The sequence below is a fragment of the Nonomuraea sp. NPDC050691 genome (assembly GCF_040654455.1).
Taxonomy (GTDB): Bacteria; Actinomycetota; Actinomycetes; order Streptosporangiales; family Streptosporangiaceae; genus Nonomuraea.
Map to the genome: position 1 here is coordinate 1 of NZ_JBFAIA010000019.1, position 86,468 is coordinate 86,468.

General features: G+C 72.4%; 89 protein-coding genes, 1 tRNA gene, 1 pseudogene and 1 riboswitch. Of the genes and pseudogenes, 40 read left to right on the forward strand and 51 right to left on the reverse strand.

From position 1 onward, the window contains the following. The 5 genes from AB0H81_RS10950 to AB0H81_RS10970 all read right to left on the reverse strand — a co-directional run. On the reverse strand, nt 1–1,838 hold a 1,838-nt coding region (locus AB0H81_RS10950; RefSeq protein WP_358372320.1), incomplete at its 3' end, for a hypothetical protein. A gap of 121 nt (nt 1,839–1,959) precedes the next feature. Then, the gene (gene lat, locus AB0H81_RS10955) at nt 1,960–3,234 is read right to left on the reverse strand and encodes an L-lysine 6-transaminase (protein ID WP_358372322.1); all 1,275 of its coding nucleotides are present in this window, start codon (nt 3,232–3,234) and stop codon (nt 1,960–1,962) included. Between the two features lie 75 nt (nt 3,235–3,309). After that, entirely contained in the window at nt 3,310–3,843 is a 534-nt protein-coding gene (locus AB0H81_RS10960; protein ID WP_358372325.1) for an HdeD family acid-resistance protein, read from the reverse strand. Between the two features lie 79 nt (nt 3,844–3,922). After that, the gene (locus tag AB0H81_RS10965) at nt 3,923–4,570 is read right to left on the reverse strand and encodes a hemolysin III family protein (protein ID WP_358372328.1); all 648 of its coding nucleotides are present in this window, start codon (nt 4,568–4,570) and stop codon (nt 3,923–3,925) included. A 93-nt stretch (nt 4,571–4,663) separates the two neighbouring features. Beyond that, on the reverse strand, nt 4,664–6,196 hold the full coding sequence (locus tag AB0H81_RS10970) for a penicillin-binding transpeptidase domain-containing protein (RefSeq protein WP_358372331.1): 1,533 nt from the start codon (nt 6,194–6,196) through the stop codon (nt 4,664–4,666). Nucleotides 6,197–6,247: 51 nt separating this feature from the next. Here AB0H81_RS10970 and AB0H81_RS10975 point away from each other — a divergent pair, with 51 nt between their 5' ends. Both AB0H81_RS10975 and AB0H81_RS10980 read left to right on the forward strand, forming a co-directional pair. Next, complete coding sequence (locus AB0H81_RS10975; RefSeq protein ID WP_358372531.1) at nt 6,248–7,069, forward strand: fused MFS/spermidine synthase; 822 nt, start codon at nt 6,248–6,250, stop codon at nt 7,067–7,069. A gap of 122 nt (nt 7,070–7,191) precedes the next feature. Beyond that, nucleotides 7,192–7,749, forward strand: coding sequence for a pirin family protein (locus AB0H81_RS10980; protein WP_358372334.1), 558 nt, complete (start codon nt 7,192–7,194; stop codon nt 7,747–7,749). 387 nt (nt 7,750–8,136) lie between these two features. Here AB0H81_RS10980 and AB0H81_RS10985 read toward each other — a convergent pair whose 3' ends face one another. The 7 genes from AB0H81_RS10985 to AB0H81_RS11015 all read right to left on the reverse strand — a co-directional run bounded on the left by AB0H81_RS10985 (nt 8,137) and on the right by AB0H81_RS11015 (nt 14,861). Beyond that, nucleotides 8,137–8,751 carry a superoxide dismutase family protein gene (locus AB0H81_RS10985; RefSeq protein ID WP_358372337.1) on the reverse strand — a complete coding sequence of 205 codons (615 nt, stop codon included), beginning with the start codon at nt 8,749–8,751 and terminating at the stop codon, nt 8,137–8,139. Between the two features lie 97 nt (nt 8,752–8,848). Beyond that, nucleotides 8,849–9,124, reverse strand: coding sequence for a 4a-hydroxytetrahydrobiopterin dehydratase (locus AB0H81_RS10990; protein ID WP_358372339.1), 276 nt, complete (start codon nt 9,122–9,124; stop codon nt 8,849–8,851). A 10-nt stretch (nt 9,125–9,134) separates the two neighbouring features. Next, nucleotides 9,135–10,031 carry a carbohydrate ABC transporter permease gene (locus AB0H81_RS10995; RefSeq protein WP_358372342.1) on the reverse strand — a complete coding sequence of 299 codons (897 nt, stop codon included), beginning with the start codon at nt 10,029–10,031 and terminating at the stop codon, nt 9,135–9,137. A gap of 1 nt (nt 10,032) precedes the next feature. Continuing rightward, nucleotides 10,033–10,947, reverse strand: coding sequence for a sugar ABC transporter permease (locus AB0H81_RS11000; protein WP_358372344.1), 915 nt, complete (start codon nt 10,945–10,947; stop codon nt 10,033–10,035). A gap of 3 nt (nt 10,948–10,950) precedes the next feature. Further along, complete coding sequence (gene ngcE / locus AB0H81_RS11005; protein ID WP_358372347.1) at nt 10,951–12,390, reverse strand: N-acetylglucosamine/diacetylchitobiose ABC transporter substrate-binding protein; 1,440 nt, start codon at nt 12,388–12,390, stop codon at nt 10,951–10,953. A gap of 236 nt (nt 12,391–12,626) precedes the next feature. Continuing rightward, nucleotides 12,627–13,841, reverse strand: a complete 1,215-nt coding sequence (locus tag AB0H81_RS11010; RefSeq protein WP_358372350.1) for an aminotransferase class III-fold pyridoxal phosphate-dependent enzyme — start codon at nt 13,839–13,841, stop codon at nt 12,627–12,629. 63 nt (nt 13,842–13,904) lie between these two features. Beyond that, nucleotides 13,905–14,861: a carbohydrate kinase family protein gene (locus AB0H81_RS11015; RefSeq protein WP_358372351.1), complete on the reverse strand. Its 957-nt coding sequence runs from the start codon at nt 14,859–14,861 to the stop codon at nt 13,905–13,907. 75 nt (nt 14,862–14,936) lie between these two features. On the opposite strand from AB0H81_RS11015, the gene AB0H81_RS11020 reads away from it, so the two are divergent. Then, on the forward strand, nt 14,937–15,521 hold the full coding sequence (locus tag AB0H81_RS11020) for a TetR/AcrR family transcriptional regulator (protein WP_358372354.1): 585 nt from the start codon (nt 14,937–14,939) through the stop codon (nt 15,519–15,521). Between the two features lie 29 nt (nt 15,522–15,550). On the opposite strand, the gene AB0H81_RS11025 is transcribed toward AB0H81_RS11020, so the two are convergent. Further along, nucleotides 15,551–16,636 carry a saccharopine dehydrogenase NADP-binding domain-containing protein gene (locus AB0H81_RS11025; RefSeq protein ID WP_358372356.1) on the reverse strand — a complete coding sequence of 362 codons (1,086 nt, stop codon included), beginning with the start codon at nt 16,634–16,636 and terminating at the stop codon, nt 15,551–15,553. Nucleotides 16,637–16,751: 115 nt separating this feature from the next. Between AB0H81_RS11025 and AB0H81_RS11030 the strand changes: the two genes are divergently transcribed. Further along, nucleotides 16,752–17,390, forward strand: a complete 639-nt coding sequence (locus AB0H81_RS11030) for a class II aldolase/adducin family protein (RefSeq protein ID WP_358372359.1) — start codon at nt 16,752–16,754, stop codon at nt 17,388–17,390. Nucleotides 17,391–17,454: 64 nt separating this feature from the next. Here the strand turns inward: AB0H81_RS11030 and AB0H81_RS11035 are convergent, their stop codons facing one another. Further along, entirely contained in the window at nt 17,455–19,035 is a 1,581-nt protein-coding gene (locus AB0H81_RS11035) for a DUF885 domain-containing protein (RefSeq protein ID WP_358372361.1), read from the reverse strand. Between the two features lie 22 nt (nt 19,036–19,057). On the opposite strand from AB0H81_RS11035, the gene AB0H81_RS11040 reads away from it, so the two are divergent. The 5 genes from AB0H81_RS11040 to AB0H81_RS11060 all read left to right on the forward strand — a co-directional run bounded on the left by AB0H81_RS11040 (nt 19,058) and on the right by AB0H81_RS11060 (nt 22,822). After that, nucleotides 19,058–20,299 carry a DUF4032 domain-containing protein gene (locus AB0H81_RS11040; protein ID WP_358372364.1) on the forward strand — a complete coding sequence of 414 codons (1,242 nt, stop codon included), beginning with the start codon at nt 19,058–19,060 and terminating at the stop codon, nt 20,297–20,299. Nucleotides 20,300–20,496: 197 nt separating this feature from the next. Beyond that, nucleotides 20,497–20,874 (forward strand): roadblock/LC7 domain-containing protein, encoded by a 378-nt coding sequence (locus AB0H81_RS11045; RefSeq protein WP_358372367.1) that lies wholly within the window; start codon nt 20,497–20,499, stop codon nt 20,872–20,874. A 3-nt stretch (nt 20,875–20,877) separates the two neighbouring features. Then, on the forward strand, nt 20,878–21,984 hold the full coding sequence (locus AB0H81_RS11050) for a hypothetical protein (protein ID WP_358372368.1): 1,107 nt from the start codon (nt 20,878–20,880) through the stop codon (nt 21,982–21,984). After that, nucleotides 21,981–22,412, forward strand: a complete 432-nt coding sequence (locus AB0H81_RS11055; RefSeq protein ID WP_358372371.1) for a roadblock/LC7 domain-containing protein — start codon at nt 21,981–21,983, stop codon at nt 22,410–22,412. Before AB0H81_RS11050 ends, AB0H81_RS11055 begins: the two co-directional genes overlap by 4 nt. 38 nt (nt 22,413–22,450) lie before the next feature. After that, a complete protein-coding gene (locus tag AB0H81_RS11060) occupies nt 22,451–22,822 on the forward strand; it encodes a hypothetical protein (RefSeq protein ID WP_358372374.1) in 372 nt (123 codons plus the stop codon). Nucleotides 22,823–22,857: 35 nt separating this feature from the next. On the opposite strand, the gene AB0H81_RS11065 is transcribed toward AB0H81_RS11060, so the two are convergent. The 4 genes from AB0H81_RS11065 to AB0H81_RS11080 form a co-directional block, all read right to left on the reverse strand. Beyond that, nucleotides 22,858–23,703, reverse strand: a complete 846-nt coding sequence (locus AB0H81_RS11065; protein WP_358372377.1) for an alpha/beta hydrolase — start codon at nt 23,701–23,703, stop codon at nt 22,858–22,860. A gap of 237 nt (nt 23,704–23,940) precedes the next feature. Beyond that, complete coding sequence (locus AB0H81_RS11070; RefSeq protein WP_358372380.1) at nt 23,941–24,810, reverse strand: hypothetical protein; 870 nt, start codon at nt 24,808–24,810, stop codon at nt 23,941–23,943. Nucleotides 24,811–24,999: 189 nt separating this feature from the next. Next, a riboswitch (cyclic di-AMP (ydaO/yuaA leader) is annotated at nt 25,000–25,137 on the reverse strand. 255 nt (nt 25,138–25,392) lie between these two features. Beyond that, nucleotides 25,393–25,593, reverse strand: a complete 201-nt coding sequence (locus AB0H81_RS11075) for a DUF5302 domain-containing protein (RefSeq protein ID WP_358372383.1) — start codon at nt 25,591–25,593, stop codon at nt 25,393–25,395. 88 nt (nt 25,594–25,681) lie between these two features. Further along, nucleotides 25,682–26,542, reverse strand: a complete 861-nt coding sequence (locus tag AB0H81_RS11080) for an aldo/keto reductase (RefSeq protein WP_358372385.1) — start codon at nt 26,540–26,542, stop codon at nt 25,682–25,684. A 133-nt stretch (nt 26,543–26,675) separates the two neighbouring features. On the opposite strand from AB0H81_RS11080, the gene AB0H81_RS11085 reads away from it, so the two are divergent. Further along, the gene (locus tag AB0H81_RS11085; RefSeq protein WP_358372388.1) at nt 26,676–27,074 is read left to right on the forward strand and encodes a DUF1232 domain-containing protein; all 399 of its coding nucleotides are present in this window, start codon (nt 26,676–26,678) and stop codon (nt 27,072–27,074) included. A gap of 51 nt (nt 27,075–27,125) precedes the next feature. Here AB0H81_RS11085 and AB0H81_RS11090 read toward each other — a convergent pair whose 3' ends face one another. Continuing rightward, nucleotides 27,126–27,506, reverse strand: a complete 381-nt coding sequence (locus AB0H81_RS11090; RefSeq protein WP_358372391.1) for a VOC family protein — start codon at nt 27,504–27,506, stop codon at nt 27,126–27,128. 144 nt (nt 27,507–27,650) lie between these two features. On the opposite strand from AB0H81_RS11090, the gene AB0H81_RS11095 reads away from it, so the two are divergent. After that, the gene (locus AB0H81_RS11095; RefSeq protein WP_358372394.1) at nt 27,651–29,423 is read left to right on the forward strand and encodes an alpha/beta hydrolase; all 1,773 of its coding nucleotides are present in this window, start codon (nt 27,651–27,653) and stop codon (nt 29,421–29,423) included. A gap of 4 nt (nt 29,424–29,427) precedes the next feature. Further along, entirely contained in the window at nt 29,428–29,892 is a 465-nt protein-coding gene (locus AB0H81_RS11100) for a hypothetical protein (RefSeq protein ID WP_358372397.1), read from the forward strand. Nucleotides 29,893–29,947: 55 nt separating this feature from the next. Here AB0H81_RS11100 and AB0H81_RS11105 read toward each other — a convergent pair. Then, nucleotides 29,948–30,021 (reverse strand) — tRNA-Lys (locus AB0H81_RS11105). A 122-nt stretch (nt 30,022–30,143) separates the two neighbouring features. Here AB0H81_RS11105 and AB0H81_RS11110 point away from each other — a divergent pair. Further along, a complete protein-coding gene (locus AB0H81_RS11110; RefSeq protein WP_358372399.1) occupies nt 30,144–30,983 on the forward strand; it encodes a MoxR family ATPase in 840 nt (279 codons plus the stop codon). Further along, complete coding sequence (locus tag AB0H81_RS11115; protein WP_358372402.1) at nt 30,976–32,358, forward strand: VWA domain-containing protein; 1,383 nt, start codon at nt 30,976–30,978, stop codon at nt 32,356–32,358. Before AB0H81_RS11110 ends, AB0H81_RS11115 begins: the two co-directional genes overlap by 8 nt. A gap of 17 nt (nt 32,359–32,375) precedes the next feature. On the opposite strand, the gene AB0H81_RS11120 is transcribed toward AB0H81_RS11115, so the two are convergent. Beyond that, entirely contained in the window at nt 32,376–33,140 is a 765-nt protein-coding gene (locus AB0H81_RS11120) for a nuclease-related domain-containing protein (protein ID WP_358372405.1), read from the reverse strand. A gap of 177 nt (nt 33,141–33,317) precedes the next feature. On the opposite strand from AB0H81_RS11120, the gene AB0H81_RS11125 reads away from it, so the two are divergent. Beyond that, the gene (locus AB0H81_RS11125; RefSeq protein WP_358372408.1) at nt 33,318–33,938 is read left to right on the forward strand and encodes a TetR/AcrR family transcriptional regulator; all 621 of its coding nucleotides are present in this window, start codon (nt 33,318–33,320) and stop codon (nt 33,936–33,938) included. Here the strand turns inward: AB0H81_RS11125 and AB0H81_RS11130 are convergent. Genes AB0H81_RS11130 through AB0H81_RS11140 form a run of 3 tightly spaced genes read right to left on the reverse strand, consistent with a single transcriptional unit; the run spans nt 33,879 to nt 37,473 of the window. Continuing rightward, nucleotides 33,879–35,090 (reverse strand): acyl-CoA dehydrogenase family protein, encoded by a 1,212-nt coding sequence (locus tag AB0H81_RS11130; protein WP_358372411.1) that lies wholly within the window; start codon nt 35,088–35,090, stop codon nt 33,879–33,881. The genes AB0H81_RS11125 and AB0H81_RS11130 overlap by 60 nt on opposite strands. Further along, a complete protein-coding gene (locus tag AB0H81_RS11135; RefSeq protein ID WP_358372414.1) occupies nt 35,087–36,250 on the reverse strand; it encodes an acyl-CoA dehydrogenase family protein in 1,164 nt (387 codons plus the stop codon). The genes AB0H81_RS11130 and AB0H81_RS11135 overlap by 4 nt, the downstream gene beginning before the upstream one ends. A 20-nt stretch (nt 36,251–36,270) precedes the next feature. Further along, nucleotides 36,271–37,473 carry an acyl-CoA dehydrogenase family protein gene (locus tag AB0H81_RS11140; protein ID WP_358372417.1) on the reverse strand — a complete coding sequence of 401 codons (1,203 nt, stop codon included), beginning with the start codon at nt 37,471–37,473 and terminating at the stop codon, nt 36,271–36,273. Nucleotides 37,474–37,598: 125 nt separating this feature from the next. Between AB0H81_RS11140 and AB0H81_RS11145 the strand changes: the two genes are divergently transcribed. Continuing rightward, complete coding sequence (locus AB0H81_RS11145) at nt 37,599–38,174, forward strand: GNAT family protein (RefSeq protein ID WP_358372419.1); 576 nt, start codon at nt 37,599–37,601, stop codon at nt 38,172–38,174. A 33-nt stretch (nt 38,175–38,207) separates the two neighbouring features. On the opposite strand, the gene AB0H81_RS11150 is transcribed toward AB0H81_RS11145, so the two are convergent. Beyond that, nucleotides 38,208–38,786 (reverse strand): TetR family transcriptional regulator C-terminal domain-containing protein, encoded by a 579-nt coding sequence (locus AB0H81_RS11150; RefSeq protein WP_358372422.1) that lies wholly within the window; start codon nt 38,784–38,786, stop codon nt 38,208–38,210. A 93-nt stretch (nt 38,787–38,879) separates the two neighbouring features. Here AB0H81_RS11150 and AB0H81_RS11155 point away from each other — a divergent pair, with 93 nt between their 5' ends. Next, the gene (locus tag AB0H81_RS11155) at nt 38,880–40,064 is read left to right on the forward strand and encodes an FAD-dependent monooxygenase (RefSeq protein WP_358372424.1); all 1,185 of its coding nucleotides are present in this window, start codon (nt 38,880–38,882) and stop codon (nt 40,062–40,064) included. Here the strand turns inward: AB0H81_RS11155 and AB0H81_RS11160 are convergent. The 5 genes from AB0H81_RS11160 to AB0H81_RS11180 all read right to left on the reverse strand — a co-directional run bounded on the left by AB0H81_RS11160 (nt 39,967) and on the right by AB0H81_RS11180 (nt 45,721). Then, nucleotides 39,967–40,851 carry a hypothetical protein gene (locus AB0H81_RS11160; protein ID WP_358372427.1) on the reverse strand — a complete coding sequence of 295 codons (885 nt, stop codon included), beginning with the start codon at nt 40,849–40,851 and terminating at the stop codon, nt 39,967–39,969. The two genes, AB0H81_RS11155 and AB0H81_RS11160, sit on opposite strands and share 98 nt — an antisense overlap. Nucleotides 40,852–40,969: 118 nt before the next feature. Then, nucleotides 40,970–41,344, reverse strand: coding sequence for a VOC family protein (locus AB0H81_RS11165; protein ID WP_358372430.1), 375 nt, complete (start codon nt 41,342–41,344; stop codon nt 40,970–40,972). A gap of 56 nt (nt 41,345–41,400) precedes the next feature. Beyond that, nucleotides 41,401–43,551, reverse strand: coding sequence for an accessory Sec system translocase SecA2 (secA2, locus tag AB0H81_RS11170; RefSeq protein ID WP_358372433.1), 2,151 nt, complete (start codon nt 43,549–43,551; stop codon nt 41,401–41,403). Between the two features lie 225 nt (nt 43,552–43,776). Continuing rightward, the gene (locus tag AB0H81_RS11175) at nt 43,777–44,658 is read right to left on the reverse strand and encodes an EamA family transporter (RefSeq protein WP_358372436.1); all 882 of its coding nucleotides are present in this window, start codon (nt 44,656–44,658) and stop codon (nt 43,777–43,779) included. Nucleotides 44,659–44,875: 217 nt separating this feature from the next. Next, entirely contained in the window at nt 44,876–45,721 is an 846-nt protein-coding gene (locus AB0H81_RS11180) for an SAM-dependent methyltransferase (RefSeq protein WP_358372440.1), read from the reverse strand. A gap of 200 nt (nt 45,722–45,921) precedes the next feature. On the opposite strand from AB0H81_RS11180, the gene AB0H81_RS11185 reads away from it, so the two are divergent. Then, the gene (locus tag AB0H81_RS11185) at nt 45,922–46,266 is read left to right on the forward strand and encodes a PRC-barrel domain containing protein (protein ID WP_358372534.1); all 345 of its coding nucleotides are present in this window, start codon (nt 45,922–45,924) and stop codon (nt 46,264–46,266) included. Between the two features lie 58 nt (nt 46,267–46,324). Here AB0H81_RS11185 and AB0H81_RS11190 read toward each other — a convergent pair whose 3' ends face one another. Next, the gene (locus tag AB0H81_RS11190; protein WP_358372442.1) at nt 46,325–46,921 is read right to left on the reverse strand and encodes a nucleotidyltransferase; all 597 of its coding nucleotides are present in this window, start codon (nt 46,919–46,921) and stop codon (nt 46,325–46,327) included. Beyond that, on the reverse strand, nt 46,918–47,847 hold the full coding sequence (locus tag AB0H81_RS11195) for a LysR family transcriptional regulator (RefSeq protein WP_358372445.1): 930 nt from the start codon (nt 47,845–47,847) through the stop codon (nt 46,918–46,920). Before AB0H81_RS11195 ends, AB0H81_RS11190 begins: the two co-directional genes overlap by 4 nt. Nucleotides 47,848–48,019: 172 nt before the next feature. Between AB0H81_RS11195 and kdgD the strand changes: the two genes are divergently transcribed. Both kdgD and AB0H81_RS11205 read left to right on the forward strand, forming a co-directional pair. Next, nucleotides 48,020–48,928: a 5-dehydro-4-deoxyglucarate dehydratase gene (kdgD, locus tag AB0H81_RS11200; RefSeq protein ID WP_358372447.1), complete on the forward strand. Its 909-nt coding sequence runs from the start codon at nt 48,020–48,022 to the stop codon at nt 48,926–48,928. Nucleotides 48,929–49,003: 75 nt separating this feature from the next. Next, nucleotides 49,004–49,489, forward strand: a complete 486-nt coding sequence (locus AB0H81_RS11205; protein WP_358372450.1) for a DUF1360 domain-containing protein — start codon at nt 49,004–49,006, stop codon at nt 49,487–49,489. 12 nt (nt 49,490–49,501) lie between these two features. Here the strand turns inward: AB0H81_RS11205 and AB0H81_RS11210 are convergent, their stop codons facing one another. After that, entirely contained in the window at nt 49,502–50,455 is a 954-nt protein-coding gene (locus AB0H81_RS11210) for an LLM class F420-dependent oxidoreductase (protein WP_358372452.1), read from the reverse strand. Between the two features lie 89 nt (nt 50,456–50,544). On the opposite strand from AB0H81_RS11210, the gene AB0H81_RS11215 reads away from it, so the two are divergent. Next, on the forward strand, nt 50,545–50,694 hold the full coding sequence (locus AB0H81_RS11215; RefSeq protein WP_175593845.1) for a GPGG-motif small membrane protein: 150 nt from the start codon (nt 50,545–50,547) through the stop codon (nt 50,692–50,694). A 284-nt stretch (nt 50,695–50,978) separates the two neighbouring features. Here the strand turns inward: AB0H81_RS11215 and AB0H81_RS11220 are convergent, their stop codons facing one another. From AB0H81_RS11220 to AB0H81_RS11230, 3 genes are read right to left on the reverse strand one after another with little or no spacing between them, the layout of a single operon-like run. Continuing rightward, on the reverse strand, nt 50,979–51,695 hold the full coding sequence (locus AB0H81_RS11220; protein ID WP_358372537.1) for a metallophosphoesterase: 717 nt from the start codon (nt 51,693–51,695) through the stop codon (nt 50,979–50,981). Between the two features lies 1 nt (nt 51,696). Then, nucleotides 51,697–51,945 (reverse strand): BON domain-containing protein, encoded by a 249-nt coding sequence (locus AB0H81_RS11225; RefSeq protein WP_253773343.1) that lies wholly within the window; start codon nt 51,943–51,945, stop codon nt 51,697–51,699. A 56-nt stretch (nt 51,946–52,001) separates the two neighbouring features. Continuing rightward, on the reverse strand, nt 52,002–53,009 hold the full coding sequence (locus AB0H81_RS11230; protein ID WP_358372455.1) for a DNA topoisomerase IB: 1,008 nt from the start codon (nt 53,007–53,009) through the stop codon (nt 52,002–52,004). A 56-nt stretch (nt 53,010–53,065) separates the two neighbouring features. Between AB0H81_RS11230 and AB0H81_RS11235 the strand changes: the two genes are divergently transcribed. From AB0H81_RS11235 to AB0H81_RS11245, 3 genes are all read left to right on the forward strand, one after another. Further along, complete coding sequence (locus AB0H81_RS11235; protein ID WP_358372457.1) at nt 53,066–53,320, forward strand: hypothetical protein; 255 nt, start codon at nt 53,066–53,068, stop codon at nt 53,318–53,320. Nucleotides 53,321–53,322: 2 nt separating this feature from the next. Then, nucleotides 53,323–54,414 (forward strand): SDR family oxidoreductase, encoded by a 1,092-nt coding sequence (locus AB0H81_RS11240; protein WP_358372460.1) that lies wholly within the window; start codon nt 53,323–53,325, stop codon nt 54,412–54,414. Nucleotides 54,415–54,530: 116 nt separating this feature from the next. Further along, on the forward strand, nt 54,531–56,357 hold the full coding sequence (locus tag AB0H81_RS11245) for a transketolase (protein WP_358372463.1): 1,827 nt from the start codon (nt 54,531–54,533) through the stop codon (nt 56,355–56,357). 338 nt (nt 56,358–56,695) lie between these two features. On the opposite strand, the gene AB0H81_RS11250 is transcribed toward AB0H81_RS11245, so the two are convergent. After that, nucleotides 56,696–57,082 carry a ChaB family protein gene (locus AB0H81_RS11250; protein ID WP_358372466.1) on the reverse strand — a complete coding sequence of 129 codons (387 nt, stop codon included), beginning with the start codon at nt 57,080–57,082 and terminating at the stop codon, nt 56,696–56,698. Nucleotides 57,083–57,163: 81 nt separating this feature from the next. Next, nucleotides 57,164–57,445 (reverse strand): hypothetical protein, encoded by a 282-nt coding sequence (locus AB0H81_RS11255; RefSeq protein ID WP_310713359.1) that lies wholly within the window; start codon nt 57,443–57,445, stop codon nt 57,164–57,166. 58 nt (nt 57,446–57,503) lie between these two features. Here AB0H81_RS11255 and AB0H81_RS11260 point away from each other — a divergent pair, with 58 nt between their 5' ends. After that, entirely contained in the window at nt 57,504–57,989 is a 486-nt protein-coding gene (locus AB0H81_RS11260; protein WP_358372469.1) for a shikimate kinase, read from the forward strand. 190 nt (nt 57,990–58,179) lie between these two features. After that, nucleotides 58,180–60,216 (forward strand): protein kinase, encoded by a 2,037-nt coding sequence (locus AB0H81_RS11265; protein WP_358372540.1) that lies wholly within the window; start codon nt 58,180–58,182, stop codon nt 60,214–60,216. Nucleotides 60,217–60,357: 141 nt separating this feature from the next. On the opposite strand, the gene AB0H81_RS11270 is transcribed toward AB0H81_RS11265, so the two are convergent. The 6 genes from AB0H81_RS11270 to AB0H81_RS11295 form a co-directional block, all read right to left on the reverse strand. Beyond that, nucleotides 60,358–61,221 (reverse strand): hypothetical protein, encoded by an 864-nt coding sequence (locus AB0H81_RS11270; RefSeq protein WP_358372471.1) that lies wholly within the window; start codon nt 61,219–61,221, stop codon nt 60,358–60,360. A 329-nt stretch (nt 61,222–61,550) separates the two neighbouring features. Beyond that, entirely contained in the window at nt 61,551–62,048 is a 498-nt protein-coding gene (locus AB0H81_RS11275) for an SDR family oxidoreductase (RefSeq protein ID WP_358372474.1), read from the reverse strand. A 35-nt stretch (nt 62,049–62,083) separates the two neighbouring features. After that, nucleotides 62,084–62,524: a hypothetical protein gene (locus tag AB0H81_RS11280; protein WP_358372476.1), complete on the reverse strand. Its 441-nt coding sequence runs from the start codon at nt 62,522–62,524 to the stop codon at nt 62,084–62,086. After that, nucleotides 62,512–63,039, reverse strand: a complete 528-nt coding sequence (locus AB0H81_RS11285) for an MFS transporter (protein ID WP_358372543.1) — start codon at nt 63,037–63,039, stop codon at nt 62,512–62,514. The genes AB0H81_RS11280 and AB0H81_RS11285 overlap by 13 nt, the downstream gene beginning before the upstream one ends. A gap of 49 nt (nt 63,040–63,088) precedes the next feature. Then, nucleotides 63,089–63,979 (reverse strand): polysaccharide deacetylase, encoded by an 891-nt coding sequence (locus tag AB0H81_RS11290; protein ID WP_358372479.1) that lies wholly within the window; start codon nt 63,977–63,979, stop codon nt 63,089–63,091. 2 nt (nt 63,980–63,981) lie between these two features. Next, nucleotides 63,982–65,019, reverse strand: coding sequence for an asparaginase (locus AB0H81_RS11295; RefSeq protein ID WP_358372482.1), 1,038 nt, complete (start codon nt 65,017–65,019; stop codon nt 63,982–63,984). Nucleotides 65,020–65,227: 208 nt separating this feature from the next. Here AB0H81_RS11295 and AB0H81_RS11300 point away from each other — a divergent pair, with 208 nt between their 5' ends. The 5 genes from AB0H81_RS11300 (at nt 65,228) to idi (ending at nt 70,183) form a co-directional block, all read left to right on the forward strand. Continuing rightward, complete coding sequence (locus AB0H81_RS11300; RefSeq protein ID WP_358372483.1) at nt 65,228–66,256, forward strand: substrate-binding domain-containing protein; 1,029 nt, start codon at nt 65,228–65,230, stop codon at nt 66,254–66,256. 393 nt (nt 66,257–66,649) lie between these two features. Next, complete coding sequence (locus AB0H81_RS11305) at nt 66,650–67,564, forward strand: aromatic prenyltransferase (RefSeq protein WP_358372486.1); 915 nt, start codon at nt 66,650–66,652, stop codon at nt 67,562–67,564. 27 nt (nt 67,565–67,591) lie between these two features. Then, entirely contained in the window at nt 67,592–68,383 is a 792-nt protein-coding gene (locus AB0H81_RS11310) for a class II aldolase/adducin family protein (RefSeq protein ID WP_358372489.1), read from the forward strand. Then, nucleotides 68,383–69,579: a cytochrome P450 gene (locus tag AB0H81_RS11315; RefSeq protein ID WP_358372545.1), complete on the forward strand. Its 1,197-nt coding sequence runs from the start codon at nt 68,383–68,385 to the stop codon at nt 69,577–69,579. Before AB0H81_RS11310 ends, AB0H81_RS11315 begins: the two co-directional genes overlap by 1 nt. Next, the gene (idi, locus tag AB0H81_RS11320) at nt 69,572–70,183 is read left to right on the forward strand and encodes an isopentenyl-diphosphate Delta-isomerase (RefSeq protein WP_358372491.1); all 612 of its coding nucleotides are present in this window, start codon (nt 69,572–69,574) and stop codon (nt 70,181–70,183) included. The genes AB0H81_RS11315 and idi overlap by 8 nt, the downstream gene beginning before the upstream one ends. Here the strand turns inward: idi and AB0H81_RS11325 are convergent. Next, a complete protein-coding gene (locus AB0H81_RS11325) occupies nt 70,180–71,529 on the reverse strand; it encodes a 6-phospho-beta-glucosidase (RefSeq protein ID WP_358372493.1) in 1,350 nt (449 codons plus the stop codon). The genes idi and AB0H81_RS11325 overlap by 4 nt on opposite strands. A 64-nt stretch (nt 71,530–71,593) precedes the next feature. Further along, nucleotides 71,594–72,352, reverse strand: coding sequence for a DeoR/GlpR family DNA-binding transcription regulator (locus tag AB0H81_RS11330; RefSeq protein ID WP_358372496.1), 759 nt, complete (start codon nt 72,350–72,352; stop codon nt 71,594–71,596). A 132-nt stretch (nt 72,353–72,484) separates the two neighbouring features. Here AB0H81_RS11330 and AB0H81_RS11335 point away from each other — a divergent pair, with 132 nt between their 5' ends. The 8 genes from AB0H81_RS11335 (at nt 72,485) to AB0H81_RS11370 (ending at nt 82,596) form a co-directional block, all read left to right on the forward strand. Further along, entirely contained in the window at nt 72,485–73,675 is a 1,191-nt protein-coding gene (locus AB0H81_RS11335) for a carbohydrate kinase family protein (RefSeq protein ID WP_358372498.1), read from the forward strand. Nucleotides 73,676–73,679: 4 nt separating this feature from the next. After that, nucleotides 73,680–75,071: an extracellular solute-binding protein gene (locus AB0H81_RS11340; protein WP_358372501.1), complete on the forward strand. Its 1,392-nt coding sequence runs from the start codon at nt 73,680–73,682 to the stop codon at nt 75,069–75,071. 2 nt (nt 75,072–75,073) lie between these two features. After that, nucleotides 75,074–75,952 (forward strand): sugar ABC transporter permease, encoded by an 879-nt coding sequence (locus AB0H81_RS11345; RefSeq protein ID WP_358372504.1) that lies wholly within the window; start codon nt 75,074–75,076, stop codon nt 75,950–75,952. A gap of 25 nt (nt 75,953–75,977) precedes the next feature. Continuing rightward, entirely contained in the window at nt 75,978–76,793 is an 816-nt protein-coding gene (locus AB0H81_RS11350; RefSeq protein ID WP_358372507.1) for a carbohydrate ABC transporter permease, read from the forward strand. Nucleotides 76,794–76,807: 14 nt separating this feature from the next. After that, nucleotides 76,808–79,558, forward strand: coding sequence for a sugar-binding protein (locus tag AB0H81_RS11355; RefSeq protein ID WP_358372510.1), 2,751 nt, complete (start codon nt 76,808–76,810; stop codon nt 79,556–79,558). Between the two features lie 97 nt (nt 79,559–79,655). Next, on the forward strand, nt 79,656–80,765 hold the full coding sequence (locus AB0H81_RS11360) for a winged helix DNA-binding domain-containing protein (RefSeq protein WP_358372513.1): 1,110 nt from the start codon (nt 79,656–79,658) through the stop codon (nt 80,763–80,765). A 59-nt stretch (nt 80,766–80,824) separates the two neighbouring features. Beyond that, entirely contained in the window at nt 80,825–81,577 is a 753-nt protein-coding gene (locus AB0H81_RS11365) for an IclR family transcriptional regulator (RefSeq protein ID WP_358372516.1), read from the forward strand. Between the two features lie 71 nt (nt 81,578–81,648). Continuing rightward, on the forward strand, nt 81,649–82,596 hold the full coding sequence (locus AB0H81_RS11370) for a sugar kinase (protein ID WP_358372518.1): 948 nt from the start codon (nt 81,649–81,651) through the stop codon (nt 82,594–82,596). A 27-nt stretch (nt 82,597–82,623) separates the two neighbouring features. Here the strand turns inward: AB0H81_RS11370 and AB0H81_RS11375 are convergent, their stop codons facing one another. Next, a complete protein-coding gene (locus AB0H81_RS11375) occupies nt 82,624–83,454 on the reverse strand; it encodes a hypothetical protein (protein WP_358372521.1) in 831 nt (276 codons plus the stop codon). A 34-nt stretch (nt 83,455–83,488) separates the two neighbouring features. Between AB0H81_RS11375 and AB0H81_RS11380 the strand changes: the two genes are divergently transcribed. Then, nucleotides 83,489–84,154: a VC0807 family protein gene (locus AB0H81_RS11380; RefSeq protein WP_358372524.1), complete on the forward strand. Its 666-nt coding sequence runs from the start codon at nt 83,489–83,491 to the stop codon at nt 84,152–84,154. Here AB0H81_RS11380 and AB0H81_RS11385 read toward each other — a convergent pair. The 4 genes and pseudogenes from AB0H81_RS11385 to AB0H81_RS11400 form a co-directional block, all read right to left on the reverse strand. Then, nucleotides 84,147–85,133 (reverse strand): slipin family protein, encoded by a 987-nt coding sequence (locus AB0H81_RS11385; RefSeq protein WP_358372527.1) that lies wholly within the window; start codon nt 85,131–85,133, stop codon nt 84,147–84,149. The two genes, AB0H81_RS11380 and AB0H81_RS11385, sit on opposite strands and share 8 nt — an antisense overlap. Before the next feature lie 97 nt (nt 85,134–85,230). Continuing rightward, nucleotides 85,231–85,755 carry a DUF4232 domain-containing protein gene (locus tag AB0H81_RS11390; RefSeq protein WP_358372548.1) on the reverse strand — a complete coding sequence of 175 codons (525 nt, stop codon included), beginning with the start codon at nt 85,753–85,755 and terminating at the stop codon, nt 85,231–85,233. Nucleotides 85,756–85,957: 202 nt separating this feature from the next. After that, entirely contained in the window at nt 85,958–86,092 is a 135-nt protein-coding gene (locus AB0H81_RS11395; RefSeq protein WP_358372529.1) for a hypothetical protein, read from the reverse strand. Nucleotides 86,093–86,179: 87 nt separating this feature from the next. Beyond that, a pseudogene (locus AB0H81_RS11400) lies at nt 86,180–86,468 on the reverse strand (MFS transporter); the annotation flags it as partial.

The window sequence follows — 86,468 nt, forward strand, 5'->3', positions numbered from 1 at the left end:
ACCACCATGGGACCGGCCGGCCGCGCCGGGGCGGTCGCGACGGGGTCCGCGGCCGGCAGCGCCCGGCCGAGCCAGGCGGCCGGCGTGCCCGCCGCCGTCACGAGAAGGAGCGTCAGGGCGAGGACGCGCGCCCGCGACTGGCCGGCCGCCGCCAGCAGGGCCCCTGCCGCCAGCACCATCCCGGCCAGCGTGAGGTAGGGCAGGTACAGGGCGAGCTCCCCGGCCCCGGCTCGAAGCGGGACGTGGACGCCGAAGATCCAGCGGACGGCGCAGGCGGCCGCCACCCCGCCCAGCATCGCGCCCAGCCCCGCCCCGGGCGTGACGTGCGCCCTGCGGGCCACGCAGCCGAGCCCGTAGACGGCGGCCATCGCCAGGTACGGGCATGCGGCCTGGAGGAAGTCCCCCTGGGCGAGGTACGGGTCGCCGACCAGCAGCACCGCGCCCAGCCCCGCCGCGCCCATGCCGAGCGCCAGCACGACCGGCGGGCGTCCCAGCAGCCGGGGCCGCCTGACGAGCCCGAGCACGCCGCTCCAGGTGATCGCCCCGCACAGCAGGCACAGCGCGGTGACCCCGGCCAGCGACGACAGCGGCGCCTCGGCCATGGCCCCCGCTCCGGTCAGCCCGGCCCAGGACGCCCGTACGAACGCCAGCGGCTGGACGGCCGTCCCTTGCCAGGCGTCGTCCAGGAGCGCGACCTGCGCCGCGAGCGCGCACGCCGTGAGCCCGAGCGCGACGGTGGCGCGGCGCGGCAGCGACAACCACTTGACCGCCTCGACCACCACGACGGCCAGCAGCCCGGCCGCCAGCAGCGGCACGTACACGGCCTTGGCCCCGGCCAGGGCGGCGAGCAGCACCGCGAAGATCAGCCACGTGCCGCGCCCCGGCGGCCGGTCGCCGAACAGGTCGAGCAGCAGCACCACGAGCGGCGCGAACAGCAGCGCGCCGAAGGTCTGCGCCGGCGCGGCCCACTCCTGCGGCGGGGTCCAGGCGAGGACGCCGGCGGCGGTCCCCGCGTACAGGACGGGCGGCGCCACGAACACCGCGGCGGCCACGGCGGTCAACGCCTGGCGGCGTGAGCCGGTGAAGCGGCGGCCCGCCATGGCGAGCAGCACCACGAGCGCGGCCAGCATGGGCAGCGCGGCCAGCCGGAGGAGCAGCACGGACGGCGCCACGCCGGTGATCCAGCTCGCGGCGGCGAGGTGGGCGTGGACGAACCAGTCGTGGCCGAACGGCCCGCCGTCCGGCCCGTGGCTCATGAGCCGGTTCACCATGTCGAGGTGCGGCAGAGCGGCGGCCGGCGGCGCGGCGAGCGGGTGTCCGGCGAAGTAGCCGGCCCCGGTCCACAGGGTCAGGCAGATCACGCCGAGCGCGAGGCCCCACGACCACCACAGCGGGGCGCGGGCCCGGCGCGTGCTCCGGCAGTGGGCGCGCAGCCGCGGCACGGCGGCGAACAGCGCGTACGTGCCCATCGGCCAGGCGGCCACGAGCAGCGGTGTCCCCATCGCGCGGGCGGGCAGGTAGCAGAGGACCTCGGCGGCGTACCCGAGGGCCAGGCCCAGGGCCAGCTCCTCGGGCAGGGTGTGCGGGCGGCGGCAGAGCACGCGCACCCAGAGCACGCCGGGCAGGGTCAGGCCGAGACCGGCGTAGACGGTGAAGACGGCCAGGTCGGCGAAGGCGACGCCGTAGAACCCGAGGACCGCCCCGACGCAACCGGCCACGGCCAGCGCCGGTAGCCAGCCGGCGGGCCGCAGCGGGGGCGGGGCCGTGGGGGGCGAGCCCTCCGTGAGGGGCTCGGGGGCGAGGGGCGCTGTACGCGGAAAGGGTGGAGCTTCGGCCATGCGGGAAAGCCTGGCGACGTCGCGGGCTCCCCGATGCCGGAAAGCCCGCCCGCGGCGATGTTCTTGCCAATCCTTGGCGGTTTCGGGGAGCCCGGCGACGCCGTGTGAAGGGGGTCGTGCGTCAGGTGTCCAGTGCCGCCGCGATCGCGCGCAGGCCGTGGTCCAGCTCGGCCTCGGTGATGTTGAGCGCCGGTCGCAGCCGTACCGAGCGCGGCCCGCACGCCAGCACCAGCACCCCCTGGTCCTCACGCAACCGGGTCACCAGGGCGTCCCTGCTCTCGCGGTCCGGCAGGTCGAAGGCGCACATGAGGCCGCGCCCGCGCACGCTGGACAGCACCTCGGGCCGTTCGGCCTGCAACTTGGTCAGGCGTTCGACCACCAGCGCGCCCAGCCGGGCGGCCCGCGGGATCAGGCCGTCCCGTTCGATGATCTCCAGCAGGGCGCGGGAGCGGACCATGTCCACCAGCCCCCCTCCCCACGTGGAGTTGATCCGGCCGCTGACCTGGAAGACGTTGTCCGGCACCAGGTCCACCCTGCGGCCCGCCATGATGCCGCCCACCTGGACCTTCTTGGCGAAGGCCACGATGTCCGGCGCGAGGCCGAGCTGCTGGTAGGCCCACGGCGTCCCGGTGGTGCCGCCGCCGGTCTGCACCTCGTCCAGCACGAACAGCGCGTCGTGCTCGTGGCACAGGCGCTGCATGGCCTGCAGGAACTCGGGGCGCATGTGGTTGTCGCCGCCCTCGCCCTGGATCGGCTCGGCGATGAAGCAGGCGATGTCGTGCGGGTGCCGTTCGAAGGCGGCCCGCGCCTGCTCCAGCGCCCGCGCCTCGGCCGCCTCGACGTCGCCGAGGTGGGCGGCCGGCACGTCGACGCGGGGCCAGCCGAACTTCGGGAAGCGGTCGGTCTTGCCCGGCTCGGTGTTGGTCAGGCTGAGGGTGTAGCCGCTGCGGCCGTGGAAGGCCCGGGTCAGGTGGAGCACCTGGGTTCCGAGGTCGGGCGAGCGGCCGGCGGCCTCGTTGCGGCGGCTCTTCCAGTCGAAGGCCGTCTTCAGCGCGTTCTCGACGGCGAGCGCGCCGCCCTCCACGAAGAACAGGTGGGGCAGCTCGGGGTCCCCGAGCACGCGCATGAACGTCTCGACGAAGTCCGCGAGCTGCTCGGTGTACATGTCGGGGTTGGCCGGCTTGTTGCGCGCGACCCTGCCGAGCAGTTCGGCGCTCTCGGCGTCGAACGGCGGGTTCACACCCAGCGGCGCGGAGGCGAAGAACGTGTAGAAGTCCAGGTAGCGGCGGCCGTCGCGCGCGTCCACGAGCCAGGAGCCCTGGCTGCGGTCGAGGTCGAGCACGAGATGGTAGCCGTCGACGAGTAGATGGCGGGCGAGACGGGCGTGTACGTCCATGGCTCCTCCACGACGAAGCGACAGGGACATACTTGCCCGCCCTTACCCCCATTCATCCGGAAAATTTCTGGACATCTAAGCCGTTGCCGGAAGTTTCTTCACCCGGAACGAGAGGACGATCATCGTGATGCCGTAGATGAGGGCGAAGATGCCGACCAGCCAGATGAGGGTGATGAGCCCGGCGCCCGGCCAGACCAGCAGCAGGATGCCGAAGATCACCGACAGCACGCCGCCGATGATGAGCATCCACTCGTTCTCGATGACCTTGCGCATCTGGACGCCCGCCACGATCTCCGACACGCCGCTGAAGATGGCCCAGAACGCCACGACGTAGAGCAGGGCCAGCGACGTGATGCCCGGCCACACGAAGGCCACGATGCCGGCCAGCACGCCGAGGACGCCGGAGATGATGAGCCAGGCCCGCGAGCCGCTCTCGTGCCGGACGCCGGCGACGATCGAGAAGATGCCGTTCACGAGGGCGTAGGCGCCGAAGAAGATCACCAGTACCAGCAGCGTGATGGCGGGCCAGATGAGCGCGAGGACGCCGAAGATGATGGCCACAATGCCCCGAATGAGGATGAGCCACCAGATGCGCGCGAGTTGGTCCATATTGGTCTGATCTCCAGATGAACCCCGAGAGCAGACCACCGGGCGGTCAAAAGTCGGCGATCCACTCTCGCGCGCGGGTTCACATGTGGGAGTAGACGACGATCGACACCGCGACGTACTGCACCAGGTAGGCGGCGATGGTGCAGGCGTGGAAGATCTCGTGGAAGCCGAACCAGCGCGGCGACGGGTCGGGGCGGCGCAGGCCGTACACGACGGCCCCGGCGCTGTAGAGGACGCCGCCGACCGCGACCAGCACCACGGCGGCCACCCCCGCGCCCTTCAGGAGCTGCGGCATCACGAAGATCGCCGTCCAGCCGAGGGCGAGGTAGAGAGCGGTGTAGAGCCAGCGCGGCGCGCCGATCCAGCACACCCGGAACACCACGCCCGTCAGCGCGCCGCCCCAGATGACCGACAGCACGGCGATCCGCGCGGCCCCGGTGAGCGCGAGCAGCGCGAACGGCGTGTACGTGCCCGCGATGATCAGGTAGATGTTGGCGTGGTCGAAGCGGCGCAGCACCTCGGCCAGGCGCGGCCCGAGCGTGCCGCGATGGTAGGTGGCCGAGATGCCGAACAGCAGGCCTGAGGTGATGGCGTAGATCGCCGAGGCCAGGCGCGCCTGGAGGGTGGGGCCGAGGGCCACGAGCGCGAACCCGGCGACCAGCGTCACCGGCAGGGCTCCGGTGTGCAACCAGCCACGCAGTCGGGGCTTCATGGTGACGGTCGTCATGAAACCTACGGTACCGTAGGTACGATAAATCGTTACCTATGGCGGTCCGCTGAACGCGGCCCGCCAGAGGTCATGAGCCAAGGGCACCCTGAGCTAGAGCCCGTTGAGGAAGCGGGCGGCGATCGGCAGCGCCGCCGTCCGGCCCGCTCCCCCGTGCCGGACGAAGACGCAGAAGGCCAGGTCGTCGCGGTAGCCGATGAACCAGCCGTGGTCGGCGCCGTCCGGCGTCTCGGCCGTCCCGGTCTTGCCGGCCACCCCCGCGGGGAGCCCCGCCTGGCTCGCCGTCCCGTGGTCCACGACGGCCGCCATCATGCCGCGCAGCGCTTCGACGACGCCCTGGTCCGGCTCGACCGGCTCGGGCTGCGGCCCGTCGACGCGCCGCGCCTCCTTCTCGGGCAGCAGGCGCGGCGAGCGCCAGGTGCCGCTCTGCACCGCGGCGGCGACCGCGGCCATGCAGAGCGGGGTGGCCTGCACCGTGCCCTGCCCAATCGCGTCGGCGCCCAGGACGTCCTCGTCCTCCGGCTCCTCCATCGTGCCGCAGGTGCCGCCGACGCCCGTGGGCAGCGCGCGGCCGAACCCCCACTCCCCCGCCGCGTCCCGCAGCTCGCCCGGCCCGAGACGGGTCGTGGCCTGCTCGACGAACGTGGTGTTGCACGACAGGGCGAAGGCGTCGGCGAAGGTGACGGTGCCGTGGTCCTGGAGGCCCGCGTTCTGGAAGGCGCGGTGGAAGGGGATCTGGTAGTCGCCGGGGCAGGGCAGCTCCGCCGCGGGGTCGAGCCCCGCGCCGAGCAGGGCCGCCGCGGTGATCGTCTTGAACGTCGAGCCGGGCGGATACAGGGTGTCGAAGGCGCTCTGGCCGTCCGCCAGGCGGTCGGCCACCGCGACCACCTCGCCGCTGCTCGGCCGCAACGCGACCACCGCCGCGTCCTCCACGCCGTCCAGCGCCCGGGCCGCCGCCGCCTGCACCGGCCGCGACAGGGTGGTCCGCTGCCTTCCCGGATCGAGCGCCTTCGTCAGCAGCCGCTGCTCCGGCTTCCCCGGCGCTGTCGCCACCAGCGCCCGGCCTCCTGCGGCGCCCGCGAACTCCGCCGCGAGCCGGTCGAGATAGGCGTCGGCGTAGCTGTCGTGCGGGATCCGGTCGCCCTCGCTGGTCAGCATCTCCACCCTCGCCAGTGGCAGGTCCACGATCTCCAGGGCGCCGCCGCCGGCGAGCAGCGGGTGCAGCGTCTCGGGCGCCCACAGCACCTTCCACACCTTGTCCCGTACGGCCAGGCGCAGCGTGCCCGCGAACGGCCAGACCCCGAACTCGCGCAGCGTGCGGGTCCCGGTGAACGGCACCTCGGCGGTCCCCTCCCCCGTGCCCTTGACCGCCCCGGGCCGCAGTTCGATCTTCTCGACGTCCAGGTCCCTGGTGAGGGCGAGGTGGCGGGAGACGAAGTCGGACGGCGGCTGGTAGACCAGGCGGGCCATGCCGCGCACGTCCCCCGCCCGCCAGGCCCGGAAGTAGGAGTCGGCCGTCTCCCCGGCCGTGCCCCGCACCCGGCCCGCCGCGGCGACCGCGAAGCCGTACGCACCCAAAATCGCCAGAACCGCGACGACGAGCACGATCAGCCTTCTTCGTCGCATACGGTGTTCTCCCAGGGAGGCAGCAACGTGGCACGAGCACAGCGCGAACCGATGCCCGGCCTGTATCCGGTCACCTTCGGCGAGATCGAACTGCTGCGGGATCTGGACAGGCAGGACGGCTGGGTGCTGTCCAAGGATGGCGTACCGCAGTCCTATGTGGACCTACAAGACCCCACATATCTGGAATTCGAGTACGTACAGCTCATGGCGGACGTCATCGACGTCCTCCCCGAGGGGCCGCTGAGCTGTGTCCACGTGGGCGGCGGCGCCTGCACGATCCCCCGCTACGTCGCCACCACCCGGCCCGGCTCCCGCCACATCGTCGTCGAGCCCGACGGTCTGCTCGTCAACCTCATCCGCGAGCAGCTCGACCTGCGGTCGGTGCCGCGGCTGAAGGTGCTCGTCATGGACGGCCGGGAGGGCGCCGCCCGGGTCTGGGACGCCTCGGCCGACCTGGTCGTGCTCGACGCGTTCGCCGGGGCGACCATGCCGGTCGAGCTGGCCACGGCCGAGTACATGGGCGACCTCGCGCGGGTGCTGCGACCGTCCGGCACGCTGCTCGTCAACCTCGCCGACGGCAAGGGCCTGGCCTTCGCCCGGCGGCTCACGGCCACGGTCCAGGGCACGTTCGGCCACGTCGCCCTGCTCTCGGAGCCCGGCGTGCTGCGGGGGCGCCGCTTCGGCAACCTCATCCTGGCCGCCTCGCGTACGGCCCTGCTCGTGGACCTCCTCACGCGCCGCGCCGCCGGAGGGCTCACCCAGGCCCGGTGCCTGCACGGGGACGCGCTGACCCGCTTCGTCGCGGGGGCGGCCCCGATCCGGGACGGCGAGCCGGTGCTCGCCCCGGTCCCGCCCCCGGCCGTCTTCGGCTGATCCCCCGCCCCCGCTCATGTCCGGTCTGGTCACGCGCGCCCTGGTTCACGTCCGGCCTCGTCACGCGCGCCGGGAAGGCGGCGGCCAGTGGGGCTGCCGGGTTCGAGGGCGAGGGGTTCCCCGTGCGTCGCGCCCTGGCGGCCATCAAGCCCGCATACCTGGACCCGTTCGCGATGATGGACCAGACGGGCGAGGTCGACTACGCCGCCGGTGAGCCCAAGGGCACCCTGTGGCACCCGCACCGCGGCTTCGAGACCGTCACGTACATGATCGACGGCGTGATGGACCACCTCGACTCCAACGGCGGCGGCACGATCACCAACGGCGACACGCCGTGGATGACTGCCAGAAGAGGATCGATAAAACCGGACGAGGATCTGAACGGTCCGGCGCTCGCGGAGGTCTACGAACGGTGGGTCGCTGGCGAACCTCTTCGAGCCGTGGCAAAGGACATGGCCGATCGAGGCATTCGCGCACCCAACGGCGACATCCTCGACAACTCTCGATGGATCGTCATCATGGACTCCGGCTTCGCCGCCGGCCTCATCAGGAAGCGCAAGCCTGGAGTGAAGTCCAAGCGCTTCGACTCGTGGGACTGGTTCCCCGGCTCGCACAAGGCGCTGATTCCCGTCGGGCTGTGGGAAGCGTACAAATCCAAGCGGCTGGCCAGCCTCGGCTGAAACTGGGCTGATCCGAAGGCCAAGTATTCGCTGTCTGGCCTGATCACGTGCGGTCGCTGCCGAAAATGCAAGTGCGGGGCCACTGGGACGCCGCACAAGGCGGGTCAGGTCATGTTCCGGTGCCAGGGCCTCGTCACGAAGCACTGCAAGGGAGTCTCCAGTGGGCTGCACCTCGGCGAGACCGCCGTCCTTGAGTGGATCGACAAGAAGGCACTCAACCTGGACGAGGCCGAGGAAGAGGCTTCACCGAGGATCCTGTTGAACCTCTTCTTGAGCACGTCCCGGCCGGCCACGCGTGATCAGCGCTCTGCCGGGCGCGACAGAGGGGCACCCGGCAGAGCGGCCGCCTGAGGCAGGCGGCGGAACGGAGTGAGCCCGGCGGGCGGGTCAGCCCAGGGTGAGGCAGGCCACGCGCTCGCCGGCCTCGCCGGCCTTCGGTCCGCTGCTGGTCGTCGACTTGGCGTGGATGACCAGCGAGTGCGGCCTCCGGCCCGGGGCGAACGTCCACGAGTTGCGCGCGGTGGCGCGCCCGGCGCCGGAGGCGTCGGTGGTGAAGTCGAGCCAGACCTCGTTGGCGGCGCTGGCCTCGCCCTTCTCGTGCTGGTAGTGCGGGCCGGAGTCGTCGGGCTTGGGACCGCACGGCTTGGTGTGCAGGTGGGCGCCGTAGGGGCGGTCGGGCAGCAGGCCCTCGACGACGAGCGACGACAGCGTCTGGCCGCTGGACGACTCGACGGTGATGCTGGCCCGCGCCCCCTCCGGCGCCAGCTTGCGGGCGTAGACCACGGCCCGCTTGCCGTCCGCCGTGAAGTCGCCGCTGGCCGACAGGGAGCCGGACTGGGCCTTCGCGGCGCCCTGGGCGCCGGGCGTGGGCTCCGGAGACGGCGTGTGGGCGGCCGCCTCCTGGGCCGGAGTGTCCTGCGTCTGGGCGGTGCCGGCCTGACCGGCCGTGGTGGGCGCACAGCCTGCCGCCAGCACGGCGAACAGCACTATGGGTACGGGCATGCGCATGGAAAACCCCCGGGGTGGTGACAAAGGATCGCGTCACGAGCGGGTACGGCCGGCTCGTGGAGGGCCACCACTCTAGCGGGTGACCGCGCGACTACGCACCGTGTTCGGCGACGATCCCGTCGATGAGGGCGGCCAGCCGGAAGTCCATCTCGGTCAGGTGTCCCTTGTCGTGCGTGGTGAGCGCGAGGTGCAGTTTGCGCCACCTGATGTCGATGTCGGGGTGGTGGTTCAGCTCCTCGGCCTTGACCGCGATCGCGTCCACGATCCGGATGGCCGTGGGAAAGTCGGGCGCGGTGACCGTACGGCGGATCTCCTCGCCCTCACGGCGCCACGCGGGCACCTCGGCGAGCTTCTTCTCGACGTCCATGGAGGTCACGTTACTTCAGCGCCCCGGCGCCGAGCCCGGACTGGATCTGGCGCTGGAAGATGACGTAGACGACGAGCACCGGCAGGATCGCCATGCAGACCGCGGCGAACAGCCCGGGCCAGTCGGCCTCGTAGCCGGCCAGGGTGGAGATGTTGGCGATGCCCTGGGTGATCACCCAGTCCTCCTGGTCGCGGGCGAGCAGCACGAGGGGCAGCAGGTACTGGTTCCACTGGCCGAGCACGTTGAAGATAGTGATGCTGATCAGGCCGGGCTTGGCCATGGGCAGCATGATCTGGAAGAACGTGCGGGTATGGGAGGCGCCGTCGATGCGGGCCGCCTCCGCCACGCTCTCGGGCAGCGTACGGAAGAACGCCGCCAGGAAGAAGATCGTGAACGGCAGCGAGTACGCGATGTAGACCAGGACGACGCCGGTGTGCGTGTACAGCAGGCCGACCCGTTCGACCACGAAGAACAGCGGCCCGAGCGCCAGGAACACGGGGAACGCCATGCCGGCCGTGAAGTAGTAGTAGACCATCCGGCTGCCCGGGAAGCGGTAGCGCGCGAGCACGTACGCGGCCATCGACCCGAAGATCATCGTGCCGAACGTGCTGGATGACACGACGAGGACGGTGTTGACCAGGTACAGCCCGACGTGTGCCTTGCTCCAGGCCCGCCCCCACGCGTCGAGCCGCAGCTCGCCGGGCAGCAGGAGCGCGTCGCCGAAGATCTCGGTGTTGCTCTTGAACGACGCCAGGAACGTCCACAGCAGCGGCGCGATGATCAGCAGCGCCCAGACGGCCAGCGCGGCGTGCGACAGCCCGTTCAGCACACCCGGACGCGGCCGACCGGCGGGGACGTTCCGGGAGGGCCGGACCGGGCGGACGGAGTCGAGGGAGTCCGGTGTCACGTCAGAGGTCGATCCTCTCCCGCCGGGTGGTGCGCAGGGTCAGCACCGCGAACGTCACGGTCAGGAAGAACAGCGCCACGCCCATGGCGGACGCGTACCCCACCTTGGAGTAGGAGAAGGCGTTCTTCCAGATCTCGATGGGCAGCACGGTCGTGGCGCCGTCGGGTTCACCCTTGTCCCCCGCCAGCACCTGGATCAGCGCGAACCCGTCGAAGGCCGCGATGCCCAGGTACACCCACCCCACCTGCACGGTGTCGCGCAGCAGCGGAAGGGTGATGGAGAAGAACAGCCGGAACCGCCCGGCCCCGTCGAGCGCCGCCGCCTCGAAGTAGTCCTTCGGGATGGCCGCCATCCCGGCCGAGAACAGCACCACGTAGAACCCGACCGCCTGCCAGACCATCACCGCGATGATCGACCAGAGCGCGAGGTCCGGCTCGATCAGCCAGCCGACCGGCTCCATCCCGAGCCTGACCAGCGCGCCGTTGATCACGCCGCTCTCGTCCGGCCGGTAGACGGCCTTGAACAGCACCCCGACCACCGCGACGGCGAGCACCTGCGGGAAGAAGAACACGACGCGGTAGAAGGCCGAGCCCCGGACGCCGGCCATGCCCGGGCCGCGCGCGCCGCCGCCCAGGTTGAGCAGGAACGCGAAGAACAGCGCGATCACGATCGTCACGATCGGGAGCACCAGCAGCAGGATCCCGTGGTTGCGCAGGGCCCGCCAGAACACCTCGTCCCCGAGCAGGCGCCCGAAGTTGTCCAGCCCGACGTAGTCCAGCCGTGAGGAGATCCCCTTCCAGTCGGTCAGCGAGATCTGGAACGCCTGCGCGTACGGGCTGATGACGAAGACCGTGTAAAGGATCATCGGCACGGCGAGGAACCCGGCGACGAAGCCGTACGTGCGCCACCGCTCCATGGGCTACTCGCCCCGCGTCTGCTTGGGCACGGAGTCGTCCTTCTTGATGGCGTCCGCCTTGGCCTGCATGCGGGAGCAGAACTCGTCGGGGGTGATCCGGCCGGCCATGACCACGTTGATCTGCTCGGTGCCGTAGTCGAACAGCTCCTTGTACCAGCCCTCGAAGCGCGCGTCGGTGATGATGTTCTGTCCGGCGGCGTCCTGGGCCGCGGCCGCGCTGCGCAGGCCGGCCGGCAGGTCGAGCCCCTCGGCCGCGCCGTTGACCACCGTGAGGTTCTTGGTCTTCTCGGTGAAGCCGCGCGCGCCGTCCTTGGACAGCATGATCCGCAGGTATTCCAGGCCGCCCTGCGGGTTCTTGCCGCGGGCCGCGACGAAGAAGTTCTCGCCGACGCCGACCTGGATCGCGCCGTACGGCATCTTGTCGGCCGCCGTCACGTCCGGGATGGGGGCGATGGCGTACTCGAAGCCGGCGGGCTTGTCCTTCTCCATCTCGTTCTCGATCCAGGAGCCGACCGGGTAGAAGAGCAGCTTGTCCTGGAGGTGCTTGACCTGGGTCTGGGTGTGGTCGAGGCCGAAGTACGCCTTGTCGCCGTACCCGGCCTGGATGTCCGCCCATGCGGTGACGGCCTGCTTGACCGGCTCCGTCTTCCAGGCGCCGTCGACCAGGTTGTCGATGTCGATGACGGCCTGGTTGCCGCCGATCTTGGCGGCCGTGTAGAGGACGTTCCAGAGCTGGTAGTACGGCCCCTTCTGGCCCGGGTACGCGAAGAGCAGGATGCCCTCGGCCTTGGCCTTGTCGCCCAGGGCGGTGAACTCGGCCCAGGTCCTGGGGACCGTCCAGCCCTTGGCGGCGAAGAGCTTGGCGTTGTACCACAGGGCGCGGTGGGAGACCGTGTAGTTGAGGACGAGGTCCTTGCCGCCGATCTTGGCGTTGTCGAGGACGGCCGGGGTGACGACGTCGCGGATCTTCTTGGCCGGGTCGTCGATCGACGGGGCGTCGAACAGGGCCGTCAGGTCGGCCAGGTGCCCCTGCTCGGCCAGCGCCACGAGGTCGAGCGCCTCGGGGCCGGAGTTGTTGACCACGTCGGGCACGTCGCCGCTGACGAACAGCGGGCGGAGCTGGGTGCCGATCTGCTGGGTGGCGTTGTGCTCGACGGCCGCGCCGGGGAACTCCTTCTTGTACAGCGCCTCGTGGATCTCCTTGGCGTACGCGTCGCCGTACCCGCCGCTGAAGATCGTGACCTTCAGCGGCTTCTTGGCGTCCACCCCGAACGGGTTGCGGGGGTCGGCCGAACCGGCGGCGGAGGTGACGGGCGCGGCCGGCTCCTCGCCGCCTCCGGTGGCGCAGCCGCCCAGCAGGCCCGCTCCGGGCCCCACGACCAGCGCGGTCATGCCGATGCGCCGGATGAGCTGCCTTCGGGTGATCTCTCCGGGATGGGTCATGGGGGCTCCTGACGGCAGTATTAGGAAAGTTTCCTAACGTTGCCCGAAGGTACGAACGGCCGCCGAGCTGCGTCAAGGGGGCCCGGACGAGACGTGACCTCGCCGTGACCCCCACGCCGCCGGCCTCCGCGCCCAGAAGTTCGACCGGATGACCCGGATGACCCGGATGACCCGGATGACAGCATCGTCCACCCCGGGCGGCGAGGGCAAGAGCCGCGGGCCCCGCCCCGGCCCGGTCAGCCGAGGTGCGCGCGGGTCTCGGCGAAGGCCCGGTCCGTCCCTTCGAGGGCGCGGGCCACGTCCTCCTCCGTGTGCGCCGCCGACATGAACCAGTTGTGCCACGGGTGGATGTAGACCCCGTGCCGCAGGCAGGCGTCGCTCCAGTACAGGGCCGTGGACAGGTCCGCGTCGCCGTCGAAGCTGAGCCACGGGATCGTGACCGGGCCCGTCTGGTTCACGGTGAAGCCGTGCGTCTTCGCCTGCGCGTACAGGCCCTCGCGCAGCTGTGCGCCGGCGCGCTCCATCGCGGCGATGCCGTCCTCGTCGCGCAGCGTCTCGATCGTCGCCTTGGCCGCCGCCATCGCCACCGCCGAGAACCAGAACGAGCCCGTCGAGTACAGGGTCTGGGCCGCGCCACGCAACGCGTCGGTGCCGGTCACGGCGGCGATCGGGTAGCCGTTGGCCATGGCCTTGGACCACGCCGTCAGGTCCGGGCGCACCCCGTACGGCTCCCACGAGCCGCGCAGGTCGATCCGGAAGCCCGCCCGCACGTCGTCGATCACCAGCGCGGCGCCGAGCCGGTCGGCCAGCGCCCGCGCGCCCCTGGCGAAGGCCGGCTCCACCAGTTCCTGATCCTCGAACGAGTCGTGCTTGAACGGCGTCACGATGATCGCCGCCACGTCCCCCTCGACGGTCGCCGCCGCGGCCTCCAGCGACTCCAGCGAGTTGTAGGCGAACTCCACCAGGTCGGCCCGCTCGTTCGGCGTGGTGCCCGCGGGCGACGGCGTGCACCACGGGTCGGCGCCGTGGTAGGCGCCGTGGGCCATGAGCACCTTCGTGCGGCCGGTCGCCGCGCGGGCCACCATGAGCGCCTGGGTGGTGGCGTCGGTGCCGTTCTTGGAGAACATCGCCCAGTCCGCGCTGGGGATCAGGTCCACCAGGAGCTCGGCCAGCTCCACCATGACGGGGCCCGGGCCGTTCAGGCAGTCGCCCTGGGCGAGCTGCCGGGCCGCGGCCTCCTCGACGCGGGGGTGCCGGTGGCCCAGCACGACGGGGCCCCAGCTGCACATGAAGTCGATGTACTCGCGGCCGTCGACGTCCCACTGCCGGCAGCCCTCGCCCCGCTCGAAGAACTGCGGGTAGCCGGGGGCGAAGATGGCGGCGTTGAGATGGCCGTACATGCCGCCGGGGACGACTTTCGCGGCCCGCGCGCGCAGCTCGGCGTCTTTCATGGAATCTCCTTGGCGTGGAGGCCCCGGGCTTCCGGGCTCTCGGGTGGCCGGGTCCCCGGGCGGTCAGGTCAGCAGGGCGAGGGTGGAGTCCAGGTCCGTGATGCCGGCGTCGGAGCCGAGGCCGGTAGCGACGCGGGCGGCGGCGGCCGTGCCCCAACGGGCGGCCTCCAGGACGTCCCGGCCGTGCAGCAGGCCGGTGATGAAGCCGGCGCAGTACGCGTCGCCGCACCCGGTCGTGTCGGAGACCTCCACCTTCAGGGCCGGCAGGTGCTCGACGCCGTCGGCGGTGGCGACCAGGCTGCCGTCGCCGCCGAGCGTGACCAGTACGCCGCGGGGCCCCTCGGCGAGCAGCGCCAGGGCCGCCTCCGCCACGTCACCGCCGTCCCCGCCGTCGCCTCGTTCCCCGCGCTCGCCGCCGAGTCCCGTCATGAGCAGCGCCTGGGACGCGTTGGGCAGCACGTAGTCCACGTGGGGCAGGAACGTCCGGGCCATGCCCAGCAGGTCGGGCATCTCCGACAGCAGGTCCATCGTCACGATGGTCCCACCCTCCCGGAGCGCGTCGAGCAGCGCGAAGAAGTCGGGGTCACCCAGCCCGAACGTCACGTCCACGCCGCCCAGGTGGACGGCCCGCGCCCCGCGCAGCACCTCCACGTCGAGGTCGGCGAGCGTCACGCCCAGGTTGGCGCCGGGCACGTGGAAGCTCGGGCGCCCGCCGTCCGGCCGGATCGGCAGGATCGACGCGGCCGTCTGCTCCCCCGCCTTCCGCACCAGCCGGGAGGCGTCGACGCCCCGCTTGGCCAGGACCGCCAGCAGGAAGTCGCCGAGCTCGTCGTCGCCGACGGCGCCCAGGGTGACGACGTCGTTGCCCAGCTTGACCAGGTCCACGGCGGTGCCGGCCGCGGCGCCCGCGGCGGTCAGGCGGATCTGGTCGACCAGCACGGTGTCCTGGCCCTCGGGGATGCGCTCGACGGGCCTGGCGAGGATGTCGACGATGTGGACGCCGACGGTGGCGACGGTCATGGTCTAAATAGACAGACGTCCGAATAAAAAGTCAATATGCTGGGGAACGGTACGACGGACGAAGGGGACGACACCTTGCCGAAGATCGTTGACCACGACGAGCGCCGGCGCGAACTGCTGTCGGCGGCCCGCCGCGTGATCGTCCGCGACGGCATCGACGCCGCCACCACCCGCGCCATCGCCAAGGAGGCGGGCTACTCCAACGGCGTGCTCGCCCACTACTTCGCCGACAAGGACGAGATCCTGCTGTCGGCGCTGAGCCAGTCCCACCAGCGCATCCGCGACCGCATCACCCGCAAGGTCGAGGGCGTCACGGGGCTCGCCGCGCTGCGCGAGGTGCTGCTCGACAACCTGCCGCTGGACGCCGAGCGCACCCAGGAGACGCGCCTCGAGGTCAGCTTCTGGAGCCGCAGCCTGGCCGCCGAGCAGCTGGCCGAGGTGCAGCGGGCCGAGGCCGGGGAGCTGCGCGCCGCCGTACGCGGCCTGCTCGCGCAGGCGCGCGAGGCGGGCGAGCTGACCACCGAGGACAACCTGGACGACGTCACGGAGCACCTGCTGGCGCTGGTGGACGGGCTGAGCCTGCACCTGCTCCTCTACCCGGGCCGCCTGACCCGGGTGGACCTCGAACGCCTCATGCTCGCCCACCTCGACCGCCTCTGACCCTCCGGTCCCGGGTCCGGGCGGGGCGATCACAGGTGGAGGGTAAAGGCGCCGAGCTCCTCCAGGCGGCGCAGGAACGGGACCGCCGGGAACGCCTCAGCCGTGCTGAGCACGCCGGCCTTGCTCGGCCCCTCGCCCCGCGCCAGCCGCACCGCCGCCTCGGCCGAGGCCAGCGCGCCGACCCACCAGATGTCCCGGCCGCGCACGTGGCCGTTGCGGCCGCCGCCTCCGGGGGCCGTGGCCTGCACCGCCACCGTGAACTCGGTGCGGGCGCGCTCCTCGGGCGTCGCGTCCTGGCTGGTGAAGATCTGCTCCTCCTCGAACGTGCTCGCCGTGAGCTGCGACTCCACCGACCGGGCCGGGACGTGCCGCGGGATCGTCACCACCTCCCCCGAGGGGAACGGCGCGATCATGGTGCGCGGCCCGACCGGCGGAGGGAAGGGGAAGACCGTGTTGCGGATCTCCACCGGTCCCACCCGCTGCCCGCCGTCCACGTACGTCACCCGGTCGATCTCGCCGATGAGGAGTTCGGCGGTCCGCACGGCCGCCGGCGTCATCCGCCAGCCCGTCACCGCGTAGCCCACGGTCAACCGGTCCACCCCTGCCATGCCCTCGGTCACCGCCGCGGCGAGCAGGTCCGCGATCCCCCCGTAGAAGCTGAGCTGCGGCACCATGACGACCCCGGCCCGCTCGGCGGCCGCCCCCATCGTGTCGAACAGCCTCTTCACCGGGTGCGGCTCCACGGCGTGGTCGACGTAGTGGCAGCGCCCGGCGACGGCCGCCTCCGCGACCGGCACGGCGGTGTCCGCGAACGGCCCGGCGCAGTGGACGACCACGGCGGACTCCTCCGCCAGCTCGCACAGCCCGTCGCGATCGTCCAGGGACACGGCTCTCGTGCGCACCCGGGCGGGTCCGTCCGCGGACCCGGTTCCCGCCCCGGGCCGGGCGGGATCGGCCGGCTCGGCCGGCTCGGCCAGCTCGGCCGCGAGGGCGTCCAGGGCGGCTCCGTCGCGGCCGGCGAGGACGACGCGCTCGCCGCGGGCCAGCAGCTCGGCGGCCACCAGGCGTCCGGTGTGGCCGTTGGCTCCGTAGATCGCGATGGTCGAAGCGTCCATGACGAGACCTCTTCCATACTCCGGGTATGTAACGACGACTCCCCGAACGTATGTTCGCGCCATATCTCCGTCAATGGCGTTGATGTATTTCGGACGACCGACTACATTGCCGCCCATGAGCCCCCGTGAGCAGCTGTGCGAGTACGGCAGGCGCGCCGTCGAGCTGGGCCTGGTGATCGGCACCTCGGGCAATTTGAGCGTCCGCGAGGGCGACCTGGTCGCCGTCACCCCTTCGGGCGTGGCGCTCGACCGGCTCACCCCCGAGATGTGCCCGGTCGTGGACATGGACGGCCACCTGGTCGAGGGCGACCTCCAGCCGTCGTCGGAGACCCCCATGCACCTGGCCGTGTACGCGAGCACGGCGGCGCAGGCGGTGGTCCACACGCACTCGGTGTTCGGCACGGTCGTGGCGACGACGATGACCGAGCTGCCGCCGATCCACTACAACACGCTGCTGCTCGGCGGCACGGTCCGCGTCGCCCCGTACGCCACGTACGGCACGCCGGAGCTGGCCGCGAACGTGCGCGAGGCGCTCGACGGTCGGCAGGCGGCGCTGATGGCCAACCACGGCGGGGTGACCATCGGCGCCACGCTGGAGCAGGCGTTCGAGGCGACGCGGTTGCTGGAGTGGCTGTGCGAGGTGTACGTGCGGGCGCTCGGGGTGGGACGGCCGGCCGTCCTCACGCCCGAGCAGCTCGACGCGGTCGTGGAGCGGGCGCTCAACCCGCCCCGCTTCCCGCGCCGCCCCGCCTGACCGCTGACCCGCGCGACTTGTGACCCGCGCGACTTGTGACCCGCGACTTGTGACCCGCCCGGCCTCAGCTCGGCGAGCCCCCGGTGACGGCCTTCTCCGCGAGCCCGAGGGGCATGCCGCCCGAGCCGGCGATCAGGTCGTGGAACTCCTTCGGCGACCCCGCGTACGACTGCCGGATGCGGTCGATCTCGATCGCGCCCGTCAGGTACGACGGCGCCTGCGTGGGCCAGGCGCAGTAGCGGCTGACCTCGCCCTGGGCCGTCCCCGGCGTGAGCGACGCCTTCGTCGACATGAACTCCTCGGCCTGCTCGACCGACATGTCGTCGCAGTGCAGCGCGGTGTCGACCACCATCCGGGCGGCCCGGAAGATGCGGCAGTCGAGGTGGGCCAGCTCGGTGGCGGGCGTGTCGAAGTAGCCCTCCTCGTGCAGCACCTTCTCCACGTACAGGGCCCAGCCCTCGGTGAAGTACGGCGTGCGGAACACCTTGCGCACCGTGCGCGGGTTGCCCGCCATGTGCGACAGGTGCCAGTGGTGGCCCGGATAGGCCTCGTGGACGGCGATCGAGGGCATCTGGGCCCGCGAGTTGGTGCGCAGCCGCTGCCGCACCTGCTCGTCGGTGAAGCCGTCCGGGGTGTACGGCACGAAGAACACGCCGGTGCGCGAGCTGGTCAGCGGCGGCGGGGCCAGGTAGTGGGCCACGGCGACGACGGGCCGGTTGTACTCGGCCGAGGGCAGGACCAGGCACTCCTCGCCCTCGGGGAACGTGACGAGGTCCCGCTCGCGGACGAACTCCCGGGCCCGGTGCGTCTCGGCCTCGTACTCGGCGCGCATGTCGGCCAGCGTCGGCGGGTGGTCGTCCATGAGCGACTCCATCGCGGCCCGCCAGTCGGTGGTGCCGTTGACGCCGCGTGCCACCTCGCGCATCCGCCCGTCGAGCTCCGCCCAGGCGGCCTTGCCCTTCTCGTGCAGCTCGGGCGCGCCGTAGCCGAGCATCTCGCGTTCGCGCAGCAGCGTGGAGTACAGGCGCTCGCCCATGCGCCAGGTGCCGCCGCACTCGAAGCCCTCCAGGAACGTGACGAGCTCGTCGAAGGCGTGGCCGGCGGGCTTGGCGGCCTCGGCGAGCCGGACCCGCGCGGCCTCGTCCGCGACCATGCCGGGCACGGTCTCGGTGAGGAACCTGCGGCCGGTGCGCGCCTGCCCCAGCGCGCGCTGCACCAGGAGGGGAGCGGCCAGGTCGGGGTCCAGGTTGGCGCGGCAGGCGGCGAGCACGGCGGGCACCTCGGCCAGCCGGGCGATCGCCGCGTCCACCATCTCGGGCTCGGGCTTGAGCCGCTGCTGGAACGGGGTGAAGAGGGAGATGAAGATCGGGTTCAGGTACGCGGCCGGCTCGCGGCGCCACTCCGGCCACGACTCGAGCGCGACCGCGCCCCTGAGCTGGGAGACGACGAGGTCCCGGTCGAGCTCGTCGTCGAGGGTGGCGGGCTCCGTCGCGGACAGCCGCTCCAGCCAGGCCTCGGTCTCGCGGGCGCGGGCGGTCCATGCCTCGGCGGAGAAGTCACCGAGCGTGTGGTCGTAGCCGTCGGCGCCGAGAACGCTGGCGATCACCGGACGGTCGGAAAAGTACCATTTGAGAAACTCGTCCACCGTCGCACAATATCCTGTAGAAATGCCGCTGCAGATCACCGGAGCGCTCGAGGATCCTGACCTTATCGGGCTTCCGTGGGACCTCCCGCTGGCCGACTGGCCCCAGCACCACCTCGTCGACCTCCCCCGGGGCATCTCCCGGCACGTCGTGCGCTTCGCCCGGCTCTCCGGCAAGGTGTACGCGATCAAGGAGATCAGCGAGCGGTACGCCCGCCGCGAGTACCAGCTCCTGTGGGACCTGGCCCGGCTGGACGCCCCCTCCGTGGAGCCGGTCGCCTACGTCACCGGCCGCGAGGAGGGCCTCGACGCCGCCCTGATCACCCGCCACCTGCAGTTCTCGCTCCCGTACCGGGCCGTCATGTCCGGCACGCTGCGGCCCGACACGCTGACCCGGCTGCTCGACGCGCTCGCCGTGCTCCTCGTGCGGCTGCACCTGAACGGGTTCTACTGGGGCGACTGCTCGCTGTCCAACACGCTGTTCCGCCGGGACGCCGGGGCGTTCGCCGCGTACCTGGTGGACGCCGAGACCGGCGAGATGCACCCGATGCTCAGCCAGGGGCAGCGGCTGGCCGACATCGACGTCGTCCACACCAACATCTTCGGCGAGATGCTGGACCTGGAGGCCGGCGGCCTGCTGCACCCGTCGGTCGACCCCATGGAGACCGCCGAGGACATCGTCACCCGCTACCACCGCCTGTGGGACGAGATCACCCAGGACGAGATCATCGAGGAGGTCGACTGGCACCGGGTGGAGCAGCGGATCCGGCGGCTGAACCTGCTCGGGTTCGACGTGGCCGAGATGATGGTGCGGCGCAAGGTCGGCACCGGCCGCCTGATCGTGCGCCCCAAGGTGGTCGACGCGGGCCACCACCAGCGGCGCCTGCTCCGCCTGACGGGCCTCGACGTGGAGGAGAACCAGGCGCGGCGGCTGCTCAACGACCTCGACGGCTTCCGCGTGGCCAAGGGCCTGCGCCACGAGGACGAGGCCATCGTGGCGCACCGGTGGCTGGCCGAGGTGTTCCAGCCGACGGTCGACGCGCTGCCGGCGGACCTGCGGGCCAAGCTGGACCCGGCCCAGGTCTTCCACGAGATCCTCGACCACCGGTGGTACCTGTCGGAGGCTGCGGGCGGTGACGTGGGCCTCGCGGCGGCCGTGAAGTCGTACATCGGCAACGTCCTCGTCCACAAGCCGGACGAGAAGGCCGTCCTTCCGGACGAGCCCCCGGAGGGGCTCGCGGACGATCTCGACGGGGAACTCGGCTGATCCTCTGACCTGCGGAAAGGCGAAGGATATTCGTCTAAGTCACCCTCAATACGGATAACTCGGAGAAAGCTGCGCCCCGGTGGGGTTTTTCTTCTTCCGCGCCGTATAGCTTTCGTACCGCTGCCATCCGGCTCCGCTCCGTGACACCCGTGCGCTCCTACGCTGTCCCAGTCTTCAAGACGGCGAGGGGAGGATCCGTGCTCGGACTGGACGACTGCCTGACCGAGGTCATGGCCATACCGGGGGCACTGGACGCCATGCTGCTGGACCAGACCAGCGGCATGGCGGTGGCCGCCAGCGGGGCGCCCACGGGCGTGGACACCGAGCGCTCCGCCGCCGCCCTGACCGAGACGCTGCGCGCCACCATGGACGGCCTGGCGCGCTCGTGTCCCGGCGACACCGTCCGCATCGACGACATGCTCGTCACCACGGACCGCGGCCACCACCTGCTCAGGCTCATGGAGACGGTGTTCGAGGGGCCGCTCGTCATCTACGTCCGCCTCGACCTGGAGCGCTCGAACCTGGCGCTCGCGCGCCACCGCCTGCGGGACATCTCCGGCCGGTTGCTGGCGTGACCGATGGCGACCCTCGACACGCTGCTGGCGAGTCTCACGAACGACCGCCCCACCGGCGCCCTGCGCGTCGGCCGAGTCGGCACCGTCTTCCTCGACGAGGGGCGGGTCACGTACATGGAGTGCGCCCAGACGCCCGGCGTCGAGCGGCTGCTGACCGCGCGCGGCCGGATGCCCGAGGCCGCGCTGCGCCGCATCCAGGCGGACGGCGGCTGCGAGCGCCTGCTCGCCGAAGGAGCCGTGACGCTCGGGGAGCTGCAGTTCTGCGTGCTGGGCGCCGTGCTGGACGCCGCGTTCTTCCTGCTGCCGGCCACGGGGACGCGGCCGAAGTTCCGGCCCGGCGAGCGGCACTGGCTGGGCGGGCGGTGGTACTTCGAGGTGTCGGGGCTCGTGCGGGAGTGCGCCCGCCGCCGGGCCCAGCTCGCCCGGATCTGGCCGTCCGCCGACGTGGACACCGCCCCGGTACGACCGGCGTCCCGGCTGTCCGGGCAGGGCGTGACGCTCACCGCCGTCCAGTGGGAGATCGTCACCCGCGCCGACGAGGAGGCGACGCCGCTCGACCTGGCGCGACGGCTGGGCCGGTCGGGGTACTCGGTGCTGCTGGCCGTACGGCGGCTGGCCGCGTCCGGCCTGCTCGCGCCCCCCGACCCCGCCGGCGCCTCGCCCGAGGCCGGCGGCGGGGGCGGGGGCGGGGCCACGCTGCCCAAGCGCGCACGCGGCGGCGGACGGCGGGCCCGCCCCTCCACCCAGACCCTGGATCCGGCGGATGCGCCGCCTCAGCCGCCGGATCCGGCCTTGTCGCCCGCGGACGCAGCCTCGCCCGTGGATGCAGCCCCGCCCGTGGATCCGGCCCGGCGCGCGAAACAGGCCCTGCCCGCGAATCAGGACCGCCCGCCCGCGCCCGGGCCGCTCGCGGCGCCGGCCGGACCGCCGCCCCTCCTCCCGGAGGCTGCCGACGCTGCGGATGCGGCGGACGCGGCGGGTGCGACGGGCCCGGCGGGCGCGCTCGACCCGTCCGGCCCGGCGCGATCCCTCGGCCCGGCCGTGACGGCGGACCCGAGGGACCTGGCCTTGCTCATGCGGCTGAAGAAGGCCCTGGAGGAGCTGGCATGAGGTTCCCCCCACTCACCGTCGTGAGACTGCCCTCGCTGAGAAGGAGGCCGCCGGTGGAGCTGCACGACGAGGTGCTCAAGGAGATGGTGCTCCTGCGGGAGCGCACCCCGGACATCAGCGGCAGCGTCGCCTGCACGGTCGACGGGCTCGCCGTCGCCTGCGACCCCACGGTCGGCGACGGCGAGCGGACGGCCGCGCTCACCGCCGCCCTGCTCGCGATGAGCAGGCGCATGCTCTCCATGTCCGGGAGGGGCGATCTGGAGGAGACGCTCATCTCGGGCACGGCCGGGTTCGCCGCGTTCTACGCCGCGGGCCCCACCATCGTCCTCACAGTCCTGGCCCAGCCCGGCACGAACCTCGGGCTGCTCCGGCTGGAGGGCCGCAAGACGGCGGCCGCCGTGGCCGCCATCGCAGCACGGATGCGATGACCGACCCCAGGGAAATCACCACAGAACGGAGAAGTGACATGGCCAGCATGGACGTCTCGCTCAAAGAGATGATGACGATCGACGGCGCCATCGGGGCGGCGGTCGTCGACCACGGCAGCGGCATGACGCTGGGCGCGCTCGGCGGCTCCAAGGACCTGGACCTCCAGGTCGCGGGCGCCGGCAACACCGAGGTGGTCAAGGCCAAGCTGCGCACGATGGACTCGCTCGGCCTCAAGGACGCGATCGAGGACATTCTCATCACGCTCGGCTCGCAGTACCACATCATCCGGCCCGTCAGCGGGCGCGGCGGCAAGGGCCTGTTCCTCTACCTCGCCCTGGACCGGGGTCGGGCCAACCTGGCGATGGCCAGGCACCAGCTGCGCTCCATCGAGGAGAAGCTGGACGTCTAGCCACGCGTGGCCGGACGTGCCCTGGACGGCGGCGGTCAGCCGGCGGTCAGCCGGGTGATGGCGGCGACGAGGTGCGGCCAGAGCGGGCGCGGCAGGTCGTGGCCCATGCCGGGGAAGGTCAGCAGCCTGGCCCCGGGGATGGCCTCGGCGGTGGCCAGGCCACCGGCGAGGGGGACGAGCTGGTCGGCCTCGCCGTGGACCACGAGCGCCGGCACGCCGAGCCCGCGCAGTCCCTCGGTACGGTCGCCCGAGGCCATGATGGCGGCGAGCTGGCGCGCGGTGCCCGCCGGGTCGAAGCAGCGGTCGAAGGCGCGACCGGCGACGTCCGCGATGCGCGCCCGGTCCGGCTCGAAGCCGGGTGAGCCGATCACGGCCCAGGCCGCCTGGGACCGCGCGATCGCCTCCTCGCGCCCGGCGGGCGGCGTGGCCAGCAGCACCGCCCTCGCCGCGGGCGTGGGAGGGGCGGCCTGCGGGCCGGGCGTGGACATGATGGAGGTGAGGCTGAGGACCCGGCCGGGATGCCGGATGGCCAGCGCCTGGGCGATCATGCCGCCCATCGAGGCGCCCACCACGTGGGCGGCGGCCCACCCGAGCGCGTCCATCAGCCCCGCCGCGTCGTCGGCCATGTCGTCCAGCAGGTACGGCGGGGCGCCGCCGAGCCGCGGCTGGCCGTACTCGCGCAGGTGCGTGGACAGGCCCGCGTCGCGGTTGTCGAAGCGGACGACGTGGTGCCCCTGCTCGGCGAGGAGGAGGCAGAACGCGTCGTCCCAGTGGATGAGCTGGGCGCCCAGGCCCATGACCAGGAGGAGGGGGCGGGCACCGGGAGTGCCGAAGCTCTCGTAGGCGATCTCGATGCCGTTGACCTTAACGCGCGCGATCACGTCCAACAGAATGACATTCGGACCGCAACGGGGTAAAGGGCCCGGAAAGGCGTCACCCCGCCCCGGAACCGCCGGGGCGGCGGCGGTCCGGAGCGGGGTGACAAGGGGCCTGGATGGAGAGGCAGGCAGGCCCCTTGGGTAGGGCCGGACCGGACGGGGTGGCGTCCGGACCCGGCCGCATGGTCGGGGTGCCGGCCGGCGTGCCGTCTGGGGGGACGGCGGCCGGTCCGGCGGGGGTCAGCTCTTGACGAGCAGCTTGCGCAGGCGGTCGCGGCCGAGGTACGCGCCGCCGCCGACCGCGGCCACGCCCATCAGGGCGAGGCCGGCCGAGGTGCTCAGGCCCTGGTCGCCGGAGCCGGCGTCGCCGGCCTCGGCGGTCTTGACGGTCTCGGCGGTGGTGCCGCGGGAGGTGTGCTCGGAGGCGGTCACCACACCGGCGTCGTCCTTGCCGGCCTTGTCGCTCTTGTCGCTCTTGTTGTTCTTGGAGACGGAGGCCGCCTCACCGGCGGAGCCGGCGCCGGACTCCTCCGGAGCGGTGGACTTGTCCTCGGCGAGCAGCGGCGGCTTGGCCGGGTTGGCGTCGACGCGGCGCCAGGCGCCGGAGGCGAAGGAGACGGGGAGGTTCTTCTTGCCCGGGCCGCTGCCCCACTTGGTGATGACGTAGCTCACCTTGATGTGGCCCTGGCCGCCGACGCCGTCCACGCCGAGCGTCTCGGAGTTGAAGCGGCCGCCGGTGAGCTGGGCGAAGGTCTTGGCGTCGAGGTCGAGCATGACGCCGCTGCTGGAGGGCACACCCGGGCCACGGTCGCCGACGAAGAACGGGGCCTTCTTGCCCTTGTAGACGACGTAGCCCTCGGTCATGAGGGGCCAGCTCGGGCTGGCGGCCAGGCCCTTCTGCATGGGCTTGCCGCTGGCCGGCAGGCCGGTGTCGCCGGCGCGGCCGGAGGAGTCGTCCCAGAAGTAGGACGCCGTGGTGGCGCCCTTGAGGAGGACCTTCTGGTCGTCGTCGGTGTCGGCGTGCGCCGCGGTGCCGGCGCCGATGGTGAGTGCGCCGAGTACGGCCGCCGTCAGAAGGCTGAAAGAACGCATGCCAAGTCGTGCGGACATGTGTTGGAAGAGTCCTTTGCGTGGGGTACAGGAGGGCGCGCTCGCTCAGATGGGGGCGTAGCCGGGCAGAAGTGCCAACGGGCGCTACGCGGGAGCGCGAGGGAAGGTAAATCAGGGGGAAGGGGGGATGCCGCTCAGGCGGCCGGTGTCACTGCCCCGTCCGGGGGTACGCGGTAGCGCATCGAAGTCTTGTCCTCTCCATCTCGCCTACCGGGTTAGCTGACGGGTTCGGGCGTGGAGATGCCCTACCGGCCCGGGTCGGGCCGGATTCACCCCAGAGGTTGGTTCCCCGGTTCCCGCGGGAGCGGGATTCGGCGCCGGTCAGCCGCCGCTTCCTGGCGAAGGGCTAGGTCACTGGCCGGTAACAGGTTCGACTCTAGCGAGCGAACCGGACAATAGCAAAGGAAACCCCATAAATCGGGTGAAGATCTACCTTTCAGGCAAAGAAATGGAGGGGTACGGCATGCCGTACCCCTCCAGAAAACCAGCTTTCAGCGCGTGCTCAGGACGCGTGTCCGCCCAGGACGCGTCGACCTCCGGACACGTGCCTGCTCAGGACGCGCGCCGCCCGCTCAGGACGCGTCAGCCTCCACTCTTGCGGCGGAAGGAGCGCTTGCTGGCGGCCGGCCCGTGAGCACCGTGGATCTTGGAAGCGTCGCCGCCCTTGCCACCAGCGCCCGAATCGGCCTGCCGGGCACGCTTGCGCTCCAAGGCCTCCCGGAACTTGCGCTTCAACTCGTCCTCGGGAGTTTCGCTGGCTTCCGGCTCCGGTGTTTCCGTCATGAGGACCTCCTGGTGTTGGGGACGTTCAAAGCTTCGCACGCCCGTACCCGCCGTGCGAAACCGGCCGACCGCGTCAGCGCCGGACGGGTCAGCCGTTCAGCAGCCTGAGCTCCTCGGAGGTCAGCACAAGATCGGCCGCCGCCACCGAGTCGAGGATGCTCTCCGGCCGGCTCGCCCCGGGGATGGGGATCACGACCGGGCCGCGGGCCAGCTCCCAGGCCAGGCAGACCCGCTGCGGCGACACCCCGCGGCCCTCGGCCACCTTGGCGAACGCCTCGTACTCGCCGCCGAGCCGCCCCGCCGCGCTGATCCCGCCCAGCGGCGACCACGGCAGGAACGCCACTCCCAGCTCCTCGCACACGTCCACCTCCGGCTCGGAGGAGCGGAAGGCGGGCGAGTACTGGTTCTGCACGCTCGCCAGCCGGCCGCCCAGGATGTCGTAGGCCGTCCTGATCTGGCTGGGGTCGGCGTTGGAGATCCCGGCCATCCGGATCTTGCCGGCGTCGAGCAGGTCGCGCAGCGCGCCGATCGTCTCCGCGTACGGCACGGACGGATCGGGCCGGTGGTGCTGGTAGAGCCCGATCGCCTCCACACCCAGGGCCTTGAGGGACCGCTCGCACGCCTCGACCAGGTACGACGGCCGGCCGTCGACGGCCCAGCCGCCCCCGGGAACGCGGGTGTGGCCGCCCTTGGTCGCCACCAGCACCGCGTCCCGGTCGCCGCCCCAGCTCGCCAGCGCCTTGGCGACCAGCCGCTCGTTGTGCCCGACCTGGTCGTGGGCGGGGGTGTAGGCGTCGGCCGTGTCGATCAGCGTCACGCCGGCGTCCAGGGCCGCGTGGATCGTCCGGATCGACTGATCCTCGTCGGGCATGTGTCCCGCCACCGACATGGGCATCGCGCCGAGACCGATGGAACTGACGGTGGTCTGTCCGAGTGGTCGCGTGTTCATGTCCACATCCTCCTCTCGTGCCGATCGAAAGAGGAAGGCGCCCTTACCGGTGCGGGTCGCGCCGGCCGCGCCGACCGTAAAGTGGAGCCGTACCGGAGGGGCACGAGGGAACGGAAACGAGGTCGGGAACGCCGTGCGGGGCTGGCTGATCGGGCTCGCCGTCACCGTCGTGTGCGTGGCGGCCACCTGGGGCGTGCTCTTCCTCCTGGCGAGGCGACTGCCGCCCGGCCCGATGCGGGATCTGGCCGCCTTCATCCCCGACTGCCTGACCACCATCCGCAGGCTCCGCCGCCACCCCGCCGTGCCGCGCCGCGCCAGGGTCGCCATCATGATCGCAGGCGTGTGGGTGGCCAGCCCGATCGACCTGATCCCGGAGTTCCTGCCCGTCATCGGCCCGCTCGACGACATCGTGGTGGTCGCCCTGGCGCTGCGGTACGCGGCCCGGCAGGTCCCGCGCGAGGTCCTGCTGGAGGCCTGGCCGGGCGAGCCACGCCTGCTCCTCCGCCTGCTCGGCGACCCCCGCCCCCGCTGAGTGCGCCCGCACCCCCGCTTGTGGGAGTCAGTCCTGAGAAGGGGAAGGAACCTACGCGTCCAGCCTCAGCCGCAGCAGGCAGAACTCGTTGCCCTCCGGGTCGGCCAGCACGTGCCAGGACTCCTCGCCGGTCTGCCCCACGTCCGCCCGCCGGGCTCCCGCAGCCAGCAGCCTCTCCAGCTCGGCCTCCTGGTCGCGGTCGGTCGCGTTCACGTCGATGTGCAGCCGGAGCTTGCCGCCCTTCGGATCCTCGGACGGGTTCAACACGAGGGTCGGCTGGAGCCCGCCGAACCCCGTCTTCTCCGGCCCGATCTCCACGCTCCCGTCGTCGTCCCGGTTGAGCACCACGTATCCCAGCACCTCACACCAGAACGCCGCCAGGCTCTCCGGATCGCGGCAATCCAGCACCAACTCACTGATACGACACGCCATGTGCCCTCCCGTACCCCTTCCCTCACAGAGAAACCCGCGCCACAGCGGCCGGTACGCGGACGAACCATCCGAGACCACACTTACCCGGGTGAGTCGTCGATCAGCTGAGGACCACCCGGCTGACCTGGCACTCTGGGCCGCGTCATGGCGGATCACAGGGCGGCGCTCGCGGCGTACGAACGGGCCTCGGCGCTGGCCGCCGGCCACCACGCGGACCTCGACCCGGCGGCGCGGCTCATGCACGCCCACGCCTGGGTCGGCGGCGGCGCCCCCGCCTTCGCGGACGCCCTCTCCCGCCACCGCGCCGCCCTGCAATCCTCGCTCGCGCACGCGCTGCACGCCCTCGCCCTCCTCGTCGTACGGCACGGCGGACCGGCCCCGGCGGTGCCCGCGCTGACCACGTCGGTGACGACCCTGGCCCCCGTCCCGGGCCGCTTCCAGGGCATCGACCCGAACGCCATGACCGCCCTGGTGACGTCCCTGGGCCAGGTCGCGCACACGCTGCCCGTCGCGGGGGCACGCCTGGCCGCCGAGCTGTCCGGTCACGGCCTGTCCCCCGAGCCCGGCCACGCGCTCGGCCGCATCGCCACCTGGACCTCCGCCCAGAGCGACGACCTGCGACGCCGGCTGCACCGCATCCGCGAGACCGTGCCGGGCCTCTCCCCGCCGCCGGGGTTCGCCGCGTCTCTGCCTTCGGGGCTCGCCGCGTACGGCCTGTTCGGCGCCCACGCCACGGACCCGGTCGGAGCGGAGCGCCTGCTGGCACGCGTCGGCGCCGGCGACGAGGAGGCGGTGACACGCCTGCTGTCCGTCCAGGAGGGCGCCACCGACGCGGGCCTCGCGGCCCGGGTCGCCGCGTGGTGGGCGACGCTCTCGGCGGCGGCGCGGGAACGGCTCGTGACGTTGCCGCGGTTCGGGCTGCTGAACGGCCTGCCGGCGAGCGTCCGCGACCGGGCGAACCGCCACTGGCTGGCGGAACAGAGGACCCGGCTGGAACGGGACCTGGAGACGGCCACGACGGACCTCGGCCGCCTGGCGGACCCGGGGCTGCTGGGCGGCTGGGAACGCATCGCCGCCCGGCTACGCCGCCTCGACCTCATCGAGGCGGAACTCCACCCGGCACCGGGGCATCCTGCGCCGCTGTTGCTGGCGTTCGACGTGACGGGGCAGGGGCGGCTCGTCGTCTCATGGGGGGATCCGGACAGGGCGGACATCACGGTCACGTCTGTGTCGGGGCTCACGTCGGGGCTGGACGCGGCGCACGGGGATCTGGAGCGGTCACGGGCGTTGTGGCAGCAAGCCTCGTATTACAGCGGGATCCAAAGCATTGCTTCCATCACGTGGCTGGGCTACGACGCCCCCCAGCTCGATCCGGGACTTATGGATCCGGCCAAATCCGTCGCCTTCGCCTCGGCCGCAGCCGAAGGCGGTAAGGCGCTCGCCTCCTTCAATGACGGTCTTCACGCTGCCCACAACCCGTCGAGCACAGCCCGCACTGTCGTCATCGGTCACAGCTACGGGTCGCTGACCACCGGTCGCGCCGCCGTTTTGCGTCCTGGGCGCTTCGCCGACGACGTCATTCTCATCGGCAGTCCTGGAGTCGGAGTCGATCACGCTCGTCAACTCGGCGTCAGAGCGGAGCACGTCTGGGTGGGCGAGGCCGGCAACGACCCGGTCGCGGCTCTCGGCCGCTTCGGCTCAGATCCAGGTGACGCCTCATTCGGAGGACGTCACATGCCTGTGGGGAGAGACGTCTTCACGTCGGCGCACAGCAGCTACTGGCAGCCTTACTCGGTCTCGCTCCAAAACATGGGACGAATCATCAACGGCCAGTACGACAAGATCGTGCACCCCCCGCCTCTCAATACGCAGCCGCAACTGCTCATGCCCGAACTGGGCGACTCAACCGAGAGGTGACCCTGTGCTTCGCTTTGCCCTCACCTTGCTGGCACTCTCGCTCTCGGGATGCACTGTGAACCAACCCGCGCTCAATCAGACTCAAGCAGTCGCCCGCGTCGAGCAGCTCATCCGTGACACAGCAGACGCTCTTGCCATCCGACCACGATTGGAACTGATCGAGAGCTCGGTCGCACCACACACCTGCCTCAACGACGATCTGCCTGACGACATGGTGGTCATCGGCCGGGCCTACTGGCTGCGTAACGTGCCCAAGAGCGAGAACATGGCGATCTCACGGCAGGTTCGGGCCCACTGGGAGGCTGCAGGTCATCGCATCGTCGCCGCCGGGCGTGCCGGGAACCCTGACCTGAGCGGCGAGTCTCGGCCGGACGGCTTCACCCTCACCCTCACCTGGGCGGACGGCGACAACCTCTACCTCGGAGCGGCTTCCCCCTGCGTCTGGCCTGACGGGCATCCGTCGGAATGACCCTCAACACAGAAGACCCCAGGCCGTCTCCCGACGGCCTGGGGTCTTGTAGCGGTGCGCCGCCAGGGACTCGAACCCCGGACCCGCTGATTAAGAGTCAGCTGCTCTAACCAACTGAGCTAGCGGCGCGTTGCTGAGAGGAATATACCGGCACTCGGCATCCTGGTCGAATCGGCCGGAGCCCGGCACCCCGAACCCCCTCAGAACACCCCAGACTAGAATAAGGTTCGGCTGTGACGACAGGAGCCTTCATGTTCGACTCCCCCGCCCAGGCCGGCGAGCGGCTGGCCTCCGCCGGATACCTCTCCGACGACGCCATCTCCACCTCCGTCTTCCTGGCCGCCGCGCTCGGCAGGCCGTTGCTGGTCGAGGGGCCCGCCGGGGTGGGCAAGACGCAGCTGGCCAAGGCCGTGGCGCGGGCGAGCGGGTCCCAGCTGATCCGGCTCCAGTGTTACGAGGGCCTGGACGAGGCGCGGGCGCTGTACGAGTGGAACTACAAGAAGCAGCTCCTCCGCATCCAGGCCACCAGCACGGACGAGGACATCTTCACCGAGGAATTCCTGCTCGAACGGCCGCTTCTGAAGGCCATCCGGGCCGACGTCCCGACCGTGCTGCTGGTGGACGAGACCGACAAGGCCGATGTCGAGGTCGAGGGGCTGCTGCTGGAGCTGCTGTCGGACTTCCAGGTGACGATCCCCGAGCTGGGCACCGTCTCCGCCGTGCGCCGGCCGTACGTCGTGCTGACCTCGAACGCCACCCGCGAGCTGTCCGAGGCGCTCAAGCGGCGCTGCCTGTACCTGCACATCGGGTACCCGGCGCCCGAGCGGGAGCGGGACATCGTGCTCGCGCAGGTGCCGACGATCCGGGCCGATCTGGCCGAGGCGCTCGCCCGTACGGTGGCGACCCTGCGCGGGCTGGAGCTGAAGAAGGCACCGTCGGTGGCCGAGACCGTGGACTGGGCCAACACGCTGCTGGCCCTGGGACGCGAGGAGCTGGACGAGGCGACCGTCGCCGGGACGCTGGGCGTGGTGCTCAAGCACGCCTCCGACCACCGGCGGGCGATGAAGGAACTGGGCCTGTCCGGTGGGTGAGTCGCTGATCGACCGGCATGTCGGGTTCGTGCGGGCGTTGCGCGAGGCGGGCGTGCCCGTGTCCGTGGCCGAGGGGCTGGACGCGGTGCGCGCCCTGCGGGTGATCGACCTGGCCGAGCGCGAGTCGCTGCGGGCGGCCTACGCGGCGACCCTGGTCAAGAGGCCCGCTCACCGGCCGGGGTTCGATGTGCTGTTCGACCTGTGGTTCCCGCCTGTCATGTCCGGCGCATCCGCCCCGCCCGGTGGCATTCCCCAGGCCCCGCCCGGCGACCAGACCCGGCCCGAGGAGCGGGACGAGTTGCGGGCGCGGCTGGCCGGGCTGCTGACCGGCGGGAGCGACGCGGAGATGCGGGAGTTCGCCCGCGCCATGGTGGAGCGGTTCGGGCGGCAGCAGGCCGGGCCGGGACGCCAGAACTGGTTCTCGTACAGCGTCATGCGGGCCCTGTCCCCCGAGACGCTGATGGCCGGGATCCTGCGCGAGGTGCTCACGGGGCGGGAGCGCGGCGGCCTGGCGGAGCGGACGGTCCGCGACCAGGTGAACGCCGGGATCCGGCGCTTCGAGGACGCCGTGGCCGCCGACGTGCGCCGCCGCATCGCCGAGGACTCGGGCGTCGAGCGCATCGCCCGCTCGGCCGTGCGCCCGCCGCTCGACCAGGTCGAGTTCCTGCGCGCCACCCGGGAGGACCTGTCGCGGCTGCGCCGGGAGGTGTATCCGCTGGCCAGGCGGCTGGCGACGCGGCTGGCGATCCGCCGGCGACGGGGCCGGCGCGGCCGGCTCGACTTCCGCCGGACCGTGCGGGCGTCCCTGCAGAGCGGCGGGGTGCCGCTGGCGCCGTCGTTCCGTCCGCCCCGGCCGCACCGGCCCGAGCTGGTCGTGCTGTGCGACGCCAGCGACTCGGTCTCGTCGTTCGCGCACTTCACGCTGCTGCTCACGTACGCGCTGAGAGAGCAGTTCGCGAAGGTACGGGCGTTCGGGTTCGTGGACACGGTGGACGAGATCACCCGGTTCTTCCGGCCCGGCACGGACGTGGTGGACGCCATGACGAGGATGGCGGACGAGGCCGACATGGTCCGGTTCGGCCGCACCAACTACGGGCACGCGCTGGAGCGCTTCGCCGAGCGCCACGGCGACGCCGTCGGGCCGAAGACGTCGCTGCTGATCCTCGGCGACGCCCGCTCCAACTACCAGCCGCCCGCGCTCGCCACCCTGCAGGCCCTGGCCGGACGGGCCCGCAACGCCTACTGGCTCAACCCCGAGCCGCGGGCGCAGTGGGACACGGGCGACTCCGTCGCGAGCGCGTACGCCGCCGTCGTGCCCATGACCGAATGCCGTAACGTCGCCCAGCTCGCGGCGTTCATCGAGGGCCTGGCCTGAGCCGCGCCCGGGGGCGGTCAGGAGCGCTGCAGCTCGCGGGCCGCCGTACGGGCCAGCAGCTCGATCTGGGCGTCGTCCAGCACGACCTCCCGCGCCGCCTTGATCCGGCGGGCCACCAGGCGGGGCTTGAGCAGCGTGAGCCCCTCGGCCGTGACGGTGCCGCCGCGCGGCAGCGAGCCGGAGTGCGCGGCCAGCAGGGGCGTGATCGTCACCGCGATCCCGGTCTCGCGCGTCAGCATCCCGGCGAACGCGTCGGCGGTGTCGACCAGCGGCTTGGCGACGCTGGTGCCGTACTTCTCGCCGAAGAACAGCCGGCCGCCGTACGCGGCGATCTCGACATCGGGGCTCCACGACTCGTTGTCGACGATCCACAGTCCGCCGGGGCCGATCACGAGGTGGTCGATGGACGCCTGGCCGCGGATGGCGCGGCCGTCGAGGACCTTGTAGCCGCGCCTGCGGAGCGAGCGCCGCAGCAGCCGGCCGGTGATGACCTCGCCGCGCCGCCGGCCGCGCCAGACCGCCGTGGCGCGGAACGAGTTCCACGCCCACCACCAGTCGGCGGCGGCGACGACTCCCGCGAGCGCGAGGCCGTAGAAGGGCACGAGGTCGAGGCCGAAGCGGAGGGCGAGGCCGATGCCGGCCACGAAGCCCACGGCCGCCTTGATCATCCGGGAGCGCTGGCGGTTCTTGGCATCCTCACGCCAGAACTTCTCGTAGTACCACTGCGGCGACGAGCCGGCGTACTTCGCGTCCTGCTGCACGTAGATAGAGCCACCGGGCACGGCAAACTCCCCGAATGATGAGTTGGAACCAAACGGGATCTGCCACGCCGAAGATCCCTCGCCACGTCAAGTAATACCCCACTCGAAGGAAGGGCACCCTAAGGTGACGGAAATAGCACCGCGAAGACCGATCAACCGACCAGTCGGTATCCTATCGGAGGTGAGCAAGGGGGACACGTGAAGGAAGAACCGGTACGCGGCCGGCTGCTGAGCGCGGCGACGCGGCTGTTCGCCGAGAGGGGCTTCGAGGGCACCTCCGTGCAGGAGATCGTGCTGGCGGCAGGCGTCACCAAGGGCGCCATGTACCACTATTTCAGCTCCAAGGATGATCTGCTGCACGAGATCTACGCCCGTGTGCTCCGCATGCAGATGGACCGGCTCACCCGGATCGCCGACGGCCCCGGCACGGTCGCCGAGCGGCTGCACGCCGCCGCGGCCGACGTCGTCGAGACCACCACGGCCAACCTCGACGACTCCAAGATCTTCTTCCGGTCGATGCACCTGCTCGCGCCCGAGACGCAGAAGAGCGTGCGGGCCGAGCGCCGCCGCTACCACGAGCGCTTCCGCGAGCTCGTGGCCGAGGGGCAGCGCCAGGGCACGTTCAGCGACCACGTCCCGGCCGACCTGGTCGTCGACTACTTCTTCGGCTCGGTCCACCACCTGGGCTCCTGGTACCACGCGGACGGGCCGCTGACCGGCGCCCAGGTGGGACGGCACTTCGCCGACCTGCTGCTCACCTCACTCCGGGCCGGAGACGGGCTCGCCCACGAGGCCGGGGCCGGGCACGCCGGCCAGTGAGGCCAGCGCCCCCCGGTGGTCGCCGGGGGTTCCGAGGGCGATCTCGTCGGCCTTGGCGCGCTTGAGGAAGAGATGCACGGGGTGCTCCCACGTCATCCCGATCCCGCCGTGGAGCTGGACCGCCTCCTCGGCCACGTGGACCGCCACGCCGCCGTTCCACGCCTGGGCCACGGCGACCGCCACCGGGTCGGGCCCGGCCGCGACGGAAGCCTCTCCGGAGGCCTTCCCGTCGTCCTCCGCCCCGTCCGACACGGCGGCCCTGGCGGCGGCCCTGGCCCTGACCACGTCCAGCCACAGGTCCGCCAGCCGGTGCTTGACCGCCTGGAACGACCCCACCGGCCGCGCGAACTGGCGGCGCTCCTTGACGTACGCGAGCGTGGTCTCCAGGCACCACTCGGCCACGCCGAGTTGCTCGGAGGCCAGCAGCCCCGCGCCGAACCGCAGCACCTCGGCCAGGTCCACCTCGCCCAGCCGGACGCCCGGAGCCCCGTCGAGCGTCACGGTGGCCACGGGCCGCGTCAGGTCCAGCGACGGCACCGCCTCGACGGCCGCGGCCTCGCGTTCGACCATGTGGAGGACGGCCGTCCCGTCCGCGCCGGGCACCGGGACGATCAGGACGTCGGCCACGTCGGCCCCCGCCACCCCGGCCACGCTCCCGGACAGCCGCGTCTCACCGCCGGCTCCGCTCCCGGGGAGCCGCTCCCCCGCCGCGCTCACGCCTCCCCGCACCGGCCAGGGCCGGTAGGGCGAGGCGGCGAACGGGACCACCAGCGCGGCCGTCGCCCGCCCCTCCGCGAGCCGCCCCAGCAGCTCGCCCACCGCGCCGGCGCCCACGCTCGTGCCGGCGGCGGCACGCACCAGCGCGTACGTGGCCAGGACCGAGCTGGTGAAGAACGGCACCGGCGCCACCCCGCGCCCCAGCTCCTCCAGCACCACGGCCGCCTCGCTGGCCGTGGCCCCGGCGCCGCCGTACTCCTCCGGCACCAGCAGCCCCGCCACGCCGACATCGACGGCGAGGGTCTTCCACAGGCTCGGGTCGTACGGCTCGGACTCGGCCCGCGCGAGGACGGCGGCGGGCGGGCAGCGGTCGGCCAGGACGGCGCGGACGGCGGCCCGCAGCTCCTCCTCGACCTCGGAGTACAGCAGGGTCATCGCGGCAGGTCCTTCCAGGGGACGTCCTTGTCGGCGCGGGGTTCGGCGGGCAGGCCGAGGACGCGCTCGGCGATGATGTTCCGGAGGATCTCCGAGGTGCCGCCCTCGATGGAGTTGCCCTTGGCGCGCAGGTAGCGGTAGCCCGCGCCGCGGCCGTAGAAGTCGACGGTGTCGGAGCGGCGGAAGGTCCAGTCGTCGTAGCCGAGGTCGCGCCGCAGCTCCACCTCCAGACCGGACACCGCCTGGTTGAGCCTGGCGAACGACAGCTTCATGCCCGACCCCTCGGGCCCGGGCTGGCCGGCGGCGAGCTGCTCGCGCAGCCGGTCGCCGGACAGGCGGGTCACCTCGGCCTCCACCCACAGGGCCAGCAGCCGCTGGTGCAGGTCGTGGCTGCGCAGCTCGGGCTGCTCGCGCCAGGTCTCCAGGACCGGGCCGAGCATGCCGCCGCCGCGCCGCACCTGGGCGCCGCCGATGGCGACGCGCTCGTTCATGAGCGTGGTCTGGGCGACGCGCCAGCCGTCGCCGACCTGGCCGAGCCGCAGGTCGTCGGAGAGCCGGACGCCGGTCAGGAAGACCTCGTTGAACTCGGCCTCGCCGGTGATCTGCCGCAGCGGGCGGACCTCGACGCCGGGGGCGTGCATGTCGCAGACGAAGTACGTCATGCCGCGGTGCTTGGGCACACCCGGGTCGGTGCGGGCGACGAGGATCGCCCACCGGGCGTGGTGGGCGCCGGACGTCCACACCTTCTGCCCGTCCACGACCCATTCGTCGCCGTCCCTGACGGCCCGGGTGGCGAGCGTGGCGAGGTCGGAGCCGGCGCCGGGCTCGCTGAAGAGCTGGCACCAGATCTCCTCGCCGGTCCACAGCGGGCGCAGGAAGCGGCGTCTTTGCTCCTCGGTGCCGAACGCGAGGATCGTGGGGGCCGCCATGCCGAGGCCGATGCCCTGGAGGCCGACGTCGATCTGCGGGGTGCCGGCGAGCTCCTCGTCCACGACCCGTTGCAGCTCGGGCGCCAGCCCGAGGCCGCCGAGGCCCTCCGGGTACCACACCCAGGCCAGCCCGGCGTCGAACCTGGCCCGCAGGAACTCCAGCCGGTCGCCTCCCGGGTCGTGGCCGGCGAGGAACTCCGCCGCCAGTTCCCTGAGCCGTGCTTCCTCCACTCGGGATCCTCCGATCGGTGTCACATGTACTTCTTGAGCTCGCGGTAGGCCAGGGACCGCTTGTGAACCTCGTCCGGGCCGTCGGCCAGGCGCAGGGAGCGAGCTCCGGCCCAGAGGCCGGCCAGCGGGAAGTCCTGGGAGACGCCGCCGGCCCCGTGGACCTGGATGGCCTTGTCGATGATCCACTCGACGGCCGCCGGGGTCGCGATCTTGATGGCCTGGATCTCGGTGTGGGCTCCCTGGTTGCCGACGGTGTCCATGAGCCAGGCCGTCCTGAGGACGAGCGGCCGGAGCTGCTCGATGCGGACGCGGGACTCGGCGATCCAGTCCTGGACGACGCCCTGCTGGGCGACGGGCTTGCCGAACGTGGTGCGGCTCAGCGCGCGCCGGCACATCAGCTCGACGGCGCGCTCGGCCATGCCGATCAGGCGCATGCAGTGGTGGATGCGGCCGGGCCCGAGCCGGGCCTGCGCGATGGCGAAGCCGCCGCCCTGCTCGCCGATGAGGTTGTCGGCCGGCACGCGGACGTCCTCGAACACGATCTCGGCGTGGCCGCCGTGGTCGGCGTCGTCGTAGCCGAACACGGTCATGCCGCGCCTGATGTGCATGCCGGGTGTGTCGCGCGGCACCAGCACCATGCTCTGCTGCCGGTGCGACGGCGCCTCCGGGTCGGTCTTGCCCATGACGATGAAGATCTTGCACTCGGGGTTCATGGCGCCCGAGATGAACCACTTGCGGCCGTTGATGACGTACTCGTCGCCGTCGCGCACGATCGAGGTGGCGATGTTGGTCGCGTCGGAGGAGGCCACGTCGGGCTCGGTCATCGCGAACGCGGACCGGATCTCCCCGTCGAGCAGCGGACGCAGCCACTCCTCGCGCTGCCACTCGCTGCCGAACATCGACAGCACCTCCATGTTGCCCGTGTCGGGCGCCGCGCAGTTGGTGGCGGCGGGCGCGAGATGGGGGCTGCGGCCCATGATCTCCGCCAGGGGGGCGTACTGGAGGTTCGTGAGCCCGGCGCCGTCCCCGCCGGGCAGGAACAGGTTCCACAGGCCGCGCTTGCGCGCCTCGTCCTTGAGGTCGGCGAGCAGCGGCGGCGCGCTCCAGCCGCTGGTGGCGGCCTGCTCGGCGAAGGCGGCCTCGGCCGGATGGACGCACTCGTCCATGAAGCGCAGCAGCCGCTCGCGCAACTCCTCGGTGACGCTGTCGTAGGCGAAGTCCATGGCGTCGACCCTACCGACCGGCCGGTATGCATGTCGACAGCGGCCTTCGGCGAAAACAGTGGTCTTCGGCAAAAGCCGCCATGTGGCCATAACCGGGGTTCCGGCCGCCCCCTAGGCTGACGGCCATGACCGCGAAGCTCCCCTCCCCCGTGGTGCTCGAGAACGACGTCGTCCGGCTCGAACCGCTCACCCTCGCCCACGTCCCCGACCTGTTCGCCGCCGGCGGCGGCGACCCGGAGGTGTGGCGCTGGCTGTCCGCGCTCCCTGGGACCGAGGAGGAGCTGCGCGAGGTGGCCGCCGGGCTGATCGCGGACGACAAGCACGTCCCCCTCGCCGTCGTCCCGCGCGAGAGCGGCCGGGCCGTGGGCTGGACCACCTACTGCGACGTGCCCGGCTTCGACGAGAGCGTGGAGATCGGCTGGACGTGGTACGGCAGGGCGGTCTGGCGCACGGCCGTGAACACGAACTGCAAGGTGCTGCTCATCGACCACGCCTTCGACGAGCTGGGATACAACCGCGTCATGCTCAAGACCGACGTGCTCAACACGCGTTCCCAGAACGCGATCCGGCGGATCGGCGGCGTCCACGAGGGCACGCTGCGACGCCACCGCACGCGGCCGGACGGCACCTGGCGCGACACGGTCGTCTTCGGCATCCTCCAGGAGGAGTGGCCGGCCCACCGCGCTCGCCTCACCTCCTGACCGGCCCCCCGTCAGAGCCGGGCACGGTGGCGCTCAGGCGGGCCCCAGCATGCCGTCGAGCAGCTCGTGCATCGCCGCGCGGGTGTCGTCCCGTGACGGGATCTCCCCCGCGCCCGCGATCGCGTCGAACATGACGCCCTCGGTGAACGCCACGAGCCGGCGGGAGTGCCGTACCGGATCGGGCGAGCCCAGGACGGCCAGCAGCGCCACCGCCGGGTCGCGGAAGCGCCGGCCCGCCCGGTCGTAGACGCGGCGCAGCTCGGGCCGCCGGGTCGCCTCCAGGGCCAGCTCGTAGCGGGCCAGCGTGCGCCGGCTGTCGGCGATCTGCACGTGCAGCACCTCCACCAGGAGGTCCACCAGGGCCTCGCGGGACGGCGGCCGGTCGCGCGCGGGCAGCCCCGCCTCCAGGGCGGGGGCCATGGCGCGCTCCTCCAGCTCCACCAGGTGCGCCAGTGTGAGTTCGAGCAGCGCGGCACGGGTGCGGGCGAGGTTGGAGGCGGAGCCGGGCGGCAGGCCGGCGGCCTCGTCCACGGCCCGGTGGGTCAGGCCGCGCATGCCCCGCTCGGCCAGCAACGTGATGGCCGCCTCCGCGACCGCCTCTGAACGCTTCACGGTCACCGATCCTACGAGGCATCGACTACGCCTGTAGTCATCGATACTACAGCCGTAGTATCGTGAAACTACAGACGTAGTGAGGAGGCGGCGATGCCGGCTGCTGTGGTGATCGGGGCGGGGATCGGCGGGCTGAGCGCGGGGATCGCGCTGCGCCAGGCAGGGTGGGACGTTTCCGTGCTGGAGCGCGCCGAGCGGCTGGAGCCGGTCGGCTCGGGGCTCGCCGTCGCGGTGAACGCGCTGCGCGCCCTCGACACCCTCGGGCTCGGCGACCGGGTGCGGGCGCTGTCGCGGGTGCAGGGGAAGCTGGGCGTCCGCCGCCCGGACGGCCGGTGGCTGGCGCACACGACGGCGGAGAGGGCCCGGGAGGAGTTCGACGACTCGGTGGTCCTGCTCGCGCGGGCCACGCTGGTGGACGTGCTGGCCGAGACGCTGGGCGCGGACGCCCTCCGCCTGGGCGTCACCGTGACCGGCGTGGACGCCGGCACGGGAGTCGTCCGCACGGATCAGGGCGAGCACGCGGCCGATCTGGTCGTGGCCGCCGACGGCATCCGCTCGGCGACCCGCCGCGCGCTCTTCCCCGGCCATCCGGGCCCCGTGTACGCGGGGGTGACGGCGTGGCGCGGGCTCGTGCCGTGGGACGGCGGCCCGCTGCCCAGCACCGAGACGTGGGGCAGGGGCCGGCTGTTCGGCGCCCATCTGCTGGCGGACGACGTCGTCTACTTCTACGCCACGGACCTCTCCCCCGAGGGCGCCGTCCACGGGGACGAGCGGGAGGAGCTGCTGCGCCGGTTCGGCGGCTGGCACGAGCCGATCCCGTCGCTGCTGGCCGCCGTCCGGCCGGAGCGGATCGTGCGGGGCGACGTCCACGCGTTCGCCACGCCGCTGCACGCCTACCACCAGGGGCGGGTGGCGCTGGTGGGCGACGCGGCCCACCCGATGACGCCGAACCTGGGCCAGGGCGCCTGCCAGGCCATCGAGGACGCGGTCGTGCTGGCGCACGCGGTGAGCGAGGGGCCGGCGCACGTGGCGGGGGGTGGCCTGGCCGCCTACTCGGCCGCCCGGCTGGAGCGGACGACCACGATCATGCGTCGCTCGGCGGCGGTCTGCCGGGCGACGAAGATCCGCAACCCGGTGGCGGTGTCGCTGCGCGAGGCCGCCACGGCCCTCGTGACCCGGTTCAGCTCCGGTCTGATGCTGCGGTCAGTGCGGGAGGTACTGGAATGGACTCCACCGCGGCGGGCCGCGAGTGGTCGGGGGCCAGCCGCCCGAGCGTGATCGTGCCGGCGACGGTCAGCGCCCCGGCGAGCAGCGCCGGGATCGCCGTGGAGGGGCTGGCCGGCAGCGGCTCGCCCAGCAGGATCGCCCCGGCCAGCACGGAGGTGACCGGGTCGACGACCTGCACGCCCGCGTACGCGATGCCGAAGTAGCCGACGGCGTACGAGCGCTGGAGCAGCACCACCGCGCAGACCAGCAGCACGGGCACGGCCAGCGTGAACCAGTGCAGCAGTCTGCCCCAGTCGCCCTGCATGCCGCCGCCCACCACGCGCACGAACGTGGACACGCTGGCCGTGACGGCCCCCGCGCCCACCGACATCAGCAGCGCCTTGCCGGGGCCGCGCAGCCGGCGGGCGCCGAGCTCGGCGGCCCCCGCGATCGCCGCGATCACGCCGATGAAGGCGAGCGCGGCGCCGTTGCCGAGGTGCGGGGTGACGTTGTGGGCCGGCACGAGCAGCATGAGCCACACGAGTCCGACGGCCACGGCGGCCGAACCGAGGACCTCGGCCCGGTACGGCCGGCGCCCGTACATCAGCGCGGCCAGCGGCACGGCGAACACGAGCGTGGCCACGCTGATGGGCTGCACCGCGACCAGCGGCGCGAAGCTGAGGGCGACGGCGTGCAGGCTCGCCCCTGCGAACCCGATGACCCCGCCGATCCACCAGCGGGGGCGTCGCACGAGCTTGAGCGAGGCGCCGGCCGCCACGGCCTCGAACTGCTGCAGGGCAGCCCCGAGCGCGTATCCCAGGGCTCCGAGCAGGGCGATGAGGAGTCCGGCCCAGGTCATCGGCGCCCACGCAGGGGCAGGGGAACGTGGAGGAGCATTGCTCCAGCTTATGAGGCGAGCGGAGCACAGGAATCATTCTTTAGGACAATTCAGCTCCCGGCCGCCGGGCTGACCGGCGTCAGGACCGTTCGGGGCAGACGCAGAACAGGTGCCCCTCGGGGTCGCGCAGCACGATCCAGCCGACGCCCTCGTCCGTGACGCCGGGCTGGAAGTCGGGCCTGGTCGCCCCCAGCGCGATGTACTCCTCGGCCGCCTTCTCCACGTCGGGGACCCGGAAGTCGAGGTGGAACTGCTTGGCCGGGCCGGGCCAGGGGGCGGGCTCGCGGTCGGGGACGCGACCGAAGTAGATGGCCGTGGTGCCGTCGCCGACGGCGGCGTACTCCTCCTCGGCGTACTGCAGGTCGAGGCCGGTGATCTGGTGGTAGAACTCGGCAAGCTTCTTGGGCTCCGCGCAGTCGATGGTGACGGCCAGGAGTTTCGCCTTCGTTGTCATGACTCGAAGTCTCGCAGCCGTACCTGCCATCTTCTGTCAGGTACGGCGAGCGATTGTCAGCGGCGCCGGCCGGTCGGCCCCAGGCGCTTGAGGATGCGGTCCCACTCGGTGCCGAACGGGTTGTCCTGCACCATGTACGTCCAGGTCGCCGTGGGCCGCTTCAGGTCGGGCTCGGGCGCCTCGAACGCCTCCAGCGAGCGCCGCTCCACCTCCGCCAGCATCGCCTTGTACTCGGCGACCGCCTCCCGGTGGAACTCGTCGACCGGGCTCATCCGGCCCAGGGCCCGCAGGTGGATGCCCTCGCGCAGGTCGGTGAGGAAGGCCAGGTGCTCGGTCCAGCAGCGGTCGATGGCATGCAGCACGATCTGCCGGGCCGTCTCCTCGCGGGTGTCCTCGGGCATGGACGCCCACCGCTCCGGGTCGCCCTCGGCCAGCGCCCGGGCGGCGGCGTCGCCGTGCAGGACCTTGTCGCGCCACTCCAGGATGAGCTCGCGCTGCTGCTCCAGCAGCCGGGTGTAGCGCCAGGTGTTGCGGTGGATCTGCAGGTTGACGCCCTCGGCGACGCGCTGGGCGTGGGCGACGATGTAGGCGCCGCGGCGGTGCCGGACCACGCCGTCGGCGTCGGGGGCGGGCGGCCGCTCGTCGGGCGCGAACTGGGTGACCAGGTCGTCGCGCATGCTGACGAAGAACACGGACCCGCCGGGGTCGCCCTGCCGCCCGGCCCGGCCGCGGAGCTGGCCGTCGAGGCGGCTGCTGGAGTGGCGGCCGGAGCCGATCACGTACAGGCCGCCCAGCTCGGCCACGCCCTCGCCGAGGCGGATGTCGGTGCCGCGGCCGGCCATCTGCGTGGAGACGGTGATCGCGTCGCGCTCGCCGGCCCGGGCGATGATCGACGCCTCCTCGGCGTCGTTCTTGGCGTTGAGCACGACCGGGTCGAGCTCGCGCCGCCGCAGCAGGCGGGCGAGGTTCTCCGACTCGGCCACGTCGAGGGTGCCGATGAGGATGGGTCGGCCGGTGGCGTGGACGGCCTGGATCTCCTCGACGAGCGCGGCCTCCTTCTCGGGCACGTCCGGGTAGACGCGGTCGGGCTCGTCCTCGCGGACGCAGGGCCGGTTGGACGGGATGACGGCGACCTTGAGCCCGTAGAACTCGCCGAGCTGCTCGCTGACCGCGACGGCCGTGCCGGTCATGCCGCAGATCTGCGGGTAGCGGCGGATCAGGCCCTGCACGGTGATGGAGTCGAGGATCTCGCCCTTCTCGCTGGGCGCGAGCGCCTCCTTGGCCTCCACGGCCGCCTGGAGGCCGTCGGGCCAGCGCTGGAGCAGCGCGACCCGGCCGCGGGAGGCGTTGATGAGCTGCACCTTGCCGTCGCGGACGATGTAGTCGACGTCGCGGGCGAGCAGGACGTGGGCGTGCAGGGCGAGGTTGAGCTCGATGAGCGTGCCGGGCTCGTTCTCGTCGTAGAGGTCGACGGCGAGGAGGTTCTCGACCGTGTCGGCGCCCTTGGGGGTCAGGTAGACGTTGCGCGCCTGGTCGTCCACCTCGTAGTGGTAGCCGCGGACGAGCTGCCTGACCAGGGCGGCCATCTCGGGCACGGCGCTGCCCGCGTCGGAGGCGCCGGCCATGACGAGCGGCACGCGGGCCTCGTCCACCAGCACGGAGTCGGCCTCGTCCACCAGCACGACCTCGGGGACGGGCACGATCAGCTCGGCCGGGTCGGTGCGCAGGCGGTCGCGCAGCACGTCGAAGCCCATCTCGCTGACGGCGCCGTAGGTGACGTCCTTCTCGTACGCCTCGCGGCGCTCCTCGTGGGTGGACGACTGGCCGACCCAGCCGACCGTCACGCCCATGGCCTCGTAGAACGGCGCCATCCACTCGGCGTCGCGCCGGGCCAGGTAGTCGTTGACGGACATGACGTGGACGCGCTTGCCCTGCAGGGCGTAGCCGGCGGCGGCCATCGCGCCGGACAGCGTCTTGCCCTCGCCGGTCGCCATCTCGGCGACCTTGCCGTCGAGCAGCGCGAGGGTGCCGAGGAGCTGCACGTCGTACGGCCGGAGCCCGAGCGAGCGGTCGGCGGCCTCGCGGGCGACGGCGCAGAACCTCGCCAGGTCGTCCATCGCGGGGCGCGGCAGCTCGTCCAGCGCGCCGATCGAACCGGCCAGCGCGCCGGCCGCCTTGACGACCTTCTGGTACGGGCCCAGACTCACCCCTCCCGGACGGTCCAGGAGGTTCTTCAAGATTCCGGAAATCGACGCCACAGTCCCTCCAACGCGCGCTCTGCCCGGCAGCGTTCCTCTCGTGCCCACCTCCACGAGTGTGTCCGAAGTGGGGAGCGGAGCGACGGTACGGCATGCGTCGCCGTACCGGACCCTAACCCATACGGGGACGTGCACGGCGTTCCGCGCCGCCGCCCCGCTCCCGGGTTCAGCGTGTCATCGCTGTTCCGGGCGTACGGCCGGCAGCACCACGGCGGCGACGAGGAGCAGGCAGCCCGCCCAGCCGAGCGCGCTCAGCCGCTCGCCGAACAGCAGCACGCCGAGAACGGCGGCGAAGACGGCCTCGCCGAGGGAGATGACCGACACGGTGGCGGCCCGCAGCGCGGTCAGCGCCCGGAAGAACAGCGCGTAGGCCAGCGCCGTCGGCACCGCGCCGAGATAGAGCAGCAGGGCCGCGGTCGTCAGGCTCGGCTCGGGCACCCCGCCGCCGACGAGCGCGAACGGCGCCAGGCACAGCGCGCCGACGACGAAACCGCCCACGGCCATGGCGCCGGAGTCGTCCCGGTGCCGCCGGGAGTACAGCGTCACCGCGGCGTACCCGGCGGCCGACAGCAGGGCGTACGCAACGCCGCTAAGCCGGCCGCCGCCCGCGAGCACGCTCTCGCCCGTGAGCAGGAACAGCCCGGCCAGTGCGGCGGCCAGCGCCAGCAGGCCGGTGCGGCCGGACCGCTCGCCGAGCAGCAGCCGCCCGCCCAGCTCGGTGATGACCGGGGTCGCGCCCATCGTCACCACGGTCGCGACGGCGACGCCGGAGCGCTCGATGGCGGCGAAGTACGCGGCCTGGTAGACGGCCATCCCGGCGCCCACGACGACCACCCGGGCGCTGAGCCGCGGGAGGGGAGCGCCGGTCAGGCGGAGGAGGCCGAGGAGGAAGGCGGCGCCGAGGACGTAGCGCCACAGGGAGACGCCGGCCGGGCCGAGCCCGGAAGTCTGGAACAGCAGCGATCCCGCGGCGCCGCCGGTGCCCCAGGCGGCCGCCGCCAGGGACACGTAGAGGGCTCCCCGGCGCGCGGAAAGGGAAACGGGGACAGAGGTCATGACAGATCTCTCCGGGTGGAGTGGTCGGAACGGGCCCGTACGCGGGCGGCGACCATCCCCGGATCGGCTCAGACCCGGCGAGATGTCAGCAGAAGAGGCCGCCCGCTACAGGGCGGGCGGCGGGGAGCAGATCAGACGTCGCGGCACGTCCCCCACCCTAGTGGTACGGACACAGCGCTGTCATGCCCGCGGCCTTCGTCAGGACTCGCAGGTTCTGTCACGGCTTGCGGGCGACGCCGCCGAGCAGGAGCTGCTCCCAGGCGGCCAGCGGGTGGGGCAGCCGGTCGTCGGGCCGCCACTCGGGGAAGTGGACCAGGCCGGGCTCCACCAGCTCCAGCCCGTCGAAGTAGCGGCCGATCTCCTCGCGGGAGCGGAAGTAGCCGGTGCCCATCGTGGCCTGGAGCATCACCTCCAGCGCCTTGGCCTGCGGGTTGGCGGAGGCCAGCATGTTGGAGGCGGCGAGGTGGCTGCCGGACGGCAGCACGTCCATGTAGCGCCGGACGACGCCGTGGGGGTCGTCCTGGTCGGGGAACAGGTGCAGCAGCCCGATCGCGAGCACCCCGACGGGCCGGGACAGGTCGATGAGCCGCCGCAGCTCGGGGTGGCCCAGCACGGCGGTGACGTCGCGGGCGTCGGCGGTGATGGCGGCCGCGAGCGGGTTGCCCTTGAGGATGGCCCGGGCGTGCGGCTCCACCATCGGGTCGCGGTCCACGTAGACGACGCGGGTCGAGGGGTCGGCGAACTGGGCGACCTCGTGGGTGTTCTCGATGGTGGGCAGGCCGGCGCCGAGGTCGACGATCTGCCGGATCCCGGCCTCGCGGACGAGGTAGTCGACGACCCGGCCGACGAACGCCCGGTCGCACCAGACCAGGTCCACCACCTCGGGCACGGCCTCCTTCAGCCGCCGGGCGACGGACCGGTCGGCAGCGAAGTTCTCCATGCCGCCGAGGAGGGCGTCGTGGACGCGGGCGACGCTGGGCGTGGACGGGTCGACGCCGGGCGGGGCCCACTCCTCATGGGACCACTCGCCGCTCGCCCACGCGCTGGAGGGACCGAGGCTCATCCGGACTCCCCTTTGATCGATGACGCGGATCGTACCGGGAGGCGGGGCTCGATGTCTGCGCCGTCTCCGCCGCTCGCCGCCCACGTGGCCACAGCTTTGGCGATGCTTTGACGAATTCTTGGCCCGAGGTTTACCTCCCGCCCTCCGGGTAGCCGGAGGGGGCCAAAGTACGAGACGGAAGCAGAGAGGACGTGAGCTTCATGGAGCTCTGGGACTATCGACCTGACGTCTACGACCGCGGCCAGGCGCTGGACATCACCGGGTACCACGTCCACGCCACCGACGGAAAGATCGGTTCCGTCGATGAGGCCACGTACGAGGTCGGCGCTAGTTATCTGGTCGTCGACACCGGTCCGTGGATCTTCGGTAAGAAGGTCATGCTGCCGGCGAGTGTCACCACCCGGATCGACCCCCAGGAGCGCGAGGTGCACGTCTCGCGCACCAAGGAGGAGATCAAGAACGCTCCGGAGTTCGACGAGGCTCGTTTCAAGGAGCCCGAGTACCGGACGGTGGTGGGCGACTACTACGGCCGGTGGACGCACTGACCTAGGCACAAAACGAAGGGCCGCACCCCTCGGGGTGCGGCCCTTCGTCGTCGCGGGGTCAGGGCCAGGAGGGGTCACCCTTCGGCTCGACCGGCGCCTCCAGCACGCCGAGGCGTTCCAGCAGGGTCAGGAAGGTCGCCGCGTACGGCGAGTCGGCCGTCACCGTCGCCACCCGCTGCCAGTCCACCTGCTCCCGCAGCGCCCGCACCTGCGGCAGCAGCGCGCCGTAGTCGCAGGCGTGCTCCGACAGCGGCATCAGCCAGGAGATCACCAGGTCCGTCGCCTCCAGGACGGGCACGATCACGGCGGACGCCTTCATCTGCTCAGCCCGCGCGATCAGCTCGGCGGTGATCGGACGGTCGGAGATGCGGAAGATGAGGTCCACCAGGCGACCGTCGTCGTACGCCTTGACCAGCCAGTCCTCCGGCGGCTTGGCCGTCTCGAAGCCGAGGCCGCGCAGCGCCTCCAGGGCGGCGGGGACGTCGTGCTCGGTGAGGACGAAGTCCACGTCGTGCAGCGAGGGCGCGGCGCCCCTGGCGTAGGCGGCGCACCCACCGGCCAGCGCGAACCGCACTCCGGCGTCCTTCAAGCCCGAGCTCGCGCGTTTGAGCGTGTCGAGGATCGCGTCGGTGACTTCATGACTGTGGCTGCTCATGTGATCGGGCTACCCTGCCGGTCTCCGGCTAGACGTCGAATCACGCGCAGGAGGCGCGGCAACGCGGGATTGTCGTTGCCGGCCCGCCAGGCGAGATCGAGCCGCACCGTGCCGGGCCCCGGGCCGCCCTCGGGCAGGCCGGTCACCGGCCGGAGCACGACGCCGTCCATACGCAGCGCCGCGGCCGCCGCGGGCACCAGGGCCAGGCCGAGACCCGCCTTCACCATCGCGAGGATCGTGTGGACCTGGCTGAGGTACTGCCGGTGGACGGGCTGCACGCCGGCCGCGCGGAAGAGCGCGATCAGCACCTCGTGGAAGTAGCGGGCCTCCGACGGCGAGTACATGATGAACGGCTCGCCGTCGAAGTCCGCCACGCCCGGGTACGGCGCGCGCACCGCGAGCGGGTGCCCCTCGGGCAGCGCGGCGAGCAGCGGCTCGCTGGTCAGGGGCGCGGTGCGGATGTCGGCCGTGCGCACCGGGGGCCGGACCATGCCGACGTCCACGGCGCCGGCCAGCAGCGCCTCGACCTGCGCGGCGGTGACCATCTCCCGCAGCACGAGCTCGACGCCGGGCAGCCGGGCCGCGGCCTCGGTGACGACGCGCTCCAGGAACGAGTAGGCGGTCGTGGCGGTGAAGCCGAGGGTGACCACCCCGGCGTCGCCGCGCGGGGTGCGGCGGGCGGTCAGCACCGCCTCCTGCGAGGCGTGCAGCACCTTGCGCGCCTCGGCGAGGAAGGCCCGGCCGGCCGGGGTGAGCCGGATCGTCCGCCGGCTCCGGTCGAACAGCTCGACGCCCAGCTCGCGCTCCAGCGCCTGGACGCGCCGGCTCAGCGGCGGCTGGGTCATGCGCAGGCGCGCGGCGGCCCGGCCGTAGTGCAGCTCCTCGGCGACCGCCACGAACCCGACGAGCTGCTCCATCGACACCATGGCCAGCAACGATACGTGGCGCGCATCGGACGATGCGAGAAGAGTGTTGGACCGGCATGAGTCCTGCGACCTAGCGTTACCGACATCGCCCCCGTCAGGGGACGTAACCCCCGCTCTTTCGCCTCGCAGGACCCCCACGAGGCGGAACCCCCGCATCGTGAAGGAGACCCGGATGACCCCCGGCGAGCTGAGCACCAGGCTGGCCTCAGGGCTGCTGTCGTTCCCCGTGACGCACTTCAAGGACGACCTGTCCTTCGACGAGGGCGCCTACCGCGACCACCTCGCCTGGCTCGGCGAGCACGAGGTGGCCGGGCTGTTCGCGGCCGGCGGCACGGGCGAGTTCTTCTCGCTGACCCAGGCCGAGGTGGAGCGGGCGGTGGCCGTCGCGGTGGACGCGACGCCGCCGGGCGTGCCGGTGCTGGCCCCGGCCGGTCACGGCACCGCGACGGCCGTCCAGCTCGTGCGCTCCGCCGAGCGGTCCGGGGCGGCCGGGATCCTGCTGTTCCCGCCGTACCTGACCGAGGCCGACGAGGAGGGGCTGGCCGCGCACGTCGCGGCCGTGTGCCGGGCCACCTCCCTGGGCGTGATCGTCTACAACCGGGCCAACGCCCTCTACTCCGCCGCGACGCTGGAGCGGCTGGCCGCCGAGCACCCCAACCTCGTCGGGTTCAAGGACGGCGTGGGCGACCTGGAGCAGATGACGCGGGTCCGGGCCCGGCTGGGCGACCGGCTGACCTGCATCGGCGGGCTGCCCACCGCCGAGCTGTTCGCCCTGCCGTACCAGGCGCTGGGCGTGAACACGTACTCCTCCGCGATCTTCAACTTCCTGCCGGAGTTCGCGCTCGCCTTCTACCACGCGGTGCGCGCCGGTGAGAGCGCCACGGTGACCCGCATGCTGAACGACTTCGTCCTGCCCTACGCCGACCTGCGCGACCGGCGGCGGGGATACGCAGTGAGCATCGTCAAGGCGGGCCTGCGCGCCGCCGGCCGGCCGGCGGGCCCGGTGCGTCCCCCGCTGGTGGACCTCACCGACGAGGAGCAGTACCGGCTGTCCGCGCTCGTCGGGCGGGTGAGCGCCTGAATGCTCGCGCGACACACGAGCAGATCCGGGGCGCGGAGCGCGTAGATCCGGGGAGCGGGGGTAGCGCCAGGCCCTATGACCGACTTTCTGGAGAAGACCGAACGCGAGTACCAGGGCGAGCACGACCGGCCGCTGGGCGGATACCTGCGCATCCTCACCGTGTACGGCGGGGCCGTCGCCGCGGCGGCGGGCCTGGCGGCGCTGACCGGGCGCAAGATGCCCGAGCAGGTCGGCGTGCTGGACCTGGCGCTGATGGCGGCCTGCACCCACAAGGTGTCGCGGCTGATCGCCAAGGACCCGGTGACGAGCCCGTTGCGCGCGCCGTTCACCCGCTACGAGGGGACGAGCGGACCCGCGGAGCTGAAGGAGGAGCCGCGCAACTCGGTCGGCGAGATGGTGACGTGCCCGTTCTGCCTGGCGCAGTGGACGGCCACGGCCTACGCTGCCGGGCTGGTGCTCGCCCCTCGGTTCACGCGGCTGGCCGGGGCGACGATGACCGCCGTGGCGGTCTCCGACTGGCTGCAGCTCGCCTACGCCAAGCTGATGCGCTCGGCGTCCTGACCCGGCCGCCGTTCAGCGCAGGCGGGGCAGGACCTCGCGGGCGTAGAAGTCGAAGAACGCGTCCTGCTCGGTGCCGATCTGGTTGATGTACACCTCGTCGAAGCCCGCGTCCACGTACGCGCGGATCGCCTGGACGTGCTTGTCGACGTCGGGGCCGCACGGGCTGGCGGCGACGGCCTGCTCCTCGGTGACCGACTGGGCGAGCTGCTCGAAGTGCCGGGGCAGGGGCAGGAGCTGCGACGCCTCGCCCTGGATGCCCTGGTTGGGCCACAGCCGGTGGACGGTCCTGCGCGCCTCGGCCTCGTCCTGCCCGTAGCAGACCTTGAGGCCGCCGAGCGCCGGCTTGCCCGCGCCGCCGGCCTTGTGGAACTGCTCCACCATCTCGGCGCTCGGCCCGGTGGAGATGTAGCCGTCGGCGATGCGGCCGGCCAGCTCGATCGCCTTGGGCCCGAAGCCGGACATGTAGATGGGCGGCGGCTCGTCCGGCAGCGTGTAGAGGCGGGCGGTGTCCACCCGGTAGTGGGTGCCCCGGTGCGTCACCAGCTCGCCGGTGAACAGCTCCCGCATCAGCCCGACGGCCTCCTCCAGCATCTCCAGCCGTTCGTCGGCGGGCGGCCAGCGGGACTCGATGACGTGCTCGTTGAGCGCCTCGCCGGTGCCGACGCCGAGCCGGAACCGGCCGTCCGACAGGGCCGCGGAGGTGGCGGCCGCCTGGGCGACGATCACCGGGTGGACCCGCATCAGGGGGCAGGTGACGGCCGTGGTGATGGGCAGGGACGTGGCCTCGGCGATCGCGCCGATCACGGACCAGACGAACGGGCTCTGCCCCTGCTCGTCCAGCCAGGGATGGAAGTGGTCGGAGATCCACAACGCCTCGAAGCCGGCCCGCTCGGCCGCCTTGGCCTGCCGGACCAGTTCCTGGGGGCCGTGCTCTTCGCAGGACAGGAAGTACCCGAAAGTGGTCATGCACCTCCACTTCCCGCCGCACTCCAGGAAAACATGTCATGCATCGGGAAGGGATGTTAAATGTCTTTCTGTACGGGCAGTAGCGGGCCATGGCTACTTTGCTGTGGATCATCGCGGTCGTTCTCGTCATCGCCGGAATCTATGTGATTCTGGCCCGTCGCGATCTCCTCTGGGGGATCGTCCTTATCGTCCTCGGCTTCCTCGTGGGCCCCGGCGGTGTCAGCATCTTCAATGTCTAGGGGCGCCGCGAACGCCCTCTCCGACCTCCGCCGGGTCGGTGACCGCCGGCCCGGTGGACCAATGCGTCAGGCTGTGTCATCACGTGTTATCCGCTTCGCCGCTTTATGCGGCGCGAGCTGAAATGTCATCGACCCGACGGAAAACCAGCCGAAGAAGATCGTCTAAGGTTTAGGCAGAACAAGAGGGCGGTCGCTCCCATCCGGAGCGACCGCCCTCTTGGTATTGGTGTTCCTTCGGCACCGCCCGCCAATCACCCCACGAGAGGCAGCCGGCAGCGCCGTGGCTAATCGCCGCATTCCAGGCAGTACACCGCGTACGCCTTGCCCAGCACGGGCAGTGCCACGTTGCGGACCCGGATGCCGCCCGGGGTGAGGCCCTTCTCCGCGCCCTTGTGGGCGTGGCCGTGCAGGATGAGGTCGGCCCCGGCCGTGTCCACGGCCTCGGCCAGCAGGTAGCTGCCGAGGAAGGGGTAGATCTCCAGCGGCTCGCCTTCGAGGGTCTCCTTGATGGGGGAATAGTGCGACAGGACGACCCGCCGATCGGCCTGCGTCTCCTTCAGCGCGATCTTCCAGCTCTCGGCGATGTACCGCGTGTGCGCCACGAAGTCCTTGATCTCGCGCTCGCCGAACTCGCTCGCGCACTTGCCGGCGAACCCGCCGCCGAAGCCCTTGCCGCCGACGACGCCCAGCTTGGTGCCGCCGCACTCGACCACCACGCCGTCGTCGTCGAGCACGATCACCCCGGCGTCGCGGAGCTCACTGGCGATCTCGTGCTGGAGGTCGGAGTGGTAGTCGTGGTTGCCGAGCACCGCGACGACCGGAACGGCCAGGTCGCGAAGCTCGTCGGCGACCACCCGGCCCTCCTCGAGCGTGCCGTGCCGGGTCAGATCACCGGCCAGCATGAGCACGTCGGCGCGCTCCTCGATGCCCTCCAGACGTTTGCGGTACTCACCCCGGACGTCCTCGCCCAGGTGGATGTCGCCTACGGCCGCTATGCGCACTTCAGTCAAGGTGCTCATCCTCTCCCGGCTCGTTGACGACGACGACCTTGATCTCGTTGTGCATCTTCAGATCCGGGGCGGCCTCGTGCGCCACCTCGCCGAGCCTCACGCGTTGGTCGTTCCCGCTCACCTGGCCGCGCAGGAACAGCTGGTCCCCTCTGACGTCGACGTGGATGCCGAGTTCGTGGGTCCGCGCGTCCTCGGCCAGCGCCTGCTGGATGCGGGCCGCGACGTACTGCGGAGCTTCCATGGGTTCCTCCTTCCTTGACGCCGCATGCCCGGGGACGCATTACTCAAACGAATCCCTCAAACGGCGCGTATCAGGTCAATCACGGCACGCTCCACGGCGCCATGGGTGGCGAGCTGGCCGAAGTCCACCTCGGCGCCCAGCTCCGTCAGCGCCGGCGCGATCGTGCGGCCCCGCTCGTACGCCTCGACCACGCGCGGATCCACGTACGACTCGCGCGCGACCGTGGGCGTGTTGCCCAGGTACTCCGACACCTCGCGCATCACCCGGGTGACCGCGCGCTTGCGCGCCGTCTTCCCCGCCCCCTCCCCCGCGTGCGTGGACACCGCGAGGCCGACGGCGGCCAGCACGGTCGCGTGCCAGGTGCGGAAGTCCTTGGCGGTGAAGTCGTCGCCGATCTTCTCGCGCAGGTAGTCGTTGATGTCGTCGCTGCGCACGTCGATCCAGCGGCCCCCGTCCCGGTAGCGCAGCAGCTCCCCCTCGGGATGGCGACGCTTGAGCGCCCTGATCACCGAGCACACGTCGGAGTCGGCGATCGCCACCTCGCGCTGGATGGCGCCCTTGGCCGGGTACGAGCAGGTGATGGCGCCCCGGGTGCACGTCACGTGCTCCATCCGGAGGGTGGCGAGGCCGTAGGAGTCGTAGTTCTCGCCGCCCACGCGGAAGAAGCCCACATCCAGCATCCGCGCGGCGGCGGCCAGCACCCGCTCCCGGGTCAGGCCCCTGCCGCGCAGGCCCTCGTCCACCGCCTTGCGGAAGCCGGGCAGCCGATCGGCCAGCTCCAGCACCCGGTCGAACTTGATGCGGTCCTGCTGCTCGCGCCACAGGTCGTGGTAGCGGTACTGGCGGCGCCCCGCGGAGTCGGTGCCCACGGCCTGCAGGTGGCCGTGCGGCGACACGCAGATCCACACGTCGGTCCACGCGGGCGGGATGGCGAGCGCCTTGATCCGCGCCAGTGTCCCGGCGTCCACGGGCGCGCCGTCGGCGTGGTGGTAGCTGAAGCCCCGCCCTCGGCGCCGGCGCGTGATCCCCGGCTCGTTGTGATCACTGGGATGCAGCTCGGACACGGCAGCGCGGCTACCCCGAACGTTAGGCACCAAACGGCACGGGCAGGTGAGGACCCATGTCTGAGAACAACCAGTGGGAAGAACGCTCGAGGACGGGCAAACCCATGGTGCCGGCGACGCCGAGGGACGTGGTGCACATCAGGGCGGGGTCCTTCATCCTCGTCTTCTGCTTCGCGCTGGCGGTGCTGGGCCTGATCGCCCACATCCCGGTGCTGACGGGCATCGCGGTCGTCGTCGCCGTGATCACGGTCATCGACATGGTGCTGGCCATACGGCGGCAGAAGCGCTCGAACGTGGGAGAGGCAGGATGAGCATGACACCGCAGCGAACCGACGCCGGTTCCCGGGCCCCGGCGGGGTCCCTCGCCGGGGCCGTCGCCGAGACGGCCGAGGGGCTGCGCCCCCACGACCTGCGCGGCAAGGTCGTCGTGGTGACCGGGGCGAGCGGCGGCGTGGGCCGTGCCGTGGTCCGCGAGCTGGGCGCGAAAGGCGCGAAGGTCGCGCTGATCGCCCGCGGCACGACCGGGCTCGGCGCCGCGGCCGTGGACGTGGGCGCGGCCGGCGGCAGCGGGAAGGTGTTCGAGGCCGACGTGGCCGACTACGAGCAGCTCCGGCGGGCGGCCGAGCAGATCGAGGCGGACATGGGGCCGATCGACGTGTGGATCAACGTCGCGTTCTCCTCCGTCTTCGCCAAGTTCACCGACATCACCCCCGAGGAGTACGAGCGCACCACGGCCGTCACCTACCTCGGCTACGTGTGGGGCACCAAGGTGGCCCTCGACCTCATGCGGCCCCGCGGCCGGGGCACGATCGTGCAGGCCGGCTCGGCCCTGTCGTACCGCGGCATCCCCCTGCAGTCGGCGTACTGCGGCGCCAAGCACGCCGTCAAGGGCTTCACCGAGTCGGTGCGCACCGAGCTGCTGGCCGAGGGCGGCGACATCAAGATCACCATGGTGCAGCTCCCGGCGGTCAACACGCCGCAGTTCGACTGGGTGCTGTCCAAGCTGCGCCGCCATCCCCAGCCGGTGCCGCCCATCTACCAGCCCGAGGTCGCCGCGAGCGGCATCGTGTACGCGGCCGAGCACCCGGAGCGCAAGGAGTACTGGGTCGGCGTCACCACCGCCGCGACGCTCGTCGCGCAGCGGATCGCCCCGGCGCTGGTGGACCGCTACCTGGCACGTACCGGGACGAAGTCTCAGGTCACGGACGACAAGACGCCGACCGGCGTGGCGAACCTCTGGGAGCCGGCCGACGAGGACAAGGACTACGGCGCCCACGGCAGCTTCGACCGGCGTTCGCACGCGCGCAGCCCGCAGCTCTGGCTGTCGCAGCACCGCCGGCCGGTCCTCCTCGGCCTCGCGGCGGGCGCGGCGGCGGCCGCGGTGTTCCTCCGGCGCGGGCGCTGACCGGTCGCGGCCTCCGCGCCGGCCGAGTCGGGACTCCCGCGTGGCGTGGGGCCAGAACTCCCGCGTTAAGCGGCTGAGAAGGGGTAGGCGGCGGACGACCAGAGGAGGCCCTGACCATGCCCGAACGCGACCTGCACTACCTGACCGAACTGGCCGGCCAGTTGCGCGTGGACTCCGTGCGCAGCTCGGCCGCCGCCGGGTCGGGTCACCCCACCTCGTCGATGTCGGCGGCGGACCTGATGGCGGTGCTGTTCGCCTGTCACCTGCGCTACGACTTCGACAACCCCGGCAACCCGGCCAACGATCATCTGATCTTCTCCAAGGGGCACGCCTCGCCGCTGCTGTACGCCCTGTTCAAGGCGGCGGGCGCCATCACCGACGAGGAGCTGTTGTCCTTCAGGAAGCGGGGCAGCCGGCTGGAGGGGCACCCGACCCCGCGCCTGCCCTGGGTGGACGTGGCGACCGGGTCCCTGGGCCAGGGACTGCCCGTCGGCGTGGGCATGGCGTTGGCCGGGCGGCTGGAGCGCCTGCCGTACCGGGTGTGGGTGCTGTGCGGTGACAGCGAGCTGGCCGAGGGTTCCGTGTGGGAGGCCGCCGAGCACGCGGGCGACGAGGGCCTGGCCAACCTGACGCTCATCGTCGACGTGAACCGGCTCGGCCAGCGCGGCCCCACCCGGCACGGCTGGGACACCGGGGCGTACGCGCGCAGGTTCGGCGCGTTCGGCTGGCACACCGTCGAGATCGACGGCCACGACCCCGGGCAGATCGACTTCGCGCTGGGCGACGCCTGCAACACCCGCCGGCGGCCCACCGTCATCCTCGCCAAGACCCGCAAGGGCGAGGGCGTCGTCGAGGTGGAGAACCGCGAGGGGGCCCACGGCAAGGCGCTCAAGGACCCCGACACGGCCGTCGCCGAGCTGGGCGGCGTGCGCACCCTCACCGTGGACGTGCACCGGCCGGAGATCACGCCGCAGCCGTACCGGTTCGATGACGGGCCGCTGACGCTGCCCGAGTACGAGCCGGGCACGCGCGTCGCCACCCGCACCGGGTACGGCGAGGCGCTGGCCGCCATCGGCGCGGCCCGCGGCGACGTGGTGGCGCTGGACGGCGAGGTGGCCGACTCCACCAAGACCCAGGAGTTCGCCAAGGCGTTCCCCGAGCGCTTCTTCGAGCTGTACATCGCCGAACAGCAGCTCGTCGCCGCCGCCGTCGGCATGCAGGCGCGCGGTTTCGTGCCGTACGCGGCGACGTTCGCGGCGTTCCTCACCCGGGCGCACGACTTCATCCGGATGGCCGCGGTGAGCCAGGCGTCGATCAGGCTCGTCGGCTCGCACGCGGGCGTGGCGATCGGCGAGGACGGCCCCTCCCAGATGGGGCTGGAGGACCTGGCGATGCTCCGCGCCGTGCACGGCAGCACGGTGCTCTACCCGTGCGACGCCAACCAGGCCGCGGCCCTGACCGCCGAGATGGCCGGCATCTCCGGTGTGTCCTACCTGCGGACCACCCGCGGCGACACGCCCGTGATCTACCAGCCCGGCGAGCGCTTCCCCGTGGGCGGCTCGCGGGTGCTGCGGCACACGCCGGCCGACCGGGCGACGATCGTCGCCGCCGGGGTCACCCTGCACGAGGCGCTCGCGGCGGCCGACGAGCTGGCCGCCGACGGGATCCCCGTGGGCGTCATCGACCTCTACTCCGTCAAGCCCGTCGACACGGCCGCGCTGACCGCCGCCGCCACCACGACCGGCAACCTCATCACCGTCGAGGACCACCGGCCCGAGGGCGGGCTCGGCGACGCGGTGCTGGACGCGGTGAGCGAGCTGGGGCCGCGCGTGGTGAAGCTGGCCGTACGGGGGCTGCCGGGATCGGCCACACCGGTGGAGCAGCTCGCGGACGCGGGCATCGACCGGCGCGCGATCGTCGAGGCGGTCAAGCGCCTCCTCTGACTCTGCGGATCCCCTGACTTCGAGGGGACCACTCAGGACGGCTCCGAGGGGGCGACTCTGCGCGGAACTCCCTGCGCGGATCTCCCTACGCGCCCCTCCTGCCGGGACCTCCCTGCGCGGACCCCCTGCGCGGACCCCCTGCCCGGACCTCCCTGCGCGGACGTCTCTGCCGAGACGCCGGGCACGAACGACGGCCCGCCGGGCGAGCGCCTGGCGGGCCTTGAGTGTGGACAAGGGCTCTGCGACGTCGACAGAGCCGGGTTGGACAGGGCTGAACCGTGGACAGGGCTGAGGGGCGGGCGTCCGGGTGGACCGGACCCGCCCGCCCGGCGCGCCTCCTAGCCGCGGGCCTTGGCGGTGGCCCGGCGGTTGGCCTTCTTGATGGCGTCGACCAGCTCCTGCTTGGTCATCCTCGACCGGCCGGTGACGCCCAGCTGGGAGGCCACCTTCTGCAGGTGCTCCTTGCTGGCGTTGGCGTCGACGCCCTCGGCCGTGCGGCCGGAGCGGTCCTTGGCGCCCTGGTCCGAAGGGCCCTTACTGGACTTGGGCTCCCAGTGGTCGCCGACCTTCTCGAACGAGTGCTTCAGCGCCGCGAAGGCCGTCATGTGGGCGCGGCGTCCCTCGCCGTACGTCTGCACGGCCGAGTCGTGCGCCTTCATCCACGTCTCCTGCGCCTTCTTGGGCGAGCGCCGGATCGTCGACGGCAGTTCGTCTCTGGCGGGCATGTCGGTTCACCTCCCTGCGGTTGCTTCGTCCCACTCGTGGCTTCGTGGGACTTCGTCCCACTCATGGTTGGGTGGGGGTGGTTACAGCGGGGGCTCGTCGTAGCGGCGGCGCTCCTCGTACACGGTGGTGCGGCGCGCCTCGGGCTCCTCATAGATCTCGTGACGGTGCACCGGCTCGTCGATGGGGCCGACAGCCCTGCGGGTGACCTGGATCCGGTAGATGCCGAACAGGAGCCCGATCAGACCCCCGAGCATGAGGATGACGCCGACGACGTTGATGTCGAGGCCTGCCAGGTCGAACTCGACGGCCCAGGTGAGGATCGCGCCAAGCATGATGAGGATGATGCTTCCGGCGATGGTCATTAGTACCTCCTTGACAAGAGGAACCTCTATCCACATGGCAAAAAACAAACCAGTAGTGATGGTCGGGCTTATGGGCTCCGGCAAGACGTCCGCGGGACGGCTCATCAGCCAGGCCCTTGACCTGCCGCTGAGCGACAGCGACCCGTTCCTGCGCGAGCGGTACGGAGCCTCGGCGGCGCAGATCGCGGCGAGCGAGGGAGCGGACGTCCTGCACGAGCGGGAGGCCGAGCACGTCCTGACCGAGCTCGCCGGCGATCCCAAGGTGATCACCGCGGCGGCCAGCACCGTCGAGGACCCCCGGGTGCGCGAGGCGCTGCGCGAGGCGTTCGTGGTGTGGGTGGACGCGCCCGACGCGGTGCTGGCCCAGCGGATGCGCTCCGGCGACCACCGGCCGGACTTCGCGCCGTCGGTGATGCGGGCGCGGCGCGAGCCGTACTTCCGCGAGGTGGCCGACGTCACGTTCGACGTGAGCACGATGACGCCCGAGGAGGTGGCCGAGGGGGCTTTGCGGGCCCTGGGATCACCCGCGCGTGACGGCGGCTGATCACGGTGTGGCCGTCCATGTCCGGGACGCTGGCATAATGATCATGACGCACGGGTCCTCCGAGGCGCGCGGAGGGCCTGTGACGTCCCCTTCCGTACCCCGTGCCACCGCCGAACCGGCATCCTGGGCGCGGAACGACCCCAACGGGCACAACCAATCCCGCCCCGGCGGCATCTAAGCATCAGTGACGATGCGCTTGGTGCCGGGCGACCCCGTGAGCCTCGGCGGCTACTGGCTGGCCGGACGGCTGGGTGCCGGCGGGCGGGGCGTGGTCTACGACGCCTACGACGACGAAGGACGCCGCTTCGCGGTCAAGGTGCCCCGGGGCGAGGTCGACGGCCAGCTCTCCGACGCCGTCTGGCGGGTCTCGCCGCGGCATTTGGCCCGGGTGGTCGGCGTCGGGATGGACGGCGCGGTGCCGTACATCGTGAGCGAGTTCGTCGCGGGGCCCGACCTGCGGCAGGCGGTGGAGCGGCACGGGCCGTACGCCGGCGGGGAGCTGGCCGCGCTGGCGGCGGGCATGGCGACGGCGCTGCGCTCCCTGCACGCCGTGGGCATCGCCCATCGCGACCTGCGGCCCGAGAACGTGCTGCTCTCCCCCTCCGGGCCCACCGTGATCGACCTCGGTGTGACGGCCTCCGGAACGGTCGGCACCCGTACGTACCTGGCGCCCGAGGTCTTCACCGGGCAGCGACCGGGGCCGGAGGCGGACGTGTTCGCCTGGGGCGGGGTGGTGCTGTTCGCCGCCACCGGCCATGACCCGTTCCGCGGGGAGAGCCTGGGCGGCGTGATGCACCGGCTGCTGGCGGTGGACCCCGACCTGGAAGCGGTGCCGGAGCCGCTGCGCTCCCTGGTCGGCCGCGCCCTGGCCAAGAACCCGGAGGACCGCCCGTCGGCCCAGGAACTCCTGGCCGGCACGAGAGATCTCACCATCACGCTGCGAGTGGACGACGTCGAGAGGGCCGTGGGCGCCGAGGAGGCGGTGCGCGCCGAGGGGGCGGTGGGTGCCGGCGGGGACTCGCTTGAGCCGCCACACACGCTGGCGGCGCCCGAGGGGCTGACGGGGCCACCGTCGCTGGGCGAGGTGGCCGAGCGGGTCTACGCGTCGCTCACGCCGCTCCAGCGGGAGGAGGCCCCGGGGCTGCTGCTGCGCCTGCTCGACGGGGACGACGTCCGCCGTGACGAGCACGGGGTCCTCGACCGGCTCACCGAGGCCGGTCTCCTCGTACGGCCGAGCGTGGCCGTACCGCCCCTCCTGGCGGAGGCGGGGACGCTCGTGGCCGTCAGCGGCGACCGCGTCGAGCCGGCCAGCGCCGCGCTCGCCCGCGCCTGGCCCCGGTTACGCGCCTGGGACGCCGGACGGACCTCCGCGCCGGACGCGCCGGCCGGAAAGGACGCGGCCGCGCCGGCCGCACCTGCCCGAGAGGACACGGCCGTGCCGGGAGGTGCCGGCGGCGGACGGACCACCTCCCTGGACCGTCCGGCCGGTGACGGACCACTCCGGCCGGGCAGGCGTGAGCCTGATCTCACCCCGTCACCCAGCCCCACCGCGTCGGCCGACCTCACGACGTCACCCCGCTCCACCGCGTTGCCCGACCTCACCGCGTCGCCTGGTTCCACCGCATTGCCCGACCTCACCGCGTCGTACGTCGCCCACCGGGCCATGCTCGCCGACCTGCGCCGCCTGACCGAGATGCTCCCGGAGGCCGCCGCCGTCCCCGCCGCGCGGGCGTCCGCGACCCGCTGGTACACCAGGTCGCTGCTGTCGGCCATCCACCACCACGTCCACGGGGACGAGGCCCTGTGGCCGCTCGTCGCCCGCGCCGCGGGCGACACCTTCGACCTCTCCCCCTACGCCGGCGGCCACGAGGCGCTCGACCCCCTCCTGGAGCGGTGCCGCGCGGCCGTGGACGGCGACCTCGCCCACCTGGGACGCGAGCTGAAGCCGGTGCTCGACCTCCTCGCCGCGCACATCGCCGGTGAGGAGGCCGAGCTGTTCCCGATCATCGCGGAACGGGTGCCGCCCGCGGCCTGGGCGCACGCCGAGAGGCGGGTCGCCGGCCAGGTGCCGGTGCGGCAGATGGCGTTCCGGGTGCCGTGGCTGGACCGGCACGCCACCGGCGACGAGACCGAGCGGATCCTCGCCGGGTCGGGCCGGTCGTCCAGGATGTTCCTGGCGCTGACCCGGCCCGGCTACAGGCGGCGCGAGCGGCTCGCCTTCGGCTAGCGGACCCCGCGCGCCGTCAGCTCTGGCAGGTGACGGGGCAGGCCGCCCCGGCGGAGGGCTTGTTGTGGCTCAGCACCTCCAGGCGTACGTTCCGCTGGTCTTCGTGGTCCGGTGCCAGTACGCGGCTGATCTCTCTACCGTTCAAAGATTCGTCAGAAACGCTTTCCCATGGGCTGCCGTGCCAGGGCGCAGGGTCAGGGCCCGTACGAGGTGGCCGGCGCGGACCTCCACGTCGAGCAGCGCGCCGCCGCCCAGGGGCCATCGGACGGCGACGGCCGTGCCGTCGAACCGGCCCTCCTGGCGGGCCCACTCCAGCCTGACGACGACGTCCGCGCCGAAGCCCGGCACGCACGGGACGGGCGGGTCGCCCTGGCACGGGCTTCCGGTGGGCGCCGGTCGCGCGCCCCACGGGGCTGCGGCCCCTTCGAGGCGGGCGAGATAGACGCGCCGGAGCCACGCGGGGGAGGCGAGCAAGGCCAGGACGCCCAGCGCACCCCCCTCGTCGGGCACGACGACCAGCGCGGGCGCGGCCCCCTCGGGGACGGCGGCCTCCTCGGAGAGGGCGGTCGCTGAGGGGGTGGTCGCGAAGGCGGCGCTCGCGCCCGTTGAGGGGGCGCTCGTCGAGAGGGCGGTGTCCGAGAGGGCGGTGGCGAGGTCGCGGGGTGGGGCGTGAGGGTCCACGCGCACGACGACGCCTCTACGGCCGTCCGCCGCCGGGGGTACGGTCAGCGGCCCCGAGGGGCGTGCCGGGTCCAGCGGGGTCTCCGGTCCGGGTGACGCTGATCGTACGGCGGTGACCAGCTCGCCCAGCGTGCCGCAGACGGTGGAGCCGCCGGTGGGGCGGGCGACGAGCCACCCGCCGGCGACGGGCGAGATCCGCGTACGGGATGACGGGCGCAGCCGGGAGACGGCGGCGGCCACGGCCGCGCGGGCGGCAGGACCGGCGACCCATGGCCGCGCCCAGTCGGCGCCCCCACGATCAGCCGCGCAAGCCCCGCACATCATCCGCTCCCTTCAAGCTCGCCACATGGCATCTCACCGCCAAGCGCCACGCCACCACGTCACCTCAGGGTCGCCCGTCGGGCTCAGGCCCCATGTCTCCGCCCGCCCCCGGACGGGGCGGTCGGCGTCTCGCCCACGCCATCGCGTCGTGGCCGCCTAGCCGGCCGCGCCACCCCACCAAGGCTCGCCACGCGCCGCCCTCCAGGTCCTCTGGGATCCTCCAGATCTCTGGGATTCTCCAAGTCCTCCAGGTCCTCCAGAGGCCCCCAAATGCTCCAAGTCCTCCGGGGGCCTACGGTCCTCCGGGGTCCTTCAGGTCCTCCGGGGCGGGGTCACGGCATGACGTCGCCCGAGTTGGGCCCCAGGGTCTGGCCGACGTAGAGGTTGCCGCCGGGGTCCGTGGCGAGGAGGACGGCCGTGGGCGCGACCTCCTCAGGGCGGCCGAAGCGGCCCAGCGGCAGCTCGGCCCGCTTGGCGCTCTTCCAGGCGTCCGTGATCCCGGCGACCATCGGGGTCTCGACGGGGCCGGGCGCGATGGCGTTGACCAGCACGTTGTGCTCGGCGACCTCCAGCGCGAGGGACTTGGTCAGGCCGATGACGCCCGCCTTGGCCGCCGCGTAGTCGCGCACGTCCACCTCGTGGACGACTCCGGAGCCACCCCCCCGCTCGACCTGGCGGAGGGTCTCGGCGGGGTCGTGCGGGTCGCCGGGGTAGGTGCCGCTGACCGTGCGCACGCCGTGGGAGGCGTACGCGACGGCCAGCGCGCGGCCGATGCCGCTGGCGGCGCCGGTGATGACGGCGACACGCTTCTCAGAGGCGGTGGAAGTCATGAAATCTCCGGAATTACGGGGCCAGGCTGGGGCGGTCACTGGGAGAGGGCGGGGACCTTGCGGGCGCCGAACATCACGAAGCCGGACAGGAACGTTCCCAGCGCCCCTACGATGAGCGCGCCCTGGTTCCAGTCGGAGCCCGCCACGAGCATCGCCGTGACGATCGCGCCGGCGGCGATGGCGCCCGGCTGGCTGATGGCGTTGATGAAGGAGGTCCCGCTGGCCCGGCAGCGGGTGTCGTAGCACTCGCCCATGTAGAACAGCATCGCCGAGTACGGCCCGACCAGGAAGAACATGCCGAGCGAGTACAGCGCGACCACGGCGAACGTGCCCTGCGCGACCAGCAGCATGAGCGCGAACAGCACCCCGGACGCCATCCAGCCGAACGCGATGACGTTGCGCCGGCCGAACCGGTCCCCGGCCCAGCCGTGGAAGACGTACCCGAGGTAGCCGACCGCGTTGATCACGATGAACATGAGCAGCGGAACTGCGGCGTCTCGCGCAGGCCGCGCCGTAGCAGCGCGATGACGACGGCAGGGAACGTCGCCAGCAGGAAGCAGCCGCGCCAGCCGACCAGCGGCAGGAAGATCGCGATGAACGCCGCCGCGAGCAGCGTGCCGAGCGGCCAGCCGCCCTGGACGAGGCTGTAGACGAGGCCCCGGCGCTTCTTGATCTTCTCGTCCTCGGTCACGGCGTAGATCTCGTTGAGGTACGTCGCGTTGACCGACTGCTCCGCGAGCCCGAGGCCGCCGATGGAGCGCACCCCGACCAGGTACGCGGCGTTCATCGTGGCGGCCGAGACCGCCGAGGCGAGCGCCGTGCCGGACACCGTGATGATCATGCCCTTGCGGCGTCCCAACCGGTCGACCAGCGGCCCGACGCCGAGGACGACGATCGCGGTGCCCACCGAGATGAGCGTGGAGTACAGCGACGCCTCGGCCGTAGCCCAGACGCCGGGAGCCGGGAGCGGTGCCGCTCCCCGGGACGTCAGGAGAGGTCGTGGTCATGGCGGTGCCCTTTCGAAGAGCGTGGCAGGGGGTTCACACCCGCTGACGACGGCGCGGGAAGCGGGTCTTGTAGTCGTCGGCGATCTCGTCGAAGGTGACCCAGCGCACGCCCTCGTGGCCGTTGATGTACTCGATGAGCCGCTCGTGCATGAGCAGGTTCTGCGGCCGGCCGGACACGTCGGGGTGGATGGTCATGGTGAACGCCGCGTAGTCGCACTCGCGGTACACCCAGTCGAACTGGTCGCGCCACATCTCTTCCAGGTGGCGCGGACTGACGAAGCCGTGGCTGTTCGGGCTGGCCTTGACGAACATCATGGGCGGCAGGTCGTCGAGGTACCAGTTGGCGGGGATCTCGACCAGGTCGGTCTCCTCGCCCCGTTGGAGCGGCTTCATCCACTCCGCCGCCGGCCGCGAGTAGTCGATCTTCGTCCAGCTGTCGCCGACGCGGACGTAGTACGGGGTGAAGTCGTCGTGCATGAGCGAGTGGTCGTACTTGATGCCCCGCTCCAGCAGCAGTTCGTTGGTGACGGGCGAGAACTCCCACCAGGGCGCGACGTAGCCGGTCGGCCGGCGGCCCGCGTACTTCTCGACCAGGTCGATGCAGTGGTCGAGGATCGCGCTCTCCTGGTCCCTGCTCATCGCGATCGGGTTCTCGTGGGAGTAGCCGTGCACGCCGATCTCGTGGCCGCCGTCCACGACCATGCGGGTCTGGTCGGGGAACGTCTCGATGGAGTGGCCGGGGATGAACCAGGTGGTGCGCAGGTCGTACTTCTCGAACAGGCGCAGCAGGCGGGGCGTGCCGACCTCGCCGGCGAACAGGCCGCGCGAGATGTCGCACGGGGAATCCTCCCCGCCGTACGAGCCGAGCCAGCCGGCGACGGCGTCGACGTCCACGCCGTACGCGACGAGAATCTCCTTGGGCATGGTCACTTCGTCCTTTCGGTCGAGTCGGAGGGCCAGGTGCGGCCTGTGACAGGGGCGCCGCCGGTGCGCGCGGTCAGTTCCTCGCGTACCCGGGCGGGGTCGCGGTGGCAGCCGAGCAGGGCGCCGAGCAGCACGCGGGCCTGGGGCGCGCGCAGGATCCCGGTGGGGACGGCGCCGGCCGCGACGAGGTCGGCGCCGCCGCCGTTGCCGTAGAGCGCGGCGACGGGACCGGCGTCCACGCGGGTCGACAGGGCCACGACGACGCCGGCCTCGGTGAGCCGGGCCACCTCCCCCGCGACGGCGGGGTTGGCGTTGCCCGCGCCGAGCGCCTCGAGCACGATCCCGGTGGCGCCCGCGTCGGCCGCCGCGCGCAGCGCTCCCGCGTCGCAGCCCGGGTAGAGGGCCACGACGTCGGTCCGTACCCCGCCCAGGTCGTACGCGTCGAGGTCGAGCGGCTTGGGCCGGGACGGCGTCAGCGTGATGTGCACCTCCCCGTCCCGCACGCGCCCGAGGGGGCCGCCGTCGGGCGCGGAGAACGCCGCCGGCGCCAGCGTGTGGGTCTTGCGGGTGCCGCAGGCGGCGTAGACACGGCCGTCGAAGCAGATCAGCGCGCCCAGGCCGCGCGCCGTGCCGGACGCCGCGACGGTGATCGCGTCGGCGAGGTTGCGCGGGCCGTCACCGTCCACGGCGTCGGCGGGGCGCTGCGCGCCGGTGAAGACGACCGGGCGGGGGTCGGCGTGGAAGAGGTCGGCGAGGTAGGCCGTCTCCTCCATCGCGTCGGTGCCGTGGGTGACGACGACGCCCAGCACGCCCGGATCGGCGAGGGCGTCGCGGACGCCCAGGACGACCTCGCGCATGTCGGCCGGCGTGAACAGGTAGCTGCCGGCGCACAGCACGTCCACCCCGTCCACCTCGACCCCGGGATCGACCGGGAGCCGGCCGAGGAGTTCGCCTGCCCCGTCCTTGGCGAGGCCCACCCCCTGTACGTCACGGCGGGTGGCGATGGTCCCTCCCGTGGACAGGACGATGACCTTGGACACGCGACGGCCTCCTCGAAAGCGCGGTTACCCAAACGTTTGGGCCAAACGTTTGGTAGCATCTGACCTGGGCCTACGTGATGTCAATAACTCCGCGTTAAAATCAAGAAAACAGCCGGCCGCCCGCCGCGGCGCATGAACAGGCGAGCCTGAGTTCACCGGAGGCCGAGGGGCATTGGGTGCGAAGAAGGCGCGACCGGTAACCCTGCAGATGATCGCCGACCAGCTCGGCCTGCACGTCTCCACCGTGTCGCGGGTCCTCCACGCCAAGCCCGGCGAGGGGCTGCGGGCGGCGTCCAGCCCGACCGTCGAGCGCGTCCGCAGGCTCGCCGACGAGCTCGGCTACCAGCGCAACCCCCATGCCATGAGCCTGCGCACGCAGCGCAGCAACCTCATCGGCGTCCTGGTCCCCCGCCTGTCCGACGTGGTCCTCGCCACGATCTACGAGGGCATCGAGGAGGCCGCCGCCGAGCACGGCCTGTCCACGTTCGTCACCAACACCCGCGACGTCCCCGAGGTGCAGCGGGCCCGCACCGAGATGGTCCTGGGCCGCCGCGTCGACGGCATGATCTTCGGTGACGCCCACTCCGACTCGGGGTTCCTCGATGAGGTGGCCGCGCGGGGCGTGCCGTTCGTGCTGGTCAACCGGCGTGCCGGCGGGCACCCGGCGGTCGTGTGCGACGACTACCTCGGCGGCCGGATGGTGGCCGAGCACCTGCTCGAGCAGGGCCACGAGGACGTCGCGGTCGTGGCCGGCGAGCCGTACGCGAGCACCGGCGTCGACCGCACCGGCGGCTTCGCCGACCGCTTCCGCGAGGCGGGGCTGCCGATCCCCGGGCACCGGATCGTCCACTCCCGCTTCGACGCCCAGGGCGGGCGCGCGGGCACCGAGCGGCTGCTCGCCACCGGCCCTCTGCCGTCGGCCGTCTTCGTGGTCAACGACTTCGGCGCCATCGGCACGATCGGCGCGCTGCGCGACCACGGGCTGCGGGTCGGGGCCGACATCGCGGTCGTGGGGTTCAACGACACGCCGCTGGCCGCCGAGCTGCCGGTGCCGCTGACCACGGTCCGCTCCCCCATGCGGGAGATGGGCCGCCGGGGCCTGCGGCAGCTCGTCCGCATCCTCGCGGGCGAGCAGGCCGAGACCGAGCTGCTCCGGCCCGAGCTGATCGTCCGCGCGTCCAGCGACCCCGGCCAGTACGAGCGGCTGATGGCCAAGGCCGTCAAGGGACAGGGTTGACTCCCGGCCCTTGAAATCCCCCCAATTTCGTGAGCGCGACTCGCAATTCTCTGCGATTCCGGACGCCACGTGACAATCACCCCAGAGGCGCCGCTTTTTTTAATCGCCCCAGCACGCGCCACGGATGGACCGTTCCGCCTCACTCATGGTCAGGAAATAAATGCGTTGAGCAGTCGATAAGCGCCTTTACCTACCCCTTGACGCTGGACGGACACGATCCTTAGGATCTTGCAAAGAGACCACGGTCTCGCGTCAATTCCCCTTGTTCACCACTGCAATTTCGCACATTTCCCACGCGCCTGTGCGGGCTCATCAACGCCCGCGAAACAAAGCGGCGCGAAATGGTTGCTGTTTGCGTCATGGAGCTAAGGGAGATGCCCTATGGGTCAGACCGTGTCTTTCTCGGAAACGCTGTTCCTGGACGAAATCAAAAGGACCGCGGGCGCGCTCGGCGCGCGCTACGAAGAGGACCTCACCCGCAAGGTGCTCGACACCTTCGGTGACGGGTTCCGCGACGGCGCCACCGTGTGGAAGACCACCGGACGCCCTGGGGACCACCTGTGCTACCGGTTCTTCGCCCGGGCCCAGAACGACACGGTCGCGACCGCGCTGAAGGCCGGCCTGCTGAAGGCCGAGTCCGGCACCACGCGGCTGATCCGCGACTGGACCGAGGCCCAGGGCGGCGCCGCCACGCAGTCGTGCGACTTCGACGCCGCCAACGGTCTCGCCAAGACCTGGATCTACCTCGGCGGCATGCGACCGGCCCAGGACGTCCTGGGCCCGTCCTTCGTCCCCGCGGGCTTACGCGAGAAGCTGGCCGCGTTCCACGCCGTCCAGCTCGACTATCTCCGGTTCGTCGCGGTCGACCACCGCCACCAGACCGTCAACCTCTATTTCCGCACCAGAGGACCCATCACGATGGACCGCTGCGCCGAAATCCTGCGCCTGGTGGACGCCGCGCCGCCGGACGAGGCGCAGCTGGCCGACATCCGGACCTTCGCACCCGAGGATTTCTGCGTCGCCGTAACCGCCTCGATCACCACGGGCGCGCTGGAACGCTGTTGTTTCTACGCGTTGAAGCTGCCCCCCGGACGGTTCCCCGCGATTCCGGAACGCATCGCGCAGTTCTTCTCCGAGGCTCCCTCCTATGACGACACCCCGGTCAACGCCGTCGGCTGGTCCTTCGGCCGCAAGGGCGGCACCTACATCAAGGCGGAAAAGGGCTACCTCGGCGACATGTCGGCCCTCCTCACGGACTGGGACTGCTATTTCAGCGGCAGCACGCAGAAGGACCCGGTCCTCGGCTGAGACGCTACGCAACGGAGGGAATCCATCATGACGACGCCGCACAGGCTCCCACCGGAAGATCTCTTCCAGAAGCCCCCGGTGTTCACGAGCGTCGCCGAGGAGCGCCGCCACCGGAAGGAGCGACTCGCCGCGACCATGCGGATCTTCGCGCGGTTCGGCTACGAGGAGGGGCTCGCGGGGCACGTCACGGTGCGTGACCCGGAAACGCCGGACCACTACTGGGTCAACCCCATGGGCCTGCCCTTCGACCACATCACCGTGGACAACCTCGTCCTCGTCGATGGGGACGGCGCCATCGTCCAGGGGCGGCACCAGATCAACCTGGGCGCGTTCAACATCCACCGGCAGATCCACCAGGCCAGACCCGACGCCGTGGCGGTCGTCCACACCCACTCCATCCACGGGCGGGCCTTCTCCGCGCTGGGCCGCCTGCTGGACCCCATCACTCAGGACGCCTGCCCGTTCTTCGAGGACCATGCCCTCTTCGAGGACTACACGGGCATCGTCCTCGACGGTGAGGACGGCAGGAGGATCGCCAAGGTCCTCGGCCCGCACAAGGCGGTGATCCTCCGCAACCACGGCCTCCTCACCGTCGGCGAGACCGTCGACGCGGCCGCCTGGTGGTTCGTCGCGATGGACCGGTGCTGCCACGCCCAGTTGCTCGCACAGGCGGCCGGCCCGCTCACCTCCATCCCGCCGGAGATCGCCCGGCTGACCCGGCAGCAGATCGGCAACCACCTCATCGCCTGGAACAGCTTCCAGCCCATGTACCTGCAGATCGCGAAGAGCGACCCCGATCTGTTCGGCTCCGGCGAGTGATGCGCACCAGCGAGCTGGTCGATCTCGAACCCGTACTCGCCGCGTCGCCGGGCCCCCTCTGGACACGGCTGAGGGAACTGCCCGAGGGCCTCCGGACGGCCCGCCTGGGCGAGGCGCTGGTGTTGCTGCGGCACGCCGACGGGCGCGCCGTCCTGGGGAGCCGGGCGTTCGAGCAGGGGATCCTGGAGGATCTCGGATCCGGCCTGGATCCCCGCTACGTCGCGCGCCGCCGCCGGTCGCTGCTGCACCTGAGCGGAGCGGAACACGCCCGGATGCGGCGCATGGCGTCCCCCGCCTTCAAGCCGGGCGCGATCGACCGGATGCGCCCGCTGATGCGCCGGACCCTCGGTGAGCTGGTCGACCGGACGGCCCCGGGCACGGTCGTCGACGCCGTCGCCGCGTGGACCCACCCGTATCCCATCCCCGTCATCTGCTCGGCGCTGGGCATCCCGCCGGCGGACCTCCCCCTCTACTCCCGTACCGCCGACGCCTGGACGCTCGCGTTGTTCGACGCGAGCGCGGTGCCGGAGGGCCTTGCCGCCCACGACGAGCTCGACGCCCACGTGCGTCAGCTCGTCGAGGCGCGCCGCGCCGACCCGGCGGACGACCTCATCACCGATCTGATCCAACAGCAGGAGGACCTCACCACCGAGGACCTGACCGCGCTCGTCTCCGCGCTCATCATGGCCGGGACGGACACGACGCGGCTGCAACTCGCGAGCTGCCTGGAGTTCCTGGCCCGGCGCCCCGATCTCTGGACGGCGCTCAAGGAGGATCCCGGCCTGATTCCGGCGGCGGTGGAGGAGATGGCCAGGCTCACGCCCGTCGCGAGTTTCCTGCGCCGCGTCGCGGCCACCGACACCACCGTCAACGGCCTGGACATCCCCGCCGGGACCAGGATCATTCTCGCCATCCCGGCCATGAACCGGGACCCCGACGTCTACGCCGACCCCCACGCCTACGACCTGAGCCGCCCGGCCGCCGCCGCGACCCTCAGCTTCGGCGGCGGCGCCCACTACTGCCTGGGCGGCCAGCTCGGCCGCGTCGAGATCCAGGAGGCCCTGGCCACCCTCCTGCGCCGGGTCGCCGGCCTCCAGCTCGCGGGCCCGGCCTCCTGGCGGCCGCTGAGATCGCTTCAGGGCCCGGCCCGGCTCCCGATCCGCTACGAGCGAGAACGAGGATCGCACAGTGAATGAGGAAAGAGTCGTCCTGCTGGATCCCGAGGGTCATGCGATCGGTTCCGCCGCCAAGCTGTCCGCCCACCACGCGGACACGCCCTACCACCTGGCGTTCTCCTCGTACATCGTGAACGCCGCCGGGCAGGTCCTCATCACCCGCAGGGCCGCCGGCAAGAAGACCTTTCCCGGGGTGCTCACCAACAGTTGCTGCGGCCACCCCGCGCCCGGCGAAGGGCTGGAGGAGGCGGTGGTGCGGCGGGTCAGGACCGAACTGGGCATCACGCTGCGCGAGGTGACCGTGATCCTCCCCCGGTTCTCGTACCGGGCGGTCGCGGACGACGGGACGGTCGAGCACGAGCTGTGCCCGGTCGTCCGGGCGACGGCCTCGGGAGACGACTTCTCGCTCAACGCCGACGAGGTGTCCATGGCCGCCTGGCTCTCGTGGGACGAGTGCCGGAAGCTGGTCGGGCACAGCGACAGTTCGCCCTGGTTCCGGCTGCAGATGGAGCAGCTGGAGTGCCTGGGCGACCCGTCGCGATGGCCGGAGGCGCCCGAGTCGTCGCTGCCCCCGGCGCTCACCCGCCAGAGCGCCCGCCCGCTGGAGCACCCGCTCACCGGCTAGGGCCGGCCGCCGTCCAGCACCTCGGCGAGCTGCGGGACGCGGGCCCGGTAGCCGTCGAGAAGCAGGCGGGCCGTGCTCACCGAGTCGACCAGCGGGTGCAGCGCGAACGCCTCGACCGCCAGCCGCGACGAGCCCGACAGGGCCGCCTCGATGGCCGTCTGCTCCACCGCCTTCACCTGCTGGACCAGTCCGAGGAGCCGCCCGGGCAGCGGCCGGGTGGCCAGCGGCCTGACGCCCGAGCCGTCCACCGCGCACGGGATCTCGACCACCGCGTCCTCCGGCAGCCCGGGCACGGCGGCGCCGTTGCGCACATTGAGGATCATGGTGGCGGGCTCGCCGCGGGCGATCGCCGCCATGAGCGCGAGCGCGATGCCCTCGTACCCGCCCGCCTCCAGGTCGGCGGCGTCACGCTCGCCCGCCTCGGTGACGTCGCGGGCCTCGGCCATGTACGACTCGTCGCGCTCCCTGCGCGCCCTGGTCCACTCGGCCAGCGCCTGACCGGGCCGCTCGCGGACCGCCGCGTAGAACCGGTCCTGCTGGCCGAGCAGCGACTCGCCGCGGGTCCGGCCCGAGGTCGCGGCGATGGCCTCGCGGGTGAAGTAGTAGTAGTACAGGTACTCGTTGGGCAGCGCGCCGAGTGTGCGCACCCAGTCCGCGCCGAAGATCCGCGCCTCCTCCACCTGCCGCAGCGCCGCGTCGTCGGCGAGCAGGGCGGGCAGCACGTCGCGGCCCTGGTGGGACAGGCCGCGCAGCCAGCCGAGGTGGTTGAGCCCCACGTAGTCGGGCGACACGCGGTCCGGGTCGAGCCCGAGGGCGGAGGCGGCCCGCCGGACCAGGCCGATCGGCGAGTCGCAGATGCCGATCACCCGGTCGCCCAGGACGCGGCGCATCGCCTCGGTGACCATGCCGGCCGGGTTGGTGAAGTTGATGACCCACGCGCCGGGGGCGAGGGCGGCGATCCGCTCGGCCACGCGCACCGCGACCGGGATCGTGCGCAGGCCGTAGGCGACGCCGCCGGGCCCGGTCGTCTCCTGGCCGAGCACGCCGAGGTCCAGCGCGACCCGCTCGTCGGCGGTACGGCCCGCCAGGCCGCCGACCCGGATCGCGGAGAAGACGAAGTCGGCGTCGCGCAGCGCGGTGTCGAGGTCGGTGGTGGCGCGTACCGCGGGAGGGTCGTCGTGCCCCGCGGCGAGCTGCTCCAGGACGTGGCCGATGGCCTCCAGCCGCTCGGGCGACACGTCGTACAGCACCACCTCCTCCACGCGGGGCTTGGCGGCGTCGCGCAGCAGCGCGCCGTACACGAGAGGGACCCGGAAGCCCCCGCCTCCCAGAACGGCCAGTCTCATCCGATCTCCTCACAGCCGGACGTCACTTCGGCGGACGTTGCTTCGGCGGACAACGCTTCGGCGATCACGCGAGCAGGACCTCGGCGCCGGCGTCCGCGCAGGCGCGCAGCGTGGACGCGTCGGCGCCCTCGTTGGTGACGAGCACGTCGATGTCCTCGGGCCCGCACACCCGCAGGGCGCCCGTCCCGGGGAACTTGTGCCGGTCCACGAGCAGCACCACCTGCCCCGCCGCGGCGATCATGGCGCGCTTCAGCGGCACCTCGGCGAGCGTCGTGTCCACGAGCTGGCCGTCCGCGCGCACCCCGCTGGCCCCCAGGAACACCCGGTCGGCGCAGACCTGCCCGAGCGCCTCCTCGGTGAGCACGCCCACCAGCGAGTGGTACGGCCGGCGCAGCATGCCGCCGAGCAGCAGCAGCTCGACCACCGGGTCGTCGCGCAGCACGTCGAGGACGGCGAGGCTGGAGGTGACCACGGTGACGCGGCGTCCGCGCAGGCGGCAGGCCAGCCGCATCGTGGTCGTGCCGATGTCGAGCAGGACGACGTCGCCGTCGCCGACGAGCTGCGCGGCGCGGGCGGCCACGGACTCCTTGTCCTGCTCGTCGACCCCCGCCACCTCGGCGAAGGGCCGGTCGGTGTCGGCGTCGGCCCCGGCCAGGGCGCCCCCGCGCACGCGCCTGAGCGTGCCGTCGCGGTCGAGCACCTCCAGGTCGCGGCGGATCGTGGACGGGCTCACGCCCAGCTGGGCCGCCAGGTCACGGACGCTGGTCGCCCCCGAGAGCCGGACTCGGCGCATGATCTCCGCATGCCTGAGGTGCTGGAGCACGATCGGAGTCTAACAGTCAAACGCGCGCATGAACGAGCATCTTCTCTCAACTCATCACACGAAACACTTGATGTGCGCGAGTAAACGTGCAAGATTGCGCACATCTCGAACTGTCGAGGAGGTCTCATTCCCGTGTCTGCCCAGGCGTACGACCCTCTCGCCGATCAGCGGAGCCCGGAGGCTCCGCAGTTCGACGTGTTCCTCGCGGGCACCGTGTTCCTCGACATCGTGTTCACCGGCCTGCCCGCCATGCCCGCCGCCGGCACCGAGACGTGGGCCGAGGGCATGGGCTCCTGTCCCGGAGGCATCGCCAACCTCGCCATCGCCACGAGCCGGCTGGGCCTGCGCACGTCGCTGGCCGCCGCGTTCGGCGACGACGACTACGGCGACTTCTGCTGGCGCACGCTGGCCGAGCAGGAGGCCGTGGACCTGTCCAAGTCGCGGCGCTTCGAGCAGTGGCACACGCCGGTGACGGTCTCCATGGCCGTCGACCGCGACCGGAGCATGGTGACCCACGGCCACGCCGCGCCCATGTCGGCCTCGGAGATGATCGGCAATCCGCCCCGGTCCAGGGCCGTGATCGTGACGCTCTCCGCGGAGGAGCCGCTCGGCGCGCCGCCCGGCACCGCGTGCAACTGGGCCGAGCTGGCCCAGCGCGACGGCGCCCTGATCTTCGCCGACGTGGGCTGGGACCCGTCGGGCGCGTGGTCGCCGTCGCTGCTGGACCAGCTCGCCGTCTGCCACGCGTTCATGCCGAACGCCGTCGAGGCGATGGCCTACACCGGCACCGACAACCCGCGCGACGCCCTCTACACCCTCGCCGACAAGGTGCCGCTGGCCGTCGTCACGGACGGCGCGAACGGCGCCATGGCCATCGACTCCACGACCGGCGAGGAGGCGTACGTGCCCGCCCCCCGGGTCCGCGCGCTGGACCCGACCGGCGCGGGCGACGTCTTCGGCGCGGGCATCGTGCTCGGCACGCTGCGCGGGTGGCCGCTGGCCGACCGGCTGGCCTTCGCCGGGGTGTGCGCCGCGCTGGCCGTCCAGCAGTTCGGCGGGTCGCTGGCCGCGCCGGGCTGGGGCGACATCGCGGACTGGTGGCACGAGGTGCGCGGCGCGGCCGGGCACGGCGGCGCCTACGGCGACTCGCTGGCCCGCCGCTACGCCTTCCTCGACCGGCTCGTGCCGACCGTGCCGGTGGGCGCGGTGCGCCGGGCCGCCGCCACGATCGCCCGGCACGCCGACCTTGAGCCGCCCGCCCCGGCTGTCCCCACCGAGCCCGAGGTACCGGCCGCGCCGCGCGTGCCCGCTCAGAAGGAGTAACACCATGATCCCCAGGACGGGCCGAAGCCCCCGCGGTCCGCGGACGTTCGCCGTGCTCGCCGCCGGTGTCCTGGCCCTGGCCGCCACCGCGTGCGCGCCCGGGTCCTCGGCGCCGCCCGCGCCCTCCCCCGCGAAGACCGCCGCCTCGGCGGTACGCACCGACGCGGGCGCCCTCGGCGACGTGACGCTCACCGTCTGGGACCAGGAGGTGCGCGGCGGCCAGGCCGCCCAGATGAAGCAGCTCAACGCCGCGTTCGAGGCCAAGTACCCCAACATCAAGCTCAAGCGGGTGTCGCGCTCGTTCGACGACCTCAACACCACGCTGCGCCTCGCGCTGAGCGGCAACGAGCCGCCGGACGTGGTCGAGGCCAACAACGGACGCTCGTCGATGGGCCAGTTCGTCAAGGCCGGCCAGCTCCTGCCGCTGGACGCCTACGCCGACAGGTACGGCTGGAAGACCCGCTACCCCGACTCGGTGCTGCGCTACTCGCGCTACAGCGCCGACGGCAAGGTGTTCGGCGAGGGCGACCTGTACGGCCTGCCCCAGGTCGGCGAGGTCGTCGGCGTCTTCTACAACCGGGCGAAGCTCACCAAGCTCGGCCTGGAGCCGCCGAAGACGTGGGCCGACTTCCAGGCGGCGCTGGAGAAGGCCAAGACCGCGGGCGAGGTGCCGATGCAGCTCGGCAACCTCGACAAGTGGCCCGCCATCCACGTGTTCGGCACCGTGCAGGGCCGCCACGTGCCCGCCGACCAGATCTCCACGCTCGCCTTCGGCCGCAAGGGCGCCTCGTGGACCACCCCCGAGAACGTCAAGGCCGCCGAGGAGCTGGTCGGCTGGGTGGACAAGGGCTACTTCGAGCAGGGCTTCAACGGGCAGGGCTACGACCCGGCCTGGCAGGCGTTCGGCAAGGGGAAGGGCGTCTTCCTCATCGGCGGCACCTGGCTGCTGGCCGACCTGGAGAAGGCGCTCGGCAAGGACCTCGGGTTCGCGCTGCCGCCCGGCGCCGCGGCCGGCGCCCCGGCCGTCGCGACCGGCGGCACCGGCCTGCCGTTCGCGATCACGGCCAAGAGCCCGCACCCGGACGCGGCGGCGGCGTACATCGACTTCATCACCAACGCCGACGCCATGAAGGTGCTCACCGCCACCGGCAACCTGCCGGTCGCCGACACCGGGCAGCAGAGCGTCAAGGCCGGGCCCCAGCAGGACGTCTTCACCGCGTTCGGCACCGCCACCAAGGAGAACGGGCTGGTGCCGTACCTCGACTACGCCACCCCGACCTTCGCCGACACCCTCGGCGCGGCGCTGCAGGACCTGCTGGCCAAGAAGGCGACGCCGAAGGAGTTCCTCGACACGCTGGAGAAGGACTACAAGACCTTCGCCGAGAGCAACGGGTGAGCATGGGCCGACCTCCGGGGGAGCCCGGCCGCGTCGCCTACCTGTACCTGCTGCCGGCGTTCGTCGTCTACGCGGTGTTCCTGCTCTATCCCATCGGCCGCGCGGTGCAGATCTCCCTGTACGACTGGGACGGTCTCACCCTCGGCCGGTGGGCGGGCCTGGACAACTACGCCGCGATCCTGTCGGACGAACGGCTGCGGGCGGGGTTCGGCCACGCGCTGGTGCTCATCGTGTTCTACGCGGTGATCCCGCTGGCCATCGGGCTGACGCTGGCGGCGATCCTCAACCACGCCAAGGTGCGCGGCCTCGGCTTCTTCCGGACCGTGGTGTTCCTGCCGCAGGTGGTGGCCATGGTCGTGGTGGCCGTCGCCTGGCGGCGCGTGTACGCGCCCGACGGCACCCTGAACGCGCTGCTCGGAGCGCTCGGCCTGGACGGGCTCACCCGGGGCTGGCTGGGCGACCACACGTTCGCGCTGCCGGCGGTCGGCGTGGTGGGCACGTGGTTCGAGAGCGGCCTGGTGACCGTGCTGCTGCTGGCCGGGATGAGCCGCGTGCCGATGGAGCTGTACGAGGCGGCCCGGCTCGACGGGGCCGGCGCGGTCAGGGAGTTCTTCGCGGTCACGCTGCCGTCGGTGCGCGGGGAGATCGCGGTCGCGCTGACGCTGACGGTGATCGCCGCGTTGCGGACGTTCGACCTCGTGTACGTCACGACGCGGGGCGGGCCCGGCGACTCGACGTCGGTGCCGTCGTTCGAGGTCTACCACCGGGCCTTCGGGCTGGGGCAGGTCGGCTCGGCGGCGGCGATCGGCGTGACGCTGACCGTGGTCATCTTCGCGATCTCGTTCGCGATCAACCGGCTGGCCGACAGGGGGACCTCGTGACCGTCCGCCGGCGTGGGAGGGTTTCGTGATCTCGCGTGCCGAGCGTGTGGCGAACTACGTCATCCTGTCGGTGTTCGCCGCGTTCGCGCTCTTCCCCATCGTGACCGTCCTCGGCGCCGCGCTCGGCCCCGACGACGCCGGCCCGGCCGGGCAGGGCTGGGGGCCCCACCTGGGCAACTTCGCGGCGGCCTGGGAGGCGGGCCGGTTCGGCACGTATCTGCGCAGCAGCCTGGCCGTGTCGGGGTTCGTCGTCGTGGTCAGCGTGGTGCTGTCGATCATGAGCGGGTACGCGTTCGGCACCATGCGCTTCCGCGGCCAGGCCGTCCTGTTCTACCTGTTCATGCTCGGGATCATGATGCCGAGCGAGGCCATCGCGGTGCCGCTCTACTTCGACCTGCGCACGCTCGGCCTCATCGACACGTTCTGGTCGGTCGCGCTGCCGCAGGTGGCGCTGTCGGTGGCGTTCGGCACGTTCTGGATGCGGGCCTACTTCCGGGCCAGCAGCCGGGCCATCGCCGAGGCCGCCCGCATCGACGGCGCCTCGACGTGGCGCACGCTGTGGCAGGTGCTGGTGCCGCCGGCCCGGCCGGCCATCGTCACGCTCACCGTGCTGGTCTTCATGTGGACGTGGAACGAGTTCCTCATCCCGCTGATCATGGTGACCAGCGAGTCGCTGCGGACCGCGCCGCTCGGCCTGGCGTTCTTCCAGGGCCAGTACACCTCGGGTTTCACGCTCCTCGCGGCCGGATCGGTCATCGTGGCCACCCCGGTCGTGGTCTTCTACCTGTTCCTCCAGCGCCACTTCGTCCGCGGGCTGCTCCAGGGGGCGGTCCGCGAGTAACCACCGGAGGTTTCATGCGCAGACCCTCACCCCCCACGCCGCGCCGATGGGCGGTGGCCGCCGCGGCGGCCTCGCTCGCCTTCGCGGCGCTGCCCGTCCCATCAGCCTCGGCCCGGGCCGAACCCGAGCCGGCCGCCTCGTCGCCCGCGGCGGACGCGTCCGGCTCCGGCGGCTCGGCCGCGGACCTCGACGTGCTGTTCGTCGGCGCCCACCCCGACGACGAGGCGTTCACGCTCTCGACGCTCGGCCAGTGGAACGAGGACCACCACGTCCGCACCGGGGTCGTCACCGTCACCCGGGGCGAGGGCGGCGGCAACGCCGTCGGCCCCGAGGAGGGCCCCGCGCTCGGCCTGATCCGCGAGGCCGAGGAGCGCACGGCCGTCGGCAAGGCCGGGGTCCGTGACGTGTTCAACCTGGACGACGTCGACTTCTACTACACGGTCAGCGCCCCGCTGACCGCGCAGATCTGGGGCGACGACACGCTGGAGAAGGTCGTCAGGATCGTCCGGCAGACCCGCCCCGAGGTGCTGCTGACCATGGACCCGGCGCCCTCCCCCGGCAACCACGGCAACCACCAGCAGGCCGCGCGGCTGGCCGTGCAGGCGTTCTACGCCGCGGCCGACCCCGGGGTGTACCCCGAGCAGATCACCCGCGAGGGGCTGCGGCCGTTCGCGCCGTCCCGGCTGCTGCAGGGCGGGGCGCGCGGCACGTCGCGCACCGGCCCCGACTGCGCCTCCACCTTCCGTCCCGCCAACCCGGCGCAGAACGTCTACGGCGTCTGGAGCGGGCGCCCCTCGGCGCGCCAGGGCGGACGGACGTGGGCGGCCATCGAGCGCGACGCCCAGCGCTCGTACGCCTCCCAGGGCTGGGCCGTCTTCCCCGACGTGCCGTCCGACCCGGCCCAGCTCGGCTGCGACTTCTTCACCCAGGTGGACGCGCGGGTGCCGTTCCCGGCGCCGGGCGGCGCGGCGGCCGCGGCGCCCACGGCCATCCTCGACGGCGCCCTGGTGCGGGCGGGCGGCGCCGTGCCGCTGGGCACGCTGTTCGGGCTGCGGCCCGGCACGTTCGACGTGCGCCCCGGCGCCGCGTTCAGCGTCAAGGTGAGCGCGACCGCGCCGCCCCGCGAGCCGCTGGGCCGCTCGTCGGCGACGCTGCGCGTGCCCGAGGGCTGGAAGGTCACCGGCTCCGGCGACCTGGGCCGCCTCGCGCCCGGGCGCACGGGGACGGCGACGTTCACCGTGACCCCGCCGCAGGGCGCGGCCCCGGGCGAGCGGGCGCGGCTCGCCGCGACCCTCACGACCGAGCGCGGTTCCGGCTACACCGACCGGCAGGTCGAGGTGAGCCCGGCCGTGCGCGGGGTGCAGCAGCTCCTGCCGCAGGTCGGCCAGTACGAGAAGTGGGCCGCCGAGGTCGGCGTGCCGCAGCAGCGCGGCCTGGTCACGCCGGTGCTCACGCTCCCGTCCGGCGGCTCGCGCCAGGTCGGCGTGGTCGTCACCAACGTGAGCGGGACGACGCAGTCCGGCACCGTGCGCCTGGACCTGCCCAAGGGCTTCACCGCCGACCGGGCCGAGGCCCCCTACAGCGGGCTCGCCGCCGGGGCGTCGGCGACGGTCCCGTTCACCGTCACCAACACCGACACCTCGCTCAAGACGTCCAACGAGGGCGGCGACTACGCCTACACCATCACCACGACCAGCGTCGACGGCTCCAGCGTGAGCAAGCCGGCCCTGGAGCTCGTCCCCGCCGCCGTCATCCCGCGGGCCGCCGCGGCACCCGCCGTGGACGGCGCGGAGGGCGACGGCGAGTACACCGGACCGGCCCTGGACATCTCGCGCCTGTGGGAGGGCAGCGCGTGCGCGTCGGCGGCCGACTGCTCCGGCACGGCCAAGGTCAGCTGGCACGACGACACCCTCTACCTGCTGGTCCAGGTCAAGGACGACGTGCTCGGCACCCGGCTGGCCACGTCCGACTGCAAGCGGCACTGGCGCACCGACGCGGTGGAGGTGACGATCGACCCGCGCGGCACGTCGGAGAACACCTCCACCACGTTCAAGACGGCCGTGCTGCCGGTGACCGCCGAGGGCCCGCCGTGCGCGCTGCGCGACGCGGACAACCACCAGGGGGCCGCCACGGGCGTGCGGATCGCGTCCAAGGTGTCCTCCGGGGCGTACGCGGTGGAGCTGGCGATCCCGATGGAGCAGCTCCCCGGCGCGGTCGATCCCGCCCACCTCGGGCTGAACATCCTCGTCTACGACTCCGACACCCAGGACAAGACCGGCCAGACCCGGATCGGCTGGTCGACGTGGGGCGGGGTGCAGGGCGACCCGTACCGGTGGGGCGTCGCGACGCTGCCCGGCTACCAGCCCCCGGCGGGCCGGCCCATCACGCCGCCGGACCCGGTGATCCCGGCCACCGGCCTGTCGAGCCTCGACTCGCCGCAGTCGCTGGAGCAGGCGGTCCGGCTCGGGCTCCCGCCGGCGGGCGGCCCGGCGGCCAAGGCGTCGGAGAGCGGCCGGGTGACCTCCGCCACGGGCGGCCAGGGAGCGGTCAAGGTGACGCTCCGGGCGGCCGGCGCCGGTGAGGCGCACCTGTTCGTCCGCGACGGCCAGGGCACGGCGGGCAGCCGCGTCGTCAAGGTCGGCGGCAGGGGCGTCACGACGGTGGACGTGCCGGTGACGCGGGCGCTCGGGGCCGATCCGGCGGTCGTGGCCGGGTGGCTGGCGCCGGGCGGCGGGACCACGGCGTCACGAACCACGGTTCGCTGACCCAGGCGGGACCACCGCGTCACGAACCACGGTTCGCTGACCCATCGGAGGCCATCGCGGAAGAAATCCTTCCGCGGTGGCCTCTAGCGTTGCCGGCATGGACCCCCTGATCAGCCGCCGCGCCCTCAACCGGGCCACCCTCGACCGGCAGCTCCTGCTGCGCCGCGCCGCCCTGCCCGTGGCAGAGGTCGTGGAGCGCCTCGGCGGCCTCCAGGCGCAGACCCCGCACACCTGGTACACCGGCCTGTGGAACCGGATCGAGGGCTTCGACCCGGCCTCCGCCTCCGGCCTGCTGGAGTCGCGCGCCCTGGTGCGCATCGCGTTGCAGCGCTCGACGATCCACCTGGTGAGCGCGCGTGACTGCCTGGCGATGCGCCCCCTCGTCCAGGGGGTGACGGAACGGATGACCCGCACGACGTTCGGCCGGCGCCTCGCGGGCGTGGACCTGGACGAGCTGGCCGCGACCGGCCGGGCGCTGCTGAGCGAGCGGCCGATGACGTTCGCCGAGCTGGGCCGCGCGCTCGCCGAGCGGTGGCCGGGCAACGACCCGCACGCGCTCGGGCAGGGCGTGCGGTGGCTCGTGCCACTCGCGCAGGTGCCGCCGCGCGGGCTGTGGGGCAAGAGCGGCCCGATCGCGCACGCCCCGGCCGACACGTGGCTGGGCGGCCCGGAGGTGCCCGCCATGACGGCGGCCGAGCTGGTGACGCGCTACCTCGCGGCGTTCGGCCCGGCGACGGTGAAGGACGTCCAGACCTGGTCGGGGCTGACCCGGCTGGCCGAGGTCGTGGAGGGGCTGGACCTGGTGCGGTTCCGCGACGAGGAGGGCCGCACGCACTACGACCTGCCGGACGCGCCCCGGCCGGGCGAGGACGTCCCGGCGCCGGTCCGCCTCATGTACGACTTCGACAACCTGTTCCTGTCGTACGCCGACCGCTCGCGCGTGATCACCGAGCGGGGACGGGCCGCGCTCGGCGGGTTCATAGGGACGAACATCGTGCCCCGCCTCGTCCTGGTGGACGGCTTCGCCGCCGGCGACTGGACCGTCGCCCGGGCCAGGGGCGTCTCCACGCTCACCCTCCACCGGTGGTGGCCGATCGCCCGCCTGGAGGAGGCCGAGGCGGAGGCGCGGCGGCTGCTGGAGTTCCTGGCGCCCGGGGACACGCACCAGGTCGCCGTCCTCGACGGGCCCTCCATGGGTCCTGCATAGCACAACGATGTGCTGCACAGGCTGGAAGGCCGGACGGCGCGGGCCGTAGGGTGGCGGACGTGCCGGAGCGAAACCAGTCGACGTCGCTGCGCCGGGCGCTGGCCGTGCTCGACCACGTACGCGAGAACAGCGGCCTCACCCTGACCCGGCTCGCCGAGGGCGTGGGCCTGCCCAAGAGCACCGTGCTGCGGCTGACCGCGCCGCTCGTCGAGGCCCGGCTGCTCGAACGCGACCACAGGAGCGGCGCCTACCGGCTCGGCCACGGCACGCTCCGCCTCGGCCAGGCGTACCTCGCCACGCTCGACCTGCGCGCCGTGGCCGCCGAGGAGTCGCACCGGCTGATGACCGAGGTGCGGGAGACCGTCCACCTGGTCGTGCACGACCCGCCGCACGTCGTCTACATCGACAAGGTGGAGAACGAGACGAACGTCCGCATGGCCTCGCGCATCGGCAGCCGCGGGCCCGCGCACTGCACGGCCGTGGGCAAGGCGATCCTGGCGTTCCGGCCGGGTGACCCGGTCGAGGGGCTGGAGCTGGAGTCCCGTACCCGGCACACCATCACCGACCCCGACCGGCTGCGGCGCGAGCTGGCCGGCGTCCGGCGGCGCGGCTACGCGGTGGACGACCGCGAGAACGAGCCCGAGGTGCGCTGCGTCGGCGCGCCCGTCTTCAACCACACCGGGGACGTGGTGGCCGCCGTCTCGGTCTCCGGGCTCACCTCGCGCATCACCGCCGCGCGGGTACGCGAGCTGGGCCCGCGGGTGGCCGCCACGGCGGCGCGGATCTCCGGAAAGCTGGGGGCGACGACCTGATGACCACACCGACCTCCTCCCCGGAGTCCTTTCCGGCGACCGCTCGGGCGGCTGCTCCAGAGGTCGCGGCGGTGACCGATCTGGTGACGTTCGGCGAGACCATGGCGCTGTTCGCCGCCCGTCGCACCGGCCCCCTCCGCTTCGCCCGCGACTTCGACCTCGGGCTGGGCGGCGCCGAGTCCAACGTCGCGATCGGCGTCTCCCGGCTCGGCCACCGCGCGACCTGGATCGGGCGCGTGGGCGCGGACGAGTTCGGCGACCTGATCCGCTCCACGCTGCTGGGCGAGGGCGTGGACACCCGCGCCGTCACCGACCCCGCCGCCCCGACCGGGCTGATGATCAAGGGCAGGCGCACGGCCGAGCTGGTCGACGTCCGCTACTACCGCGGCGGCAGCGCCGGCTCTCGCCTGTCGCCCGGCGACCTGGACCCGGAGCTCGTCACCGGGGCCCGGGTCCTGCACGTCTCCGCCATCACACCGGCCCTGTCCGCCTCCGCCCGCGAGGCCGTCCGGCACGCGATGACGCTGGCCCGCTCGGCGGGCGTGCTGGTGTCGCTCGACGTCAACTACCGGGCCGCGCTCTGGTCGCCCGCCGAGGCCGGGGCGTGGCTGCGGGAGGCGGTCACGGACGTGGACGTGCTGTTCGCGACCGGCCCCGAGGGCCGGTTGATCGCCGACGTCGAGCAGCCCGCCGACCTGGCCCGTGCCCTGGCCGCTCTCGGGCCCCGGCACGTGCTGGTCAAGGCGGGCTCGGAGGGCGCCCTGGAGCTGTCCGGCGGAGTCATCCGGCACGCGGAGCCGTACCGGGTGACGGAGGTGGACCCCGTCGGGGCGGGCGACGCGTTCGCGGCGGGCTGGCTGGCCGGGTGGCTGTCGGGCCACGACCCGGAGGAGCGGCTGCGCACGGCCTGCGCGGCGGGCGCGTTCGCGGTCACCTCGCAGGGCGACTGGGAGAGCCTCCCCCGCCCCGCCGACCTGCACCTCCTCCAGCGGCGCACGGCCGACGGCGTCAGCAGGTAGCCGCGCCCGCCGGCCATACTCGGCGGGTCATTCGTCGTCGAGGACCCGGCGCACGTACGTGATGGCCGGGGGGCCGTAGACCCGCTGCGCCTGGCCGATCGCGGCCTGCAGCCGGGGCAGCGACCCCCCGGCCGGCCGCAGCGGCTCCGGCAGCCGCGGGGCGCGCAGGGTGTCGACCATGGCCTTGCCCAGCAGGCGGCTCAACGTCCGCAGCGCCTCCGCGTCCGCCGCGGGCCGGTCGGGCGCCGAGCGCATCGCCACCTCCAGGTCCTCGGCGTACCGGGAGTACAGGTCGCTCAGCGCCCCGAGGCCCCAGGCGTCGTAGGCGGCGCGGGCGGCGTCGGCCTCCTCCATGGCGATCGTGGCCCGGCGCAGCCGTACGCCCTCCGGAGGGGTGAGCAGCGGCCCGAGCCCGGCGGAGCGGTCGGTGACCGCGATCAGCACCCCCTGCTGGAGCAGCCCGTACCCGGTGAGCAGCGCGGCCCGGCGCAGCGCGTCGCGGTAGGCGCGCTCCCCCTCGGGCACCTGGTAGAGCAGCGCGTGGAACCGCCCGTCCCACTCGGGGGCGGCCGGGGAGTTGTCCCGGATCCGGACGAAGCCGGCGGCCAGGTCGCCGGCCAGCCGGTAGCGCGTGCCGCCGCCGTGCCGCTCGCCGGTCAGGTGGCCGTCCTTGCGCATCCGGGCGATGAGCGCGCGCGCCGCAGCCTCGGTCAGCCCGAGGTCCCCCAGCAGCCTGGTCAGCGCCGTACCGGACAGTTCGTCCCGGTCCGCGGCGCCGAACAGGAACGGCACCAGCGCGACCGATCGGCCACGCGAGGGTCTTGCGGCCAGGCGAGGCGGTGATACGTTTTCGTTCACGAGCGTGAGTCTAGTCGACACATGAGGAGGTCCCGTGGCGAAGTTACGGGCCGTGGTAGTGAATTGGGGCCCGACGATCGTGTTCAACGTCGTCCTGCCCTGGCTGACGTACACGCTGCTGACCGATCGCGGCATGTCGGACGTCGCGGCGCTCGCGCTCTCCGCGGTCTGGCCGGCCGTCGAGGTGCTCGGCGTCCTGCTGGTCCGGCGCCGCGTCGACGACTTCGGCGTGCTCACGCTGATCGTGGTCGGGCTCGGCGTGGCCGGCTCGCTGGTGTTCCAGGACGAGCGGCTGGTGCTGGTCAAGGAGTCCGCGGTCACCGGGCTGTTCGGGCTGGTGCTGCTCGGCTCCCTGCTGACGCGCCGGCCGCTGATGTTCTACTTCGGGCGCAAGTTCGGCACCGACGGCACCGACGAGGGGCTGGCCCGGTGGGACGCCCTGTGGCAGTACCCGGGGTTCCGCCGGGTGCAGCGGATCCTCACCGTCGTCTGGGGCGTCGTCTACCTGGCCGAGGCGGTCGTCCGCTTGGGCCTGTCGTACACGCTGTCCACCTCGGCGATGGTCACGGTCTCCACGGTGCTGCCGATCGCGGTCACCGCCGCGCTCGTCACCTGGACCATCGCGTACGGACGCCGCAGCCGCGCCGCGGCGGCCCGCAGGAACCCGGCGGCGTTCGCCCCCCAGGAGGGCGTCACGTGAGCGATCGTCCGCGCGGGTGCGCGTTGCGCGACTCCGGCGCGACGGGCTCCGGCACCACGGCCTCCCGCACCGACGGCTCCGGCCTGGTGGGCTCCGGGGCGGCGGCCTGGGCGGCGGCCTCCGTCAGCGCCGGCGTCTCGTCCGTGTGCGCCTGCTCCAGCTTCGGCTGATCGTCTCCTTCGATCTCGCCCGGTCCGGTCCGTTCTTCCCGGGCCTGCTCGGCGGCCTGTGCGGCCCGGTCGAAGAAGCGCAGCAGCTCGACCGGCAACGGCATGATCAGGGTGGAGTTCTTCTCGGCGGCGACCTCCACCACGGTCTGCAGCAGGCGCAGCTGCAACGCGCCCGGCGTCTTCGACATGATGCCGGAGGCGTCGGCGAGCTTCTGGGCGGCCCGCAGTTCGCCGTCCGCGACGATCACTCGCGCCCGCCGCTCACGCTCGGCCTCGGCCTGGCGCGACATGGAGCGTTTCATGGTCTCCGGGAGCTGGACGTCCTTGATCTCGACCCGGTCGATGTGGATCCCCCAGCCGAGCGCGGGGCTGTCGATCATCAGGGCGAGGCCGCGGTTCAGCTCCTCGCGGTTGGTCAGCAGGTCGTCCAGCTCGCTCTTGCCGATGATCGACCGCAGCGAGGTCTGCGCCACCTGCTCCACCGCGCGCAGGTAGTCCTGCACCTCGATGGCCGCCCGCATCGGGTCCTTGACCCGGAAGTAGGCGACCGCGTCCACGCGGACGGAGACGTTGTCACGGGTGATGCCCTCCTGCGTGGGCACGGGCATCGTGACGATCTGAACGTTGACCTTCTTCATCCGGTCCGCGAACGGGATGAGCACCGTCAGGCCGGGTGGCCGGATCGCCTTCTGGGCCCGGCCGAAGCGGAAGATGATGCCCCGTTCGACCTGGTTGACCACCCGCACGCTGCTGACGGCCATCAGGAAGACGAGGAAGGCGATAACGGTGAGAATGATGGTGATGTCCATGGCGGCATTCCTTCCATGTCAAGCCTAGGTCCCGGAGGACCTCCATGGGAGGGAGCGGCCGGCGGCACCTCGGCAGGCCAGGGGGGTGATGGAGTCCTCAGCGGACCGGGGTGACGTCCACGCCGCCGCACACCCGGCCCTCGGGGAGCCGGACGGTCACGCCCGTGCCCCCGCCCGGCGGCGTGGCCCGCAGCTCGGCCGGGCTGACGCAGCCGGGCTCCACGACCGTCCAGTGCAGGACGGACCGCACGCTCCCGCCCGGCTCCAGGGTCGCCGCCTCGCCCGGCCCCTCCAGGTGCCGCACGGTCACCGGAAGCGCCTCGCCGCCCGCGTCGAGCAGGGCGACGCCGGGATGGCCGGACAGGACGCAGGAGGCGTCCGACACGTTGGTGAAGGTCAAGGGGGCGTACCGGTTGCCCGCGCCGGGGTCCACCCGTCCGAGCCGGGTCTCCAGGTCGCCGGTGGAGCACACGTCCGAGGCGGCCGGACGGGCCGGGACGGCCTGATGCGCCCGGACGGGCCTTCGGGACAGGGCCGGGGCGACAGGACCTGCCTGGGCGAAGGCGGTGCCTGCCACCAGCAGCCCCAAGCCCACGATCCCGAGAATCCCCAGCTTCCTCATCAACCTCACTTATGCCCCCTCAGAGCCCACCCAACGCCCCCAATAACCCACGGAACCCCAGCTAGCGGACATGACGTGCTTCATCCGCCGTCACCCGCGCCCAGCACCATCCCCTCCGCCGCGCAGCCGCGCGTTCCCAGCCGCGGGCGTCGGAACGTGGCCGACGCGCCCGCTCGCGGCGCGGCAAGCCGCCGGGTCACCTCTACCTGGCCTGCGACGAGGCGTTCGACTGGGATCCCCACGTCACCGCGTCCTCCCCGGCCTGGGAGCGGTTGATGAGCCTGGTCCCCACCCCGTGGTCGCCGCCGCCCCCGTCCTCCGGCACAGCCTTCGGCACGAACCCCACAGCTTTCCGGGCGACCTGCACTTCCAGCGCGACGCTTTCAGGTCTCAGGACGAACCTTTCAGAGCGAACCAGGCCGCTTCAGGACGAACCTTTCAGAGCGAACCAGGCCGCGGCGAGCCCGCACAGCCCCGCCGCCACGACGAGGGACAGCGCCGAGCCGGTGACCGTCCCGAGGCCGGCGCAGGCGCCCATGACGGCGACCCCGAGCGTCGCCCCCGCCTGACGCACGGCGTTGAGCAGCCCCCCGGCGGCCCCGGCCGTGCCCTCGGGCGCGGCGGCGATGACAGCGGTCGCCAGGGCGGGCAGCACGAGCGAGACCCCGGTCCCGGTGAGCAGCAGCCCCACGGCCAGCCACCCGTACGCGGCG

Bases quoted from the DNA above. Each gene is read 5' to 3' on its own strand.
- AB0H81_RS11240 (WP_358372460.1), top strand. From the start codon at position 53,323: ATGACACCGCAGCGAACCGACGCCGGTTCCCGGGCCCCGGCGGGGTCC.
- AB0H81_RS11160 (WP_358372427.1), bottom strand. From the start codon at position 40,851: ATGACCTGGGCCGGACTCCTCATCGCCCTGCTCGGAGCCCTGGGATAC.
- AB0H81_RS11145 (WP_358372419.1), top strand. From the start codon at position 37,599: ATGACCGCGAAGCTCCCCTCCCCCGTGGTGCTCGAGAACGACGTCGTC.
- AB0H81_RS11060 (WP_358372374.1), top strand. From the start codon at position 22,451: ATGGCCAGCATGGACGTCTCGCTCAAAGAGATGATGACGATCGACGGC.
- AB0H81_RS11265 (WP_358372540.1), top strand. From the start codon at position 58,180: ATGCGCTTGGTGCCGGGCGACCCCGTGAGCCTCGGCGGCTACTGGCTG.
- lat (WP_358372322.1), bottom strand. From the start codon at position 3,234: ATGGACGTACACGCCCGTCTCGCCCGCCATCTACTCGTCGACGGCTAC.
- AB0H81_RS11250 (WP_358372466.1), bottom strand. From the start codon at position 57,082: ATGCCCGCCAGAGACGAACTGCCGTCGACGATCCGGCGCTCGCCCAAG.
- AB0H81_RS10990 (WP_358372339.1), bottom strand. From the start codon at position 9,124: ATGGACGTCGAGAAGAAGCTCGCCGAGGTGCCCGCGTGGCGCCGTGAG.
- AB0H81_RS11155 (WP_358372424.1), top strand. From the start codon at position 38,880: ATGCCGGCTGCTGTGGTGATCGGGGCGGGGATCGGCGGGCTGAGCGCG.
- AB0H81_RS11325 (WP_358372493.1), bottom strand. From the start codon at position 71,529: ATGAGACTGGCCGTTCTGGGAGGCGGGGGCTTCCGGGTCCCTCTCGTG.
- AB0H81_RS11030 (WP_358372359.1), top strand. From the start codon at position 16,752: ATGAGCCCCCGTGAGCAGCTGTGCGAGTACGGCAGGCGCGCCGTCGAG.
- AB0H81_RS11260 (WP_358372469.1), top strand. From the start codon at position 57,504: ATGGTCGGGCTTATGGGCTCCGGCAAGACGTCCGCGGGACGGCTCATC.
- AB0H81_RS11165 (WP_358372430.1), bottom strand. From the start codon at position 41,344: ATGACAACGAAGGCGAAACTCCTGGCCGTCACCATCGACTGCGCGGAG.
- AB0H81_RS11055 (WP_358372371.1), top strand. From the start codon at position 21,981: ATGAGGTTCCCCCCACTCACCGTCGTGAGACTGCCCTCGCTGAGAAGG.
- AB0H81_RS11235 (WP_358372457.1), top strand. From the start codon at position 53,066: ATGTCTGAGAACAACCAGTGGGAAGAACGCTCGAGGACGGGCAAACCC.
- AB0H81_RS11010 (WP_358372350.1), bottom strand. From the start codon at position 13,841: ATGAAAGACGCCGAGCTGCGCGCGCGGGCCGCGAAAGTCGTCCCCGGC.
- AB0H81_RS11090 (WP_358372391.1), bottom strand. From the start codon at position 27,506: ATGGCGTGTCGTATCAGTGAGTTGGTGCTGGATTGCCGCGATCCGGAG.
- AB0H81_RS11070 (WP_358372380.1), bottom strand. From the start codon at position 24,810: ATGTCCGCACGACTTGGCATGCGTTCTTTCAGCCTTCTGACGGCGGCC.
- AB0H81_RS11110 (WP_358372399.1), top strand. From the start codon at position 30,144: ATGTTCGACTCCCCCGCCCAGGCCGGCGAGCGGCTGGCCTCCGCCGGA.
- AB0H81_RS11180 (WP_358372440.1), bottom strand. From the start codon at position 45,721: ATGAGCCTCGGTCCCTCCAGCGCGTGGGCGAGCGGCGAGTGGTCCCAT.
- AB0H81_RS11040 (WP_358372364.1), top strand. From the start codon at position 19,058: ATGCCGCTGCAGATCACCGGAGCGCTCGAGGATCCTGACCTTATCGGG.
- AB0H81_RS11015 (WP_358372351.1), bottom strand. From the start codon at position 14,861: ATGACCGTCGCCACCGTCGGCGTCCACATCGTCGACATCCTCGCCAGG.
- AB0H81_RS11255 (WP_310713359.1), bottom strand. From the start codon at position 57,445: ATGACCATCGCCGGAAGCATCATCCTCATCATGCTTGGCGCGATCCTC.
- AB0H81_RS11275 (WP_358372474.1), bottom strand. From the start codon at position 62,048: ATGACTTCCACCGCCTCTGAGAAGCGTGTCGCCGTCATCACCGGCGCC.
- AB0H81_RS11280 (WP_358372476.1), bottom strand. From the start codon at position 62,524: ATGTTCATCGTGATCAACGCGGTCGGCTACCTCGGGTACGTCTTCCAC.
- AB0H81_RS11310 (WP_358372489.1), top strand. From the start codon at position 67,592: ATGACGACGCCGCACAGGCTCCCACCGGAAGATCTCTTCCAGAAGCCC.
- AB0H81_RS11175 (WP_358372436.1), bottom strand. From the start codon at position 44,658: ATGACCTCTGTCCCCGTTTCCCTTTCCGCGCGCCGGGGAGCCCTCTAC.
- AB0H81_RS10975 (WP_358372531.1), top strand. From the start codon at position 6,248: ATGCCCGGCCTGTATCCGGTCACCTTCGGCGAGATCGAACTGCTGCGG.
- AB0H81_RS11195 (WP_358372445.1), bottom strand. From the start codon at position 47,847: ATGGTGTCGATGGAGCAGCTCGTCGGGTTCGTGGCGGTCGCCGAGGAG.
- AB0H81_RS10965 (WP_358372328.1), bottom strand. From the start codon at position 4,570: ATGACGACCGTCACCATGAAGCCCCGACTGCGTGGCTGGTTGCACACC.
- AB0H81_RS11095 (WP_358372394.1), top strand. From the start codon at position 27,651: ATGGCGGATCACAGGGCGGCGCTCGCGGCGTACGAACGGGCCTCGGCG.
- AB0H81_RS11080 (WP_358372385.1), bottom strand. From the start codon at position 26,542: ATGAACACGCGACCACTCGGACAGACCACCGTCAGTTCCATCGGTCTC.
- AB0H81_RS11360 (WP_358372513.1), top strand. From the start codon at position 79,656: ATGGACCCCCTGATCAGCCGCCGCGCCCTCAACCGGGCCACCCTCGAC.
- AB0H81_RS11245 (WP_358372463.1), top strand. From the start codon at position 54,531: ATGCCCGAACGCGACCTGCACTACCTGACCGAACTGGCCGGCCAGTTG.
- AB0H81_RS10970 (WP_358372331.1), bottom strand. From the start codon at position 6,196: ATGCGACGAAGAAGGCTGATCGTGCTCGTCGTCGCGGTTCTGGCGATT.
- AB0H81_RS11225 (WP_253773343.1), bottom strand. From the start codon at position 51,945: ATGGAAGCTCCGCAGTACGTCGCGGCCCGCATCCAGCAGGCGCTGGCC.
- kdgD (WP_358372447.1), top strand. From the start codon at position 48,020: ATGACCCCCGGCGAGCTGAGCACCAGGCTGGCCTCAGGGCTGCTGTCG.
- AB0H81_RS11185 (WP_358372534.1), top strand. From the start codon at position 45,922: ATGGAGCTCTGGGACTATCGACCTGACGTCTACGACCGCGGCCAGGCG.
- AB0H81_RS10960 (WP_358372325.1), bottom strand. From the start codon at position 3,843: ATGGACCAACTCGCGCGCATCTGGTGGCTCATCCTCATTCGGGGCATT.
- AB0H81_RS11300 (WP_358372483.1), top strand. From the start codon at position 65,228: ATGATCGCCGACCAGCTCGGCCTGCACGTCTCCACCGTGTCGCGGGTC.
- AB0H81_RS11270 (WP_358372471.1), bottom strand. From the start codon at position 61,221: ATGATGTGCGGGGCTTGCGCGGCTGATCGTGGGGGCGCCGACTGGGCG.
- AB0H81_RS11385 (WP_358372527.1), bottom strand. From the start codon at position 85,133: ATGGACATCACCATCATTCTCACCGTTATCGCCTTCCTCGTCTTCCTG.
- AB0H81_RS11340 (WP_358372501.1), top strand. From the start codon at position 73,680: ATGATCCCCAGGACGGGCCGAAGCCCCCGCGGTCCGCGGACGTTCGCC.
- AB0H81_RS11215 (WP_175593845.1), top strand. From the start codon at position 50,545: ATGGCTACTTTGCTGTGGATCATCGCGGTCGTTCTCGTCATCGCCGGA.
- AB0H81_RS11050 (WP_358372368.1), top strand. From the start codon at position 20,878: ATGGCGACCCTCGACACGCTGCTGGCGAGTCTCACGAACGACCGCCCC.
- AB0H81_RS11025 (WP_358372356.1), bottom strand. From the start codon at position 16,636: ATGGACGCTTCGACCATCGCGATCTACGGAGCCAACGGCCACACCGGA.
- AB0H81_RS11130 (WP_358372411.1), bottom strand. From the start codon at position 35,090: ATGACCCTGCTGTACTCCGAGGTCGAGGAGGAGCTGCGGGCCGCCGTC.
- AB0H81_RS11000 (WP_358372344.1), bottom strand. From the start codon at position 10,947: ATGGAGCGGTGGCGCACGTACGGCTTCGTCGCCGGGTTCCTCGCCGTG.
- AB0H81_RS11205 (WP_358372450.1), top strand. From the start codon at position 49,004: ATGACCGACTTTCTGGAGAAGACCGAACGCGAGTACCAGGGCGAGCAC.
- AB0H81_RS11355 (WP_358372510.1), top strand. From the start codon at position 76,808: ATGCGCAGACCCTCACCCCCCACGCCGCGCCGATGGGCGGTGGCCGCC.
- AB0H81_RS11140 (WP_358372417.1), bottom strand. From the start codon at position 37,473: ATGGACTTCGCCTACGACAGCGTCACCGAGGAGTTGCGCGAGCGGCTG.
- AB0H81_RS11075 (WP_358372383.1), bottom strand. From the start codon at position 25,593: ATGACGGAAACACCGGAGCCGGAAGCCAGCGAAACTCCCGAGGACGAG.
- AB0H81_RS11190 (WP_358372442.1), bottom strand. From the start codon at position 46,921: ATGAGCAGCCACAGTCATGAAGTCACCGACGCGATCCTCGACACGCTC.
- AB0H81_RS10985 (WP_358372337.1), bottom strand. From the start codon at position 8,751: ATGCCCGTACCCATAGTGCTGTTCGCCGTGCTGGCGGCAGGCTGTGCG.
- AB0H81_RS11290 (WP_358372479.1), bottom strand. From the start codon at position 63,979: ATGCCCAAGGAGATTCTCGTCGCGTACGGCGTGGACGTCGACGCCGTC.
- ngcE (WP_358372347.1), bottom strand. From the start codon at position 12,390: ATGACCCATCCCGGAGAGATCACCCGAAGGCAGCTCATCCGGCGCATC.
- AB0H81_RS11210 (WP_358372452.1), bottom strand. From the start codon at position 50,455: ATGACCACTTTCGGGTACTTCCTGTCCTGCGAAGAGCACGGCCCCCAG.
- AB0H81_RS11345 (WP_358372504.1), top strand. From the start codon at position 75,074: ATGGGCCGACCTCCGGGGGAGCCCGGCCGCGTCGCCTACCTGTACCTG.
- AB0H81_RS11315 (WP_358372545.1), top strand. From the start codon at position 68,383: ATGCGCACCAGCGAGCTGGTCGATCTCGAACCCGTACTCGCCGCGTCG.
- AB0H81_RS11390 (WP_358372548.1), bottom strand. From the start codon at position 85,755: ATGAGGAAGCTGGGGATTCTCGGGATCGTGGGCTTGGGGCTGCTGGTG.